This is a genomic window from Mycobacterium vicinigordonae, from assembly GCF_013466425.1.
Taxonomy (GTDB): Bacteria; Actinomycetota; Actinomycetes; order Mycobacteriales; family Mycobacteriaceae; genus Mycobacterium; species Mycobacterium vicinigordonae.
Genome location: NZ_CP059165.1, coordinates 1,897,169 through 2,010,111 on the forward strand (window position 1 = coordinate 1,897,169; position 112,943 = coordinate 2,010,111).

At 64.0% G+C, this 112,943-nt stretch carries 116 protein-coding genes and 3 pseudogenes (2 of these 119 running past the window's edge); 75 read left to right on the forward strand and 44 right to left on the reverse strand.

Annotated features, from left to right (window positions below; translation table 11 throughout):
- The 4 genes in view from H0P51_RS08595 to H0P51_RS08610 are tightly spaced (at most 13 nt apart) and all read left to right on the forward strand, a layout consistent with a single transcriptional unit that may run on beyond the window.
- On the forward strand, positions 1-503 hold the 3' portion of the coding sequence (locus H0P51_RS08595) for an enoyl-CoA hydratase-related protein (RefSeq protein ID WP_180917520.1). It extends 265 nt beyond the left edge of the window; only the last 503 of its 768 coding nucleotides appear in the window; its start codon lies beyond the left edge, outside the window; it ends in the stop codon at positions 501-503.
- Between the two features lie 13 nt (positions 504-516).
- On the forward strand, positions 517-2,148 hold the full coding sequence (locus H0P51_RS08600; protein WP_180917521.1) for a class I adenylate-forming enzyme family protein: 1,632 nt from the start codon (positions 517-519) through the stop codon (positions 2,146-2,148).
- Complete coding sequence (locus tag H0P51_RS08605; protein ID WP_180917522.1) at positions 2,145-2,795, forward strand: nuclear transport factor 2 family protein; 651 nt, start codon at positions 2,145-2,147, stop codon at positions 2,793-2,795. Before H0P51_RS08600 ends, H0P51_RS08605 begins: the two co-directional genes overlap by 4 nt.
- A gap of 1 nt (position 2,796) precedes the next feature.
- Complete coding sequence (locus tag H0P51_RS08610) at positions 2,797-3,924, forward strand: acyl-CoA dehydrogenase family protein (protein WP_180917523.1); 1,128 nt, start codon at positions 2,797-2,799, stop codon at positions 3,922-3,924.
- A gap of 18 nt (positions 3,925-3,942) precedes the next feature.
- On the opposite strand, the gene H0P51_RS08615 is transcribed toward H0P51_RS08610, so the two are convergent.
- Positions 3,943-4,803: an SDR family NAD(P)-dependent oxidoreductase gene (locus H0P51_RS08615; RefSeq protein WP_246398503.1), complete on the reverse strand. Its 861-nt coding sequence runs from the start codon at positions 4,801-4,803 to the stop codon at positions 3,943-3,945.
- Between the two features lie 89 nt (positions 4,804-4,892).
- On the opposite strand from H0P51_RS08615, the gene H0P51_RS08620 reads away from it, so the two are divergent.
- Together H0P51_RS08620 and H0P51_RS08625 are read left to right on the forward strand one after the other, a co-directional pair.
- A complete protein-coding gene (locus H0P51_RS08620) occupies positions 4,893-5,651 on the forward strand; it encodes an SDR family oxidoreductase (RefSeq protein ID WP_180917524.1) in 759 nt (252 codons plus the stop codon).
- Positions 5,648-6,925 carry a DUF427 domain-containing protein gene (locus H0P51_RS08625; RefSeq protein WP_180917525.1) on the forward strand — a complete coding sequence of 426 codons (1,278 nt, stop codon included), beginning with the start codon at positions 5,648-5,650 and terminating at the stop codon, positions 6,923-6,925. The genes H0P51_RS08620 and H0P51_RS08625 overlap by 4 nt, the downstream gene beginning before the upstream one ends.
- A gap of 16 nt (positions 6,926-6,941) precedes the next feature.
- Here H0P51_RS08625 and H0P51_RS08630 read toward each other — a convergent pair whose 3' ends face one another.
- Together H0P51_RS08630 and H0P51_RS08635 are read right to left on the reverse strand one after the other, a co-directional pair.
- Entirely contained in the window at positions 6,942-7,553 is a 612-nt protein-coding gene (locus H0P51_RS08630; protein ID WP_180917526.1) for a TetR/AcrR family transcriptional regulator, read from the reverse strand.
- An 87-nt stretch (positions 7,554-7,640) separates the two neighbouring features.
- A complete protein-coding gene (locus H0P51_RS08635) occupies positions 7,641-9,131 on the reverse strand; it encodes an aldehyde dehydrogenase family protein (RefSeq protein ID WP_180917527.1) in 1,491 nt (496 codons plus the stop codon).
- Positions 9,132-9,210: 79 nt separating this feature from the next.
- Between H0P51_RS08635 and H0P51_RS08640 the strand changes: the two genes are divergently transcribed.
- The 5 genes from H0P51_RS08640 to H0P51_RS08660 all read left to right on the forward strand — a co-directional run bounded on the left by H0P51_RS08640 (position 9,211) and on the right by H0P51_RS08660 (position 13,329).
- On the forward strand, positions 9,211-9,987 hold the full coding sequence (locus H0P51_RS08640; RefSeq protein WP_180917528.1) for an SDR family NAD(P)-dependent oxidoreductase: 777 nt from the start codon (positions 9,211-9,213) through the stop codon (positions 9,985-9,987).
- A 76-nt stretch (positions 9,988-10,063) separates the two neighbouring features.
- Positions 10,064-10,864, forward strand: coding sequence for an SDR family NAD(P)-dependent oxidoreductase (locus tag H0P51_RS08645; RefSeq protein WP_180917529.1), 801 nt, complete (start codon positions 10,064-10,066; stop codon positions 10,862-10,864).
- Between the two features lie 35 nt (positions 10,865-10,899).
- Positions 10,900-11,316: a Zn-ribbon domain-containing OB-fold protein gene (locus H0P51_RS08650; RefSeq protein ID WP_246398505.1), complete on the forward strand. Its 417-nt coding sequence runs from the start codon at positions 10,900-10,902 to the stop codon at positions 11,314-11,316.
- Positions 11,316-12,491: a thiolase family protein gene (locus H0P51_RS08655; RefSeq protein ID WP_180917531.1), complete on the forward strand. Its 1,176-nt coding sequence runs from the start codon at positions 11,316-11,318 to the stop codon at positions 12,489-12,491. The genes H0P51_RS08650 and H0P51_RS08655 overlap by 1 nt, the downstream gene beginning before the upstream one ends.
- A 91-nt stretch (positions 12,492-12,582) precedes the next feature.
- Positions 12,583-13,329, forward strand: coding sequence for an adenosylcobinamide amidohydrolase (locus H0P51_RS08660; protein WP_180918835.1), 747 nt, complete (start codon positions 12,583-12,585; stop codon positions 13,327-13,329).
- Positions 13,330-13,430: 101 nt separating this feature from the next.
- Here the strand turns inward: H0P51_RS08660 and H0P51_RS08665 are convergent, their stop codons facing one another.
- Positions 13,431-14,441: an Lrp/AsnC family transcriptional regulator gene (locus H0P51_RS08665; RefSeq protein ID WP_180917532.1), complete on the reverse strand. Its 1,011-nt coding sequence runs from the start codon at positions 14,439-14,441 to the stop codon at positions 13,431-13,433.
- 232 nt (positions 14,442-14,673) lie between these two features.
- On the opposite strand from H0P51_RS08665, the gene H0P51_RS08670 reads away from it, so the two are divergent.
- Complete coding sequence (locus H0P51_RS08670; protein WP_180917533.1) at positions 14,674-15,531, forward strand: LLM class flavin-dependent oxidoreductase; 858 nt, start codon at positions 14,674-14,676, stop codon at positions 15,529-15,531.
- Between the two features lie 56 nt (positions 15,532-15,587).
- Here H0P51_RS08670 and H0P51_RS08675 read toward each other — a convergent pair whose 3' ends face one another.
- Entirely contained in the window at positions 15,588-16,334 is a 747-nt protein-coding gene (locus H0P51_RS08675; protein ID WP_180917534.1) for an alpha/beta fold hydrolase, read from the reverse strand.
- Positions 16,335-16,388: 54 nt separating this feature from the next.
- On the opposite strand from H0P51_RS08675, the gene H0P51_RS08680 reads away from it, so the two are divergent.
- Together H0P51_RS08680 and H0P51_RS08685 are read left to right on the forward strand one after the other, a co-directional pair.
- Complete coding sequence (locus H0P51_RS08680) at positions 16,389-17,273, forward strand: HpcH/HpaI aldolase/citrate lyase family protein (protein ID WP_180917535.1); 885 nt, start codon at positions 16,389-16,391, stop codon at positions 17,271-17,273.
- A 145-nt stretch (positions 17,274-17,418) separates the two neighbouring features.
- Positions 17,419-17,625 (forward strand): long chain fatty acid-CoA synthetase Faa4p, encoded by a 207-nt coding sequence (locus H0P51_RS08685; protein ID WP_180917536.1) that lies wholly within the window; start codon positions 17,419-17,421, stop codon positions 17,623-17,625.
- A gap of 38 nt (positions 17,626-17,663) precedes the next feature.
- Here the strand turns inward: H0P51_RS08685 and H0P51_RS08690 are convergent, their stop codons facing one another.
- The 3 genes from H0P51_RS08690 to H0P51_RS08700 form a co-directional block, all read right to left on the reverse strand.
- Positions 17,664-20,147, reverse strand: a complete 2,484-nt coding sequence (locus tag H0P51_RS08690; RefSeq protein WP_246398757.1) for a glycogen/starch/alpha-glucan phosphorylase — start codon at positions 20,145-20,147, stop codon at positions 17,664-17,666.
- Positions 20,148-20,315: 168 nt separating this feature from the next.
- A complete protein-coding gene (gene helR, locus H0P51_RS08695; protein ID WP_213016735.1) occupies positions 20,316-22,526 on the reverse strand; it encodes an RNA polymerase recycling motor ATPase HelR in 2,211 nt (736 codons plus the stop codon).
- Between the two features lie 101 nt (positions 22,527-22,627).
- Positions 22,628-22,954, reverse strand: a complete 327-nt coding sequence (locus tag H0P51_RS08700) for a DMT family transporter (RefSeq protein ID WP_180918837.1) — start codon at positions 22,952-22,954, stop codon at positions 22,628-22,630.
- Between the two features lie 92 nt (positions 22,955-23,046).
- Here H0P51_RS08700 and H0P51_RS08705 point away from each other — a divergent pair, with 92 nt between their 5' ends.
- Entirely contained in the window at positions 23,047-23,481 is a 435-nt protein-coding gene (locus H0P51_RS08705; RefSeq protein WP_180917538.1) for a DoxX family protein, read from the forward strand.
- Between the two features lie 12 nt (positions 23,482-23,493).
- On the opposite strand, the gene H0P51_RS08710 is transcribed toward H0P51_RS08705, so the two are convergent.
- The 3 genes from H0P51_RS08710 to H0P51_RS08720 are packed head-to-tail and all read right to left on the reverse strand — an operon-like array spanning position 23,494 to position 25,437.
- Positions 23,494-24,303, reverse strand: coding sequence for a hypothetical protein (locus tag H0P51_RS08710; protein WP_180917539.1), 810 nt, complete (start codon positions 24,301-24,303; stop codon positions 23,494-23,496).
- Positions 24,304-24,307: 4 nt separating this feature from the next.
- Positions 24,308-25,138: an oxidoreductase gene (locus H0P51_RS08715; RefSeq protein WP_180917540.1), complete on the reverse strand. Its 831-nt coding sequence runs from the start codon at positions 25,136-25,138 to the stop codon at positions 24,308-24,310.
- Positions 25,139-25,170: 32 nt separating this feature from the next.
- The gene (locus H0P51_RS08720; RefSeq protein WP_180917541.1) at positions 25,171-25,437 is read right to left on the reverse strand and encodes a hypothetical protein; all 267 of its coding nucleotides are present in this window, start codon (positions 25,435-25,437) and stop codon (positions 25,171-25,173) included.
- Between the two features lie 285 nt (positions 25,438-25,722).
- Here H0P51_RS08720 and H0P51_RS08725 point away from each other — a divergent pair, with 285 nt between their 5' ends.
- Positions 25,723-26,358 carry an MspA family porin gene (locus tag H0P51_RS08725; protein WP_180918838.1) on the forward strand — a complete coding sequence of 212 codons (636 nt, stop codon included), beginning with the start codon at positions 25,723-25,725 and terminating at the stop codon, positions 26,356-26,358.
- 11 nt (positions 26,359-26,369) lie between these two features.
- On the opposite strand, the gene H0P51_RS08730 is transcribed toward H0P51_RS08725, so the two are convergent.
- From H0P51_RS08730 to H0P51_RS08745, 4 genes and pseudogenes are all read right to left on the reverse strand, one after another.
- Positions 26,370-27,035, reverse strand: a complete 666-nt coding sequence (locus H0P51_RS08730; protein ID WP_180917542.1) for a nitroreductase family protein — start codon at positions 27,033-27,035, stop codon at positions 26,370-26,372.
- Between the two features lie 5 nt (positions 27,036-27,040).
- Positions 27,041-28,570, reverse strand: coding sequence for an Hsp70 family protein (locus H0P51_RS08735; protein WP_180917543.1), 1,530 nt, complete (start codon positions 28,568-28,570; stop codon positions 27,041-27,043).
- Positions 28,571-28,581: 11 nt separating this feature from the next.
- A pseudogene (locus H0P51_RS08740) lies at positions 28,582-28,811 on the reverse strand (hypothetical protein); the annotation flags it as partial.
- A 66-nt stretch (positions 28,812-28,877) separates the two neighbouring features.
- Positions 28,878-30,401 (reverse strand): ATP-dependent DNA ligase, encoded by a 1,524-nt coding sequence (locus tag H0P51_RS08745; protein WP_180917545.1) that lies wholly within the window; start codon positions 30,399-30,401, stop codon positions 28,878-28,880.
- 110 nt (positions 30,402-30,511) lie between these two features.
- On the opposite strand from H0P51_RS08745, the gene H0P51_RS08750 reads away from it, so the two are divergent.
- Positions 30,512-31,270 (forward strand): SDR family NAD(P)-dependent oxidoreductase, encoded by a 759-nt coding sequence (locus H0P51_RS08750; RefSeq protein ID WP_180917546.1) that lies wholly within the window; start codon positions 30,512-30,514, stop codon positions 31,268-31,270.
- A gap of 97 nt (positions 31,271-31,367) precedes the next feature.
- Positions 31,368-33,530 (forward strand): acyl-CoA dehydrogenase family protein, encoded by a 2,163-nt coding sequence (locus H0P51_RS08755; RefSeq protein WP_180917547.1) that lies wholly within the window; start codon positions 31,368-31,370, stop codon positions 33,528-33,530.
- On the opposite strand, the gene H0P51_RS08760 is transcribed toward H0P51_RS08755, so the two are convergent.
- On the reverse strand, positions 33,523-33,879 hold the full coding sequence (locus H0P51_RS08760) for a Zn-ribbon domain-containing OB-fold protein (protein ID WP_246398507.1): 357 nt from the start codon (positions 33,877-33,879) through the stop codon (positions 33,523-33,525). The two genes, H0P51_RS08755 and H0P51_RS08760, sit on opposite strands and share 8 nt — an antisense overlap.
- A gap of 75 nt (positions 33,880-33,954) precedes the next feature.
- Here H0P51_RS08760 and H0P51_RS08765 point away from each other — a divergent pair, with 75 nt between their 5' ends.
- Positions 33,955-35,148 (forward strand): thiolase family protein, encoded by a 1,194-nt coding sequence (locus H0P51_RS08765; protein ID WP_180918839.1) that lies wholly within the window; start codon positions 33,955-33,957, stop codon positions 35,146-35,148.
- Positions 35,149-35,644: 496 nt separating this feature from the next.
- Positions 35,645-36,145 (forward strand): 2-isopropylmalate synthase, encoded by a 501-nt coding sequence (locus H0P51_RS08770; RefSeq protein ID WP_180917549.1) that lies wholly within the window; start codon positions 35,645-35,647, stop codon positions 36,143-36,145.
- A 1-nt stretch (position 36,146) separates the two neighbouring features.
- Here the strand turns inward: H0P51_RS08770 and H0P51_RS08775 are convergent, their stop codons facing one another.
- Positions 36,147-37,637, reverse strand: coding sequence for a cytochrome P450 (locus tag H0P51_RS08775; protein ID WP_180917550.1), 1,491 nt, complete (start codon positions 37,635-37,637; stop codon positions 36,147-36,149).
- A gap of 116 nt (positions 37,638-37,753) precedes the next feature.
- Between H0P51_RS08775 and H0P51_RS08780 the strand changes: the two genes are divergently transcribed.
- Together H0P51_RS08780 and H0P51_RS08785 are read left to right on the forward strand one after the other, a co-directional pair.
- Positions 37,754-38,401 (forward strand): TetR/AcrR family transcriptional regulator, encoded by a 648-nt coding sequence (locus tag H0P51_RS08780; RefSeq protein WP_180917551.1) that lies wholly within the window; start codon positions 37,754-37,756, stop codon positions 38,399-38,401.
- Positions 38,402-38,448: 47 nt separating this feature from the next.
- Positions 38,449-39,327 carry an SDR family oxidoreductase gene (locus tag H0P51_RS08785; protein WP_180917552.1) on the forward strand — a complete coding sequence of 293 codons (879 nt, stop codon included), beginning with the start codon at positions 38,449-38,451 and terminating at the stop codon, positions 39,325-39,327.
- On the opposite strand, the gene H0P51_RS08790 is transcribed toward H0P51_RS08785, so the two are convergent.
- Complete coding sequence (locus tag H0P51_RS08790; RefSeq protein ID WP_180917553.1) at positions 39,324-40,358, reverse strand: DNA polymerase IV; 1,035 nt, start codon at positions 40,356-40,358, stop codon at positions 39,324-39,326. The two genes, H0P51_RS08785 and H0P51_RS08790, sit on opposite strands and share 4 nt — an antisense overlap.
- A gap of 9 nt (positions 40,359-40,367) precedes the next feature.
- Complete coding sequence (locus tag H0P51_RS08795; protein WP_180917554.1) at positions 40,368-40,970, reverse strand: TetR/AcrR family transcriptional regulator; 603 nt, start codon at positions 40,968-40,970, stop codon at positions 40,368-40,370.
- A 91-nt stretch (positions 40,971-41,061) separates the two neighbouring features.
- Between H0P51_RS08795 and H0P51_RS08800 the strand changes: the two genes are divergently transcribed.
- The 5 genes from H0P51_RS08800 (at position 41,062) to H0P51_RS28870 (ending at position 45,301) form a co-directional block, all read left to right on the forward strand.
- Positions 41,062-41,619: an NAD(P)H-dependent oxidoreductase gene (locus H0P51_RS08800; RefSeq protein WP_180917555.1), complete on the forward strand. Its 558-nt coding sequence runs from the start codon at positions 41,062-41,064 to the stop codon at positions 41,617-41,619.
- A gap of 482 nt (positions 41,620-42,101) precedes the next feature.
- Entirely contained in the window at positions 42,102-42,341 is a 240-nt protein-coding gene (locus H0P51_RS08805; RefSeq protein ID WP_180917556.1) for a redoxin NrdH, read from the forward strand.
- Positions 42,342-42,374: 33 nt separating this feature from the next.
- The gene (nrdI, locus tag H0P51_RS08810) at positions 42,375-42,839 is read left to right on the forward strand and encodes a class Ib ribonucleoside-diphosphate reductase assembly flavoprotein NrdI (RefSeq protein WP_180917557.1); all 465 of its coding nucleotides are present in this window, start codon (positions 42,375-42,377) and stop codon (positions 42,837-42,839) included.
- Between the two features lie 53 nt (positions 42,840-42,892).
- Positions 42,893-44,974: a class 1b ribonucleoside-diphosphate reductase subunit alpha gene (gene nrdE, locus H0P51_RS08815; RefSeq protein ID WP_425489032.1), complete on the forward strand. Its 2,082-nt coding sequence runs from the start codon at positions 42,893-42,895 to the stop codon at positions 44,972-44,974.
- 204 nt (positions 44,975-45,178) lie between these two features.
- On the forward strand, positions 45,179-45,301 hold the full coding sequence (locus H0P51_RS28870; protein WP_281373900.1) for a hypothetical protein: 123 nt from the start codon (positions 45,179-45,181) through the stop codon (positions 45,299-45,301).
- A gap of 123 nt (positions 45,302-45,424) precedes the next feature.
- Here H0P51_RS28870 and H0P51_RS08820 read toward each other — a convergent pair whose 3' ends face one another.
- Positions 45,425-45,772, reverse strand: a complete 348-nt coding sequence (locus H0P51_RS08820; protein WP_180917559.1) for a DUF2200 domain-containing protein — start codon at positions 45,770-45,772, stop codon at positions 45,425-45,427.
- A 275-nt stretch (positions 45,773-46,047) separates the two neighbouring features.
- A complete protein-coding gene (locus H0P51_RS08825) occupies positions 46,048-47,079 on the reverse strand; it encodes a linear amide C-N hydrolase (RefSeq protein ID WP_180917560.1) in 1,032 nt (343 codons plus the stop codon).
- Positions 47,080-47,209: 130 nt separating this feature from the next.
- On the opposite strand from H0P51_RS08825, the gene H0P51_RS08830 reads away from it, so the two are divergent.
- A complete protein-coding gene (locus H0P51_RS08830; protein WP_180917561.1) occupies positions 47,210-47,944 on the forward strand; it encodes a TetR/AcrR family transcriptional regulator in 735 nt (244 codons plus the stop codon).
- A gap of 107 nt (positions 47,945-48,051) precedes the next feature.
- The gene (locus tag H0P51_RS08835) at positions 48,052-49,599 is read left to right on the forward strand and encodes a flavin-containing monooxygenase (RefSeq protein WP_180917562.1); all 1,548 of its coding nucleotides are present in this window, start codon (positions 48,052-48,054) and stop codon (positions 49,597-49,599) included.
- Here the strand turns inward: H0P51_RS08835 and H0P51_RS08840 are convergent.
- The 4 genes from H0P51_RS08840 to H0P51_RS28880 are packed head-to-tail and all read right to left on the reverse strand — an operon-like array spanning position 49,585 to position 51,415.
- Positions 49,585-50,124, reverse strand: coding sequence for a TetR/AcrR family transcriptional regulator (locus H0P51_RS08840; protein WP_180917563.1), 540 nt, complete (start codon positions 50,122-50,124; stop codon positions 49,585-49,587). The two genes, H0P51_RS08835 and H0P51_RS08840, sit on opposite strands and share 15 nt — an antisense overlap.
- A complete protein-coding gene (locus H0P51_RS08845) occupies positions 50,108-50,554 on the reverse strand; it encodes an SRPBCC family protein (protein ID WP_180917564.1) in 447 nt (148 codons plus the stop codon). The genes H0P51_RS08840 and H0P51_RS08845 overlap by 17 nt, the downstream gene beginning before the upstream one ends.
- 44 nt (positions 50,555-50,598) lie before the next feature.
- A complete protein-coding gene (locus H0P51_RS28875) occupies positions 50,599-51,231 on the reverse strand; it encodes a class I SAM-dependent methyltransferase (RefSeq protein WP_180917565.1) in 633 nt (210 codons plus the stop codon).
- Positions 51,232-51,289: 58 nt separating this feature from the next.
- On the reverse strand, positions 51,290-51,415 hold the full coding sequence (locus H0P51_RS28880; RefSeq protein WP_281373901.1) for a hypothetical protein: 126 nt from the start codon (positions 51,413-51,415) through the stop codon (positions 51,290-51,292).
- A gap of 286 nt (positions 51,416-51,701) precedes the next feature.
- Between H0P51_RS28880 and nrdF the strand changes: the two genes are divergently transcribed.
- The 5 genes from nrdF to H0P51_RS08875 all read left to right on the forward strand — a co-directional run bounded on the left by nrdF (position 51,702) and on the right by H0P51_RS08875 (position 55,965).
- On the forward strand, positions 51,702-52,676 hold the full coding sequence (gene nrdF / locus H0P51_RS08855; RefSeq protein ID WP_180917566.1) for a class 1b ribonucleoside-diphosphate reductase subunit beta: 975 nt from the start codon (positions 51,702-51,704) through the stop codon (positions 52,674-52,676).
- A 128-nt stretch (positions 52,677-52,804) separates the two neighbouring features.
- Complete coding sequence (locus H0P51_RS08860; protein ID WP_180917567.1) at positions 52,805-53,911, forward strand: tyrosine-type recombinase/integrase; 1,107 nt, start codon at positions 52,805-52,807, stop codon at positions 53,909-53,911.
- Between the two features lie 235 nt (positions 53,912-54,146).
- On the forward strand, positions 54,147-54,368 hold the full coding sequence (locus H0P51_RS08865) for a helix-turn-helix transcriptional regulator (protein ID WP_180917568.1): 222 nt from the start codon (positions 54,147-54,149) through the stop codon (positions 54,366-54,368).
- Positions 54,365-54,607, forward strand: a complete 243-nt coding sequence (locus H0P51_RS08870) for a hypothetical protein (protein ID WP_180917569.1) — start codon at positions 54,365-54,367, stop codon at positions 54,605-54,607. Before H0P51_RS08865 ends, H0P51_RS08870 begins: the two co-directional genes overlap by 4 nt.
- Before the next feature lie 386 nt (positions 54,608-54,993).
- Positions 54,994-55,965: a DUF3631 domain-containing protein gene (locus H0P51_RS08875; protein WP_246398509.1), complete on the forward strand. Its 972-nt coding sequence runs from the start codon at positions 54,994-54,996 to the stop codon at positions 55,963-55,965.
- A gap of 43 nt (positions 55,966-56,008) precedes the next feature.
- On the opposite strand, the gene H0P51_RS08880 is transcribed toward H0P51_RS08875, so the two are convergent.
- Positions 56,009-56,176: a helix-turn-helix domain-containing protein gene (locus H0P51_RS08880; RefSeq protein ID WP_425488976.1), complete on the reverse strand. Its 168-nt coding sequence runs from the start codon at positions 56,174-56,176 to the stop codon at positions 56,009-56,011.
- Between the two features lie 320 nt (positions 56,177-56,496).
- On the opposite strand from H0P51_RS08880, the gene H0P51_RS08885 reads away from it, so the two are divergent.
- From H0P51_RS08885 to H0P51_RS28420, 9 genes are all read left to right on the forward strand, one after another.
- Positions 56,497-57,087, forward strand: coding sequence for a hypothetical protein (locus H0P51_RS08885; protein ID WP_180917571.1), 591 nt, complete (start codon positions 56,497-56,499; stop codon positions 57,085-57,087).
- Between the two features lie 708 nt (positions 57,088-57,795).
- A complete protein-coding gene (locus tag H0P51_RS08890) occupies positions 57,796-58,140 on the forward strand; it encodes a hypothetical protein (protein WP_180917572.1) in 345 nt (114 codons plus the stop codon).
- A gap of 55 nt (positions 58,141-58,195) precedes the next feature.
- The gene (locus H0P51_RS08895) at positions 58,196-59,152 is read left to right on the forward strand and encodes a hypothetical protein (protein ID WP_246398511.1); all 957 of its coding nucleotides are present in this window, start codon (positions 58,196-58,198) and stop codon (positions 59,150-59,152) included.
- A 119-nt stretch (positions 59,153-59,271) separates the two neighbouring features.
- Positions 59,272-60,381, forward strand: coding sequence for a hypothetical protein (locus H0P51_RS08900; protein ID WP_180917573.1), 1,110 nt, complete (start codon positions 59,272-59,274; stop codon positions 60,379-60,381).
- 259 nt (positions 60,382-60,640) lie between these two features.
- A complete protein-coding gene (locus H0P51_RS08905; protein WP_180917574.1) occupies positions 60,641-61,213 on the forward strand; it encodes a hypothetical protein in 573 nt (190 codons plus the stop codon).
- Positions 61,214-61,228: 15 nt separating this feature from the next.
- On the forward strand, positions 61,229-62,587 hold the full coding sequence (locus H0P51_RS08910) for an ApeA N-terminal domain 1-containing protein (protein ID WP_180917575.1): 1,359 nt from the start codon (positions 61,229-61,231) through the stop codon (positions 62,585-62,587).
- 174 nt (positions 62,588-62,761) lie between these two features.
- Positions 62,762-63,340 carry a recombinase family protein gene (locus H0P51_RS08915; RefSeq protein ID WP_180917576.1) on the forward strand — a complete coding sequence of 193 codons (579 nt, stop codon included), beginning with the start codon at positions 62,762-62,764 and terminating at the stop codon, positions 63,338-63,340.
- A complete protein-coding gene (locus H0P51_RS08920) occupies positions 63,337-63,882 on the forward strand; it encodes a hypothetical protein (protein WP_180917577.1) in 546 nt (181 codons plus the stop codon). The genes H0P51_RS08915 and H0P51_RS08920 overlap by 4 nt, the downstream gene beginning before the upstream one ends.
- A 227-nt stretch (positions 63,883-64,109) precedes the next feature.
- Positions 64,110-64,217, forward strand: a complete 108-nt coding sequence (locus tag H0P51_RS28420) for a helix-turn-helix domain-containing protein (protein WP_246398513.1) — start codon at positions 64,110-64,112, stop codon at positions 64,215-64,217.
- Here H0P51_RS28420 and H0P51_RS08930 read toward each other — a convergent pair.
- Positions 64,214-65,770, reverse strand: a complete 1,557-nt coding sequence (locus tag H0P51_RS08930) for a hypothetical protein (protein ID WP_180917578.1) — start codon at positions 65,768-65,770, stop codon at positions 64,214-64,216. The genes H0P51_RS28420 and H0P51_RS08930 overlap by 4 nt on opposite strands.
- A 265-nt stretch (positions 65,771-66,035) precedes the next feature.
- Here H0P51_RS08930 and H0P51_RS08935 point away from each other — a divergent pair, with 265 nt between their 5' ends.
- From H0P51_RS08935 to H0P51_RS08945, 3 genes are read left to right on the forward strand one after another with little or no spacing between them, the layout of a single operon-like run.
- The gene (locus H0P51_RS08935; RefSeq protein WP_180917579.1) at positions 66,036-66,641 is read left to right on the forward strand and encodes an HNH endonuclease; all 606 of its coding nucleotides are present in this window, start codon (positions 66,036-66,038) and stop codon (positions 66,639-66,641) included.
- 5 nt (positions 66,642-66,646) lie between these two features.
- The gene (locus H0P51_RS08940; RefSeq protein WP_180917580.1) at positions 66,647-66,787 is read left to right on the forward strand and encodes a hypothetical protein; all 141 of its coding nucleotides are present in this window, start codon (positions 66,647-66,649) and stop codon (positions 66,785-66,787) included.
- Positions 66,784-67,422 carry a hypothetical protein gene (locus H0P51_RS08945; protein WP_180917581.1) on the forward strand — a complete coding sequence of 213 codons (639 nt, stop codon included), beginning with the start codon at positions 66,784-66,786 and terminating at the stop codon, positions 67,420-67,422. Before H0P51_RS08940 ends, H0P51_RS08945 begins: the two co-directional genes overlap by 4 nt.
- Positions 67,423-67,489: 67 nt before the next feature.
- Here H0P51_RS08945 and H0P51_RS08950 read toward each other — a convergent pair whose 3' ends face one another.
- A complete protein-coding gene (locus H0P51_RS08950) occupies positions 67,490-68,866 on the reverse strand; it encodes an ApeA N-terminal domain 1-containing protein (protein ID WP_180917582.1) in 1,377 nt (458 codons plus the stop codon).
- 264 nt (positions 68,867-69,130) lie between these two features.
- Here H0P51_RS08950 and H0P51_RS28885 point away from each other — a divergent pair, with 264 nt between their 5' ends.
- Positions 69,131-69,253: a hypothetical protein gene (locus H0P51_RS28885; protein WP_281373902.1), complete on the forward strand. Its 123-nt coding sequence runs from the start codon at positions 69,131-69,133 to the stop codon at positions 69,251-69,253.
- Positions 69,254-69,626: 373 nt separating this feature from the next.
- On the forward strand, positions 69,627-69,884 hold the full coding sequence (locus H0P51_RS08955) for a hypothetical protein (protein ID WP_180917583.1): 258 nt from the start codon (positions 69,627-69,629) through the stop codon (positions 69,882-69,884).
- A gap of 37 nt (positions 69,885-69,921) precedes the next feature.
- Here H0P51_RS08955 and H0P51_RS08960 read toward each other — a convergent pair whose 3' ends face one another.
- The gene (locus H0P51_RS08960) at positions 69,922-70,965 is read right to left on the reverse strand and encodes a hypothetical protein (protein ID WP_180917584.1); all 1,044 of its coding nucleotides are present in this window, start codon (positions 70,963-70,965) and stop codon (positions 69,922-69,924) included.
- A 388-nt stretch (positions 70,966-71,353) separates the two neighbouring features.
- Between H0P51_RS08960 and H0P51_RS08965 the strand changes: the two genes are divergently transcribed.
- On the forward strand, positions 71,354-73,198 hold the full coding sequence (locus H0P51_RS08965) for a hypothetical protein (RefSeq protein WP_180917585.1): 1,845 nt from the start codon (positions 71,354-71,356) through the stop codon (positions 73,196-73,198).
- A 77-nt stretch (positions 73,199-73,275) separates the two neighbouring features.
- Here the strand turns inward: H0P51_RS08965 and H0P51_RS08970 are convergent, their stop codons facing one another.
- Positions 73,276-74,208 carry a toll/interleukin-1 receptor domain-containing protein gene (locus H0P51_RS08970; RefSeq protein WP_246398758.1) on the reverse strand — a complete coding sequence of 311 codons (933 nt, stop codon included), beginning with the start codon at positions 74,206-74,208 and terminating at the stop codon, positions 73,276-73,278.
- A gap of 468 nt (positions 74,209-74,676) precedes the next feature.
- On the opposite strand from H0P51_RS08970, the pseudogene H0P51_RS08975 reads away from it, so the two are divergent.
- The 5 genes and pseudogenes from H0P51_RS08975 to H0P51_RS08995 form a co-directional block, all read left to right on the forward strand.
- Positions 74,677-74,769, forward strand: a pseudogene (locus tag H0P51_RS08975) (hypothetical protein); the annotation flags it as partial.
- Between the two features lie 76 nt (positions 74,770-74,845).
- Positions 74,846-75,016, forward strand: coding sequence for a hypothetical protein (locus tag H0P51_RS08980; protein ID WP_180917587.1), 171 nt, complete (start codon positions 74,846-74,848; stop codon positions 75,014-75,016).
- A gap of 378 nt (positions 75,017-75,394) precedes the next feature.
- The gene (locus tag H0P51_RS08985; protein ID WP_180917588.1) at positions 75,395-75,637 is read left to right on the forward strand and encodes an alpha/beta fold hydrolase; all 243 of its coding nucleotides are present in this window, start codon (positions 75,395-75,397) and stop codon (positions 75,635-75,637) included.
- 916 nt (positions 75,638-76,553) lie between these two features.
- On the forward strand, positions 76,554-78,968 hold the full coding sequence (locus H0P51_RS08990; RefSeq protein WP_180917589.1) for a hypothetical protein: 2,415 nt from the start codon (positions 76,554-76,556) through the stop codon (positions 78,966-78,968).
- Between the two features lie 8 nt (positions 78,969-78,976).
- Positions 78,977-79,663 carry a type 1 glutamine amidotransferase family protein gene (locus H0P51_RS08995; protein WP_180917590.1) on the forward strand — a complete coding sequence of 229 codons (687 nt, stop codon included), beginning with the start codon at positions 78,977-78,979 and terminating at the stop codon, positions 79,661-79,663.
- Between the two features lie 10 nt (positions 79,664-79,673).
- On the opposite strand, the pseudogene H0P51_RS28230 reads toward H0P51_RS08995, so the two are convergent.
- Both H0P51_RS28230 and H0P51_RS09000 read right to left on the reverse strand, forming a co-directional pair.
- Positions 79,674-79,758: pseudogene (locus tag H0P51_RS28230) on the reverse strand (IS21-like element helper ATPase IstB); the annotation flags it as partial.
- A gap of 174 nt (positions 79,759-79,932) precedes the next feature.
- Positions 79,933-80,442, reverse strand: coding sequence for a restriction endonuclease (locus tag H0P51_RS09000; protein WP_246398515.1), 510 nt, complete (start codon positions 80,440-80,442; stop codon positions 79,933-79,935).
- A 142-nt stretch (positions 80,443-80,584) separates the two neighbouring features.
- On the opposite strand from H0P51_RS09000, the gene H0P51_RS09005 reads away from it, so the two are divergent.
- The gene (locus H0P51_RS09005; RefSeq protein ID WP_246398517.1) at positions 80,585-80,989 is read left to right on the forward strand and encodes a DUF3349 domain-containing protein; all 405 of its coding nucleotides are present in this window, start codon (positions 80,585-80,587) and stop codon (positions 80,987-80,989) included.
- Here H0P51_RS09005 and H0P51_RS09010 read toward each other — a convergent pair whose 3' ends face one another.
- Both H0P51_RS09010 and H0P51_RS09015 read right to left on the reverse strand, forming a co-directional pair.
- Positions 80,990-82,030 (reverse strand): NAD(P)-dependent alcohol dehydrogenase, encoded by a 1,041-nt coding sequence (locus H0P51_RS09010; protein WP_180917591.1) that lies wholly within the window; start codon positions 82,028-82,030, stop codon positions 80,990-80,992.
- A gap of 120 nt (positions 82,031-82,150) precedes the next feature.
- On the reverse strand, positions 82,151-83,239 hold the full coding sequence (locus H0P51_RS09015; protein WP_425489033.1) for an iron-siderophore ABC transporter substrate-binding protein: 1,089 nt from the start codon (positions 83,237-83,239) through the stop codon (positions 82,151-82,153).
- A 206-nt stretch (positions 83,240-83,445) separates the two neighbouring features.
- Here H0P51_RS09015 and ctaD point away from each other — a divergent pair, with 206 nt between their 5' ends.
- The 15 genes from ctaD (at position 83,446) to H0P51_RS09090 (ending at position 99,364) form a co-directional block, all read left to right on the forward strand.
- Positions 83,446-85,191: an aa3-type cytochrome oxidase subunit I gene (gene ctaD, locus H0P51_RS09020; RefSeq protein ID WP_180917593.1), complete on the forward strand. Its 1,746-nt coding sequence runs from the start codon at positions 83,446-83,448 to the stop codon at positions 85,189-85,191.
- A 19-nt stretch (positions 85,192-85,210) separates the two neighbouring features.
- Entirely contained in the window at positions 85,211-86,446 is a 1,236-nt protein-coding gene (gene serB / locus H0P51_RS09025; RefSeq protein WP_180917594.1) for a phosphoserine phosphatase SerB, read from the forward strand.
- 95 nt (positions 86,447-86,541) lie between these two features.
- Positions 86,542-86,892 carry an ArsR/SmtB family transcription factor gene (locus H0P51_RS09030; protein WP_180917595.1) on the forward strand — a complete coding sequence of 117 codons (351 nt, stop codon included), beginning with the start codon at positions 86,542-86,544 and terminating at the stop codon, positions 86,890-86,892.
- Complete coding sequence (locus H0P51_RS09035; RefSeq protein WP_180917596.1) at positions 86,889-87,368, forward strand: NADH-quinone oxidoreductase subunit B family protein; 480 nt, start codon at positions 86,889-86,891, stop codon at positions 87,366-87,368. Before H0P51_RS09030 ends, H0P51_RS09035 begins: the two co-directional genes overlap by 4 nt.
- A gap of 56 nt (positions 87,369-87,424) precedes the next feature.
- A complete protein-coding gene (locus H0P51_RS09040) occupies positions 87,425-89,338 on the forward strand; it encodes a proton-conducting transporter transmembrane domain-containing protein (RefSeq protein ID WP_246398760.1) in 1,914 nt (637 codons plus the stop codon).
- A 5-nt stretch (positions 89,339-89,343) separates the two neighbouring features.
- Complete coding sequence (locus H0P51_RS09045; protein ID WP_180918844.1) at positions 89,344-90,294, forward strand: respiratory chain complex I subunit 1 family protein; 951 nt, start codon at positions 89,344-89,346, stop codon at positions 90,292-90,294.
- A 4-nt stretch (positions 90,295-90,298) separates the two neighbouring features.
- On the forward strand, positions 90,299-90,955 hold the full coding sequence (locus tag H0P51_RS09050; RefSeq protein ID WP_180917598.1) for a hypothetical protein: 657 nt from the start codon (positions 90,299-90,301) through the stop codon (positions 90,953-90,955).
- Positions 90,955-92,421, forward strand: a complete 1,467-nt coding sequence (locus tag H0P51_RS09055) for a proton-conducting transporter transmembrane domain-containing protein (protein ID WP_180917599.1) — start codon at positions 90,955-90,957, stop codon at positions 92,419-92,421. The genes H0P51_RS09050 and H0P51_RS09055 overlap by 1 nt, the downstream gene beginning before the upstream one ends.
- A complete protein-coding gene (locus tag H0P51_RS09060; protein WP_425489034.1) occupies positions 92,418-93,896 on the forward strand; it encodes a hydrogenase large subunit in 1,479 nt (492 codons plus the stop codon). The genes H0P51_RS09055 and H0P51_RS09060 overlap by 4 nt, the downstream gene beginning before the upstream one ends.
- 60 nt (positions 93,897-93,956) lie before the next feature.
- On the forward strand, positions 93,957-94,811 hold the full coding sequence (locus H0P51_RS09065) for an ABC transporter ATP-binding protein (protein WP_180917601.1): 855 nt from the start codon (positions 93,957-93,959) through the stop codon (positions 94,809-94,811).
- Positions 94,808-95,662: an NUDIX hydrolase gene (locus tag H0P51_RS09070; protein WP_180917602.1), complete on the forward strand. Its 855-nt coding sequence runs from the start codon at positions 94,808-94,810 to the stop codon at positions 95,660-95,662. The genes H0P51_RS09065 and H0P51_RS09070 overlap by 4 nt, the downstream gene beginning before the upstream one ends.
- Positions 95,659-96,417, forward strand: coding sequence for an enoyl-CoA hydratase (locus H0P51_RS09075; protein WP_180917603.1), 759 nt, complete (start codon positions 95,659-95,661; stop codon positions 96,415-96,417). The genes H0P51_RS09070 and H0P51_RS09075 overlap by 4 nt, the downstream gene beginning before the upstream one ends.
- A gap of 20 nt (positions 96,418-96,437) precedes the next feature.
- A complete protein-coding gene (locus tag H0P51_RS09080) occupies positions 96,438-97,433 on the forward strand; it encodes a class I SAM-dependent methyltransferase (protein WP_180917604.1) in 996 nt (331 codons plus the stop codon).
- A 2-nt stretch (positions 97,434-97,435) separates the two neighbouring features.
- The gene (locus tag H0P51_RS09085) at positions 97,436-98,608 is read left to right on the forward strand and encodes a class I SAM-dependent methyltransferase (protein ID WP_180918845.1); all 1,173 of its coding nucleotides are present in this window, start codon (positions 97,436-97,438) and stop codon (positions 98,606-98,608) included.
- A 69-nt stretch (positions 98,609-98,677) separates the two neighbouring features.
- Positions 98,678-99,364: an esterase gene (locus H0P51_RS09090; RefSeq protein WP_180917605.1), complete on the forward strand. Its 687-nt coding sequence runs from the start codon at positions 98,678-98,680 to the stop codon at positions 99,362-99,364.
- Between the two features lie 13 nt (positions 99,365-99,377).
- Here H0P51_RS09090 and H0P51_RS09095 read toward each other — a convergent pair whose 3' ends face one another.
- On the reverse strand, positions 99,378-100,667 hold the full coding sequence (locus H0P51_RS09095) for an outer membrane protein assembly factor BamB family protein (protein WP_180917606.1): 1,290 nt from the start codon (positions 100,665-100,667) through the stop codon (positions 99,378-99,380).
- A 191-nt stretch (positions 100,668-100,858) separates the two neighbouring features.
- Between H0P51_RS09095 and H0P51_RS09100 the strand changes: the two genes are divergently transcribed.
- The gene (locus H0P51_RS09100; RefSeq protein ID WP_180917607.1) at positions 100,859-101,596 is read left to right on the forward strand and encodes an acyltransferase; all 738 of its coding nucleotides are present in this window, start codon (positions 100,859-100,861) and stop codon (positions 101,594-101,596) included.
- A 244-nt stretch (positions 101,597-101,840) separates the two neighbouring features.
- Here the strand turns inward: H0P51_RS09100 and H0P51_RS09105 are convergent, their stop codons facing one another.
- From H0P51_RS09105 to H0P51_RS09120, 4 genes are all read right to left on the reverse strand, one after another.
- Positions 101,841-102,386: an anti-apoptotic protein gene (locus tag H0P51_RS09105; protein ID WP_180917608.1), complete on the reverse strand. Its 546-nt coding sequence runs from the start codon at positions 102,384-102,386 to the stop codon at positions 101,841-101,843.
- A gap of 111 nt (positions 102,387-102,497) precedes the next feature.
- Positions 102,498-103,847: a cryptochrome/photolyase family protein gene (locus H0P51_RS09110; protein WP_180917609.1), complete on the reverse strand. Its 1,350-nt coding sequence runs from the start codon at positions 103,845-103,847 to the stop codon at positions 102,498-102,500.
- Positions 103,848-103,850: 3 nt separating this feature from the next.
- Complete coding sequence (locus H0P51_RS09115) at positions 103,851-104,330, reverse strand: TspO/MBR family protein (protein WP_180917610.1); 480 nt, start codon at positions 104,328-104,330, stop codon at positions 103,851-103,853.
- Positions 104,327-106,402 carry an MMPL family transporter gene (locus H0P51_RS09120; RefSeq protein WP_246398518.1) on the reverse strand — a complete coding sequence of 692 codons (2,076 nt, stop codon included), beginning with the start codon at positions 106,400-106,402 and terminating at the stop codon, positions 104,327-104,329. The genes H0P51_RS09115 and H0P51_RS09120 overlap by 4 nt, the downstream gene beginning before the upstream one ends.
- Positions 106,403-106,461: 59 nt before the next feature.
- Here H0P51_RS09120 and H0P51_RS09125 point away from each other — a divergent pair, with 59 nt between their 5' ends.
- Entirely contained in the window at positions 106,462-106,971 is a 510-nt protein-coding gene (locus H0P51_RS09125; protein WP_180917612.1) for a MarR family winged helix-turn-helix transcriptional regulator, read from the forward strand.
- A 15-nt stretch (positions 106,972-106,986) separates the two neighbouring features.
- Here H0P51_RS09125 and H0P51_RS09130 read toward each other — a convergent pair whose 3' ends face one another.
- Positions 106,987-107,385 (reverse strand): hypothetical protein, encoded by a 399-nt coding sequence (locus tag H0P51_RS09130; protein WP_180917613.1) that lies wholly within the window; start codon positions 107,383-107,385, stop codon positions 106,987-106,989.
- Between the two features lie 185 nt (positions 107,386-107,570).
- On the opposite strand from H0P51_RS09130, the gene H0P51_RS09135 reads away from it, so the two are divergent.
- Genes H0P51_RS09135 through H0P51_RS09145 form a run of 3 tightly spaced genes read left to right on the forward strand, consistent with a single transcriptional unit; the run spans position 107,571 to position 110,584 of the window.
- The gene (locus H0P51_RS09135) at positions 107,571-108,221 is read left to right on the forward strand and encodes an SOUL family heme-binding protein (protein WP_180917614.1); all 651 of its coding nucleotides are present in this window, start codon (positions 107,571-107,573) and stop codon (positions 108,219-108,221) included.
- Positions 108,218-109,261, forward strand: coding sequence for a type 2 isopentenyl-diphosphate Delta-isomerase (gene fni / locus H0P51_RS09140; protein ID WP_180917615.1), 1,044 nt, complete (start codon positions 108,218-108,220; stop codon positions 109,259-109,261). Before H0P51_RS09135 ends, fni begins: the two co-directional genes overlap by 4 nt.
- A gap of 9 nt (positions 109,262-109,270) precedes the next feature.
- Positions 109,271-110,584, forward strand: coding sequence for a glycosyltransferase (locus tag H0P51_RS09145; RefSeq protein ID WP_180917616.1), 1,314 nt, complete (start codon positions 109,271-109,273; stop codon positions 110,582-110,584).
- Here the strand turns inward: H0P51_RS09145 and H0P51_RS09150 are convergent.
- The 4 genes in view from H0P51_RS09150 to H0P51_RS09165 are tightly spaced (at most 51 nt apart) and all read right to left on the reverse strand, a layout consistent with a single transcriptional unit that may run on beyond the window.
- Entirely contained in the window at positions 110,508-111,071 is a 564-nt protein-coding gene (locus H0P51_RS09150; protein ID WP_246398519.1) for a MarR family winged helix-turn-helix transcriptional regulator, read from the reverse strand. The two genes, H0P51_RS09145 and H0P51_RS09150, sit on opposite strands and share 77 nt — an antisense overlap.
- 51 nt (positions 111,072-111,122) lie before the next feature.
- Positions 111,123-111,503, reverse strand: coding sequence for a DUF2784 domain-containing protein (locus H0P51_RS09155; protein WP_180917617.1), 381 nt, complete (start codon positions 111,501-111,503; stop codon positions 111,123-111,125).
- A gap of 38 nt (positions 111,504-111,541) precedes the next feature.
- A complete protein-coding gene (locus H0P51_RS09160; RefSeq protein ID WP_180917618.1) occupies positions 111,542-112,531 on the reverse strand; it encodes a Rieske (2Fe-2S) protein in 990 nt (329 codons plus the stop codon).
- Positions 112,528-112,943: the 3' portion of an FAD-dependent oxidoreductase gene (locus H0P51_RS09165; protein ID WP_180917619.1), read on the reverse strand. It continues 1,105 nt past the right edge of the window; 416 of the gene's 1,521 nt are visible here — the last part of the coding sequence; its start codon lies beyond the right edge, outside the window; it ends in the stop codon at positions 112,528-112,530. Before H0P51_RS09165 ends, H0P51_RS09160 begins: the two co-directional genes overlap by 4 nt.

Genomic DNA, 112,943 nt, shown 5'->3' on the forward strand with positions numbered 1-112,943 from the left:
TCTGGAAGCCGGTAATATGTGCGCTGAACGGGATGGTGGTCGGCGGGGGACTCCATCAGGTTGCCGACTCCGACCTCATCATTGCGGCTGAGCATGCTGAGCTGATCGACACTCACCTGGCCGTCGGCAACGTATTTGCACTCGAGCCGGCTGTGCTGCTGCGCAGGATGCCGTTATCGATGGTGATGCAGTTGGCACTGATGACCAAGAAGGGGCGCATCAGCGCCCAACGTGGTTACGAGATCGGCCTGATCAACGAGGTGGTGCCCGCCGACCAGCTGCAGCAGCGGGCACGCGAGATCGCCGCAGACATTACAAGGCTCTCGCCTGCCACCGTGCAGGCGTCGATAAAAGCGATGTGGACCAGTTTGGACGTGGGGCTGCATGCGGCTAACGATGTCGCCTACCGTTATGTACTGCAGCACCAGCTGACCCACCCGGACTATCGCGAAGGGATGGTCGCGTTCGCCGAAAAACGGGAACCGCGTTGGGTTGTGGAATGAAATCGGGCGTGCAATGAATCGCACTTTCAACTACGAGCCGTTGCCGTACGTGCCGGTTGTTCCGGCGATGCTGAAGGCTCTCACATCTGCCTACGTCGACAACGATTTCATCGTATCCTCACTCGGCGACGGCCGGGTCGAGCGAATCACTTATGCACAAGCCGACATCCGTTCGGCTAGATTGGCCCGTAGTCTGCTCGCGGCGGGTGTGACCAAAGCCGTTCGGGTCGGGGTGATGGCGCCCAACGGGCCCGACTTCGTCGTAGCGTTTCTGGCTGTTACCCGCATTGGTGCCGTTGCGGTGCCGATCAACACGTTCTTCCAGCCGGCGGAGCTCGGATGGTTATTGCGTGACGCCGACATCCACACGCTGTTGTCGGTCGACTCGTTGCTGGGCAAGGATATGCTTGCGCGAATTACCAAGGCGATCGGAGACGTCCAGATATCGGGTGGGCAACTAGCTGCCAAACGACTTCCAAACTTGCGCAACGTTTTTGCTCTCGGCACTACTGAACGCAGCTGGCCCAGCGACTGGCCGCAGCCCGTGTCGACGGAGTTTCTACAGGCGATCGAGTCCACCGTGCGGCCCGCAGATGACCTGGTGATCATCTACACCTCCGGCAGCACGTCGGACCCGAAGGGCATCATTCACATCCACGCCACCGCGATCACGCATGCCCGGTTCGTCGCCACGCAGCACGAGTGGAAGCCGCATGATCGGGTGTACATTCCGATGGCGTTCTTCTGGGTAGGGGGTTTGATCTTCGGACTGCTGGGGCCCATGCAGACCGGCGTGACGATACTGACCGAGCACAGATTCGAGCCCGGCGACGTGCTTCGCCTGCTTGCGTCCGAACATGCCACCTACGCAACTGGTTTCCCGCACATTGGACCGGCGCTGGCGAGTCATCCGGACTTCCCCAGCACCGACTTGTCGAGTCTGCGGGACGGATACCAGCAGGTGCTCCTCGACCCGGAGCTTCGAGTCGCCGACCCGACCTTGCGGGTTGCTCAACTCGGCATGACCGAAACGTGTAGCTCTCACACCTGGTGGCCACCCCACGAATTGGTGCCCGAAAGCAAGCGCGGCTCACTCGGCGTCTCGGCGCCCGGCTACGAACACAAGATCGTCGACGAGTCCGGAGTTGAGGTGCCAAACGGCACCGTGGGCGAAATCTGTGTGCGTGGAGCGGCGATGATGCGCGGGATAGTGGGCCGCCAGCGCGCGGAATTGTTTGACGCCGACGGTTGGTATTACACCAAAGACGCCGGATACCGTGATGATGACGGTCACCTGTATTTCACGGGTCGCACCGACGACATGATCAAGACCTCGGGCGCAAATGTCGCACCCGTGGAGGTCGAAACGGTGATCAGTCGACTCGACGGCGTTCGGATCAGCTACGTCGTCGGAATTCCGGACACCGACAAGGGCGCCGTGGTATGTGCGGTCGTGGTGCTCAGCCGGGAGTGCGATTCTTCGCCGGTCTCGCTGGCCGCCAGATGCCGCAAAGAACTGGCGGCATACAAAGTTCCGAAGCGATGGGTGATTCTTTCCGACACTGAGAAGCTGCCTTACACCACTACAAACAAGATCGATAAGACGCGCTTGGCTCAGCTCGTTGAATCGGGGGAGCTGACATGACCGAAGCCGACTCGTTGGAGGCCCGGATCGCGCGGTTGGAAGCACTCGACGAGATCCGTCAGTTGGCCGCCAAATATGCGGTGGCTTTGGACATGCGCGACTTCGATGCCTTGGCAAACCTCTTCGTGGAAGAGGTCGGAGTGCCGGGCGGGAGGCGAGGCCGAGCCGCACTGCGGGAGTGGTACGACATCGAGATCCGGCGATCGCTGCTGGGCAGCGCCCACGGCGTGCTGGGTCACGTTATCGATGTGCACGACGCCGACCGGGCCAGTGGACTGGTTTATTCCCGCAACGACCTAGAAACTGAAGCGGCGTGGCTCGTCGAGCTGCTCGCGTACCTCGATAGCTATGAAAGACGGGGCGGGCACTGGTATTTCGTCCGTCGCACGCCACTGTTTTGGTATCAGAGCGACATCACCGATCCGCCCACCGGCCCGCATAAGATGCGCTGGCCAAACACCATTCATCACGACGGAAACTTTCACCGGGCATTTCCTTCGTGGGAAGTCTTCCTCAACGCCGATCCCGGACGTTTCGACGAGCCTGTGCCAGCGCCCGCGGCGGCAGGCTCGTGGCTGAACAGCCTGCGTAGGGGACAGGATACGCCGCGGGTTGACCCTACCGGTCGGCGAGGCACCCGGAGCTGAAATGTCAGGCAATGCGATCAGTTTCGCGCTCAACGACGAGCAGAACGAATTGCGTCGTACGGTGCGCTCTTTTCTCGAGAACAAGGCTGACGATGCAGCAATACGCGGGCAGCTGGACACGCCAGTCGGCTATGACACCGCGTTGTGGCACCAGATGTCTCACCAACTCGGCCTGACCGGACTGGCGATCCCGGAAGAATTCGGCGGCCAGGGTTTCACCTTTGTCGAACTCGGCATAGTCGCCGAGGAGCTCGGCAGATGTCTGCTGCCAGCACCATATTTCGCGTCCGTGGTGCTGGCGGCAAACCTCATCATGCATTCCGGTGACGACGCCGCCAAAGGGCGCTACCTACCCGGCATCGCCGCGGGATCGACCGCGGCAACGGTGGCTATCACAGAGGAGTCGGGCCGATGGCAACCCCACGCGATCCGAACACGGGCCAGAAGTAGCGGTACCGGATGGGCGCTAGAGGGAACCAAGAGCTACGTACTGGACGGTTGTAACGCCGACGTCGTGTTCGTGGCCGCCCGCACCGACACTGGAATATCGCTTTTCGCGGTCGACGAATTCCAGACGGTGGCGCGCCGACCTCTATCGACGCTGGATCCGACTCGTAGGCAGGCTCGGATGAAATTCGACGCCACCCCCGCAGCACTGATAGGAGACGAGGGACAGGGCTGGCCGGTGTTGGCGCAGACTTTGTCCCTCGGTGCTTCGGCGTTGGCGGCCGAACAGGTCGGAGGTGCGCAGCGGTGCCTGGAAATGGCGGTCGACTATGCCAAAGTGCGCAAACAGTTCGGCAAGCCGATCGGTTCGTTCCAAGCGATTCGACACAAATGCGCCGACATCTTCCTAGAGGTCGAATGCGCGCGCGGCGCAGCCTATTACGCGGTGCAGGCGGCCGCGGAATTATCTGGAGAGCTAGCCGCAGCTGCCTCGCTGGCCAAGGCGTGCAGTTCAGAGGCGTACGCGCACGCCGCGGCGGCCAACATCCAAATCCACGGTGGTGTTGGTTTCACGTGGGAACATCCTGCGCATCTGTTCTTCAAACGAGCCAAGTCGTCCGGACACCTGTTAGGTGACGCGACTTTTCACCGGGGACTACTCGCCGACCTGGTTGGGATCTGATTGGCGCTTGCTCGTGACTCAGAAGTCTGTTCCACCGTCGATATTGATCGCTGCACCGGTGAGGTAAGCAGCGCAATCACTGAGCAGGAAGGCGATCAATTCGCCTGCTTCGGTGGGCTTTCCGCCACGGCCGAGGGCGACCCGCATGTTCCAGTTGGGATTGCTGGCCAGATGGGTATAGATCGCGTCCTGCAACGGCACCCCGTATTCTTCCGCACGCTGCGCCCGGATGAAGTCATTGACCTCGGTATCGAACAATCCTGGGCACACCGTGTTGACCCTGATCCCCTCGGGTCCATACGTTTTCGCCAGAATCTTCGAGAGCGTGAGTACGGCCGCCTTAAGTGCGTTGTAGGGAGGAATCAAGATCTTCGGCGCCCGCACCGAATACGCGGCGGTGGTCACGATCGTCCCGCCGCCGTTGCGCTGTAGGTGCGGTATTACCGCGCGGCAGGAGCGAACAGTTGCCATCAATATCAACTGGTAATACCAGTCCCAGGAATCGTCGGAGTGCTCCAGAAATGGCCCCTGCTGGTTCATCGGTCCGGCCGTGACGGCCAACCCGCGCAAGGGTCCAAGGCTGGTGGCTGCTCGCTCGACGGCGCGGTCCACTTCATTGCCGGACGAGGCGGCATCCACCGCGATGCCCACCGCGCGGACGCCATGCTCGGCTGCCAACCATGACGCACGATCGCGAGCACGTTCCTCGTCGCGCGCCAACAACGCAACATTGGCGCAGTTGGCGGCCAGTTGCTCGGCAGCGGCGAATCCGATGCCAGTGGTGCCGCCCACCAGGACGAAGTTGGCTCCGGTGACCCCTAGGTCCACCTGGTCTCCCTTCTCTGCGTTCCCGTCCTCGGGCATGCGTAGCAAGGCCACGGGATTCAACTGAACATACCGTGTACTATTGTTCTTCATCACATGAGACGGGGGACGGCGCGCAACCGTACATCGCAGGAGAGGGCCTCATGGGCGAACGGACGTTGGCCGGCAAGCGCGTCGTGGTTGTGGGCGCCTCGGCAGGAATCGGGCGGGCTTTCGCGGTGCGTGCCGGCAAGGAAGGTGCCCAACTCCTTGCCGCGGCACGTCGATCGGACCGGTTGCAGGAAGTCGTCGAGGAGGCTGGTTGCGGCACGGCTGTGACCGCAGACGCCCGCAATGGCGAAGACTGCGCCAGGATTGCCGAGGCTGCCCGCGAGCGACTCGGCGCCATCGATCTGTTGTTCATTTCGATCGGATACGCACCGCTGCGCATGTTCGCCCAGACCACTTCCGCCGAATGGTTCGACGTGATGCAGACCAATGTGGTCGCTGTGCACCGCGCGATCACCGCGTGTTTGCCTGTGCTTGCGCCCGCCGCGATGGTGGCCACCTTGACTTCGGAGACCGTCGGACAAGCGCGCGTTGCGCTGGGTTGCTACTCGACCAGCAAGGCAGCGCTCGCGGAGAGCATGAACGCATGGCGCTGCGAACATCCCGAGTTCCGGTTCTGCAATGTGACCGTGGGAGGCACGGTGCCGACCGAGTTCACCGCGTCCTTCGACGCCGAACTGCTGAGCGTCGCAGTGCAGCACTGGATCGCCCGCGGACTGCTTCAGCAGACAATGATGACCCCTGACGATGTCGCCGACGTCCTGGCGGGCATGTTCGCCAGTGTGCTCGATTTCCCGGACGTCGGGCCCGAAAATCTGGTGTTGCGCCCAGCTTCACCGCTGGTGTCGCCTTGACCGCAATTGAGTCGGCGTGGCCGGACCACCCCGAATATCGCATAGAGGTCATACCCTGCTGCCACACTGGCCAGGTCTGGCTCGGCGATGTGCTGCTCGCGGAGAGTGATCGGTGCGTGGTGGTCACCGAGACCGATCACGAAGACCGACTTTATTTTCCGGAATTCGCAGTGCAGTGGGAACTCTTCGAACCCTCGGAGTACACCACCGTCTGTCCGTTCAAAGGGCGGGCGAGTTATTGGAATCTGACGGGCACGGATCCGGCAGTGGAGAACGTGGTCTGGACCTACCGCACGCCGCTGGCCAAGGTGGCAGCGATCGCCGGCCACGTGTCGTTCTACCAGGACTCGCTGCGGGTGCTGGTCGTCGAACGCTGGGCAGACCATTCGACGGTGCCGGCAACGTTTCCGCTGTGGGGTGACTCTGCGGAGTTGCTCAGGCTGATCGATGTCGTGCCCGACGGTGCTGGCCAGTTCATCGGGCCGGCGCACGGGCCCACTCGTCGCAATGTCGTCGAGGGTGGCCAACTGTTGGCAGAGTCCGTCGTGGCGGTAGCGAAAACGTTTCCCGGACAGCGTGTTACATCGGCTTCGATGATATTCGCCAAAGCGGTGGCGTTCGACGCACCAGTGGAAGTCTCAGTGGAGACACTTCGCCAGGGCAGAACTTTCTCGTCGGCGCAAGTCCGGATCAGCCAGCACGGGTCATTGCGCAGCGCCGGGATCGTGCTGGCCGACGCGGGTGCAGACGACGTCATGCGGGACGTTGAACCGATGCCGAACTTGCCCGGGCCCGACGCCGCGGTGCCCTTTGCCGGCTTCGGAATGACGGGCCGGGAAATCCGAATCATCGACGCCGCTTACGATCCCGATCCCGACCGGCTAGGTCCACCAGTCGTGCACGCGTGGGTGCGCTTCCGCGACGACCCCGCTGAGCCCTACCTCCGGGCTGCGTTACTTGCCCAATCGACCACGCACTGGACCATCGCCGCCGCAATGCGGCCACATCGCGGACTCGGTGAAGCGCGCGCCCACATCACGCTGTCGACGGGGATCATGAAAGCTGACATCGCTTTTCACGATGAAGCGGATGTCACCGACTGGTTGCTGTACACCAACCACGCCTTCTGGTCGGGAAATGGGCTGGCTCAGGGGGACGGCCGGGTATTTGCTCAGGACGGTCGATTGGTCGCGTCGTACACGATTCAGGCGATGGTGCGTGATTTCCCGGTTGATCCGAGCTCCTTGGGTCGCGACAGCCGTACGGCTATGTAGCGGTGTTGCCGGGTGTTCAGCGTAGGCCGTTAATTGCGAACTTCTCGACGTACTGGCGGACCGTTTCGGGCTTGGTCATATCGAAACTCAGGCCTTGATTGACCGTGGAGAACGAATAAATAATGCGGGCCAGCCATTCGCTGGCGGCAGTGACGTCGATTCCGGCTCCGACTTCTCCGCGCTTTTGCGCGTCCCGCACGTAGGGTTCGAGGAACTTCGTGGTGCGTCGGACAGCACTGTCGCCATCGGCGATCATGTGGCGCATGAGCTCGGCGTCGTCGGCCATCAGGCGGTTGCGGGTGCGATGATCGAGAAGGATGGTGGCGTGCGTCTGAGCCATGGCCCCGAGCTGCTCGGCGAGTGTTGCTTTTCCCTCCATCGCCGCGGCGACCTGTTGGTAGAACCGTTGGGCGCCATGCTCGATGGCGGCTTCGATGAGGACATCACGATCGACGAAGTATCGGTAGATCGTGCCACGCGAGACCTTGGCCATTCGCGCGACGTCCTGGACGCTCGTGCGCTGGATACCCAATTGGCTGAAACACTGGTTGGCGGCGTCCAAGATCTGCTCGCGACGATCGAACTCGTCGGCGACGTCGACCTCGCCTGCGACTCGATCCGTCGACATACCTTTAACCTCCGCCTCTCGCCGGTTGTTCTCCGCATCAATGCTACGTGACAGTTGATGTCACAGTGTTATGGCACACCCATTCTTTCAACGCATGAACGTGGTCTTCGTCTCGAGGTATCCCTCGATACCGGCTTGCCCGTTCTCCCGGCCCAAACCTGACTGCTTCATCCCGCCGAACGGTGCGTGTGGTTGCAACGTCCACGAGTTCACACCGATGGTGCCCGCTCGCAGTGCGCCGCTGACTCGCAGGGCACGGCTGACATCGTGGGTGTAGACCGCGGCCCCCAGCCCGTACCGTGTGTCATTGGCGAGCCGAATCGCTTCGTCATCTTCGGTAAACGGGATGACGCACAAGACCGGTCCAAAGATTTCCTCTTGTGCGACGGCCATCGAATTGTCGACGTTGACCAACACGGTCGGTGCCACGAAGTTACCAGTCGCAGCGGCATTTTCGGCTCGGCCGCCCCCGACGGCCAGTTTTGCGCCGTCACCGACGGCGCGCTCGATGTGGCTCAGCACGCGGCGCATGTGCTGCGTAGTGATCATCGGTGCGGCTGAAACTGATGGATCGAAAGGGTCGCCGAACGTTGCCGCCGCAGCGAATCCGATCAGGGTTGAGAGCACTTCGTCGTATACGTCGCGGTGCACCAGTATCCGTGACTGGCACACGCAGACCTGGCCAGACAACCCCAAGAATGCGTTGCCTGCAGCGATTCCGACGGCCATGCCGAGGTCGGCGTCGGGAAAGATGAGCGCCGGGGTCTTGCCGCCCAACTCTAGCGAGATCCGGCCGATACGGGCGCCGACGGTGGCCGCGATTGCGCTGCCGATGCCGCGACTGCCGGTGAACGACACCTTGTCCACCCGAGGGTCGCCGACCAGTGCGGTGCCGACCGGGTCGCCCGGTCCGAGCAACATGTTGAATACCCCGGGTGGCAGATCGGCCTGCGCTATCAACTCCGCGATCCGCAGGCTGACCAACGGAGACAACTCGGACGGTTTGGCGACTACAGTGCATCCGGCCGCCAGCGCGGGAGCGAGCTTTTGGGCGAACAGGCTCATCGGTGCGTTCCACGGGGTGATGATCGCTGCGACGCCGACAGGTTCGTGGGTGGTGAAAGTGAACGGCTGAGAAGCTTCCCATTGGGGGTAGGTGTTGCCGGTGATCTTGTCGACCCAGCCGGCATAGGTGTCGAAGAGGTCGGCCGGGTATTCCGCGCCCATCTGATAGAAGCCGACGAACGAGCTTGGTGTCGCATTATCAAGGGACAGAAGCATATTGAGGTTGGCCGCGTCGGCGCGGATGAGGTCGGCGATGGTCCGGAGGTACTGCGCCCGATCGCGACCCGGCAGTCGAGGCCAAGGCCCCTCGTCAAAAGCTACGCGCGCGGCTGAAATTGCTGCGTCGACGGCGGCTGCGTCGGCATTCGGTGCATCGAAGACGGATTCACCGGTCGCCGGGTGGATGTGCGGGATTGGCTCGGCCGAGCTATCGAGCCACGAACCGGCTATGTAGAGCCGCGCGGGCGGAAGGGTCGCCTTGCTCAGATGTGGCAGCATGGAGATGGCAGTCACGAAGTAAACAATAGTACACAATATGTATCTGTGTATATTGCGGGTTTTGACCGGTTGCGCGGGCTGAGGAGCCTCCTCGATGGACTTGAACGGACGAGTTGCCGTGATCACTGGCGCAAGCGGCGGTATTGGACGGGTACTGGCGAATCGGTACGCGCGCAGCGGGGCGGCTGTCGTCCTGGTCGCACGGCGGAGCTTAGAACTCGGCGAAACCGCGAAGATGGTGGCTGCCTGCGGCGGCAAGTCGCTACAGATCGTAGCCGATGTCAGTGCCGAAGAGCAGTGTCAGAATGTAATTCGCCAGACGGTAGCGCATTTCGGCCGGGTCGATGTGCTGGTGAATAACGCGGCGATCCCGGGAATGGATGAGCCCATCAGTCACGCAACTGCGGCGAACTGGAACGCCGTGCTGGCGACCAATCTGATAGCGCCGATGCTGCTGTCGCGAGAGGCATTGCGGCACATGATCCCGAGCGGTAATGGCAATATCCAGTTCCTATCCTCAGCCGCGGCAAGGTCGGTGCGTCCCCGGAAGGGCCACTACGCCGCCGCAAAACTGGCGCTCAGCGCGTTGTGTCAGACGCTGGCGCTCGAAGCCGGCGAGCACGGCATTCGGGTGAACACCATTGTGGTGGGAGCTGTTGCGGGTGAACTGCTGGACCGCTACATCGCCAAAGTGGCCGATCAGCAGCAAATCGAACTGGCCGAGGCGCGCAGGCGTATCTCCGCGGCGAACGCTCTCGGGCGACTCGTCGAACCCAAGGAAGTGGCGGACGTGTCGGTTTGGTTGGCATCGGACGCCGCCGCGGCGATCACCGGACAAGACATCGTTGTGACCGGAGGCCAACGAGTCTGACTGATGCGGCTGGTTGAATAACTGAACGAAATATGTTCCATTGTTATATCGATTGTAGTCCGCGATAGGAGCGATCTTGGCCCGTTTGGAGGACAGGCAGGCACTGGTCACCGGTGGAGCCCAGGGGTTGGGACGAGCGATAGCTCTGCGGCTGGCCGAGTTGGGAGCGCGCGTTGCCATCGTCGACTTGAACGAGGACAAAGCTCAAGAGTGTGTCGAGCAGATCCGCATGAAAAGCGGTGAAGCGTCCTGCGTCCGAGCGAACGTCGCACGCCGCGACGATGTCGAGTCGGCGGTGCAGCACGCCGCCGACGAAGGCGGGGGACGCATAGACATCATGGTCAACGCCGCCCAATTCTTTGCAATGCCCAAGGCTTTGGAGCTGGTCACCGAAAAGGACTGGGAACTGTCGGAAGCGACCGGTCCCAAAGCCACGTTTCGTTTCATGCAGGCCGGATTCCCTTTCTTGCAGGCTTCGGGTCGTGCGTCGGTGATTAACTTCGTGTCTGGTTCGGCCCTGGGGGGCATCGCATATACGGCGCCGTATTCAGCGGCCAAAGGTGCGATCGCCGCGCTCACCAAGGTGGCCGCCAACGAATGGGCGCGTCACCGTATCCGGGTCAATGCTGTCTGCCCATTCGCTCTCACCGAGGTACAGCAGAAGATGATTGGCACCGAGTGGGACAACTACACCCGAACGGCCCAGGCGTCGCCGATGAAGCGCGGAGCTGACCCGGATAGCGAAATCGCGCCCGCAGTAGCATTTCTGGCTGGTGATGATTCGACCTTTGTGACCGGGACAGTGTTGCACATCGACGGCGGCATGACCGAACTCTCGACCGTCGACTATTCGCAGTCACCCGGTGTGTTCGGTTAGCCCTCGATGTTCGCACTTGCCGGACGATGACGCCGATGCCCGACAGCGAGCGGCCGGCGCCGGTACTGACTCAGCTAGATCGGCCATTCTGGACCGGTGGGGCGGCGGGTGCGCTGCGGATGCAGCGTTGCGTGCGTTGCACGCGGATTTGCCATCCCCCCGCTTTGCGTTGCCCTCGTGATCACGCAGTGCTGGAATTCGTTGAACTTAGCGGTCGAGGCGTCGTCGAGTCGTGGACGATCAATCGGCACCAATGGTTTCCAGGTTTTCAGCCCCCGTACGTGATCGCATTCGTCAACCCCGTCGAGGACTTGAATGCCCGGTTGCTGACCAACTTGGTCAATGTCGAACCTGACGAAATTTCCCAGAACATGTTGGTGCGGGTGGTCTTCGACCAGCTCGTCGTCGGCGAGGACGAGGTGTACATACCGTTGTTCGAGCCAGAACACTGATGGGCTACCCACTGACTGACCGCGTCATCGTCAGCGGCATCGGCCAGTCCGCGATCGGTCGTCGGCTCGGTCGCGACGGACTGGAGCTTACGGTCGAAGCCTGTGAGGCTGCCGTCGCCGACGCGGGCCTGACGTTGGGCGATATCGACGGCCTAACAACCTATCCCGGATCGTCGCAACCCGGCTTGGGATTCTCAGGGGCTTCGCTGCGCGAAATCCACGACGCGTTGGGGATACGGCCGAATTGGGTTGCGGGAGGGGTGGAGTCGCCAGGCCAGCTTGGTGCTGTCGTTGATGCGATGATGGCTGTGGCCTGTGGGTTGGCCGATCATGTGCTGTGTTGGCGCAGCATCTGGGAGGGCACCGCGCAGGGCGCCGGTCGACGCAAGGGTTACGGTGCAGGTATGGGCCGACCCGGTGGAATGCTGGCCTGGCAGTTGCCCTTTGGGGCAACTGCGGCCAACCTGGTCGCGCTGCAAGTCCGGGCGCGGATGCAGAGATACGGCCTGACCCGTGAGCAACTGGCATCGATCGCCATTGCCCAGCGGGCCCACGCCGGGCGCAACCCCAATGCAATCTATTCCGAACCGATGGACCTGGAGATGTACCTGAGCGCACGGATGGTGTCGGATCCGCTGTGCATGTTCGACTGTGACATCGCCTGCGACGGAGCTACCGCGTTTGTCGTTTCCCGTGCCGAGCATGCCGACGCACTGGACCATCCCGCCCTGGTTGTCGAAGCGCTCGATTGCGCCCACCACGACCGCTTCAGCTGGGAAGCGGGACTCGACATCACCCGCATCAGCTCACGCTGGTTAACGCTCTGGGAGCGTACGGATTTCACGGCTTCCGACGTCGACGTAGCCTCGCTGTACGACGGATTCAGCGTGTTCGTGTTGTGCTGGCTCGAGGACTTCGGCTTCTGTGAGGTCGGCGAATCCGGCGAATGGATCGAAAATCCAGACCGCATGTCACTTGGCGGCGAGCTACCGATAAACACCGCGGGCGGACAACTTTCGGGTGGCCGTCTGCATGGGTTCGGCCACCTGCACGAGGCCTGCCTACAAATCAGGGGTGAGGCCGGTTCGCGTCAGGTAGACGGCGCCGCGCTCGCCGCTGTCGGCGTGGGGGCAGCCAATAGTGGGACTACCGCCATGCTGTTGCGGCGTGCCTGACCCGAGGCGCGGCGTTGAATTTGGTACGTCGGAGTCGTGGCGCTGGACCACCCGCGCGCGCCCGTCGTACCACCTGCGCGAGGATGTGACCATGCATCCTCGGTTGACCGCACGGGTGGAACAAACTCGGCCGTTCCCGGTCCTGGTTTGGCAATTCGCCGAGGCTCGACTGTGCATCTCGTCGGGCCCACTCGGCGGCGGCATTGGGACCCGGAACTGGGTAGTCAACGCAACGGTGCCCCTCGATTACGGCCGGACTGACCCGGACCGTCACCTGACCGAGATCGGTGCCGCGCTTGAGCTTGTCGGCACCGGCTGCGGGTTGCTCACCGCGGTCGACGTGACCCGCCACCACCTCGCCGCCGATACTGGCGTGCATGCTGCGGCAACCGTCGGGCTCTCTCACCCGACCTGGGCAGCGGCACCCGACCTGCACTTCCGCCGCGAGTTGCCGTCTGGCGCCCGAGCGGGCACGTTCGCCGACTATCAGACTGTCGAGTACCGACCGCTCATCGACGGCGACGGGCACCGCGTGGGGACTATCAACATCGTGGTTGCCGTGCCGGTACAGCTGTGTGCGGCGGCGCTGGTCAACGCGGTGGCAACCGCGACCGAGGCGAAAGTGCAGGCGTTATACGAGAGCGGGGTGCAAGCCACCGGAACCGCCTCGGACGCGGTCATTGTGCACTGCCCGACGGACGGAACTCCGCAGGCATACGGCGGGCCGCGCTCGGCGTTGGGCGCCCGAATTGCGCGCGCGGTACATGCGGCGGTACTCGCCGGCACCCGGTCTTGGATTTCAGATCCCCCGGGGCAGAGCTCGATACGTCCACGTTGAAATTCGGTGTGCGCGAACGGTATCGAACTGTCGTGGGACCAGGTAAACCAGCTAATGAATTCCGGCCATCAATTGCACTGCCGTGCAGACGAATCGCTTGCTCAGCGCGCAGATCGGGCGGAGCGGGGATTGACAAGCCGGCCGTGGGCCACGACCGATCCGTGTTGCTTGAGGCGCTGCGTACGGATGCTGACCTCGTAACCTGAGACCTCATTAATCTGCCCGAGTTGCTCGGTAAGGTATCGATAGAGGTCTTGCGAGTCTCGGCAAATAGCAACGGCCATAAGGTTTTTAGATCCACTCGTGGCTCCCGCGAAGGCGATTTGGGCGTGCGCGGCGATACGCTCGCCGACCCGATGCAGGTCTTTGGGCGCCAACGTCAGCCACAGCATGGCGCTGAGCTGGTGGCCGAGCCGCTCGGGTAACACGTCGACGTCGTACCGCAGCGCTCCGGAAGCTTCCAGTGCCGCTATCCGGCGACCCACCTTTGTCACCGACCAGCCCGCCCGTGCGGCGAGCTTGGCCAGCGGTGTTCTGCCGTCCTCGCCGAGTGCGTCAAGAATCGGGCGATCCTCGGCGGTGGGCAGGGTTCGCTGATCGTTACCCCCCGTATCGGTGCGCTCTTGCAGGATCTGTGCAACTTGTTGAGCGGAAAGCGTGCTGCCATAACCGGCCCACGGCGCGCGGGCGGGGTCACCGAACGAATGAAGCATCAGGTCAATGGAGATGTCGATGACCGAGGCGGCTCGGGGTAGGAGCTGCAGCAGAACATCTTCACGGCTATCGCCCAGCGGTGCGCGAATTACGCACACCAACTCGGTCCATCCCGCCAGCACGTTTGCGTGGGATACGTCCGGGCGGCGCACCAGTGCCTCGGCCAGCTGTGGTATCCGGTCAGGCGCTGAGCGGATCCGGCATACCCAGCTCGCTTCGCCGGCTATCCAGCGGTTCTCCAGCCCTACAACGCGCACCACCCCGTCGCGCCGGAGTCTGTGATAGCGCCGCGCCACGGTTTGCTCAGTTGCCCCGACCACGCTGGCGATGCGGCGAAACGACACTCGAGGTGCCAACTGCAGGGTATGAAGAATCTGCGCGTCCAGATCGTCGATCACGACGAAAATTGTGCATTGAAAGGGGCCCAGATGAGGACTTATCACCAATATCCGCGCAGCAATCGCGATTTCTACGTCCGTGCTGCCAGCCTAGAACCCATGAACTCGACGGCCACAGACCCGCCGAGACCCGCCGAGAACATGGTCAATGCAGCCCAACGGGTGCGATCGCCGCCCCTGACGGCCGCTTCGACGACATCTTCGACGCCTAACTCCTAAAGGAGCTACCACCATGCAGATAGCAATCGGAATGCCCAGCCATATCGCTCACGTGCCTGGTCTGTTGACCACACAATGGGCGCGCCGAGCCGAACAGCGCGGCTTCGGTGGTCTGGCCGCGATCGACCGGCTGATCTATGAAAGCCTCGATTCGATCGTCGCGCTGTCGGTGGCCGCGGGCGCGACCACCGGCATCGGTTTGATCACCAACGTGCTGTTGGCACCGCTGTATCCCGCCGCGCTATTGGCAAAACAAGTCACGTCCCTCGCCGACGCCTCCGGGGGCCGGCTCACCCTCGGACTGGGTATCGGGAGCCGACCCGACGACTACACCGCGGTCGGCGTGGACTATCGGCGGCGCGGACGCATCCTGGACGAGACCGTTGCCGTGCTACGCGACATGAGTGACGGCAGGGTGGTCACCGGTGAGGGGGCACTGCGCGCAGCGGCGGTACGTATTCCGATCCTGTTCGGCGGACGGGCGGACGCGACGATCCGCCGCGTCGCGACGATCGGTGACGGCTGGACCGCCGGAGCGCTGCGCGATTACGCCAATCAGTCCGTGCTCGCCGACCGGGCGCGCACGGCGTGGGCTGCGGAGAACCGCTCGGGCCGCCCGTGGCTTCAGGCCAGTGTTAACTTCGCCTTCGGCGATGCTGACGTCGTCGCTGCCGGGCGTGCCCACCTGCAGAGTTACTACGGCTTCAAGCCGGACTATGCCGCCCTCAACGTCGCCGACATGCTCACGTCCGCCGACGATGCGACACGAACCGTGCGCGCCTATCGCGACCTGGGCTTCGACGCAGTCGTGTTCCACCCCTGCGTCACCAACATCGACCAGGTCGACCGCCTTGCTGACGCGGTGCTGTAATGATTGTTATTGATACACAAGGCATTTCGCATCGATCGCGGCGCACGAGACAATACTCAAGCGAGAGTTTCCCAGAATCGGGTGAGGACTGCCGCGCCGCGGTCTGGATCCTGCAGCATCCACCAATGCCCGAGCCCGGGGAGCACCTCGGTGCGCGCGCCCGCCCGCGCCGCCGCGCGCTGCCGGATCTCCTCGGAACCGACGTAGAAGTCCTCGGTGGCCAGTATCGACAAACCAGGACGAGCCGCCGCGCTCTCCAGATCCAGACCGGCCTGCGCCATCGCAGGTTGCGCCGCCGAACGGTATACCGCCAGAATGGCCCGGCCCATCTGTGGACCGTGAGCCTGACCCATCGTGGCTGCGATGTCGGCCGGGATTCCCAATTCGGCGGTCTGGGCCACCCAATCCTCGACAGATCCACCCATCATGGTGTCGACTAGTTCTTCACCGGCACCGGGCGTCTGCCACACCTGGGCCAAGTCGTGCCAGACGTAGTCGTGGTCGAAGATGCCCACTACGTCGCTGACCCAGCTGCGCACCAGTTCGGGGCGGTGCATCACCACGTTCATCACATGGCCGCCGCCCCAATCGTGACCGACAAGGTCGATCGGTTCGCCGATGCGTTCCAGCTCACCCTCGAGCCAGTCGCGATAGGCCACAAAGGTCGCCGGGAAGTCCTCAGGTAACGGCGCCCCGAATCCCGGTGGCGAAAGGGTCACCACATCGTCGCGGCCAAGCGCTGCAATCAGCGGACCCCAAATCGCCTCGGTCTCCGGATTGCCGTGTACGAATGCGACTGTCATGGTGCCTTACGCTACTGGTGCCTGCCCCAATCAAGACAGAAGAGGAACGCGCTCATGGCGCCGACGCTGCGCCCCCGTCGATCGGCTCTCTACCTGCCCGGCAACAACGCCCGCGCGCTGGAAAAGGGCAAATCGCTGCGGGCGGACGTGTTGATCTTCGATCTCGAGGATGCGGTCGGACCCGACGCGAAATCAGACTCGCGGCTCCGGGTCTGTGATGCCGTCGCCTCGGGGACCTACCGCCCTCGCGAGATTGTGGTGCGCGTCAACTCTCTGGACACCGAATGGCACGACGACGATCTTGCCGCAGTTGCCAATTCGGCTGCTGACGGGGTCCTGGTGCCCAAAGTCGAGACGGGTCAACAAGTCGAAGCGTTGACCGCCCGGCTCGTTGAGTTGGGTGCGCCGCAGTCGTTGCAGTTGTGGGTGATGGTCGAGACTCCCAGGGCCTTCCTACGCATGGAGGAGGTCGCCTGCGCCAGCGATCGGCTGACCGCGCTGGTGGTTGGCACCAACGACCTAGTCAATGAGCTGCACGCACTGCACGTACCCGGACGAGCGTCCGTACTGCCCGCACTTGCGCTGGCCGTGCTCGGTGCACGTACCGCCGGGATAGCCGTATTGGACGGCGTATTTAACGCCATCAAGGACGAAGAGGGATTCATATCCGAGGCTCAACAGGGCCGACAGATGGGATTCGACGGCAAGACGTTGATCCACCCGTCGCAGGTAGGGCCAGCCAATGACATCTTCGGACCCTCGGAAGAGGAATGCGAGCGGGCCAGCAAGATCGTCGAGGCCTACCAGCAGGCGCAAGCCGCCGGCCAGAGCGTCATCACCGTCGACGGTCGCATGGTCGAAAGCCTCCATGTGCGCGATGCCCACCGGATCCTGGCGCTGGCGGAACGGATCGCCGAACTGGGGTCACAAACCGAATAGCAGGATGCGATCGGGTTTCGATTAGGTATTGCCGCCAACTCGCATTAGTCTTGCCCGCGGCCCATCATCGTCCCAGGAAAACACCATGCCTCTTCAGCCCACTCTGCGGCATGCACGTCCGTCGCGCAGGGTTCGCAGTTCTTTCGTGAAATGTGTAACCGTTGGCCAGTGCTTCGACATCGACGTAGTTCGCGACGCGGACGGCTGGACGGTCCGGATCCCCGAGGTCGACGGGGTTGCCCGAGTGGGCGATCGGGCCTCGGTGGAGCTGGCGGCCCGCAGATGCATCGCCGCGCGGACCGGCATTCCCATCGGCTACGTCGCCGTGTACGTCAACAGCGAGATCGGTTAGTCCCGAACAGCTTCCCGCCGAGGCCGAGGCGGTGGCCGTCAGATTTTGACCGTCAGCGGCCAAACCTTCCAAATGTCTTCGCAGTACTCGGCGATCGCGCGATCCGACGAGAACTTGCCGCTGCGAGCGGTATTCAGAATCGACATCTTCGTCCACGCATCTCGATCCTGCCACGCCGCGCTCACCCGCTCCTGACACTCCACATAAGCGGCGAAATCGGCGCATACCAGGAATGAGTCGTGGTGGCGAAGGTCGTCCACCAGTGGCCGGAACACCTCTGGGTCGCCATGCGAGAACATTCCCCCGGCAATGAGGTCGAGCACCGCGCCCAACTCGTCGTTACCGTCGATGTAATCGGCCGGACGGTAACCGCTGGCTTTGAGGGCTTCAACTTCTTCCACGCTGAGCCCGAACAGGAAAAAGTTTTCCGGTCCCGCCTCTTCCCGGATCTCGACATTGGCTCCGTCAAGCGTGCCGACGGTCAGCGCGCCGTTGATCATGAACTTCATGTTCCCGGTCCCGGAGGCCTCCTTACCGGCGGTCGAAATCTGCTCCGAGACATTGGCGGCCGGATAAATCAGGTGCGCGTTCTGCACGTTGAAATTAGGGATGAACGCTACTTTCAAGAACTTGTTGACCTGCGGGTCGGCGTTGATTGTCTCGGCGACCGCGTTGATCAGCTTGATGATCCGTTTGGCCAGGAAGTATCCGGGTGCCGCCTTGCCGCCGAAGATGAAGGCGCGCGGCGGAATTGACAGACCGGGATTCTGCTTGAGCCGGTAGTACAGCGCGATGATGTGCAGCACGTTGAGGTGCTGGCGCTTGTACTCGTGAATGCGCTTGACCTGAATGTCGAAGATCCACTCCGGGTTCAGTTCGACACCAGCCGCCGAGCGCACGAACGCGGCAAGACGCGCCTTGTTGTTGCGTTTAATGTCGCGCCACTGCTCCCGGAAGGACGAGTCATCGACGAATTGCTCCAGCCCGCGCAAGCGCCCCAGGTCGGTCAGCCAACCCTCGCCGATGGTGCGGTCCAACAGCTCCCGCAGCCCCGGGTTCGCCAGCGCCAGGAACCTCCGTGGCGTCACACCGTTCGTCTTGTTGCTGAATCGCTCCGGCCACATCTCGTAAAAGTCTTTGAGTACACTGTCTTTCAATAGCTCGGTGTGCAGCGCGGCGACTCCGTTGACGGCGTGGCTGCCGACGGTGGCCAAATGCGCCATCCGGACGAACTTAGCGCCGTCTTCGCCGATCAACGACATCCGCCGGACCCGGTCGGCGTCGCCCAGGAAATTGATGCGCACCTCGTCGAGAAAGCGCCGGTTGATCTCGTAGATGATCTCCAAATGGCGGGGCAGCGACTCGCCGAACAGTTCCAGTGGCCAGGTCTCCAGCGCCTCGGGCAGCAGCGTGTGGTTGGTGTATGCGAACGTCGCGACCGTGATCTGCCACGCCTCGTCCCAATCCAGCTGGCGCTCGTCGACTAATAATCGCATCAGCTCGGCGACCCCGATTGACGGGTGAGTGTCGTTGAGCTGCAACACGAATCGTTGGGGGAGCTCACGCACCGAAACGTCGGCCAGGTCGTCCATGATATGCAGCACGTGCTGCAGCGAGCAGGATACGAAGAAGTGTTGCTGCAACAATCGCAGCCGTTTGCCGGCCTCTGGCTCGTCGTTGGGATAGAGCACTTTGGTGACGGTCTCCGAGGTGACCTCGTCCTCGACCGCCTTGTAGTAGTCGCCGGTATTGAAGGCTTCCAACGCAAACGACTTGACCGCCCGCGCGCTCCACAGCGTGAGCACGTTGCAGGTGTTGACTCCGTAGCCCTGGATCGGGGTGTCGTAGGCGACGCCTTTGAGCATCAGCCCCGGCACCCACCGGGCCCGGTCGCGTCCGCTGTCGTCGTTGTAGTGGTCGACGTAGCCGCCCCACTTGACCAAATAGTTGACGTCGGGTTTGGCGATTTCCCAAGGGTTTCCGCTGTCCAGCCAGTTGTCGGTCTGCTCGACCTGCCAGCCGTCGTGGATCTCCTGGTCAAAGATGCCGAACTCGTAGCGGATACCATAGCCGATCGCCGGACGTTCCAGGGTGGCCAGCGAGTCCAGGTAGCACGCTGCAAGGCGACCCAGACCGCCGTTGCCCAGGCCTGGCTCCTCTTCACAGGCCAACACCTCGTCGTAGTTCTGGCCCATCGCCGATAGCGCCGCCCTGGCTGCCCGCTCCATGCGCAGGTTCAGCAGGTTGTTACCCAGCTGCGGACCCATCAGGAATTCGGCCGATAGATAGCAGGTCACCTTGCGTCCCAGGTCGAGGGAGACCTGCGTGGAGGCCACCCGCCGGTCCTGCATGCGGTCTCGCACAGCCAGCGCCAACGCCCGGTAGTAGTGCTCGGGCCGCAATGCGGCGGCGGGACGGCCGATCGAATACCGCAGATGGTCGGCGATGGCCCGCTGCAGGGCGGCCGCACCCATGCCGGTGCGAGAGTGCTCGATCAGCTCGGCCCTTGCGGTGGTGGGCATTTCGTCGTCAGGCGTGCGGTCCAGATCGGTCATGGCGAGCGTGTACTCCCTCGAGTCTTCTTCAGTCGAGCCGACGAACCCGGCGGCACGCGGGAGATCAGTCTGGCAGCGATGGTTGCACACCTGGCGCGTAATTGCCGTCCGAAACGTGAACGTGACGTCACGTCCTTACGACAAAAAGCCCCCTTCGTTCGCCAGGCCGCTCAAGAACGCAGGCAGCGGACCATGGTGCAGAACTCCCAGGCGCTGGGTGGCGCGGGTCAGGGCGACATACAGTTCGGCGGGCCCGCGCGGGCTCTCGCAAAGGATCTGGTGCGGCTCGACCACGAGAACCGCGTCATACTCCAGGCCCTTGGTTTGCGCCGGAGGCACCGCCCCGGGTACACCGGGCGGGCCGATTACCACGCTGGTACCCTCGCGTCCCGCCTCGTCGCAGACGAATTCATCGATGGCAGAAACTAATTCGTTAGGCGTCACTTGCCGGGACCAGGGTTTCACGCCAGACGAGCGGACCGACTCCGGCGGCACGACGTCGGGCGCGAACTCGGCGAGCAGCGCGGCGGCCACGCTCATGATCTCCGCCGGGGTGCGGTAGTTCACCGACAGCGACCGGTAGACCCAGCGGTCGGGTACGTACGGCTGCAGCATCGCTTCCCACGACGTCACACCGGCCTCTGAACGGCGCTGCGCCAGATCGCCCACCACCGTGAAGGACCGAGCCGGGCAGCGGCGCATCAGCACCCGCCAGTCCATCTCGGACAGCTCCTGGGCCTCGTCGACGACGATGTGCCGGTAAGTCCAATTGCGGTCCGCGGCAGCGCGTTCAGCCAATTCGCGGGTGTCACGCTCGACGAACCGCTCGGCCAGCTCCGAGCCATAGAGCAGGTCCTGGGCCATCAGGTGATCCTCGTCGTCCATCAGGTCTTCGCGGCTGACCATGAGATCCAGGACGCCGGCAGCGTAGGCGGCTTCTTCCCGCTGCTCCTGTTCGGCGAGCTCTCGCGCCCGTGCGGTCGTTACCGTGTCGACGCCTAGCAGGTCGACCAGTTCGTCCAGCAGTGGGACGTCCGACACAGTCCAGGCATCGCCGACCTCACGCAACATGGCGAGGTCCCCGCCCGCCGCTCCCAGACGCTCGGGCGACTCGAGCAGCGACGCCAGCAGGGTCTCCGGTGTCAGGATCGGCCAGAGTTCATCGAGTGCGGCGGCGAAGGCGGCGTGGTCGGCGAGTTCTTCGACCAGGTCCTCGCGCAACGCCTCCCAGGTCCCGGTGTCCGACCGGTCCAGCCAGCCGCGGCCGATCTTGGCGATCGCCCGCTCGGTCAGGGTCCACGTGACAATCTCGGCGAACACGGCGCGGGCCTCATTGTGCGGCAGCCTGCTGGCGCGAGCCTCCTCGCGGGCCCACTGCGCAGTCGCGGCGTCGATGCGCACGGCGGCGTCGGACAGCTTGATTGGGATCGGATCCCGCGGCAGCCGTTGGCGATCGGCGACGGCCGCGGCGAGCACCTCGAGGATTTGCAGTGAGCCCTTCAGGCGCACGGCGGCCGGGCTGTCCTCGGCGGTGACGCGCAGCCCGGGCACCAGCTCGCCGGTAGTCGCGAATACCACCGTGGACTCGCCCAGCGCCGGCAGGACCCGGCTGATGTGATTTAGGAACGTCGGGCCCGGTCCGATCACCAGCACGCCGTGGCGTTCCATTCGCTCACGATGGGTGTAGAGCAGGTAGGCGACCCGGTGCAGCGCCACCACCGTCTTGCCAGTTCCGGGACCGCCCTCGATCACCAGCACACCAGGGTGGTCAAGTCGGATGATTTCGTCCTGCTCGGCCTGGATGGTCGCCACGATGTCGCGCATCCCTTCGCCGCGCGGCGCGTTGACAGCTGCCAGCAGGGCGGTATCGGTGGAGCTGCCCACCTGGTCGCCGTCGCGCCACGCGCCGAGGACCTCGTCGGTGAATTCAACGATCCGTCGTCCGCGGGTGTGGAACTGGCGGCGGCGCCGAACGCCCTCGGAATGCGCCGCGGTGGCGGTGTAGAACGGGCGCGCTGCCGGCGCCCGCCAGTCCAGCAACAGCGGTTCGTATTCGTCGTCCTCGTCGAGCAGCCCGATGCGCCCGATATAGGACGACTTCCCCGAAATGCCATCCAGCCGACCGAAACACAGGCCATCGTCGGCGACGTCAAGGCGCTTCATCCGTCGGGCCAGGGCGCGCACCTCGACGTCACGATCCATCGGGGAGTCGCTGTCTTCGCCGCGCAGCGCGCTGCGATATCTGTCCTTGGCCTGCGCGCGCTCGTCGTCGAGCCGCGCATAGAGCGCGTCGACGTAGCTCTGTTCGATCCGCAGCTCGTCGTTGTATCCGGTGTCGCCAGGCAACCCGTTTCCCCCTCTGATTGATGCTCGGCCAGCGATTGTGCGCCATCACCCGGGCCTTGCCACAAGCCCCCAAGCTCGGGATATGGTGGAAGGGCGGCTGGTCAGTGGGGGAGTCCACCGAGGTTCAACGTCACCACACCGGCGATGATCAGCCCCACTCCGACCACCTTGGCTATCGAGATCGGCGAGCCTAGGAACGTTACGGCGATGAACACGATCGCCGCCGTGCCGATCGCCGACCATAACGCGTAGGCCACGTCGGTCTGCATACCCCGCGCGATCGACAGCGACAGCAGCGCAAACGAGATGCCGTAACCCAGCAGGCAGACAACGGTCGGCCACAACCGCGAGAACCCGTCGGTGCTCTTGAGCAGGCTGGTCGCCACAACTTCCGCGGCAATCGCGATGAAAAGAAACAGATAGGCCAACACCGGTCTCATTCTGTACAAATGCCCGAGCGCGGATAGAACCGGCCGCGTTCCGGTCCGATCGACGACGGCGCGACACTAACGTGGAGCCTATGACGAACAATCTCAACGAGCGCCTCGCCGGTTATTCCCCCGCCGTGCTGAGCCTGTTCCGGTTGGTCTACGGCTTGTTGTTCGCCGGATACGGGTCGATGATCCTGTTCGGCTGGCCCGTCTCGGCGGGGTATCCCGTCGAAGTGGGCGATTGGCCCGGTTGGTACGCGGGTTTCATCGAGTTGGCGAGCGGCCTGCTGATCGCGGCCGGGTTGTTAACCCGTGTCGCGGCGTTCCTAGCGTCCGGCACCATGGCGGTCGCGTATTTCTGGATGCACCAACCTAATTCGTTGTGGCCCATCGGCGGTCCGCCGGATGGCAACGGCGGCACACCGGCGATACTCTTCTGCTTCGGCTTCTTCCTGTTGGTGTTCTTCGGCGCGGGCAGATACTCCCTCGACGCGGTGCACGCTGCGAAAACCGCTCACCAGTAACGGTTTTCGAGCTCAGATCGCGCCCTTGACACGTTCGGTGCAGTAGGTCCGTTGGGGCTGCGGGAAAGTGACGCCGTGCGTGTTCGGCGGGCAGGCAGAGGTGTCGGTGGCCCCGTTCATCCGTTTGACGACCCTAATGACCTTGCCGCTGGTTGCGCAGCTCACCGTGCGGACGGTCTCGTCGTTGCGTTCGGGCGCATAGCAACGCGATTCGAGCAGATTGGGTATGAAACAGCGCCGAGTGCCGTCGCGTTCGACCGAGAGATAGCCGCTATGGCTGAGTTTGCCGTCCGGGCAGTTCCCGTCGGCGTCGGTGGTCGCGGCGAATTCGAGGACGGCCGCGGGATCCTGGCAGCTGGCGGACTTCCATCGGGTGCTGTCCAAAATGTCGTTGGTGAAGCAGTCGCCGATCGATACCTGCGCGGCAGACTGCTGGCTGGCGGTAAGGGCCACCGTGCCAAGGACCCCAAGACCGCCCAGGGCGACCAGCACGACGCCGGCGATGATCAATCCGGTGCCCGCGCGGGCGGAGCGCATCGGCGGCATGACGGGGAAGGGCGCGGAGTAGGGGTAGTAGCCCGGCGCGACCGGAGGGTAGCCCGGTGGGGCGGGCGGGTAACTCGGCGGACTACCCGGTATCGCAGGGTAGGGGGCCGGATAGCCCGGTGGATAGTCGGTCATCGTCCGTTTCCGCGCCAACGAACGGTTGCGCAATCCGACGAGCAGCAGCGTCACCCCCACAGCCGGGAGAACCAGCATGCCGATGACGCGGCCCGCCGCGTAGGCGACGCTGGTTTGGTTCGCGAGGTAAACCAGGCTCATGGCGTCAGACGTCCAGATTGGTGCTGCTGGTCTGCGTTTCCCACACCGACACTTCCTTGGCGCGCCGCTCAGCGATGAAGCGATAGGAGAACAGGGCGTCGTCGCCCAGCAACAGAAACGCCGGAGGTTCGCCGGATTCGATGGCGGCGACGATCGCAGCGCCGGCCTTGGCGGGGTCACCCGGCTGGCTGCCGTGCATGGTTTCGTTTTCCTTGCGGCGCCGACCGGCGGTGTCTGCGTAGTCGTCGATGATCGTGGATGACTGCACGAGCGAGCGTCCGGCGAAGTCGGTGCGGAAAGCACCCGGCTCCACCACCGTGACCGAGATCCCCAGTGGCGCAAGCTCACCATGCAGTGCGCCGCTCATCCCCTCGACGGCGGCCTTGGCCGCGGCGTAGTAGCCCGAACCCACCGGGGTGAGCTGCACGCCGATCGAAGAGATGTTGACGATCGCACCGGAGTGCCGCTTACGCATGTCGGGCAGCACCGCCTTGATCATCGACACCGAACCGAAGAAGTGAGTCTCGAACAGGGCCCGAACCTCGGCGTCGTCGCCCTCCTCGACGGCAGCGCGGTAGCCGTAACCGGCGTTGTTGACCAGCACGTCGATCCCATCGAACCGTTCCCGGGCCTTTTGCACGGCGTCAGTGACCTGCTCCGGTTTGGTGACGTCGAGGGTGATGGCAAGCACCCGGTCCGGGTTGGCTTCGGCCAGGTCCGCAACCTTGGTCACGTCCCGCGCGGTGACGACGGCGTTGTGGCCGGCTTCGACGACCGCTTCGGAAAGCGCGCGGCCCAGGCCGGTCGAGCAACCCGTGATGAGCCAGGTGGACACTACAGAATGCTAGCGAACGGCACGGGCCGTGATCAGAATCCACCGACCCGGCAGGTGACGTAGCGGTTCTGGCAGTAATTTCCGGTCCCGGGCCAATGCCGAGCCGCGCCATCCCGGTCGCGCGGATCGAGTGAAAGCGCCGGGATGGTGACACCGAGGTCGTCGATGATCGGAGGTACCGCATCGTCGGGGTCTGCGCGAGCCACACCCAAGTCACCGGCGAGCACATCTACCCCGGCCAGCACGCCGGCGCCGATCAGACCGGCCGTGATCGTCCGAGCCCACCATCGACGTGTCATCGCTCGCCCCTCACTGCCGTGTGTGTCGGAGATCACAGCCCCGAGCCTACCCGCCTCCGGATCGCTGAGTGCCGGCCGAAGGTGGATCCCCTAGGGCGATCACCGGCCATGCCAGCTTGCCGCGTCTGGGTCGCGAACCAGCCACGAATAAACAACAACTACGCGTTGGCGGGTCCGCGCACCGCGTCGGCGCTTCTCCTCGTGCATAGCGTGTAGCCCGTGAAGCCGATCTCCGCGGTGGTACGCCGCGCTGCGGTTCTCGCGGTGTGCCTCGTCGTGTCGGGGATGGCACCGCCGGTCGGTGCTGAGCCGGACGTGCAACCCCCACCCGGCGCGATGCCACCGAGCGACGTGTTGCCGCCTGGGCAACCGGCACATGTGAACACCCCGGACGGTTGGGTTCTGGCGCTCGGCGCCAAAGACGAGCGACAGGTCCCGGTGGCTCCACTGACCACCGCGGTGTCGTCGCGGGAGTATCTATCCAGCGGAATCTTCGTCGCCTCACTGAAAGGGCCGGGACCCCCGGAAGGCGTAATCGAGGTAGGTTACGAGATTGGCTGCGGCATCGACATGAGCACGGCCAACGGCGTGACCATTGCCAACGGTGCCGGCGTGGCGCCGTCCATTGGTGGGGTGCTGCCGGTTGGCCCCGGAACTGAGGGGGCGCAACTGCTGCCGTTGGTGACCACGCCGTACAACGGGGTGGTCAGCGTGGGTCTTAAGCCCGGGTTCGTCGTCGTGGTGCCGGTAGTGCGCAAGGAGTTCAAGGGCGCTAACCCTTGGGTCATGGTCAGCGACTTCCACATGAAGATCGACGGCTGCGTCGGTCAGTCATTCGTGCGCTCATACGCAACCCTGACCCGCGTCACCGACGAATCCGACGTGGTGATCTCCTATGTCGGTACCACCAAGGCGGTGTGAGCCCCACTGATTCAGGCCTCAAATGGTTTGCCGTCGAAGCGATCCCGGGTGACGAACTCTTCGACGGGCCTCCGGCGCAGCTTGGTCAGCTGCCGGGTTGGTTTGCCCAGCGGCACCACCGCAGCCACCGCGTGGGTGGCGGGAATCCCCAGCAACGCTTGAATTTTCGGCTCCTGCGGGATGGTCATCGTGGTGACCGTGCCGCCGTAGCCTTCGTTGCGGGCGGCCAACAGGATGCTCCAGACCAGTGGGTACACGGAGGCTCCGGCGGCCATCCCGACGCGCTCGAGATCCTGGTCCACGGCCGCGACCACACCCAGGTCCACCGAGATGACCAGGACAACCGGCGCGTTGGTGATCGGCTTGGTGAAGGTTTCGGGGATCTTGGTTGCGTCGATCACGTCTTGCGACACCTGGATGGGAGTAATTGTGTTCCACGGGTTTTCACCGGCATTGAGCTGTGCGAAGTAGCGGCGGGCGGCGGGCGCGCCGAACTCGGCCAGCTTGTCGCGCTGTCGGGTGTCGCGGACCACGATGATGTGCGCGCCTTGTCGATTGCCACCGCTCGGAGCGAACCGGGCGTTGTCCAGAATCCGGTGCAGCACATCGTCGGGCAGCGGGTCCTCAGTGAATTCGCGTGCCGCGAATGTGGTGCGCATGACGTCGTAAAGTTCCATGACCGTCAGCTGCGCGCCGAGGCGCGCCGCTCCAACCGATAGGTGCGGGTGAAGCCGGCCGGTTGGGTGGTCAGCGTCACCTCGACAGCGCCGCTGGGCCCGATGGTGTAGCGCTCCTCGACTTCGGGTCCCTCGCCCCAGCGGCCCACCGGCTGGCGGCCCAGATCGTCGCGTTCACGCAGGGCCGGGTCGAACGGGAACAGGACCGGATCGTAGGGCGTGACGTCGCCGTCGGGGCGTCCGTCGACCAACCGGCTACATTCGACGAACCGGAAGTGTCCGATGTTGTGCGCCGCGCGATATCGGCGGCTGACGACCAGCGGGGTTTGCCCGTCGACCGGCAGGGACGCGTCTTTGGGCACGATCGGATCGAAGACGACGTCGGATCCTGCCCGGGCTTCCCGGAAGACTCCAAAATGACGCGAAAAACGTTCGGAGAGAACGAAACCAGACTCGTTATCAAGAAAGACCGCCAGCCCGATGGCCGTCGCGGCAAACGGGTGTGGAGACCGCTTGACCCGCTTCTCGCCGAACTCTGCCCGCAGCATCCGGGAGATCAGCGGGAAGCTGCCGGCGCCGCCGACCACGTAGATGCCCGCCACCTCGGACCACGGGACGTTCCTGCCGTCGCTGGTCGGGTCGCACAAGACGCGCCCTAGCAACCGGGTAGTCCGGTCGACCAGCGGAGCGCAGGCGGCGTAGACGTCGTCGATCGGGCAGGAAAACGGCGGCCGGTCGCCATCATCGACAGCGGTGAGGTCCACCAGGAAGCGACGGGTCTGCGGTCCAACGGCTTCCTTGCGGGCCGCGCACTCCTCGACCAGCAGCGCTCGGCCCTGCGCCTCCAGGCCGCAAAGCTGCGACTCGGTGAGGACCAGCTGTGCGATCGCTTCGTCGAAGTCGTCGCCGCCGAGTCGCTGGATGCCCTCGCTGATCACCACCTCGTTTACCTGCCCCGCCATCTTCAGCAGCGAGGCGTCGAACGTCCCGCCACCGAGGTCGTAAATCAGGACGTACTCGCGCTTGGCGGTGATCGTCGAGCGGTATCGGTGGGCATATTCCAGTCCCGCGGCGGATGGCTCGTTCAACAGGGCGACGACCTTAAAGCCCGCCGCCAGGAAGGCATCCAATGTGAGGAAGCGCTGTGCGCTGGAAGCGTTGGCGGGCACGCTGATAGCGGCTTCGATGGTTTCGCCCGCCGACGCGCCGGCATTGGAACGCTGGCAGAGGTCGACTTTGAGTTGAGCCAGAAAGCCAGTGAGCAGGTCAGCCAGCGGGTAGCTACGGCCGGCGAGGGTGACCTGCGTTTGGGGTCCGGCGTCGTTGAGCCGCCGCTTGACGGACCGCAGCAGCTCCCAACCTGGCTGGTGCCGCACGACGGCCGCGTCCAGGCCGAAGCGCAACTCGCCTGCGGCGTTCGCGGCGATCAGCGACGGCCACGCGTCCACGCCGTCGAAGGCGACGACGGGATAGTTGCCGCGGTCAACGACCGCCGCGACGGTGTGGGTGGTGCCAAAGTCGATACCGACTCTCATCGGATCCGATTCTAGGAGGACGCCGGGATTCTGCGCTTCGAACCGCCGGACGGGTGCGCTGCGTCCCAACGCTGCAGCTCGCGTTCGGCGGTGGCGGGGATCAGCCCGGCGGGCGCGAACCGCTCGGATTGCACCGGGTCGTCGTCGGTCAGCGGCCGCCCAGCGTCGCGAATCCTTCTGAACGACACGATGACTGCTGCGGCGAGACCACCACGACGACTGTCGCGAAGACGATCGACAACCCGGACTTTCTTCACGCCGTCAATTTCCGGCTGGGGGCGGGCCAGGAGTGGTGGCCGAGGAAGGCTCAGTACATTGCGCGGACGGCGTCGATGGTGTCGGCTTCCTCGGCACTCTTGTCCTCCCGGTAGCGCACCACCCGCGCGAACCGCAGCGCCACCCCGCCGGGGTAGCGCGACGAGCCCTGCACCCCGTCGAGGGCGATCTCGACCACCTGCTCGGGCCGCACGCGCACGACGTAGCCGTCCGTACCGCCCACCGCGAGCTCGCTGAACCGCTTCGTCTGCCAGTCCAACGTGGCGTCGGTCATGCCCTTGAATGTCTTGCCCACCATGACGAATTCACCGGTTGCCGGGTCACGGGCGCCGAGATGGATGTTGGACAACTTGCCACGCCGGCGTCCCGAACCCCACTCCACGGCCAGCACCACCAGATCCAGCGTGTGCACCGGCTTCACCTTCAACCAGCCCGCGCCGCGACGGCCCGCCTGATACGGCGCCGCCGGGGCCTTGGCCATCACCCCCTCGTGACCCGCGGCCAACGTCGCGTCCAGGAATGCGGCGGACGCCGCCGGGTCGGGGGTGGTCAGCCGGTTGACCCGCTGAGTGTCCGGCACCAGCGCGTCGAGGGCGGCCAGCCGCTCGGTGGTCGGTGCGTCGAGCAAGTCGACGCCGTCACTGTGCAGGATGTCGAAGAAGAACACCGACAGGGGCTGCGTGGCGCGCGCGTCGGCAACGTCAACCGACCGCCCGAACCGCGACGCGGTCACCTGGAAACGGTGCGGACGGTTGTCGGGTCGCAAGGCGATCGCCTCACCGTCTGCGATCAGCGTGTTGACCGGCAGCGCCAGCGTGGCCTCGACCACTTCGGGCAGTCGGGCTGTGACGTCGTCGAGGCTTCGGGTGTAGACGGTGACATGGTCGCCGGACCGGTGGATCTGCACCCGCGCGCCGTCCAGCTTGGCTTCGAAGATCGCCGTGCCGCCGTGGCGTTCCAGAGCGTCGGCGACGCTACTCGCCGTCTGGGCCAGCATGGGGCCGACCGGACGCCCCACCCGCAGCGTGAACGCGTCCAGCGACGCGCCGCTCAGCGCCGCGGCCGCGGCCGCCGGCAGATCGCCGCCCAGCATCGCAGCGCGCTGCACCACGGCGGCGGGCAGCCCTGCGGCTTTGGCCACGGCGTCGGTCATGATTCCGACCAACGCGCCCTGGCGCAGTTCACCCCCGAGCAGCCGCAGCAGGAACGTCTGCTCGTTCTCGGTCGCCGCACCGAATAGGCCCGCAATCAGCGCCGCGCGCCGTGCCTGGGATCCTTTGCCCGCGACGGCACCGATCTCGGTGAAGGTAGCGTCCACCCGGGCGACCGTCAGCACTGGCAGCGATCCCGGCGGTGGAGGTGATCGTAGGGCCGCCCAGCCGACTCCGATCTGGCGTTGCCGCAGTTCACCGGAGAGCCACGACACGACGGTGGCGACCAATTCGGCATCCCCGCCGGCCCGACTCAACAGGTCCGAGATGTGGGCGACTTTGGTCAGCCGCGACGAGGTGCCGGCCACCTCGATAGAGGTGTTTGCAACGTCCAGCAGGAGCACGCTTGCCAGCTTGGCACGGCTCGCCGACAGCCCCGCCTGACCGGCGGATAGCGTGCCTGGTTAACGTTACAAATTCAAGACAATCTGACAAGCCGAAAATGGAGGTCTGGATGGAGATCAGCGGAAAGAAGGTCGTCGTCATCGGCGGCGCTTCGGGAATGGGGCGGGCCAGCGCAGAACTATTGCACCAGCGCGGCGCGCAGGTCGCGATTCTGGACCGGGAAAATTCGGACGGCAAGACCGTGGCCGACAGTGTCGACGGCAAGTTCTACCCCGTCGACATCACCGACTTCGCCGGCACCGAGGAGACGCTGCAGGCAGCGGTCGACGAGCTGGGCGGCCTGCACGTCACGGTGACCACTGCAGGCGGAGGCATCGCCAAGCGCACCATGACCAAGACCGGTCCACACGACCTCGAGTCCTTTCAGTCCGTCATCGATCTCAACCTGATCGGCACCTTCAATATCAGCCGGTTGGCCGCCGCGCACATGAGCAAGAACGAACCAGAGGACGAGGAGCGCGGCGTCATCATCAACACCGCCTCCATCGCCGCCTTCGAGGGCCAGATCGGGCAGGTCGCCTACACCGCCGCCAAAGCAGGCGTCGCGGGCATGTGCCTGACCATGGCGCGGGACCTGGGCTCGCTGGGAATCCGGGTGCTCGCGATCGCTCCGAGCCTGTTCGCCACTGGGCTCACTCAGGGTATTCCCGACGAGTTCGCGGCGGCGCTGACCAAGGACGCTGCCTTCCCCAAGCGGCTGGGCCGGCCCGAGGAATACGCCAAACTGGTTGCGGCCATCGTGGAAAACCCGATGCTCAACGGCCAATGCCTCCGGCTGGACGCCGGGCAGCGGTTCGCGCCCAAGTAAGCGCCCGCCGGCCCCACTCGGGCACTGGGTAGTCTCATTAACCAATTCCAGGATTGCGCAACGACGCGGGTCCTGTAGTGCCGCGAGGAGGGCCCGCATGGGTATCGCACTGACCGACGACCATCGCGAACTCGCCGAGGTAGCTCGCGCCTTCCTGACCTCCCAGAAGGCGCGAGCAGCGGCGCGCTCACTGCTCGACGCACCCGAAGAGGCGCGGCCGTCGTTCTGGTCGGGCATCGTCGAATTGGGCTGGCTTGGGCTGCACATCGACGAGGAGCACGGCGGATCTGGCTTCGGACTGCCCGAATTGGTGGTAGTGGTCGAGGAACTCGGCCGCGCGGTAGCGCCCGGGCCGTTCGTACCCACCGTGATCGCGTCGGCGGTGATCGCGCGCGAGGGCACCGCCGAGCAGAAGGCGCTGCTGCCGGGGCTGATCGACGGGACATCCACGGCCGGAATCGGTTTGGGCGGCCACGTGCTCATCGACAACGGCGTGGCCAACGGCGACGCCGGGGTCGTGCTGGGCGCAGGCTTGGCCGATCTGTTGGTCATCGCTGCCGGCAACGACGTGCTGCTGCTGGAACGCGGCCGTGCCGGAGTTTTGGTGGACACGCCGGAGAATCTCGATCCGACCCGGCGCTCCGGTCGGGTGCGGCTGCAGAACGTGAATGTCTCCGCCGACGACATCCTGCCCGGCGCACGGGAATCCGCGTTGGCCCGGGCGCGGACGTTGCTGGCCGCCGAAGCCGTCGGCGGTGCGGCCGACTGTGTCGAGGCTGCCGTCGAATACGCTAAGGTCCGTCAGCAATTCGGACGGACCATCGCGACTTTCCAAGCGGTGAAGCATCATTGCGCGAACATGCTGGTGGCCAGCGAGTCGGCGCTGGCCGCGGTGTGGGACGCGTCCCGCGCAGCATCCGAAGACGAGGAGCAGTTCCGGTTGGCCGCCGCGGTGGCCGCCGCCCTGACGTTCCCCGCATATGCGCGCAACGCCGAACTCAACATTCAGGTGCACGGCGGCATCGGCTTCACCTGGGAGCACGACGCGCATCTGCACCTGCGTCGGGCGTTGGTGACGACGGCGTTGTTCGGTGGCGACGGGCCGGCGCGGGATGTGTTCGAGCGCACCGCGTCCGGCGCCACCCGGGACAACAGCCTGGACCTCCCGCCCGAGGCAGAAGAGCTGCGCACCGTGATTCGCGCCGACGCGACCGAGATAGCCGCGTTGGCGGACGGCGCGCAAATCGACAGGTTGATCGAGACGGGCTACGTAATGCCGCACTGGCCCAAACCGTGGGGACGGGCCGCCGATGCGGTCGCACAGTTGGTGATCGACGAAGAGTTCCGTGCGGCCGGCATCAAGCGCCCGGACTACGGCATCACCGGGTGGGTGATCCTGACCTTGATCCAGCACGGAACCCCCTGGCAGATCGAGAGATTCGTCGAGAAGGCGCTGCGCAAGGACGAGATCTGGTGCCAGCTGTTCTCCGAGCCGGACGCCGGCTCGGACGCGGCGTCAATCAAGACCCGAGCCACTCGCGTCGACGGTGGCTGGAAGATCAACGGGCAGAAGGTGTGGACCAGCGGGGCGCACTACTGCGCGCGCGGCCTGGCGACGGTGCGCACCGACCCGGACGCGCCCAAGCACGCGGGGATCACCACGGTGATCGTCGACATGAAGGCGCCGGAGGTTGAGGTGCGACCGCTGCGCCAGATCACCGGTGGCTCGGACTTTAATGAGGTGTTCTTCAACGACCTGTTCGTGCCTGACGAGGACGTGGTCGGGGCGCCCAACTCGGGGTGGACCGTCGCGCGCGCGACGCTGGGCAACGAGCGGGTGAGTATCGGTGGTAGCGGGTCGTTCTACGCGGGTTTGGCAGACCAGTTGGTGCAGCTGGCGCAGCAGCACGCAGAGCGGTTGACGGGCGCGGACGTTCGAGTGGGCGCCTACCTAGCCAACGAGAATGCACTGCGCCTGCTGAACCTGCGTCGCGCGGCGCGCAGCGTCGAGGGCGCGGGTCCGGGGCCGGAGGGCAACGTCACCAAGCTCAAGCTGGCCGAGCACATGGTCGAGGGTGCGGCGATCATGGCGGCGCTGCAGGGGCCCGAGGTCGCGCTGCTGGACGGGCCCGGAGCGCTGTCCGGCCGGTTGATCATGGGAGCGCGCGGAATGGCGATCGCCGGCGGCACCTCGGAGGTGACCCGCAATCAGATCGCAGAGCGGATCCTCGGCATGCCGCGCGACCCGCTGATCAACTAGTACCGGCGGGTGTGAACAGCGGCGCGCCGCCGGGCCCCTTATCGGGACGAATTTCGACGGGCATTCCACACGTCACCGAATCCGGTTCGCAGCCAACGATATTGGCGGCGACCCTCAGTCCGCTCTGTTCGCTGAGTTCGACAAGAGCAATGACGTACGGAGTGGGGATCTCCGGGTTATAGGGGTGGTGGTTCACGGTGTAGGTGAACACCGTCCCGGCGCCGGACACCGGCTTGGCGCTCAGCGTGGCGCCGCAGTCGCGGCAGGTCCCGGTCGCGGGATGCACCCAGCGTGCGCAGTCGTCGCAATGCTCGACGAGCAGTGGGGAGGTGGTCGACTCGGTTGTCACGACCAATACAGTACGCTCTACTGGATCCCCCATTAATAGGTCGTGTGCGGCGCGTAGATGCTACGGACGGTGCAGATGGAGTACTTCGAGAAAGACGCGATTCTGTCCGGAATCGGCATATCACGGATCGGCCGTCGCACCGGTATCCCCGGCCGGGACCTCACCATGGAGGCGGTGCGGGCTGCCATCGAAGACGCCGGCCTGGCGGCCACCGATATCGACGGCATCGCCACCCTGGGCGACACCCCGGCTGCAGAAGTCAACGCCGAACTAGGTATCGAGGCCGGGGATTGCGGCAGCGGATTCGGCACCGGCGGCCTGTTGAGTCCGGTGATGTCGGCGTGCCGCGCGGTTGCGGAGAAGCGCGCCCGGCACGTGGTGATCTACCGGACCATCCAGATGCTGGGCGGCACGGTCCCGGTCAAGCAGGAAAAGAACGCCCCCGCGCCCCCGCTGGCGCGCATGTTCGAGACCGCCGAAGGCGCCGATCGGCCCGCCGTCGGGGCGATGGATGACATCAACGATCTTGTTGCAGCCCAAGCCTATTCGGCTGCCAACTGGCTGGCGCTGAACTGCCGCCGGCATATGGAGCTGTACGGGACAACCAAGGAGCAGTTGGGCTGGATCGCTCTCAACGGCCGGCGAAACGCGGCGCTCAACCCGCTTGCCGTCTACCGCGATCCGATGACCATGGACGACTACCTGGGCGCACGGCTGGTTTCGACACCGTTCGGGCTGCTGGATTGCGATGTGCCGATTGACGGTTCGATCGCGGTGGTGGTGTCGCACGCGGACTACGCCGACGACTGCCCGCACCGCGCGGTGCGGGTGGAAGCGATCGGCGGTTCCGACGGCGCGGGGGGATGGTTCCATCGCGCCGACTACCCGAAGATGGCCATGTCCGATGCGACCGCGCAGATGTGGTCGCGCACCGAACTGACCCCCGCCGACATTCAGCTCGCTCAGCTCTACGACGGTTTCACATTCCTCACCCTGGCCTGGCTGGAAGCGCTCGGGGTGTGTGGCGACGGAGAGGCGGGCCCGTTCGTGCAGGGAGGCACCCGGATCGCGCGCGACGGCCAGTTGCCGCTCAACACCTACGGTGGGCAGCTCTCGGCCGGACGCATGCACGGCTACTGGGCGCTGCACGAGGGGTGTCTGCAGCTGCGCGGAGAAGCCGGGGAACGTCAGGTTGCCCAGCGTCCCGAAGTCGGCGTGGTCTCGGTGGGCGGTGGTCCCGTCGCGGGGTGCATGCTGCTCACCTGCTGAGCCCACGCAGCACGTGGGACTGTGGCCCGACTATCGTCCGGCCGGGATTGCGGTCACTTCGGGCGTAATGGCGTCGCCGCCCAATGTTTTCCCGCAGCCGGTCGCGCACAGTGCATAGGTCGCGAAAATCGCGGCGGCGATTGCGGTGAACACTTTCCTCTTCGCCCTCATTTGCCTGGCCTTTCCTTGCCCGCGCACAACGTGGTTGATTAGCGAATAGGCTGCGATGTTATCGCTGTGCGCGCAGGTCGCGAGGCGTTTTCGTCAGTCTCGACAAACTCCGTGGGGGCGCAAGAGGACGTCGATCCGGTGGCTGAGATCGGCAAAACAACTTGCGCGCGACCGGATTGGAGGTCTACCGTCAGCCCTCGTGCGTCGTCGTCAGCATGCGGTAGTAGCCAGCACCCGCAGCGGGGTCTGATCCAGACCGACCCCCCGCTGTGGGTCGCAAGCTACTACCGTCGGTCGCTCCTTCGAGCAAGAGAAGACCGGCACCATGACTCTCCTCTCCCACGATTCCGAGCGTCCCACCGATACCGCGGACGGCTGGTTCGAACGCCACTTCGGCGTCGCACTACCCCGCGGCCTGCGTGAGCGGGGTTCCGCAATGCCTTGGGAGAACTTCGCTGCGGTTCTCGGCCGAACCGCCGGACCGCTGCGTTTGGGGCACTGGGAGTGCACCGACACGGCGCGCCCGGGAACCAGGCTGGGTCCGCAGGCCCGCAACTTCCGCGCGGTGATCGCATTCGGCGATCGCATCGACACCTCGACTGCCGCGGCCAGCGGACCCGTCGCGGCGCTGACCGCGATGCTGCATGAGCGCGGAATCATGTTGGAGACTCTGAATTTTCACCAGATGCGGTCAGGGCACGACGCCATCACCTTCGTGCACGGTACCGACGGCACCCGTGCCGAGTGGGCGATGGGCTGGGCTGACGATCCGACACAATCGGCGTTGCGTGCGGTGATCGCGTGCGCCAACCGATTGATCGGCTGAGCTAGAGCGGACGCAGGAGGATCGGCATGCCGTCCATTGGGATGGGGATCGTGCGGTAGTCCCACTTGGCCTCGTAGCCCGGTCGTGGCAGCTCCAGTCGATAACGGCGCAGCAACCGATGCATGATCGTCTTGATTTCCAGCTGCCCGAACGTCATGCCGATGCACTTGTGCGCACCGCCCCCGAAGGGTGTGAAAGCGTAGCGGTGCCGCTTGTGTTCGCTACGTGGTTCGGTGAACCGGTCCGGATCGAACTTCAGCGGATCGGTCCACAGCTCCGGCAGCCGATGGTTCACCCCGGGAAATGCCGTGATGTTGGTGCCCGCCGGGATGTAGTGTCCGAGTAACTCCGTGTCGCGTACCGTCCGGCGCATCGCCCACTGGACCGGCGAGACCAGACGAATCGCCTCGTTCATCACCAGGGCCAGCGATTCCAGCTTTTCCAGGGAGTCGATGTCTACTGGGCCGTCGCCGAGACGATCGGACTCGTCGCGGCAGCGCTGCTGCCACTCGGGGTTGGCGGCCAGCTGGTAGGCCATATTGGTCGCGGTGGTGGTGGAGGTGTCGTGCGCGGCCATCATCAAGAAAATCATGTGGTTGACGATGTCTTCGTCGGAGAACCGATTGCCGTCCTCGTCCTCGGTCTGGCACAGCACGCTGAGCAGGTCGTTGCCTTGCTTTCCGCGCTGCTCTTTGACGCGCTGGGCGAAGTAGTCCTCGAGTAGTTTGCGGGCCCGAAGGCCGCGCCACCAGGTGAACGGCGGGATGCCGGTGCGGATCACCGCGTTACCGGCGCGGACCGTCATGGTGAAGGCGTTGTTCACCTTCGTCACCAGCTCGCGGTCGGTACCTGGCTCGTGCCCCATGAACACCATGGAGGCAATGTCCAGGGTGAGTTCCTTCATCGCCGGATACAGCAGGAAGCGTGAGTCGTTGACGACCCAGTCGTTGGCAATCACCTGCGACACGACTGTGTCCATTTGTTCGACGTAGTTTACGAGCCGGGACCGGACGAAGGCCTCCTGCATGATGCGGCGATGAAACAGGTGTTCTTCAAAGTCCAGCAGCATCAATCCGCGGTGGAAAAACGCGCCGATCACCGGTGTCCAACCCTGCTGCGAGTAGTCCTTGTTGCGGTTCGAATAGATCACCTGTGCGGCGTCTGGACCGAGCGCAGCGACGAACGGCAGCACCGGCGAGTCCCCGAAGACCAGGGGACCTTTCGTCTCGTACAGAAACGCCAAATATTCCGGTCCGCCGCGCAGCATTTCGATCATGTGCCCAAGGATCGGCAGCCCCCTATCGCCGACGACGGGTTTGAGCCCGCTGCCGGGCGGAGGCTCTGCGAGCTTGCGCTCGGGGAACTGGGTATCGCGCAACCGGCGCTCCAGTAGACCCATGCCGGGAATGTTGTTGACCGACGGGGTCAGACGGCGCCGAGCCTGATCCAGGACGTATTCGGGGGTGCTGATTGTCGCGTTGCTTGCTGTCATGACACTCCTTACCGGCCGTGGCGGCGGTCACCTTCTCCTAATATCACGGGCAAACTTGACGCCTGTCAAGTTTGCTTTTGGAAGCGTGTGATGCAAAGTCAGGAGGTGATCGAGAAGTGAGCAGCCAGGCCGCTGACGACGAACAGGACGCACCGGGACCACGCCGGCGCGGCGACAAGCACCGACAGGCGATCATGCAGGCGGTGCGAGACCTGTTGCAGGAGCGGCCCTTCTCCGAACTCTCCGTCAGCACCATCAGCGTTCGAGCCGGGGTGGCTAGGTCCGGTTTCTACTTCTATTTCGACTCCAAGTATTCGGTGCTCGCCCAGATCCTCGCCGAGGCGGCCGAGGAACTCGAAGAACTCACGCACTATTTCGCACCTCGCCAGCCGGGGGAGTCGCCGGAGCAGTTCGCCAAGCGAATGGTCGGCAGCGCCGCCGCGGTGTACGCGCGGAACGACCCGGTGGTCCAGGCCTGCAACGACGCTCGGCAGAACGACCTAGAGATCCGCGAGATTCTTGAGCGGCAATTGCAGGTGGTGCTCGGCCAGATCGTCAATGTCGTCGACGCCGAAGTCAAGGCCGGCACCGCACAACCGATCAGTGACGACCTGCCGACCCTTATCCGAACGCTGACCGGCACCACCGCGCTGATGCTGACCGGTGACCCGTTGCTGGTCGGACGCGACAGTGAACTGTCGAGTCGGGTGCGAGTGCTGGAACAGTTGTGGCTCAACGCGTTATGGGGCGGTCGGAGCCGCTAGCCCAGCCCTGCGCGGATCTTGGCGTAACCGCCGGTATCGTCTCGACCATGGCGCAAAGGAGCTCCGAACAATATTTCGCGGGTAAACGGTGTTTTGTGACCGGTGCGGCCAGCGGTATCGGCCGGGCAACGGCACTGCGGCTGGCGGCGCGAGGGGCAGAGCTGTATCTGACCGATCGCGACGCGGCGGGGTTGGAGCAGACGGTGGCCGACGCCCGCGCGCTGGGCGCGCAGGTGCCCGCCTACCGGGCGCTGGATATTTCGGACTACGACAAGGTGGCGGCGTTCGCCGCCGACATCCACACCAGCCACGCGAGCATGGACGTGGTGCTCAACATCGCCGGAGTATCGGCGTGGGGGACCGTCGATCGGCTCTCGCACGACCAGTGGAGCAAGATGGTTGCGATCAACCTGATGGGCCCGATCCACGTGATCGAGTCGTTCGTGCCGCAGATGGTGGCCGCCGGCCGGGGCGGGCGGGTGGTCAACGTGTCCTCGGCGGCTGGGATCGTGGCGCTGCCGTGGCATGCGGCCTACAGCGCCAGCAAGTACGGGTTGCGCGGGCTGTCCGAGGTGCTCCGTTTCGACCTGGCCAAGCACGGCATCGGGGTAAACGTCGTGGTTCCCGGCGCCGTGAAGACGCCGCTGGTCAACACAGTGGAGATTGCCGGCGTGGATCGCGAGGACCCGCAGGTCGCCCGCTGGGTGGACCGCTTCAGCGGGCACGCCGTCTCGCCGGAACGGGCGGCCGAGAAGATCCTGGACGGTGTCGCCAAGAACCGCTACCTGGTCTACACGTCACCGGATATCCGTGCGCTGTACGCGTTCAAGCGGTTGGCGTGGTGGCCCTACAGCGTGGCGATGCGCCAGGTGAACGCGGTCTTCACGCGGGCGCTGCGGCCTGGTCCACCCACACGGGGGGTCTAACCGGGCATTAGCAGTTCGAGACGGACCCCGAGCAGTCGGACCGGACGGTCCAGTTCGAACAGGTCCAGGACCTGCAGCGCTGTGGCGACGATTGCGTCGGCGTCGGTTGTCGGTGCATCGAGCTTGCGGATCTTGGTGCGAGTATAGAACGTAGCGGTGCGCACGGTGACCGCGACGCGCGTCGCGATGCGGCCGTCGGCGCGTACCTCGTCGAGTGCTTTTCGAGCCAATTCTGTTACAGCCGTATCCATTTCGGATCGTTCGGTCAGGTCACGCGGGAAGGTGACGACGTGGCTGCGCGAGCGCGGCACCCATGGTTGCGCGCTGACCTCGGTATCGCCGCCTCCTTTGGCCAATAGCAGTAGCCATAGACCCGTGCGCGGACCGAATGTTGACGTGAGCAGTTCGCCGTCGCTATGGGCGAGTTCTCGAACCGTCGAGATACCCAGCGAAGCAAGCTTTTTGGTGGTTTTGGGGCCGACGCCCCACAATGCGTCGACGGGGCGGTCGGCCATCATCGTCATCCAGTTGGCGTCGGTGAGGGTGAAAATCCCAGCGGGCTTGGCGAATCCCGTGGCGATCTTGGCGCGCTGCTTGTTGTCGCTGATGCCGACCGAGCAGGACAGGGCAGTCTGGGTGGCCACGACGCTGCGGATTTGTTCGGCGACCGCAACGGGATCGGCGGGTGGGCTCACGCCGACATATGCCTCGTCCCAGCCCCATACCTCGACTGGGTGGCCGAGGTCCCGCAGCAGGGTCATGACCTGTTCGGATGCCGCGTCATATGCCGCTGAATCGGAGGGCAGGAAGGTGGCGTCCGGGCAGCGGCGGGCGGCGGTGCGCAACGGCATGCCAGCGTGCACGCCGAACCTACGGGCTTCATACGAGGCGCAGGTGACGACCTTGCGTGCTTCGTTCGGATCGCCGCTACCGCCGACAATCACCGGCAGGCCGACGAGCTCGGGACGGCGGCGTAGCTCCACCGAAGCCAGAAATTGGTCGAGGTCTACGTGCAGGACCCAGGACGGCATTGGGCTCGATCACCTGCCGCATAGCTTGCGGGCCAGGCTCGCCCACGCTTGGCCCAGGGAATCCTCGGTATGGCCGCCCTCGCTGAGTTGATACTCGACGTAGTCGGCATCGAGCAGGGCCAGCAGGGCGTCGGTCTGCACGGCCAGATCGCCGGTGGTGTGTGCGGCCTGCAGTAACACCTGAACGTGGCGGCGCTGAACGGCGGCCGCACCGACCCGTCGAGTCTGCGGGTCGCGGTTGGCCGCGGACAGCAATTCGTGGTGGGTGTGGACGAAGCAGATCCGTTCCCGGCCGAACGCGACCAGTCGCTCGAGCGGCGGTGCGTCGGGACCCAGGGGCGGCGGACCGAACAGGAATGCCTGCTGGCTGGCCTTCTCGTCCTCGTCGAGCAGCACCGTCATCAGCCCGGCCCGGCTGCCGAAACGCCGGAACACAGTGCCCTTGCCGACACCGGCGGCCACGGCGACGTCGTCCATGGTGACGGCGTCCGCGCCGCGCTGCCGTACCAGCTCGCGGGCCGCGGCCAGCAGTAGCGCGCGGTTGCGCGCGGCATCGCTGCGTTCGTGTTGCGGCTGTTGTGGAGCCGATACCGTCAGCTCGATCCCGGTCACACCCGTACTTTAGCTCGATCGGAATAAAGTGGACTATAGTCCGGTTAAGCCGTGCAAGGATGTAGACCAACTAGTGAAGGGGACGACAGAAGTGACAGAGTCCAAGATCCTGGCCCTGGTGGGCAGCCTGCGTACGGCGTCGGTCAACCGCCAGATTGCCGAACTCGCCGGCCAGATCGCCCCCGAGGGCGTCGCCGTCACCGTGTTCGACTCGCTCGCCGAGTTGCCGTTCTACAACGAGGACATCGACCCGGCGGTGGGCGCGCAGAACGACGAGCCGCCGGCGGTTGCCGCGCTGCGGGCCGCGGCGCGCGAGGCCGACGCCGCGTTAGTGGTCACGCCGGAGTACAACGGCACCATTCCCGCGGTGCTCAAGAATGCCATCGACTGGCTGTCCCGGCCGTTCGGCAACGGTGCGTTGAAGGGCAAGCCGCTGGCGGTGATCGGGGGTTCGCTCGGTCAATACGGTGGCGTGTGGGCGCACGACGAGACCCGCAAGTCGTTCGGTATCGCCGGGGCACGGGTGGTCGAGTCGATCAAGCTTTCGGTGCCGTTCAAGACCCTGGACGGGAAGGCTCCCGCCGAGCACGAAGAGCTGTCGGCCAGCGTGCGCGACGTGCTCGGCAAGCTCGTTGCCGAGGTCGGCTGACTCGGTCCTGTCAAGGCCGCCGACGAGTTCGTCGGCGGCTTTGCTGGCGGGTGGCGTCGCGCGCGGCGGGACCGCGAGTTGTCGGTACCCGCTGGTATATCCATTGGCATGCGTAGCCCCTCTGTACCGTCGCGGTCAATTTGTGATCTGCGACACGCCGACGACACGCCCGGCAATGGCTTACGACCTGCGAATTTCAAGAATGTTGTTTCGAACATCTTGTATCTCTTCTCGTTGTCACCCCCTAGGTGTAGTGTTCCGGGGACCGGCAGAACCCAGGTTCACCAACTCTCGTCCAGGTCTTCGTCGACCAGGCGGAGCGCGATGATCCTCCCGGACTCGGTCTCACCACATCTCTCGATTTGGTGGCCGCAGAACGGGAATCTGGGGGCTCTCCGGGGCGCTGAACATAACGCAGAACCACCACTCCAGCCGTTGCCAGTCCTGTTAACCTCTCACTCCCGCAAAGGAGCGGTACGCCCATGAGCATCACCGTCTACAGCAAGCCAGCATGCGTGCAGTGCGTCGCCACCTACAAGGCGCTGGACAAGCAGGGCATCGCCTACGAAAAGGTCGACATCACCCTGGACCCAGAAGCGCGCGACTACGTGATGGCGCTCGGCTACCTGCAGGCGCCCGTCGTGGTGGCCGACAACGCCCACTGGTCCGGTTTCCGGCCCGACCGCATCAAGGCGCTCGCCGAAGCCGCGCTGAGCGCCTAGCCGGCGGTAAAACGAACAGGGGGCTGCGGCGTCATGGAGAACCGGGGGCACAACCTGGTCTACTTCTCCTCCGTGTCGGAGAACACCCACCGCTTTGTGCAGAAGCTGGGTGTTCCCGCTATGCGGATACCGCTGCATGGCCGCATCGAGGTCGACGAGCCGTACGTGCTGATTCTGCCCACGTACGGCGGCGGGAAGGCCACCCCCGACATCAACAACGGTGGCTACGTCCCCAAGCAGGTCATCGCCTTCTTGAACAACGAGCACAACCGCTCACTGATCCGCGGCGTCATCGCCGCGGGCAACAACAACTTCGGTGCCGAATTCGCCTACGCGGGCAACGTGGTATCCCGCAAGTGCGGAGTTCCGTACCTGTACCGATTCGAATTGATGGGTACCGAGGACGACGTGAACGCCGTCCGTGCGGGCTTATCTGACTTTTGGGCTCAATATTGGAAGGAACAGACGTGTCACCAACCGTCACTGCAGAGCCTGTAACCGCCGGCACGATCGCGTCGCAGAACGAAACGGATTACCACGCGCTCAACGCGATGCTGAATCTGTACGACGCAGACGGCAAGATTCAGTTTGAGAAAGACGTGCTCGCTGCACGGCAGTACTTCTTGGAACACGTCAACCAGAACACCGTGTTCTTCCACAATCAGGACGAGAAGCTCGACTACCTCATCCAGAAGAACTATTACGAGCGGGAGGTTCTCGACCAGTACTCGCGAAACTTCGTCAAGACGCTGCTGGATCGAGCCTACGCCAAGAAGTTTCGCTTCCCGACGTTCCTGGGCGCGTTCAAGTACTACACCTCTTACACGCTGAAGACCTTCGACGGTAAACGCTACCTGGAGCGGTTCGAGGACCGCGTGGTCATGGTCGCGCTGACCCTGGCGGCGGGTGACAATGCGCTGGCCGAGAAGCTAGTGGACGAGATCATCGACGGCCGGTTCCAGCCAGCTACCCCGACCTTCCTCAACTCGGGGAAGAAGCAACGCGGAGAGCCGGTTTCGTGCTTCCTGCTTCGCATCGAGGACAACATGGAGTCCATTGGGCGCTCCATCAACTCTGCCCTGCAGCTTTCCAAGCGCGGCGGGGGAGTTGCCTTGCTGCTGACCAATATTCGTGAGCACGGCGCACCGATCAAGAACATCGAGAACCAATCCTCGGGCGTCATCCCGATCATGAAGCTGCTCGAGGACTCGTTTTCCTATGCCAATCAGCTGGGTGCGCGTCAGGGCGCTGGCGCGGTTTACCTCAACGCGCATCACCCCGACATCTACCGCTTCCTGGACACCAAGCGGGAGAACGCCGATGAGAAGATCCGCATCAAGACGCTCAGCCTGGGCGTGGTGATCCCCGACATCACCTTCGAGCTCGCCAAGAAGAACGAGGACATGTACCTGTTCTCGCCTTACGACGTCGAACGTGTCTACGGCATGGCCTTCGCCGACATCTCGGTCACCGAAAAGTATTACGAGATGGTCGATGACGCACGCATCCGAAAGACCAAGATCAAGGCGCGTGAGTTCTTCCAGACCCTGGCCGAGCTGCAGTTCGAGTCCGGTTACCCCTACATCATGTTCGAGGACACGGTGAACCGGGCCAATCCCATCGAGGGCAAGATCACCCACTCCAACCTGTGCTCGGAGATCCTGCAGGTCTCGACGCCGTCGCTGTTCAATGACGACTTGTCGTACGCCAAAGTGGGCAAAGACATTTCGTGCAACCTGGGGTCGCTGAACATCGCCAAGACGATGGACTCGCCGGATTTCGCGCAGACCATCGAGGTGGCCATCCGAGCGCTGACCGCCGTCAGCGACCAGACCCACATCACATCGGTGCCGTCAATCGAGCAGGGCAACAACGATTCCCATGCGATCGGCCTCGGGCAGATGAACCTGCACGGGTACCTGGCGCGGGAGGGCATCTTCTACGGTTCCGAAGAGGGCATCGACTTCACCAATATCTACTTCTACTCGGTGCTCTACCACGCGCTGCGCGCTTCGAACCGCATCGCGATCGAACGAGGTACACACTTCAAGGGATTCGAGCGGTCCAAGTACGCCTCGGGGGAGTTCTTCGACAAGTACACCGAGCAGGTCTGGGAGCCGGCCACCGACAAGGTGCGCCAGCTCTTCGCCGACGCCGACATCCGCATCCCGACCCAGGACGACTGGAAGCGACTCAAGGAGTCGGTGCAACAGCACGGCATCTACAACCAGAACCTGCAGGCGGTGCCGCCGACCGGGTCGATCTCCTACATCAACCACTCGACGTCGTCGATCCACCCGATTGTGTCGAAGGTGGAGATTCGCAAGGAAGGCAAGATCGGCCGCGTCTACTACCCGGCGCCCTACATGACCAACGAGAACCTGGAGTACTACCAGGACGCCTACGAGATCGGTTACGAGAAGATCATCGACACCTACGCCGCGGCTACCCAGCACGTAGACCAGGGGTTGTCGCTGACTTTGTTCTTCAAGGACACCGCCACCACGCGCGACGTGAACAAGGCGCAAATCTATGCCTGGCGCAAGGGCATAAAAACGCTGTACTACATCCGGTTGCGGCAGATGGCCCTAGAAGGTACCGAGGTCGAGGGCTGCGTGTCCTGCATGCTTTAGGGCTGTTCTAGCTAAGTCGCAGGCCAGGGAAAATGCTCCCTGGCCTGCTTCTTTATCTCCCACGGTCTAACCTAATTTTGCGCCCGATGGGCAGTGGCCGGATACCGAACTGCATCACGGCGACTGTCACACAGCCTGCGACGACCGGCCACAAAGCGCTCCGCAGTTTGTGCCGAGTTCCTCGCGGTCCCAGGGTCCGTGCTCGTGGCCAAGGAGTACGTGGCCACCCTGCCCCCCTACCGGCAGAAGGATCTGCGGGAGCAGGAGGCCCGCGGTGAGCTGCGGATCGTGCCGCGGATCGAGATGGAGCTGGGCTCGGCGGAGTAAGTCGGTCAGTTCAGCTGTTCGGTGTACACGTCGGGCCGCGGATCGGTGGCCACCTCCTCGACGGGCGACACCGTGGCATAAGCGCACGGATCGGGGCCACTGGGGTCCTCGTGCGACAGCCGACTACGCCGCGCGCAGCACCTTGTTCATCGGCTTGCCGCGCGCGAGTTCGTCTACGAGCTTGTCGAGGTAGCGGATCTTCTGCATCAGCGGGTCCTCGATCTCCTGCACCTTCACCCCGCACACGACGCCGGTAATCAGCGAGGCGTTCGGGTTCAGCGAGGCGTCGGCGAAGAACTCCGAGAACGTGGTCTCGTCATCGAGATGGCGCCGCAGCGTCGCCTCGTCGAAGCCGGTCAGCCAGCAGATGGCCTCGTCGAGTTCGGCCTGCGTGCGGCCCTTGCGCTCCAACTTTGCCAGGTAGTGCGGGTACACCGCGGCGACGGCGGTGCTGAAGATCCGGTGCTCCATGCGTCGAGGCTACGGCGTGGTGGGGACACCGGGTGACATCGCGACATCCATGACTCACATCACATCTCGTTCTTGTCAGGAATTGAGACGCTGTCCCGCTCAAGTAGACGACAGGGAGTTAAGGGAACCGACAGGAGCGGCACATGGAGCACCGCATCGTCGTCCTCGGCGCCGGGTATGCCGGGGCCTACGTGGCAGCGACCCTGGCCCGCCGTCTATCCGCGGTGGACACCGCGATCACCGTGGTCAACGCCGAGTCGGAGCTCGCTGCCCCTTCAGCTCTGTGTCGCTTTTGGGGCTGCTGCCGCCAGCTCGTCCAGCAGCTTCAAGGACAAGAACGTCATCGGCCCTTTGTCCTCGAACTTGTGTCCCACGTTGCCGGCGATCCCGCCCTGCACCGCGAGTTCCGTCTGCAGGTCCAGTTTGAGCTGGGGGCTGCCCGCGGAGAAGTCAAGGTCGGCCAGGTCCACCCACACGATGTTGGGCCGGGTGGTGGATTCGTAGACGTACCGCTTGTTGGTCAGGTCCAGGACCACCTGCCAGATCGTCTGAGAGGCGTCGGGCTTGCCGGGGTCGGGGATGCGGAAAGGTTGTGCGGCATTGCGAATCACCGAGAACATGCTGGCGATCGCCTGAACCTGCCCGGTCGGCTCGGGCAGCCGGTGCACGTAATAGGTGGCGCGGGCGAACCGGTCGCTGGCCAATGTCGAGCCGGGCAGCGGTGCGGTGCCGCCGAGACCCTCGAAGCTCTTCACCAGCTCGAGCTGCTGATCGAAGGTGGGTGAATTCGTCATCACGCGGTAGTTCTTGCTGTGGTAGACCTTTGGCCGCCCCTCGACGTACTCGATGATCGCCGAATCGCCGGTAGCGTCGTCGAGTGCGAGGTGAATCGTGGGCGGGTTTCCACCAGTGGGGTCATCCATCTGCACCACCTGAACGTCGGTGTCAGCGATCCATTGGACCGCCTCGGCGACGGTTTCGAAGTTGTCCAGGAAGTACTGCAGCCAGATCGCTTGGCTGAGTTGGGGGCGCGAATCGTCGGGCACGCCGTAGCTGGACTCGGCCAGCCACAGTACGTGCCCAGCTAGCCCGGCTTCGTTAAGTCCATCCACGGAGATGATGTCGAACGCGGTGGCGATCACGCTGCCGAATGTCGACGTCCAGCGCAGCTTGCCGGTGACACCGTCGTCGCGGCTGACGCCTCGTGGCTGCTTCCACAAGTTGGTCATCAAGTCGCGGTGGAAGTCCATGTTTCTGCCAACCAGGACCGCGTCGCCCGCATCGGGCCAGATGACTCGTGTGCACATGCGATCCACCCTATCCAGCTGCGCATGACCTAGCGGCTGCCACGGGCATTGCCGGTCAAATCCCGCTGGGTGGCGGCGGGAACGCCGAGTCTGCCCAGGTCAACCGATGCCACGCGGTATGGTGCTTGGCGTGGTGAGAATTAGCCGACCCCACCCCAGCGCCAAGCCTGGGGCCAAGGTCGACGCGCGCAGCGAGCGTTGGCGCGAGCACCGCAAGAAGGTGCGTGCCGAGATCGTCGAGGCGGCCTTCCGGGCAATCGACCGCCTGGGACCCGAGTTGAGCATCCGTGAGATCGCCGAGGAGGCCGGCACCGCGAAGCCCAAGATCTACCGGCACTTCACCGACAAGTCAGACCTGTTCCTGGCCATCGGGGAACGCCTGCGGGACATGCTCTGGGGGGCAATCTTCCCCTCGATCAACCTGGCCACCGACTCCGCGCGCGAGGTCATCCGCCGTGCCGTCGAGGAGTTCGTCACGCTGCTTGACCAGCACCCCAACGTCATGCGGGTGTTCATCCAGGGCGGCTCTAGCGCGCAATCCAAGGCGACTGTGAGGACCCTGAACGAGGGGCGCGAGATCACGCTGACCATCGCCGAAATGTTCAACAACGAGTTGCAGGACATGGAACTCAATCGCGACGCACTCGAGCTCGCGGCGTTTGCTGCATTCGGCTCGGCGGCATCGGCCACCGAATGGTGGCTGGGGCCCGATCCGGACAGTCCGCGCTCCATGACGCGGGAGCAATTCGTCGCCCAGCTGACGACGATCATGATGGGCATCATCGTCGGGACCGCCGACACGCTGGGCATCAAGATGGACCCCGACAAGCCCATTCACGACGCCCTGCCCGCCGCTTCAGCGTGAGCTGGGCCTCAGCAACGTTGACATCGCGGTAGGGATCGACAACACTCGGGCTTATCCGATACCCCGGGTACTGGGTATTGTTGTCAAGTAAGGAAGACCGACCCCCCATGACAGAAGTCGTGACCCCGGCCGTAGACGAGAGCGGCAAACCCCAATCTGACCAGCCACCCGTTCACACCCGGGCTGTCATCATCGGCACCGGATTCTCGGGCTTGGGCATGGCGATCGAGCTGCAGAAGCAGGGCGTGGACTTCGTCATCCTGGAGAAGGCCGACGACGTCGGCGGCACCTGGCGGGACAACAGCTACCCCGGCTGTGCCTGCGATATCCCGTCGCACCTGTACTCGTTTTCCTTCGAGCCCAAGCCAGACTGGAAAAACCCGTTCTCCTTCCAGCCCGAGATCTGGGACTACCTCAAGGGTGTCACCGACAAATACGGTCTGCGGCGCTTCATCAAATTCAACGCGTTAGTGGACCGCGGTTACTGGGACGACGACGAGTACCGCTGGCACGTGTTCACCACCGACGGGCGCGAATACATCGCCCAGTTTCTGATCTCCGGAGCCGGCGCGCTCCACATCCCGTCCGTCCCAGAAATCGAGGGTCGACACGAATTCGCGGGTCCCGCTTTCCATTCCGCGGAGTGGGACCACAGCGTCGACCTGACCGGAAAGCGCGTCGCGATCATCGGGACCGGAGCCAGCGCGATTCAGATCGTGCCCGAGATCGTCGACCAGGTCGCCGAACTCAAGCTCTATCAGCGCACCCCGCCCTGGGTGGTGCCGCGATCCAACCCCGAGATCCCGCCGCGGCTGCGGGCTGCCATGCAGAACGTGCCTGGTCTGCGGGCCCTCACACGTCTGGCTATCTACTGGGGCCAGGAGGCGTTGGCGATTGGCATGACCAAGCGGCCGAACGCGCTGAAATTCATCGAGCTCTACGCGAAGTACAACATCCGGCGCTCGGTGAAAGACCGTGAGCTGCGCCGCAAGCTGACCCCGAACTACCGCATCGGTTGCAAGCGAATCCTGAACTCCACGACGTACTACCGCGCGGTCGCGAATCCCAAAACCGAAGTGGTGACCGACGGGATCACCCGGATCACCCGGGACGGGATCGTCTCCGCCGACGGTCGTGAGCGCCCGGTGGACGTGATCGTCTACGCCACCGGCTTTCACGTCACCGACTCCTACACCTACGTGCAGATCAAGGGTCAGCACGGCGAGGACCTGGTGGACCGGTGGAACCGCGAGGGTATCGGCGCCCACCGCGGTGTCACCGTTGCCGACGTTCCCAACTTGTTCTTCCTGCTGGGACCCAACACGGGCCTCGGGCACAACTCGGTGGTATTCATGATCGAGTCTCAAATCCACTACGTGGCCGACGCAATCGCCAAGTGCGACAAGATGAAAGCGCAAGCTTTGGCCCCCACCCGCGAGGCTCAGGATCGGTTCAACGACGAGCTGCAGGAGAGGCTGTCCCAATCGGTGTGGAACAACGGCGGCTGCGCCAGCTGGTACCTCGACGAGCACGGCAAGAACACCGTGCTGTGGGGCGGCTACACCTGGCAGTACTGGCGGGCCACCCGCTCGGTGAAGCCCGACGAGTACCGGTTCTTCGGGGTCGGCAAGCGGCCGGCGCTAACCGCTCAGTAGCTGCGCGAAGACCTGCGCCGCCGCGTCGACGCCCGCATCATCTTCGGTAGCGACGAGGTCGAGCAACAGTCCGCGGATGACCGCGAGCCCGAGGCGCGCCAGCGCGGGATCGGCGGAGCCCTTCGTGACGGCGTCGGCTGCCTGCAGCCAGCCGGTGACGGCGCCGGGAATCATTGTGGCGAACGACTTCTCGCCCTGTGCCGCCCGTGAATAGCACTCGAAGAACAGGCGCTCCAGCTGGCGAAGTTCGGGGCGGCTCACGTCTGCCCACATGGCGGTGAAGTGCTCGGCGGGGTTCGTCGGCAGCTCGGGCAGCACACGCATCTGCCGGCGCTCGACCTCCGTGACCACCGCCAGCAGCAGCTCTTCCCGGGATCCGAAGTGGTGCAAGAGCATTCGATGGCTGGTGCCGACCGCGGCGGCGACATCGCGCAGTGACCTGTCGCCCACCCCGCGGGCGGCGAATTCCTCGACCAGCGCGCCGAGGAGTTGCCTGCGCCGGTCGGTGTCAGGCGCGCGAACCACGGGCGCCCCGGCGCTGCTCGGATCGCTTGGTCAGGCCGCGTGCCTCCATGTCGAGGTAGCGCTTGGTCATGTTCGTCATGAGGCGGCCGACCAAGGCGCCGAGTACGCCTTGCTGGTCGATGCGCTGGCGCACCAGGGTGCGGCCGCCGGGTTGGGGAATGACCTCGTGACTCGCCTTCGCCAGGGCACCCGGAGCACGTTGTTCCCAAGTCCAGGACATGCCGGGTTCGATCTCGGTGACCCGCCAGACGAGTTTGCCCATCCGGGGCTGCTTGATCGCGAACCGTTTGCCCAACGCCAGGCCTGGGCCGTCCAGGGCAACCAGGGAAGTCACCGACTCGGTCCACTCGGGCCAGCGTTCGACATCGCTGAAGACTTCCCAGACCACCTCTGACGATGCGTCGATCTCAAAGCTGTGTTCGATAAGCATGTACCAAATGGTACATGCTTAGGTGTGAGCAAGTCGTGCTGCGGTCAGCCAGGCTTACGGCCCCATGCGGCGACAACCAATCCGCCCCGGTAGAGGAACGAAGGGTCTGCGAAAGCCCGCTGCGCCGCTGCCGCATCCGCCTGCTTCACCACGCCGTTGGCGACCATGGCGTCATCCACCGGCAGAAATGATTGAATCATCAACTGCGACATAGGGCTTCGTCCGGAACTGACCAACGCGACAGCCTCGTTCTGCAGATCGGTCAGCGCCAATGCCTGCATGTGCACCGGCAACGTGCGGCCGTAGCGCAGATCCATGACCCCGCCAGCTGAGAGGAACTTGATTCGCGTGTTCGCGCAGAGGTCGAACGCCGCGGCGAGGGGATGCGTTGCGTCGGCCGCCTCAACAGTGCCGTTATCGACGTCTTCGACCATCAACCAGCAACCGGGGCGAAGCGCGGTGACCAGGCGTTGCAGCGCCGCAACCGGATCGCGCAGATGCGTCAGGACCGATCGGGCGTGTACCAGGTCATACGCCGACGGCTCAAGCGGATCTTGAGTGATGTCAGCGCGCCGGACCTCGACGTTTTGTGCGGAGAGATCGCGGAGAAACCGTGTATCGAGATCGACGGCGACGACCTTCCCGCCGGGTCCTACCCGTCGGGAGAGCCAGCACACGACAGAGCCTGCGCCCGCGCCTACCTCGAGGCATCGCCAGCCTTCGGCAACGCCGATACTAGTCGAGCAGACGAAACGAGGAGGGATCGTTGTACTGCTCGATGAGTCGCAACCGCGTCAGTTCGTCACTTGCGTGGCTGTCGGTCCAGAAATAGCCGCTGCTTGCGCCGTCTTCGTGCTCCAAACCACCACCCCCCTATCAGGCAACGACACGTGCAGCAAATGTCGCAAAAGTAAGTGTTGAGCGAGCCCCGCTCAGTGGTTCACCACGTTATAGAGGTTATCGTCCGGACCAGGGAATATCTGCCGTTTCAGGTTGCTCCGCTGGCTTTGACGACGACTGGCGACACGCCGCCAAACACAACTTATTGTGTTACGCCGCCTTGTCGGACACCAGGGGTAGTGTCTGAGGCCTAAGCAAGTCCGGCGTGGCCGGCAGCCAATTTCGCACCTGGTGAAGTGGGGTTCTGGTGAGTGGAAATGCAAAGCTGATCGACCGCGTCTCGGCGATCAACTGGAACCGTCTGCAAGACGATAAAGACGCCGAGGTTTGGGACCGCCTGACCGGCAACTTCTGGTTGCCAGAGAAGGTGCCAGTGTCCAACGACATCCCGTCCTGGGGCACGCTGACTGCCCACGAAAAGCAGCTGACCATGCGGGTGTTCACGGGCCTCACCATGCTGGACACCATCCAGGGCACCGTGGGTGCGGTGAGCCTCATCCCCGACGCGTTGACCCCGCACGAGGAGGCGGTTTACACCAACATCGCTTTCATGGAGTCGGTGCACGCCAAGAGCTACAGTCAGATCTTTTCCACGCTGTGCTCGACCGCCGAGATCGACGACGCTTTCCGCTGGTCGGAGGAGAATCCCAACCTGCAGCGCAAAGCCGAGATCGTGCTGGAGTACTACCGCGGCGACGAGCCGCTCAAGCGCAAGGTCGCCTCCACGCTGCTGGAGAGCTTCCTGTTCTACTCCGGCTTCTACTTACCGATGTACTGGTCGAGCCGGGCCAAGCTGACCAACACCGCCGACATGATCCGGCTGATCATTCGCGACGAGGCGGTACACGGCTACTACATCGGCTACAAGTACCAACGCGGCCTGGCGCTCGAAGACGAGTCCAAGCGCGCCGAGCTCAAGGACTACACCTACGAGCTGCTGTTCGAGCTGTACGACAACGAGGTGGAGTACACCCAGGACCTTTACGACGAGGTCGGGCTGACCGAGGACGTCAAGAAGTTCCTGCGCTACAACGCCAATAAGGCGCTGATGAACCTCGGCTACGAGGCGCTGTTCCCACGGGACGAGACCGACGTCAACCCGGCGATCCTGTCGGCGCTGTCGCCAAACGCCGACGAGAACCACGACTTCTTCTCGGGGTCGGGGTCGTCGTACGTGATCGGCAAGGCTGTCGTCACCGAGGACGAGGACTGGGACTTCTAAATGTCCTGTTCAGGCCGTCAATAAGCGCATCGAGGTCCAACGCCAGCTACCGAATTGCGCCAGTGCTGCTACCCGTGCAGCGGCACTTTGCCCACATTTTGCCCACATTTAGATCTACTCTGGTGGGCATGGCAGTCGTGCAGGCTTACGAGACCAAGCAGGGCAGGCGCTACCGGGTTCGGTACCGCACGCCCGACAACCGGCAGACCGACAAGCGCGGTTTCCGGACCAAGCGCGACGCCGAGCGGTTCGCCAACACGGTCGAGGTGGCCAAGCTCAAGGGCGAGTACGTCAATCCTGCTGACGCCCGCCGCACGCTCGACGACCTCGGGCAGGTTTGGCTGGACAGGCAGAAGGGTCACCTCAAGCCGTCCGGTTACGCCGTCATGGAGACGACCTGGCGCGTGCGGGTCAAACCGCGCTGGGGCCTCGTGGCGCTCGGCGACATCAAGCCGACCGCCGTGCAGGGATGGATGACCGAGCTGGGCCAGACCGCCGAGGGCAGGAAGGCCATCGGTCCCGCCGCGATCAAGCGCTCCCACTACGTGCTGTCACAGATCCTGACGGACGCCGTTACCGACAACCTGATCCCCAAGAACCCGGCGACTGGTCTGAAGCTGCCGAAGACCTCGCGCAAGAGGCCGGTGTACCTGACCCATCGGCATGTCGACGACCTGGCGGACGCTGCGGGAGAGTACAGGACTCTGGTGCTGCTGCTGGCGTACACCGGGATGCGCTGGGGTGAGGCGATCGGCCTAAGGGTTGCCGACCTGGACCTGTTGCGCAAGCGAGCCGTGATCCGTGAGAACGCCGTGCAGTCAGGCAACAGCATCCACGTCGGCACGCCGAAGTCGCACAAGCAGCGTTCAATTCCGTTGCCGGAGTTCTTGGTGCCGCTGCTGGCGCGTCAGTGCGAGGAGAAGGGCAGAGAAGACCTCTTGTTCGGCGAAGGCGATCACGTGCGCCGCCCGCACCCCGTGTCCGGGTGGTTCGCCAAGGCGGTTACCGAGTCGAAAGTGCCACGGGTGACGCCACACGACTTGCGGCACACTGCCGCCTCGCTGGCTGTCTCGGCTGGCGCGAACGTCAAGGCGGTACAGCGGATGCTCGGTCACGCCAGTGCCGCCATGACGCTGGATCTTTACGCCGACCTCTTCGATGACGACCTGGAAGGAGTGGCCGTCGCGCTGGACACAGCCCGTGCCGAAGCCGCTTCAAAGGTCACGGGTCGATAACGAATTTCTAAGATTCTGTGATGTCTCTCGGCAACTCGAAGGTCGCAAATCGCCAGGTGGCTACTCGCCGCGATTCGATTTCTCCTACAGAAAGTGTTTAGTGGCCTATAGAGAAGCTCTAGTCACCCTGTAGCGCAACATGTTTCGTCCTAACTCTGGGTCACGAATCGAGTCGTAGTGTCGCTCTCAACGACCGCAGGAAATTTGCGGTTTGCGGAATTGAGAGGACCTAGTGATGAGTACCAATCGCACAGGAAGTTGCGATCGTGAACCGTTGGCTAAGACTGCGCAGGTCGCCGAATACCTGGCCACCACCGTTAACCAGCTGACCCGGCTGAGATACGAGGGCAAAGGACCGCGCCCGAGTTACTGCGGTCGCTCAGTTCGCTACCGCTGGTGCGACGTAGACGACTGGGTGCGCGAGCAGACGGCGCGCGCAGGCGGGGATGCCGGATGAGCGCCCTCCAAGAGCGCATCGACACAACTGCCCTGCTTCGCGCCGAGGAAAGCGCCAGGAAGATCTGCGTCGATCTAGTTCACACAAACAGCGAGATCAGGTTACTCGAAGAACGAGTGGACAAGTTTGAAGAGAGGCTGCAATCTATCAAGCGCATTAAGGCCCGTCAGCAGCGCGAACTGACGAAAGTGCAACGCCGGATCGGCGCTTTAGTAAAAGCCGCCGAGTGCGACCTATGAACGCCCTGTACCTCGCTCGTGGTAGTCGGTGTCGTGGTACCGGTGGCGCTGGGGGTGTGGGCCGCGTGAGCGAGGACTTGCGAGCGGGTTTGCGACGTTATGCCCGCATCGGCTCAGAACCGCAGCCCGGCGAACACCCCTATGAGTGCTACCGCCGCGCACGGTCACTTCGAGAATCACGAAAACCACCGGGCAGCAAGGAATCTGAGCCACTTTCAGCAGCCCCCGAAGGTGATCATAACGGGAGGCAATTTGACCGCCTTCCAGCTCCATATCGACCAAGCCGCAAGGGATCTCATCGAGGTCCGTCCTGCTGACTATGCGGACGAATCTGGCAGTGGCAATGGTGCCCAACACGTAGAGGACGTAGAGGATGGACAACTGACATGACTGATATAAGTGATCGCCCCAGCGACCAGGCCGGGGCGACCAGTAACAACTGTGATCCGACATCAAGGACCAGCATCCACAATACCCCCGACCGGTATTCGGTGGTCGAACAGATCCAAGTCGATGTTAAAAAAGGCAACGCCGCCATGGCCGAAAAGCGGGCCGCTGGTGACCCGAGTGCGAGCGCTGAACCGGAGGCGGATCAGGATGCCGCCGGTGATTCGAAAGTTGATGCTTCATCCGCTGGTGAGCCGCCGCCCGTCGGCAGTGATGCGCCTACCGATTTAGTGGACGGTGCGCGGCTGCTCGACGAGCTGCTAGCGATTCTGACTCGATATGTGGTGTTCCCTGACGCCGAGGCCGCCGTGGCCGTCGCGTTATGGGTGGCTGCTACCCATGCGATCGAGGCGTGGCACGCAGCACCACGGCTGATTCTCAACAGTCCACAGAAGCGATGTGGCAAAACCCGTGCGCTGGATGTGATCAGCGGGTTGTGTCACGCGGCCCTGATCACCGCGAACGCGAGAGCAGCAGCCATTTACCGCTCGATCGACGCAAAACGGCCACCGACGCTGGTGATCGACGAGGTCGACGCGATCTTCGGCACCAAAAGGGCCGCCGAGCAAAACGAAGACCTTCGTGCGCTGATTAATGCCGGGTATCAGCGCAACCGGCCAGCGTTGCGCTGCGTCGGGCCACGACACGAACCTACAGAGTTCGCCACGTTCGCCATGGCGGCTCTTGCGGGTATCGGTGCCATGCCCGACACCATCACTGATCGGGCCGTCAACATCACCATGCGCCGACGCAGCGCGAATGAGAAGGTCTCGCAGTTCCGTTGCCGTCGTGACGAACCGATGTTGCACGAAATGCGTGATCGGCTCGCAGAGTGGACGCTGGCTCACATCGAGGAGCTGGCTGCCGCCGAGCCCGAGTTGCCGGTCGACGACCGTGCCGCTGAAGAGTAGATCCTTTGGTCCACGGACGGGCGGTCAGCGCTCGACAAGGTCTCTAGTCGGCCAGCACCGGCAATCCGCTGACCAACTCTCCCGCGTCGATCTGAAGACCTTGGGCGATTTTCAAGATGTTGTGCAAACTGAGGTTGCGTCGACCGCGCTCGACTTGGCCGAGATAGGTCCAATGCACTCCGACAATCTCTGATGCGCGTTCCTGGCTCAAACCCAGCTCATGTCGCCGCGCAGCTACCCGACGACCAAACTCGCGAGTCGCCGGAGTAACCGGCGACCGAGACGGGGCGGGCATGGCCCAAGCCCACAGGCGGCAACACTATCTATCCAGAGACAATGAATCCCGATACCTTGAATCCTGTTACTTCTTTCCGTAGCTTGAAATGACCCATGGGCGATTACCAAGCAAGAGATCGTTGCGTCGAGGTGCGGCGAGGTCATCATCGCCTCGGGATGCCCGACACACGGCTGGACCCAGGGCGAAGATCGACAGTCCCGACGCTCGGTTCCTCGACTGCGGGGATCGGGTGAATGACCGGCGGCCTTGAGAATGTTGACCTGAAGTCGCACACGTTCTATTGGGACACCGCCTGCGAGATGGCCCGCTGGCTGCGCAAAGAAGGCAACGTGCCGCCCCCGCTGAATCTGGAAGGGCCGATCATGGCCCAGGGTGAGGTAGGCCGGATCGCCGCACCGCATGTGCGCTACGACCGCCTCTACGGCGGCAGCGGCAGCTACCGCACCATCAACCCCTTTGTGGCCGGTTCGACAGGTTTCGTCGTGGGGGCCTGGGGCGCAGCACTTCTGGCGAATCAATACGCCAAGGAAAAGGCGCAGCAAAACGCTCAGGTGCGGTGGCGTGACGAAGCGACAGCTGTCGTATACGTCACCTCGCAGCGGGTGATCACCGCACTTCCGGAGCGGACCCTGTACTTCGCATTCTCGCGAGTCACTGCGTTTCACGTCGATTTCGACAACTGGAACACCTTGCTGAAGTTCACCGGCGACGTCGCGTCGCTGCGGCTCGCTGGCCCACCCGCGCCGGTGTTGGCCGTGTGGATCGCCAACGGCCTGTTCGGCTCCAGCTGGATGAAGGATTCCCGCTTCGAGCGGCTCGGCTGATCAACACGCAAGACGAATGGAGACGAGGAATATGAGCGCGGTACGCGACGTGACAGGGATGACCCGGCAGGACGGTGGAAGTGACCGCGCCGGTCTTAGCGTTGGGTCACTGGTGCGGAGCCTAGTCGTTGCGGCCAGTGCCCTTGCCGCCACGGTACTCGTCGGTTGCGACATCGGCGGGCACAGTGAGTCCTGGAAGCGCGGATACAACGAGGGCCATAGCGCGGTGGGCTACACGCGATTGGGCGTTTCGTCAAAGGTTGCCTGCGAATCCGTGGCGTCAGCGGCGGCTTCTTTTGGCCCGAAGGAGAACTGGGATGACTTTGAGGCCGGATGCCAAGCATGGCTGAGGGAACATAAGGAAGACTAGCCGTGTCCGCGCGGCTAGCCACGGTGTCGCGCGGAGTGACGAATACGCTGATGGCAGCGCCTTGTGGGTCGACGGGAGCCTCGGAATCCCCAAGCGGTCGCACTCGGCTAGAGGACGGATTACGCGGCGGGATGGACGATCGAGGCCACTGAGACGGGAACTCGCTTCACCAACGGCAACACAGGGCACGGCGGAGTGGTGGCCATCGAGTCGGTCCATGGATTCTGAGCTATTGGCGTCGTGAAGGAGCGTCAGCTTCGTTCGCCGCAATCTCATAGTCGGCTATCTGTCCCGGCAATACTTAACCCCGGTGTCGTGTGTCGCCACTCGGTGCGGAGATGGTCGAGGGTGATAATCCGGGCGTGGCGGACAGGAGTGTCGCGGGTGGAGCACAATCGACACCAACGCGGTTCTTGCTGGACACCAACGCCTTCATCGCTTTAGAACCGTTCGCCGGACAGGTGGAGCCTGGATTGGGACCGGCAGCCACGTTCATGCGCCTGGCGATGAAACAAGGCAGCAGAATCTTCGTTCATCCGGCAACTAGGGACGAGCTTGCCGAATCCGTAGACCACGTGCGCATGAAGCAGCGGATCGCCGAATTGGCCAAGTTCGAGATGCTCGACGAGGGGTGCCGCCACAGAGTTACGCCTACGTCCACGCCGTCTGCTGCCGACTGCTGAACTTTCGATGTCCGGACCAGCCATGCTCCTAAGGTACGGCGGCACAGTGGAATCGGTGTTCGAGCTGTTGGGTCAGAAGGAAAATGACCTCACCGCCGCGTTCGGGTACAGCCTGGCGCGCTGCCCGAGGCTCTACGCGAAGCTGATCGACCGACTATCGCACCACCTGACGTTCGATCTGGGCGGGGATCCCGAGTTCGCACTGGAGACACCCGACGAAACCGGACGAACCGACCTGGAGGTCAGGTTGCCGGGCGGACTTCTCGTGTGTGAGGCAAAACGCGATTGGCTGCTGCCGGAGGTTCCACAGTTACGCCGGTATGCAGGGCGGGTGCGCAGGCACGGAGGCGGGGCGCTGGTCACACTCTCGCAGGCATCCCAAGCGCTCGCTCTGACGCGGCTACCCGATCGCCAGGTAGAGGGCGTTCCCGTCGTTCATCTTTCGTGGATCGAGGTACTTGGTGACATCGACCGCGCGCGCCGTGGGTGCCGGGGGCAAGAAAGGCTGTGGCTCGATGAGTTTCATACCTACGTCAAAGGGGTTGTCCGCGTGAAATCGGTTGCCGATAGCTGGGTTTACTGCGTGGTGCTCAACGAGCAGCGCACAGGGGGAAGGCGCAACCTCAGCTACCGCGAATGGGTGACCGACGAGCTGACTTATTACCATCCTTACGGTGTTAAGCGTTGGCCGAAGGAACCGCCGAACTTCCTGGCGTTTCGCTGGAACGGTTTTGTGCAGTGCATACACCGCGTCGATAGCTACGAGGTCGTTCCCACGCTGCTTGACAGGTTCCCAGACCTACCGCCGAGCGAACGCCTCCGTCAGTCCCATGCCGTCTACAGACTGAGCGAGAAGGGCATCCCACTGCTGAAGCCAATCCCCAACGGTGCACGATATCGCGCGGCCCGCCTATGGGTGCTTCTCGACCAGTTGCAGGTGGCCGATACGCTCGCTGATGCCTACGAACGTTCGCAAACCCTGAAAATCCACGGCGGGATCCGTACCGCCTGAGCCAATTACCATCCCGCGCGGGGATGAAACTCAGCAGGCTGCAACGAACTTCGTGATTCCATCAAATTTTGTGCGGTATCCATCTACCTCGATTGACCAAGCATCGTTATGTTGCTGAGGTGGCGATCTCACAAGCCGATAGACGTCAATGGCTAGATCTACTGCGCGAGTGTCGGTTCGTACTCGATGCCATGCGGCACCAGACAAGTTACGCCGTGAGACCCAACCTCTTCACCAAGGGCACCCAGGCGTCGATGTGGCAGTTGCATCCGGGCAAACTTGTTCGAGAGTTCGACTCGAAGTCTTCGAAGCTGGACGCGCGAATGGGCGCTGCGTTGTTCGATGCCGTCAGCGAGGTTCGAAATTTCCTCAACCGCCCGCAGCCGTGGACGACCACCCAAGTTGCTGAGGACCTCACGCGCGCTGTGCTCTTGGTCGACAAGGCGATTGGAGCGGTCGAATTGCTGAGGTTGGACGACGAAACAGTCGCTCAAGTCGTGGATGAACTGGAGCGCGACTATTTGTTGTCGCTCGCCGTGACGCTGACGGGCCAAGGAACTATCGCTCAGAAGCTCTCCGAATGGGAGGGCGGTGATCCCGGCGATTACCTCGACGTTGCTACGTTCCGTTTGGTCCGCGAAGGCGGTTCTGGTCGCCTCCACATGCGCGATATTTACGAGGCAACCGATGCGGGAATGACGACTCTCCTCTTCGGCAAGGGGTTCCGCAGCTACGACAAGTACCCGCAGGTTCAGTACATGCTGTACAGCCAATGGTTCACCTACATGTATGCGCTCTGGGAAGAGCAATATCGGATACGCCTAGCCGTCGCTCACGGAGCTGACGACGACGGCAAGCCCTGGACGAGATTCGACATCATCCAGCAGCTGTTCGGTGACATCCGAAATGTCCGCAACGACGTCGTCCATAAGCACGGCGTCGTCGACGCATGTGCTGATAACACCAAGCTCGCCTGGTTCACCGAAGGATCCCGGATCGAAATCACAACCGAGCAAATGCACTCGCTCGTCACGCTGTTCCCGCGCGAAGAACTGTTGCGCAAACCGACCCGGGCCAAGCCGGGCAACCCCCAGAATCTGCCTTGGTCGGTCGAGCCTGAGCTGGTCGACGAGGTTCGGCAGCTTGCTGATCGAATAGGACTAACGCGAAGGTTGAAGAAGGACATAGGGAATGAAGCGCTCAAATGTTGGATTGCCTCGCACCAGTAGGTCTATCTCGGTTCAGTGCTTGGTGAGACACGCAGCGCGCCAGAGGTATACGTCGGCAGATCTCGCCGACGTAGCGCAGTACGACTAGTTGTCTAGGTCTTCGCGCAAATAATCCTGCTGCACGATTGAGGAGCCAAACATCAGTACATCTTGCCCGTCGCACATCACGTTCGCCGACACTCCGACCGTCCCACCGACGCCTCCATCGCTGCCCGAGCCCGTTCCGCCTGGTACTAGCGCCCCGAATGTCGTGGTCAACTTGCCGCCGGAAACCTTCAACCACGGAGACCAATGGTTGGGCGGTTGGTCGGGAGTCGGCCTCGGAGCAATCATTGGCGCCATCATCACGGGTACCGTCCTTTTCATAATTGAAGGTAAGCGTCAGTCGGGCGAAAATAATCGCAAGCTGATGGAGTTGAAGCGTGCTGATCAACGCCTATGGAACGAGGATATTCGCAGTTCATTCGTGGCAGCGAGAGCGCAACTCAATAAATTCCGCACCCTGGTGGGTAGAACTCGACTCAGCGCGCATTTCTCCCATAACCGTGAAGAAATGATCAGCCTCTATCAACAACTGACCGATGTACGTGCTCAGCTGATCGCAATCAACGATGACCTGCGCATCGTCGCTGACGACGATCTAGTCAGTGCATTCAATCCGGCTGCAGAACTCGTCCTCGGATTCCTGAAGCAGTTTTCCGTCGAAGGCGATCATGTCACCTATAAGCCTGAGACGGTGAACTCGACTAAGGTGCCGGACTACGCACAAGTGGAACAAACCATGTTGCAAGCCGTGCGCACTGCTCTTAAAACACCTTCGGAACTACCTTAGCGGGAGGCAGCCTCCTTGGACGAACTCATAGCTAATTCGCTCGCGGGGTCGGTGGGTTATGTGTGGCCGTTTTTTGAGAAGTCGGGGTTCGACAACCAGGTTTACGCCGGACACCTGGCACAGTCGGACGACCGCTTCAAAGTTTCGGTCTTGGCGCCTTCGCCGATTGGTGTCGGTCTTGGGCCGCTAGAAGGTCAGAAGCGTATTCCCAGCTCCCTGCTAGCTGTATCAGAGGTTCACGGAACACTCGCGTTTGACATCACTCGTATTGGCGGCACCACAAATATTGGCGGGGTCAAGGCGTCAAGCCGCGACTACTATTGCCGCGCAATCGCCGTTGGCTTTCCTGCGGACGAACTCAAATCATCGCGCATGTACGAGATGGCCGCCTACTTCCCCGGCCTTGAGCACTGGTCGAGGATCAGGGGTTCCAAGTCGGAGGTAAAACACGATGAGTACCATCGCCCGACAGTCATAAATACGACGATCAGGTCCGCGCCGGAACAGGTCACCCGATTCTCCAAGTATCAAACATTGGTGGTTTCAACGCATTTCGAGGTGACGGGACCCAGAGACGATCGCCGCGCCTATACGCCGCTGTCGATCTCGTCAATAACCGAGTCAGCTGTCGACTGGCGATTTCACATGAACGTGCTGCTGTCCATTCAGAATCTCATTAGTCTGTGTTGGGATGGCTTTGTTCGCGCCGACGGAGGGTACGTCCGGCTCGATCTCTCCGAACCTGAGGAGACATCGAACGCAAAACTATGGTCCCAGCGCCTCATGGAAATCCCCGCAGCCGTACAACCTGCTCCTCCCAGCACCACGTTTCCACTCGTGCGTTACGAGACACTCGGCGGAGTCGATGGCCTCAGACGATGGGTCAGGCTTGCCGAAGCACACCCCCGCGCGGTCGGCCCCATCACGTCGCGGAACCGTGTTGCCCGATCCCCAGTGGTTGAGAGCGTGCTGCACGACATTTGCGTCGCGATCGAGTACTGGGTCAACTATCACAAGAGCATCAAGCGCTCGTGGGCGAAGCCGCGAAGTCAGCGTGATAGCCAGGCGGAACGATTAGCCCGCTGGGTCGGTAATGAGTTTGGCGAGTTCGTCGGAGATCCACAGAAGTGGGCACGAAGCTTGTGGCAACATTACGGAGATCTGAAGCACCAACCGACTCTTAGTTACGACCCATACGAGTTGTACTTACTGGCAGATAGCGCACGGATTTTGCTGACTTGCGCGCTGCTGAATCGGGTGGCGGGAACGAAAAGGCCGACGCGAGCTTTATGTCGCGCGACCCAAAACCACGACACCGGCTATGACGTTCGCGATCTACTGGACACCCAACCGAACCCTGCGCTGGAAATCTAAGTACCGGAACCTGCTGCCGGATGCCAACCACGCTAGCTGTGTTGTCTACCTGGGCTCTAGTCAACTTGGACAGGTTCCTCGTCAGCATCGATCGTCTAACTAGGGTCCTTGTCGAATTGATAGACAGTGTCTAGAATAGATTCAGGAGTTCAAATCGACAGAACAGGGGTATGGATGGGCAAAGGTCAGATCGTCGGCTACGTGCGGGTGAGCACCGCCGACCAGAACACCGACCGCCAGCTCGACGGCATAGACCTCGACGAGGTGTTCACTGACCACGCCAGCGGCAAGGACACTAAGCGACCTCAGCTGCAGGCGATGCTCAAACACGTCCGTAAGGGCGATGAGCTGGTGGTGCACAGCATGGACCGACTCGCCCGGTCGCTGGTGGACCTACGCCGCACCGTCGATGAGCTGACAGCCAAGGGTGTGCGCGTCCGATTCGTCAAGGAGGGTCTGGTATTTGGTGACACCAGTGACCCGTGCGCGACTCTGATGCTGTCGGTGATGGGCGCGGTCGCCGAGTTCGAGCGCGCCCTTTTGCTCGAACGTCAACGCGAGGGCATCGCCATCGCCAAGACTAAAGGTGCCTACAAGGGTCGCAAGCCGTCGCTGACCGAGGACCAAGTCGAGGCGGTAGCAGCCCGTCTGGCCAAGGGAGAATCGGCGTCCGTGTTGGCTCGCGAGTACGGCGTCAGTCGGGCCACTGTCTACAACGCCCGGCTGCGGGCGACCAAGGAGGCGTTGGCGTGACCGACCTCGATCCCGAATTGGTTGCTGAAGTGAGCTGCCGGGCAAGATCCAGCACCGCCCATCATGAAGCCGGGCACGCCGTCGCCGCCGTGGCACGCGGCGGGACGCTGATAAAGATCCACCTCGGCTACGCCGATTGGTCAACCCTCGACACCAGTGGCGACCTGCCAGCCGAAACGCACCACCGCAGCAGCAAGCAGAACTTGCCGTTCGTCACCTTCGCCGGACCGTGGGCCACGGCGAAGTGGACCATTCAGAACGACCCTGGTGTGGATGACTTCGATGATGCCCTGGAGTATGCCTTTGACAATGCCACTGACGGCGATGGTGCGAAGTACGACGGTGTAGTGGAGCAGCTCAAGTCCTTCAGCGCGACGGTCGGCGTGCCACTGGGTTGGGAACGGCCATGGGAATACCACTGGATTAACGAACTGGAACCGTTGTGGCCAGCCGTGTGCGAGATCGCGGCGATGCTGATCGACGGACAGACCGTGGTCCACGACCAGGTTCAGGCCGCGATCGATCGTTGCCCCGACAACTGACTTAACCCGACGCGCCGAGACCCAGGGATGGGATGTGAGGCTGCCTTCTCGTTCCCGCATGTCGAAGTGCGCGACGAGCCCACCATTGCCGGTGAAGTCCGTTGCCCTTTGAGCGCTTCACAATGATCGAGCGGACCCCGCGCCGGTCTGGGCGCTGCCGCCGCCAATGGGCGCAAGGGTGGTCGTCCCCGCCAGATCGATGACGCTGCCGCTGCAAGGCACGAAGCTTGCGGGACAAGGGGATCCACGCCACCGACTTCGCGAAGATGTTGGGCGTCTCGCGCGCCACGGTGTACCGGCATCTCGCCGTTGACGAGTCCTCTGCTGCTTACTAGGGCGGATACCATCCGCAAAGGGCGCTGTGGAACACGGCGCGCTCGGGAGGCGGCGGCTCCGTCTCGCCAGGTATTGCTTGAACACAACCCAGCAGCGGGCTGTGGTTGGACGCCGCTTGGGGCGTATTTCGCAGGATCAGCTTCGTGAACGCCTCGATGAGTGCCAGCCCGGCTCCCATCAGCGTGTGACCCGCAGTCGCGAGGTCGGCGACCATCACTGGGCTACCGAAGACTTCGGCGGCATCTGCGCGCCATACGCCGAGAGCCTCGTAGTGCTCCTGAAGCATGCCGTTGTTTGCCCCCGGTGCCAGTTCGGGCATCGCGTCGAGGTTCAGACCGATGTTCATCGAGTTCCCGTACTGCCGCCCAGGGTGTTGATCGACGGGGAGGATGCCATCGTGGATGTGGTTACGCAGGACTTTGCACACGCCCGCGTAGACGTGTAGGCGTGTGACATCGCCGAGCGCGGCGGCGGGGTATTCGCGAACAAGGTGGTCGTTTATGTAGCCGCGTCCGTCGAGGGAGAAGCGGAACCGGGAGGCGTCCCGGGTGGGGTCGATGAGCAGCGGAAATCGGCGTCCGTAGATATCGAATGCTGCAGCGAGGTATAGCAATTCGCGGTCGAAGGCCTCAGCGGCAGTCTCGACGACGTCGGCACCGTGGCTGCGGTCGTGCCAATTCGACAAAGCGGCCAGCATCTCATCGAGCGCGCGGGCGGCGCGTGCCAACCGTGCCCTTATCGACCTGAGCGCACTGATGGTGTCGAAGTCGGTGTGGCGAGCAGCGAGTTGGGGGAACACGTCGAAGTAGGGCATCTCCGACGTCACGCCCCAGTCGTAGAAGTTGGCGATCGTGGACGTCGACTCCGTCCGCTCCCACGTACCACCTCCCACAAGTCGTCCGCGTTGTACTTCGACCACCGGGTTATGGGTCATCCGCAGGTAGTGTCCGATGACGGCGACCGCGTCGTCCGGCGTCACGCTCGCGACCACGTCGTTGTCGGCGACATCGCTCCTACCTGCCGTCGACGCACCGGTCACAATCAGGTCGATACCTAGCTCGGCTGCCGCTGCCGCGTACGCGGCAGCACGGTGGCGGTCCGCGAGCGAGATCGGCTCAGCCTCGGCTGGTGCGGTCTGGGCATCGAGATGCTGGTAGATCTCGAAGAAATGCGCCCGCGTGCTCGATGACATCCGCTCGGACTCAGTCTTGATCCAGATGAAACGCGTGTCGAGTTCCTTCGCCGCCCTGTCGACCGTCGTGAAGCCGACCTCATGCACCAGCGGGTCCCGGAGCGCCGCTGTCCAGGCGTCGGGCACTTCACCGTCTGCGGGTACAAGCAGCTCGAAGGCGATCTCGTCGCGTTCGAAGAACGTGGCCAGGTAACCATCCGGCGGTTGCGGCAGGGTCGTGGTGTCGATGCCGAGCCGCATGGGCCGGGTTGCCGGTTTGAGCGGGAACAACGACGGCAGGTCCGAGTTCTCCCGTATCGGCGCTCGGACGAACCGCATGAATCTGTTGTTCGGCTGCCCGTCGGGGATCGTGATGGTCATAGGCGTGATGTTCCCACTGACCTCTGACACGGACTTGCTGTCGGACCTTCCGTTCATAATTCTTGGGGTGAAGGGTTGTTTGGTGGTGGGCTGCGGCGAGCAGCACTACTCGCGAGATATGTGCAAGCGGCACTACACCGCGTGGTGGCGGGGGGAAGTCATACCTGGTGGACCACCGGTCCGGGAGGTGCCCGTGTGTACAGCGCCCGGATGCGATCGTCCGGTCTTGAGCCGGGAACTGTGCCGCCGCCACTACGCCGCCTTCATGAAAACGAACCCTCCAAAGCTCGCCCAACGGGGCCGAGTATGCGACGTCGAGGGTTGTGGCCGCCCCCATGAGTCCGACGGGCTGTGTGGCACACACGCGCTCAGGCGCAAGAAGGGCCAGGACCTGACAGTCGCCATCCGCACCGACCGCACCCTCCAGGAGAAGCTGGACTTCTACGCCCCGCCATCTGATCCAAAAGCATGCTGGCTGTGGACTGGCGCGAAGACCAACGGGTACGGGGTGCTGAATATCGACGGCGTGAATCGTCGAGCGACTCATGTCGCGCTCGAACTTGCCACAGGACAACAGGTTCCAGATGGTCTGGTCGTCCGACATCGCTGTGATACCCCGGCGTGTGTCAACCCCGCGCACCTGGAGACAGGAACCCAGGGGGACAACATCAACGACATGCACACACGCGGACGGGCCGCTGTCGGAGAAGCGTTGCCCGTCTCGAAGGTCACCCCGGAGATCGTTCGTCAAATTCGGGACTTCAATGAGTCGGGCACGATGACACAGACCGCGATCGCGAAGCGGTTCAACATCACTCAGCCTGCGGTGTGGGCGATCATCAACCGGACGACCTGGGCGCACGTGGACTGACATCGATGACTGAAGACGCGCTGTACCCAGGGATGGACGAGCACCGTGCCATCGAGTTTCTCTGGGCGACCAGCGACGGCACCGCCATCGACAGCTGGCACTGGCTGATCGAGACATCGACGACGTCGTTCTACATCAATCCATGAACCGCGCGATGCAGGCAGCCAAGGTCACCGTCCACGGTCCGGATGCCCGCTATCCGGGAGAGGACCACTATCGCTTCGACGTGATCAGGACGCCGGAGAGGGAAGTGGATCAGAAGGCCGCCAACCGCTCCGCCCGTGCTGGGGGTCGCTGGCTCACCGACTCCGGTGGACTACCTCTGTACTTCACGGGTCGACGAGTCGCTGACAACGTGGACCACGTCGTACGACTCAGCACAGGACACGACGTGTTCGTTGCCGGTGCGCCCCCGGCGGGTGGGTCCGATTGGCCCAAGGAGAAAGCGACGATGCGGGGCCTCCTGCCGATCCCCGGCGAAGGGTTCGTCGTGCACGTGGACGTCTTCCTGCGCTATGACGGCGAGCGTGGACCCTACTGGCCACACTCTGAGGAGGCGATCCGCGCTCAGCGCGCGGGCTTGGGATTCATGACCAACTCGTTGGGCTGGAAGCTGTCGGTCGTCGTATTCCAGCGTCGTGTCGACGAGGAGCCCGACCCCTGCGGCGACCTTCGCGGGGATACGCCACTTGACCGGTGCCGTCGTGGCTACGTCGCGATCGTGGAAGATGACGGGCTGTTGTGGTTGTGCGAGAAGCTCATTCCCTGGTCCGACTCCTGACGCTCCGTGTGCATGATCTGGCTTCGTCGAAGTCAGGATCATGATGGACTTGTTTGTGCCGAGTGCCCTAATCGGGGGCGGCGGCCCACGGACTCCCTGCGAGCAGTGTCCGAGTGTTCGCGAGGTGATGCCCGTACGATGAGGAATAGCGATACCCCTCTTGCATTGTGGGAGAATCGAATCCGGCCTTGTTGAGCATGTTCGTCCGCAGTACCCATGTGATCGAGTAGCTCAGTGCGATGAGCAAGTCCAGGAACTGTTCGTCGTCAATGTTTTTGGGTAGCGATGGCTGATGAGCCAGGATGTTGCGCGCCGTTGATACCGCATCCGGCCAATCCGCAAAACCGCGACCAAGACTCGGGATTGAGCGTTGGGCGTCGGTCAGCAGGTCGTTCATGCGGCTGCGAAAGGTCTGTTCGTTGATGTGTGAGAACCCTTCGTTGATTGCTTTTCCGAACTCGGCGCGGTCTTCGTCGGTGAACTCGGGTTGCGTCATTTTCGTCAGCGCGGCCTCGCGGGCGAGGCTGCGCATTTTCTCAATCTTCTTGCTGGACAATCCCTTTACGCGCTTCTCATCCTCGCCGAAGAGCCGCCGATGCAGTCCTTCGGCAACCGACCCGAGTGTGAGTACGTGTGTCTGAATCGCAACGCCGGGTAGCTCGTCCAAGACGGCAGCGTCCAATCCTTGAGTCGTGCCACGGAAGTCGATCCACTTTGCGAACTTCTCTGCGGTGAGGTGCTGCGTGTCCAGCAGGGGATGGCTGGAGTCGTTGACGGATTGTCGGCCGCGATCGACGGTCCGCCACGCCCCTTTGGGCTCGATCCGCACCTGCACGTCCGCGTCAGTCGCGTCGTTCATAGTAGTCAGTTGGGTCAGGGTGGTGACTGCGTTGATCACTCCGGAGTCGAGGTCGCTAAACGTCGTGGATGCCGAGCCCGTAAATTCGAACCACTGCGACCCGTCGTCGCGATACATGCGTAGGTGCCCACCGCCAGCGCATTGCGCCTCGTCCTCGGCAACTCCCCACCAGGACGGCCCGACCACCAGAAACCTGATCGCGTAGTACTTCTGGTCGGCCTTGACGTGCTCGCCGATAACGGCGTACCTCGCACGGAATCGTTGGCGTGCCTGACTGGGCTCAAGAAGGAACCCGAGGCTGCGGCTGCCGCCTTGCGCGTGAACGAGCGTGACCGGGCTGCCGTCGGTGAGTTCGCCGTGGATCGTTCTCTCCTGAAAGTCCTCCACGTGATGCTCGGGGTCGCCCGAGATCGTGACCATCGCCCCACCGGTCGGCGTCCGGGTGAACGAGAATTGTCTCTCGATGAAGATGGCCTTGTCCGTTGTCAAGCACGGACGATCGTCGCCGCCAGCAACCAGCTGGCCTGGCACTCGGCGCTCGGGTGTGTCGATCTGCCAGAACGTGCCCATTGATGGTGAATCCATCGGCTGAGTATGCATTTGGCTGCCGTTCAACAACACAGGTTCGGTGGTGTTTATTGGGCTCTTTCCCTTGCTACTGGAACGCATCTGCGAAGCTATCGCCATCGCCAAGACCAACGGCGTCTAAAAGGGCTGGAGGCCATCACTTGCCGACGCCGAGGCGCAGGCCGGTGGCCGGGCGGCTAGCCGAGAGAGAGAGTCGACCTCAAGCCCTGGCGCGCGAGTACGGCGTCAGTCGGGCGACCATCTACAGCATCCAATGGCCACGTGGCCGAAGTCATCACCGTGGACCACCTCTACCGCCAGCACGGTTACCCGCTCGAAGCATCACACCGCCTCGTGGACGATCTGGCGCTTCGCCTGAAGCGCAAGCCGTCGGCGGTCGCTTAGCGGATGCGCAACCTTCACGGCGCGCACGTTGAGCCGGGCTACCCAGGCAGCAACTGGCACGTCACCAACCTCGATCGCAAGGAAGAGGACTGGTAATCACCGAAGCTCAGAACGCGCCAGCTCCGGTCAACCTCGGCACCCAAGCTATTGGTGCAGCGGAAGAACCTCTGGTCCAGCACCGGTTGCTCAAGTTCTTGATCGAACACCGCGCTAGTCACCATCGACTCCGGATCGACATTCGAAGACACTGAGGTTGTGAGGACTCAGTCCGGATTTACTTCATGGGATTACCGGGATGAGCACATCTGCCAGATGGCCGAGTGGAAACTCCGCTGCCTCGACGCTGCTCGGTAGCGTGCCGAGTAGGAGCAGCGTGGGTCCCTGGCTGACCTCGGCGAGCCGCCTTGATAGCCGCGATGCCACACTGAACGTCATGGCCCGACAGCACGGATCAATCGAGTTCGAGAATAACCCGCAAATTTCGCGGATGAAGGACGAAGATGCTGCGCTCGCTGAAATCGCACGGCGGCATCCGGAGTGCATAGACGTGGTTTTGACCGGCGTGGGCGGCCAGATGGGCGGCACCCAGCGCCGCGCCGAGTTCACCTATGGCACAGCAGGGGAACAGTAGAGCGGCACGCGAGTCGGCGTAGCCGCGAGCGCGACGACTACCGGTCGCCCGCGACCTTCCAGCGCGGAGGCCGTTCACGCAGCTGCTTGTTCATCTTGCTGACGAGCTTCGCCCAGCCCGGATTGAGCAACCGAGCCTCCTTCAATGTGATGCTCCCGCAACCCCATCGGGTGAGAAGCATGTTGTATCGGGTCCAGATCGGGTCTAGGCCGACGTAGATGGTGATCAGCATCGCGATCTTCAGCAGGGCGGGGTCGTCGGGACGTTTGCGCGCTTGCTCGATGGCTCGGATCTGCCGCGTTGTGCATGGCGTGACCTTTCGGATCTCCTCAGCCAGCCGCTCTTGCGATACCAACCGCCCGCCCGCCCGTCGGTGATACTGCCGCCGGAGATCGAGAAGCGTCCAGCCCCAGGGGATCTGTGGGATGCGTATCTCGGGGCACTTACCGAACTCGGTCCTGTACTCCTCGTCCCGCTCCCTGCTCTCCCGGACCATCTCGTCGTACATGGCCTCCTGCGCGTCGATGATCTCGGGCTGGGCCACCAACTGCTCCCGGAGTTCGTCATAAGTTGCGCACGGAGCCTCGAAGAAGTCGTAGGCATCTGCCAGCTGGCCTTCGTCACCGGGCAGCATATTGTCGGTGATCACCGACATCGTGGCCGCGAAGAACGCGCCGTGCTTCCTGTGCTTGCGGCGGGCGTATTCCAGTGGGAAGTCGGAGTACTGAGTCAATTCCTCGGCGATGTAGACGGGTTGGACGCAGTGGGCCAATTCGTGGAGAAGGACGCGAGCCGACAGCATCCTCGGATGCATGGAGATCACCCACTCGATCGCCCGCACCACGTAGCCCTGCCCGGACGCTTGCGCGAACGAGTAGCCAGCGTTCTGCTCGGACCAGTCGCCACCGCCAAGAACCACCCTGATTGGCGGGGTGTCCGGAAACCAGTCCTTGAACCACTCGCTGGCGACGGCCTCGTCGACCAGCGCCTCACACTCCTCGATGGTGAGCACCCGGTCGTGACCAACGCTCTGCTCGGCTGAGTAAAGCCGCCAGTCCGACACCCCCTCGTCGTACGGCACTGACCAACCCTCCTCATGGACGCTTGGGTGAGCACGATGCTACTGGCCTACTTGTCGATCGCTTTTCAAGCAACACCCGGCACCCAGCGACGCAGACCTACACCGTAGTTGCGGGACGGGCCTTCAGCTCTGCGAGTGATTGGGCTGCCGCGAGAGGACAATGGGCACCGCCCGCGACAGTCTGCTGGGACTGGGCACCTGCTATGTCTCATCTTGATCCACGCTGACGGTGCCGACCACCGGATAATCTCCCCGCCACTGTGTGTCGTCTCACCCGTTGTGGCAGATGGCGGTCAACACATCGATTCTTGTCCGGCTCGCAACGCCGTGCTCGACGTGAACTGTGGTGCTCAGTTAAGGCGACAGCAGTGTGGCGGACAATGGCCAGGTGTCGCGTGTGGAGTGGACAGAACTTGGCGGTGATGAGGCAGAGACGGTCCTGGCCAACTTGATTTATAGCGAGCATCCGTTGGCGACTCGGGTGAGACCCTCGCGCGGTGATTTCGGCATTGATGTCGTGACACCGGTGGCAGGCGCACCCGAGGTGTTCGATGTGTATCAGATCAAGCGGTTTGCCAGCACCTTGTCGCCCAGCCAGAAGAAGCAGGTCGAGGAGTCCTTCCGGCGGCTACTGATCGGGTTCGTGCAGCGAGGGGTGCCTCTAGCGGATTGGTACCTGGTGATGCCCGTCGACCCGACCGTCGACAACCTGTTGGACTGGTTCGTCGCGATGCCCGATGTCGTCATCGCGGCGATGTTCGAGGAGAAGGACAAGAAGACAGGCGAGCCGCTGCTCACCGACGACGAAAAGGTGAAGATTGCTGAATGGCGCAATGCCCCGGGTCGGATCATCAAATGGGAAGGGCGTCCCTTCTGCGAGACCTTGGCAGGCAAGTACCCCTACGTGATCGACTACTACCTCCACGGTGGCGAGCAACGCCTCAGGTCTGCCCTGGCCGTGGTAGGACCGATTCTCCAAACCGATCGCTTGCTCCCTGCACCTGAACAAGGGTCAACAGCGGCGCTCTTGACGCCCGTTGAGGTACGAGATCACCTCTTGCGGCTCCAAGAAGTGCTCGACACAGATCCTCACTTCCGTTACGGCGTCAGCTTCGACCCAGCTCCTCCGGAAATTACCGAGGAGCCCCACCTCGTTGCTGCTACGCAGGAGATCCAGCCCGACGGGCAGACATTGACCTTTCGTATATATGCGCGGTTCTCGGAGTCGCTGAATGAACGACCAGTTCCAATTAGTCTGAAATTCTCGTTCGACGCACCCGCTTTTGACCGAGACGCGTTTGACGAGTGGCGCAAGTACGGTAAGCCACTGACCGCACCTGTCGAGATCGAAGCTGACCTTCCTGGCGGCCTCGGAAGCGCACTGTCTGGCAAGGCATCCCGGATTTTGATCCATCCGATCGGGAGCAGTTACGAGCTTCGGCTCCGTATCCGCACACCCGAGGGGACTGCTGGGCAAGAGTTGCTATTCGCAATGTCAGCGACAACCGGTCCCGAGGAGGCGGGTCTCTGGGCTCACGGCACCGACGAGTCAGGATTTCTGACTTATGAGAATACCCTCGACGTAGATACCCAACGTGTGACGACGGGATTTCGGCACGCTGGGCTCATGGGCGCTGAGGCCGCCAAAGTACTTCCGAGTTTGGAGTTCGCCGCAGATCTGCGGAGTCCGAACGTAATACAGGCAGCCGAGAGGTACGGGCCGTTCCTTGATTTTCATGCCGTCCCCGGTGACCAAGCCCTGATCCCGCAATCAGTCTTGCGATACGTTCGAGATCTTGTGACGATCCAAACGCGCACCGCCACACCGATATTGGTGCCTGAGCTGGCCGCAATTACGACCCGGGACGCGAGGGTGATCGCGGAGGCTGCAGCTCTGATCAACGGTCACACCGTCGTGAGCAAGTGGGTCGACATCAGCTTTCCACTGGAACCCGGAGTCGAGATCGACACAACTGGTCACTATCTGGTCGGGTTGATCGATCCTCTAATCGTTGAAGTCGGAGACCAGAAACTGACTTTGGGGGCTGTCGAGAAGAAATTGCTATCCGCAAAGTTCGAGATCGACGACAATCTTGTTCGTGCCCATCCGCACCTCAACGACACCGTGCATACTACTTTCGCCCCCGACGAACCCGTCCCTGATCGCTCGTGTCGACCGGTGCGCGGACAAGATCTTGGCCCGACGGGGGAGAATGCGTCTCCGGCATGGTGAACGGCCCGATAACGTGTCCAAGAGATGACATTCTCGCGACCCTGTTCCTCAACGATTGAAGCCGGGTACGCCAGTGCTCAGGCGTCGGTATGAGGGAAGACGAACCCGCTGAAATCAGGGGTTCGGTTGGGTTGTATGGCGTACCGGAAATCGACTAGATCCTCGCGATTGAGGTGTCCAACGCGCGTGTAGAGCTTGTCGACATACAGGAGGGCCCAGAACCCGTTGCGGTTGTGGAGTACAAAGGCGTCGCCGATGCTGGCATATACGACCCGGTTGCTTGTGTCGAACTGAGACACGCCCGCGAGCAGGTCGGTCCGTTCCCGCGCTCTAGTGATGACGGCAACGTGGGCGATGTCGCCCGGATCGCGATACGCGCGGACCTGGGTGCGGAGCCAGTCGATGTTCAGCGTGAACTGCGATTCGCCGGACCCGATACTGTAGTTGCCGCTGTTCTGTGAAGCCACAAACTCAACGTCACCCTGGAACGCAGGACTGTGCCATCGTTCGGGTGAGTTTCTGATTGCCAACTTCGCCTCGGTCTCGGTTCGTCCCTCGAACGGATTCGGTCCGATCGGCGGCACGGCGTCAACCGCCACTCCGTGGATGTCGCGCAAGAGTCTTTCGTATGCGGTTTCCTGCGTGGTGGCATCTCGGAAGTCCTGCCAGAGTCGCCCGCTGAGAAATGCAGGCAACGCCGCATCAGGGTTGTTTCTGATGATGGGTATGACGGTGTTGGAATCCAATTCGGCGTAGAGCCTGGCTGACAACATCTGCGCTTCGACCCCGGCCCCGCCACTACGGTCGTTGCACTTCTTGCTGTACTTCTCAGATACCACGGCGATCACGCGACATGCATCGTCGGCGGCGCGCTCCATGAAGTGCGCCAGGTTGCCGCCCAGCGCAACGTCCCATCGGTCGAGGCAGACGTCAACACCGTTGCCGCGCAACCTGTAGGCGAGTTGTAGGACCCAATCCCTGTGCTCGTCATCATCGTGTGAATAAGACATGAACACGCGCGGTGGACTGGACACACTCTCATTCTGCAACGCGGAACCGACGAGCCGAGCTATTCACGCGCAGCAGTGGCCCAACTGGGTCAGCCGAACATTGGCGCGCCAGCCTCGCGCAGTTCGTCGGCTTTGGGCGTCGCTGTAGATCGACAACGGCACCGCCGGGTCATGCTCGTGCTAGGCCGCTACGACTTGCACTGGGTGATGCTGGTCGAGCACAGGCTCACGCTGCGTTCCGCAGGCTGTTGTTCCCTTCCAAATGGATCCTGGCCCTGTCTGGGAAGGTAACCACGGGGTAGGGCTGACCACCTTAGTGTCAAAGGCCGGAGTCTGGGATCTCTGTCCGGGCCACCGATTCCGTGCCCACATTTTGCCCACATTTGCGAGGTAGTTACAGGTATCTGCAGGTGTCAGCAGGTGGGTGTCTTTGCAGGCGAGGGCCATTTGCACCCTCCTGACCAGGTAGCTGCCCAGAACCACGACTTCTTCTCGGGGTCGGGGTCGTCGTACGTGATCGGCAAGGCCGTGGTCACCGAGGATGAGGACTGGGACTTCTAAATGTCTAGTTCGGGAGGCCTAATGATTGAGCCGAAGTTCTAGTCAGTCAACGATCTAGCCGCTTGTTGTTGACGGTGTGGTCGCATCTTTGCTGCGAGGCCAAGCAAGGCAAGCGCTGCCGGGTTTGGTACCGCCCACCGGACAACCGGTGTACCTGACTCATCAGCATGTCGACGACCTAGCCGACGCGGGGGAGTGCAGCACACTCGTGCTGTTGGGGGCCTACACCGGAATGCGCGGACGGTGAGGTCATCGGCCTACGGGTGGCCGACTTGGACCTACTGCGTAAGCGTGCCGTGATCACGAGAACGCCGTGCAGGCGCTCCTCAGCGTCGCAGTCGTCGGCGCGCGTACAACTTCGCAAGATTGAGGGTTGCGCCCACCGAGGCAGAAGCGGATTTAGCTCCGCTGGGCGGACAACACCAGCTCGGCTGCACGACGAGTCAACAACCAAATTCAGTGGGGAATAAAGGTTCTCCGCATCCTGAATCCGGTTGCGCCTCTGTTGCTCAAGTCGGCGGCAGGGCGTCGGGCTGTCCTGCGCAACTTCGTCTGTCACGGTGAACGCCTGAGCCCATCCCATGCGCTGGAGTACTACTTCACCGATCCCATCGGTTGCACGATTATGAGCGATTTGGCGGCATCGACCGAAGTTGCACCACCACCCGAAACCCTGCCGTGCCCAATCACTCTGGCGTGGTCCGAGGTTGATCGCATGGTCCCCGCCGAGCCCTACGGCAGGATGGCGCGCGACCTATTGCCCGGCGCCTCCTGGATGGTCCTTCCCGGCGTCGGACACAATCCCATGATCGACGACCCCGACCTCGTAGCAAGGACGATCCTGGCTGTAACCGGCGCCGTGGTTTAGACGTCCGGGCTTTCGCCTCACCCCGTGATTGTTCATCGAGTGAGGTGGCCGACTGACTGTGCCCAGTTAGTAAGAACTTCATCGTCGAGGGTGGTGGTGATGTAGTCGCCGTCGAGCTGCTTTCCAGGCTGAGAGGGGACGGTGATGAGATAGGCGCCAGCAGCGCGTGCCGCGGATCGTTGGCTGCCCATCCTGTGGACGACTACGACCGCGGTCCTCGATTCCGCCATGGTTCCCCGCAACATCGTGTCTCTGCGCACACCCGGTGTCGCTGCTGTAGTTGCTAGGACAAGTAGAACAGAAAGCACAGAGTCCCGTGGCAATTTGCTGGGAGTGCGAAGTTCACACCATCCCGGACGCTCAGTGCGCGGCGCTTGCCAGGCGGCCGCGGCGGACCGTCGAGGCCTCTCGACATGTCCAACGCCGTCGGCATCCTTCTTGACCGCGACGCGCGAAGTTGCAGATGGTGGCTTCGGAGGACGGGGGATATTGCCATCAAGCCGTATACGCAAGTCGGCGGCGGATTGCTAATAAGCGAAACAGCCCGAGTCATGCCAACGGGCAATTTCACCGCTTATCGAGTTCCCCTTCTGTTATTGCGATACGCGGAGCCCGATAACTGGTCCGTCGGGGTCAGGACGCTGTTGGGTGTTGACTCTGGTAGCTCCCGCGGGCTCTCATATTTGAATCAACTTCATGGGAGGGGCTGAGCGTGAATGCTTTGACGGGCGATTTCCGCGGGGTTGTTCAGGTTAGCGATGGGGCAGTTAACCGACTCTGCGCCTCGATGCATCAGAACGCATTCAGTGATAACACTGTCCCCAGCATTGCCCATGATTGCGTTCTTCGTGTCGGTGATAGCTCGAAGGGTGCTCGTGAACGCGGCTCGGTGAGGGTCCAGATCGGGTGTCCAACAGTGTTGTTTGACAATGCCGCAACCGATCATATTTGGGTCGAGATGGGCATTCGCGCCCGGTACCGCAAAGATCCCTATTCAGAACCGATCGCCGACGTTGTGCACGGCACCGTGCGAGCTAAGTATCGGCTCGCTCGGGTCGATGGACAGTGTCCGGGCTGGGAAGGAATCGCCGATGATTACCTGTGGCTGAAGGCCGACCGCAATAGCGTTACATTCACCGGTACCGCCTACCTTGACAGTGGTCTGCTCGGCGCGGTGGGCGCTGCCCTCGACGACGCGATCAAAACGAAAGTGACCAAACACATTGCGCGCCTGCTGGCCACTGAACTGCAACCGCAACCACAGCGCGTCGCCGTCGAGTTTCGGCGCTGGCTACTTCTTTCTGGCGGGACCTCGGTTGGACTTTCGTGTATCGCGTTCCCATTTGATCCTCACGGGGCGGCGCCGGTCGGGAATCTGCAGAGCATCACCACTAGGTTCCTCGATGGCTACGACTTCGCCTGTGCAGTGAGCAAGGACTACATTATGGGTTGCGTCGAGGATCGTTTGGCCGACTCGGGACTTGTTGGCTATCAGCAAGACACCCGGATCTCTGGTGATGCCGGAATCGGCGGTGGGCTCACCATCGACTATCACGCACGGATTGATGCCGTCGGTAGCGAGTGGTTGCCTCCCTCCGGGGGAGTCGGCTTTGTAAAGCTGACAGCTAACGGCCATGGCTGGTCATCGCGCCTCCACCGGAGCGGCGTCTACAACATTGGGTCTTTACATCTTGGTGACCTGGCAATGACGTTCACAGTGAGCCAGACGGTGATGATCGTCAGTGACGCTGCTGGATTAAGCTTTGCGGTCAGTCTAGCCGGAGCACCGCTGATCGTAGTGTCCTATAACGGACCGTACGCAGGAAAAATGCGTGACGCGGTTCGCAAAGCGCTTTCCCAGCAACTGAATACACAGCTGAAACCATTGCTCGCCGAGGTCGCTACCAGCCTCAGCGCATTGGCTTCGACATCGATGCGTCAGAAGCTAGAAGGTCAACTGCGAGCTTTGGATCCAAAGGTCCAAATTGCTGTTGAGACAAGTTGTTTCGAACCTGAAGGATTCATTCTGCGTGGGCAGATTCAGCTGACTAGCCGGCGCCCCCCTGTTGTGAGATTTGCGATCAACGCTGCCGGTGACGGTTTTACCGCGTTCGATTCCTGGATTCCTGGGGGGCGGGTAGATAGCTTCGCATGGACCTGGCAGCCGTTGACTGGCTCACTGTTAGCCGGCCCCGACGCGGGTGGATCGGCCACCTACACGCACGTGTTCGACCTGCGCCGACCCGCGCTGGATTTCACTCAGTTTGGGCGAGCTGTTGTGGCCGAACGGCATCTGCCGGGTGTCGACGGGCCGGGACGGGTTTGCCTGCAGATTCGGGGGCGTCACATTGATGACATCACAGGCACGTTCACGCCGGTGTCCAGCGTCATTCACTGTGAAGTGTTTGGATTGGGCGGTATCGTTTCGCATGCCGCCAGCGGACAGCCCTACCTTCGTGCTACATGGACTCCTGCAGAGGCAAAGCCGCCGACCAGGGACAATGTGCTAATTCGTCTCGCGCCCTCCGAGGACAACCCGGGTTCGGGGAACAGTCTAGTGGTGATGGTGGGTCGAAGATGCTCAGACGAGGACCTTTGCGGAATTCTTCGTGAAGCGCTGCCGCAGTGCACACGAACAGATGCAGGCCTCACCGTGGTGCTAGTGCGCGCCGACACCTCGCCCGAATGGTCAGCGGGAGCCCAGGCCGCGGCCGCAGACTTGCCAGCCGCCGCATTCTTCTTTCATGACGCTCTGGATAGCTGGTCTCGTTATCTGGGTTTCGGCCACGCGACCGACGACCCGCAGTGGCGGCTAATCAATCCGCGCGGCGAGCCGACGTGGGTCCACTCTGGGCTAATCACGGGTACCGATCTTGCACAAGCGCTTGATGATCAGCTAGCGCCGTCTAATCGACCCTCTTTCGCGCGGATTTACAGGCCGTTCAACCTCGGCGATTTCGTCAACATCAGTCTGCCGGCACGCAACTGCCCGCCGATACCTGTGCAGCGCGCGGAGAGCGGATCACGCGTCGCATTTGTGACGGCCGAGCATGCCAGCGAGGACACGTTGCGCAGTTTGTGCAACTATCCAGCCGATGAGCCCCTTACCGCCATCGTCGTCGAAGGAGCCGATGGGCGTGCCGTCGATGTCATCGCTTCGCGCGACGGTGCGAACATCCCGGTCGTGGCAGATCCTTACGGACACATCTCCAGTCGCGTGGGCGCCTACATAACCCCATGCGTCTACACGCTTGATGGGCGAGGACGCCTCACCGACGTCACGGTCGGCATACAGTCACGGGCCGCCCATTCCACTGATGCCACCGTCTAGGAGAGATGATGTCGATTTTCGTCTTCGCCGACACATTGTTCAACGTGTCGCCTGCTGAACAACAGCTGCTCGTGAGGGTCATCAACAGCGCCGTGAACTGCGACCCCAACCTCGAGTGGGAAAACGAGCACCACATGGGTTCGGACTACAAGAAGGCAGTCTATGCCTCGTCGAACCTGACTAATCAAGTCCTGTTTGCTGAGTCACGCGCAATGATTAACGCACTGATCAACTCACCAAGAAGGATTGAGGTGCGAGGGTGCGGACCGGATTGGCAAGGTTTCGGAATGGGATCCCCCATATCTAGTTTCGGCGGTCTCTATGTCGCCGTCGATGGGTCTACATACGATATTCGGGTCGACACGTCCGACTGGGGAGGGACCGGGTATGTACACCCGAACCTGTCCTTGACTGCGACGGTGTACAGCTTCGTGGACACCCGCGTCTATAACGCCTTAACGATGGCGTTTCTAGGGCAGACTAACTACCTCGACGTGAATGCCACTTTCCCACGGATCCACTACGAGAATCGTTATCGGGCCAATGTTGGAGTGGAGAGGCGCGGGTTCGTCGCCGCATACGCGACCCAGGGTATGCCCGATGACGGCGGAACGGACTGGCCAGCCTGCACCAAGCCGCTTTTCAAAGAACACAAGGTCGCCGACTCAGAGTACTCACCGCCGAAGTGGCAATAGTGCAGGCCAGCGGCGCCAGTCTCGGTGATGCTGCCACTGAAGGTGAGGCGGTCCACTATCGCAGCGCAGAGCCGCGGGTCGGTGAAGGTCTTGGTTCGATCCGCTGAAAGCTTCTTGCCGGCCGTGAGATGTTCGAGTGGATGTGTGCCCGGCTCGCCGGGGTGATTGCCCAAGGGCAAGCCGATGGAGAGTTTTCCGCCGACTTGCCAGCTGGCGATATCGGAGCCGTGGTGATCGCCGCCAAGTTCGGGCAACCGTGCTCGGGTCGCCTAACTGGGCGGCGGCACCCAATTCTGCAGTACCCTGCGCCCGATCAGCTGGCACCCATGGGTGAACGCCAATTGCTTTGCCGCATTGGTGAATTCCTGATTGCTCACCACGATGCTCCGGCTGCACCCGTGGTGGCGGGCGCCGGCGACTACCTGCTGCACTGCGGCGACGCCGACAGGTTTTCCGTACCGCTTGCATTGGATCGCCACGCAACGTTGGTCCTTCTCCGCGATCAGGTCGACACCGTAGTCGCCGACCTGCGAAGTGAACCTGACTTCCCAGCCCGCGCGGGCTAGCCGGGTGGCCACGTAATCCTCGAACTCGACGCCGTCCATGTCGTCGATCGTGCTCATGGAATCCCGTCGGCGCGACCATTCTCGCACCACGCACCAGGACAGCGCTTCGGTCAGCAGGACGAGGTAGAAGGCGACGGCCCCGGCTCCAATACTGTGCCGCATGATGCCAAGGACCAGCCCTATGGCTATTGGAACGACGACGGTGCTGCGCACGAGCCGATGATAGGGACGAGCCCCGACAGCGGGACCGCGTCGCAGAACCCGACGTGTTCGGGCGGTGAACGGCGTATGAATTGTCACCGGGTACGGCCGTCGCCGGTGGCGGCAGCCGCGCTGTCTTCGTGAGACTGGTCGGGTGACGACAGACAATCACCCGCACTTCCTGCGATCCGTGATCCGCTGGCTGCAGGCCGGCTACCCCGAAGGCGTCCCCGGCCCCGACCGCGTGCCACTGTTCGCACTGCTGCGAAGCACGCCGCTCACCAACGACCAGATCGAACAAGTCATCAACAATCTCACCGCGAAGGATTCGCTCGCCGCCGCCGACGGCGTCATCGACGGCGACGAGATCGCCGCGTCCATCAGTGAGCTGACCAGCAAGGACCCCGGGCCGGAGAACGTGCGGCGGGTGGCCGCCATTCTCGCCGCCGTCGGCTGGCCGCTCGCGGGTATCGACGTCAGCGAGGTCATCCCGGGCGACGAGGACGGAGAGGCGGCTGAAGAGGTCGCGGCACGCATCCGCGCCGCGACCCAAGCCTGACTACAGCGTCGAGATGTCGATGACGAAGCGGTACCGCACGTCACTGGCCAGCACCCGCTCGTAGGCTTCGTTGACGTAATTTGCCTCGATAACCTCGATTTCGGGCGTCACGTTGTGCTCGGCGCAGAAGTCGAGCATCTCCTGGGTCTCGGCGATCCCACCGATGTTCGACCCGGACAGGCTTCGCCGCGCTGATGCCAGCGCGAAGGCGTGTACCTGCATCGGATGCTCGGGGATACCGAGTTCCACCATGGTGCCGTCGATGTCGAGCAGGCTCATGTACTGGCCGAGGTCCAGGTTGGCCGAGACGGTGTTCAGGATCAGGTCGAACTCGTTGCGCAGCTTCTTGAAGGTGTCGGGGTCGGAGGTGGCGAAGTAATCGCTTGCGCCCAACCGCAATCCGTCTTCCATCTTCTTCAACGACTGCGACAGCACGGTTACTTTGGCGCCCATCGCCGCGCCTAGTTTGACCCCCACGTGGCCCAGGCCGCCAAGGCCGATGATCCCCAGCCGGGTGTCTGGACCTGCTTTCCAATGCCGCAGCGGGGAGAACAAGGTGATGCCCGCGCACAGCAGCGGCGCGGCCTTGTCCAGCGGCAACGAGTCGGGGATGCGAACGACGAAGTTCTCGTCGACGACGACGGCCTGGCTGTAACCGCCGTGCGTCGGGGTGCCGTCTTTGTCGATGGAGTTGTACGTGAAGGTGGCGCCGTTCTTGCAGTACTGCTCGAGTCCGGCTTTGCAGCTGCTGCATCGACCGCAGGAGTTCACCATGCAGCCAACGCCGACGTGGTCGCCCACCTTGTGCTTGGTTACCTCCGAGCCGACAGCGCTCACCACACCGGCGATCTCGTGGCCGGGGACGACTGGATAGTTGGGGACACCCCACTCTGCCTTGACGGTGTGAATATCAGAGTGACAGATTCCGGCGAATTTGATGTCGATGGCCACGTCGTGCGGGCCCGGTTCGCGGCGCTCGATGGTGGTCTTGGTCAACGGCTCGGTTGCCGAGGTTGCTGCATATGCGGAAACAGTGCTCATCGTCAAAATCCCTTTTCGATATGGTTCGCTCTAGAAAAGCTTAGCTAAGGTAACGTTCTCGGGCCAGTCCGGCGGAGGTGGGCGCGGTCACGTTCTAGCTTATGACCTGCTCAGGTGCGCTTAATTGATCGGTGCGTTGACCCAGCGCAGATCGTTGACAATGCCGCGGGCGGCGATCAGTCCCTGTCCCGCCTGCCAGATCTCGTCGTTGACGACGAACACCCGGTTGTCGCGGTTGGCGCCGAGCTTGCGCCACGGAGCGCTGTCTAGGACGGTGGCGGCGCGGTCGGTGGCCGTCTGCGAGGCACACGACACATAGATGATGTCGCCGTCGGCCGCCGAGAGGTCCGGGTCTTTGGCCAGGTCGGCATCGGTGGCGCCGAACTCGATGTAGGGCTTGTCGGTGAATCGCTGCGGTCCCGGCCGGTCCACTTTGACCGCGGCCAGCACACTGGCGGGGAAGTTGTTGGCGCCGTACACCCGCAGGGTGGTCGCCGTCAGCTGGACCACCGACACCTGGAAGTGGGCCGAGTCGTGCTTGGTCCCGACGTCGGTGGCCCGCTGGGTGAAGCCGTTGATCAGCGCGTCCGCCGCGGCGCCCCGAGCCGTCGCGGCGCCGATCGCACGCAGGTTGTCCTGCCAGGCTGCGCCGGGTGCCGCTGTGAACACGGTCGGCGCGATCGCCGCCAGCTGCGTATACAGAGTCGGCGTCAGTGCCACCGAACCGAGGATCAGATCCGGATGGGCCGCGGCGATCGCGTTGAGGTCCGGCGAGGTGCGGGTGCCGACCCCGGGTACGTCGTGCAGCACTTTGCCCAGGTAGGACGGTTGGCCCTGCGTGCCGTCGGCCAGCGCGGCGCCGACCACCCGGGACTGCAGCCCAAGCGCGCACAGCGCATCGAGCTGGTCGCCGGAGAGAACCACGATGCGTTGCGGGTCGGCGGCCACCTGCGCGGTGTCGGGGGAGACGCCCGCGGCGTTGTGCGCCGGGCGGGTGGCCGGACCCGGATCGGGGGCTGCCGGGTCCTTGGCGCACGACTCGTCGGGCTTGCGGTCGTTGCCCAGCACCCCGGCGCCGGCGATCTGGGTGGTGGGCGTCACCAGGGGCCGCGAGGTCGTGGGTTTGTCGGGGCCGCAGCCGACGCAAGTCAGCGCGATAGCCGCCAGGGTCAGGGCGGCCAGGGGGAGTCTGAGGCCGCCGCATCGGATCGAAAACATTGCCGCGAGCGTAACGCCACTGCGAGAATCCGCGCCGAAAGCCGCAGCCACGTTCCACTAGTAAGCGGCATTGGGACCGGCGCACGGACGCAATTACGACAGTTTGTAGGACCAGACCTTCCGCGAACCTGATCGGGGGCTAAGATTCGACTCATATCGTTGTGCGCCCCTGTCCGGATGGATGTTTGGAGGAGCTGTTGACAGCCGAAGCGCCCCCTCGGGGAGAACTCGAGGCCGTCCGACCCTACCCGGCTCGGACGGGTCCCAAAGGGAACCTGATCTACAAGCTGATCACCACCACCGATCACAAGCTGATCGGCATTATGTACTGCGTCGCGTGCTTCATCTTTTTCTTGATCGGCGGCCTGTTGGCGCTGCTGATGCGGACTGAGTTGGCCGCGCCCGGGTTGCAATTCCTGTCCAACGAGCAGTTCAACCAGCTGTTCACCATGCACGGCACGATCATGCTGCTGTTCTATGCGACGCCGATCGTGTTCGGCTTCGCGAACCTGGTGCTGCCGCTACAGATCGGCGCGCCCGACGTGGCGTTCCCGCGGCTGAACGCCTTCTCGTTTTGGCTGTTCCTCTTCGGTGCCACGATCGGTATGGCTGGCTTCATCACTCCCGGTGGCGCGGCCGACTTCGGCTGGACGGCTTACACCCCGTTGACCGACGCCATCCACTCGCCCGGTGTCGGCGGTGACCTGTGGATCATGGGCATTGCCGTCGGTGGTCTGGGCACCATCCTGGGCGCGGTCAACATGATCACCACCGTGGTCTGCATGCGCGCCCCCGGCATGACGATGTTCCGGATGCCGATCTTCACCTGGAACATCCTGGTCACCTCGATCTTGGTGCTCATCGCGTTCCCGCTGCTGACCGCGGCGCTGTTCGGATTGTTCGCCGACCGGCACCTGGGCGCACACATCTACGACCCGGCTAATGGCGGCGTCCTGTTGTGGCAGCACCTGTTCTGGTTCTTCGGTCACCCCGAGGTGTACATCCTGGCGCTGCCGTTCTTCGGGGTGGTATCCGAGATTTTCCCGGTCTTCTCGCGTAAGCCGATCTTTGGTTACACCACGCTGGTGTACGCCACCCTGTCGATCGCGGCGCTGTCGGTCGCGGTGTGGGCGCATCATATGTTCGCCACCGGCGCGGTGCTGCTGCCGTTCTTCTCGTTCATGACGTTCCTGATCGCGGTGCCCACTGGCATCAAGTTCTTCAACTGGGTCGGCACCATGTGGCGAGGGCAGTTGACTTTCGAGACACCCATGCTGTTCTCGGTCGGCTTCGCGGTCACCTTCCTGCTTGGCGGGCTCAGCGGTGTGTTGCTGGCCAGCCCGCCGCTGGACTTCCACGTCACGGACAGCTACTTCGTGGTCGCGCACTTCCACTACGTGCTGTTCGGCACGATCGTGTTCTCCACGTTCGCCGGCTTGTACTTCTGGTTCCCGAAGATGACCGGACGACTGCTGGATGAGCGGCTGGGCAAGGTGCACTTCTGGCTGACGTTCATCGGTTTTCACACCACCTTCCTGGTGCAGCACTGGGTTGGAGACCAGGGCATGCCGCGTCGCTACGCCGACTACCTGCCCACCGACAACTTCCAGACCCTCAACGTCATCTCCACGGTCGGCGCGTTCATCCTGGGCATCGGAATGATCCCGTTCGTCTGGAACGTGTTCAAGAGCTGGCGTTACGGCGAGGTGGTGACGGTCGACGACCCGTGGGGTTACGGCAACTCGCTGGAATGGGCCACCAGTTGCCCGCCGCCGCGACACAACTTCACCGAGCTGCCCCGCATCCGTTCGGAGCGCCCGGCATTCGAGCTGCACTACCCGCATATGGTGGAACGGATGCGCGCGGAGTCCCACGTGGGCCGTGCGCATGGCAAGGAAGGGCACGACGTCACGCGCCTAGACGACGCCACCGTCCGCTCTTGATGATTGGCGGCATCCGCGGGTGACTGTTTCACCCAAGGTGTCGGTGCTGATCACGGTCACCGGCATCGACCAGCCCGGGGTGACTTCTGCGCTCTTCGAGGTGCTCGGCCGGCACGGTGTCGAACTGCTCAACGTCGAGCAGGTGGTCATCCGGGGCCGGCTGACGCTCGGGGTGTTGGTTACCTGTCCGCTTGAGGTTGCCGACGGCACCGAGCTGCGCGACGACGTCGAGTGTGCCATCCGCGGCGTGGGTCTGGACGTGACGATCGAGCGCAGCAACGATCTGCCGATCATCCAGGATCCCTCCACGCACACCATCTTTGTGCTGGGCCGGCCGATCACCGCCGGAGCTTTCGGCGCGGTCGCGCGTGAAGTGGCGGCTCTGGGCGTAAACATCGACTTCATCCGTGGTGTCTCCGACTACCCGGTGACGGGCCTGGAGTTGCGGGTGTCGGTGCCCCGGGGTGCCTTCGAGCCGTTGCAGACCGCCTTGACCCGGGTGGCCAGCGACGAGCGCGTCGACGTCGCCGTCGAGGACTACGGTCTGGCGTGGCGGACCAAACGGCTCATTGTGTTCGACGTCGACTCCACGCTGGTCCAGGGCGAAGTCATCGAGATGCTGGCTGCCCGGGCGGGCGCGCAGGGCAAAGTAGCGGCTATCACCGAGGCCGCGATGCGAGGTGAGCTGGACTTCGCCGAATCGCTGGAACAGCGGGTGGCCACGCTGGCGGGCCTGCCGGCGTCGGTGATCCAGGAGGTCGCCGACCGGCTGGAGTTGATGCCCGGCGCTCGCACCACGATACGTACGTTGCAGCGCTTGGGATTTCGCTGCGGTGTGGTGTCCGGCGGGTTCCGGCCCATCATCGAGCCGCTCGCCGAGGCGCTGAAGCTGGACTACGTCGCGGCCAACGAGCTGGAGATCGTCGACGGCTTGCTCACCGGCCGGGTGGTTGGCACCATTGTCGACCGAGCCGGCAAAGCCACCGCGCTGCGCGAATTCGCGGACCAATACGGCGTACCGATGGAGCAGACGGTTGCCGTGGGCGACGGTGCCAACGACATCGACATGCTGGCCGCGGCGGGGATGGGGATTGCGTTCAACGCCAAGCCTGCGCTGCGGGAGGTTGCTGACGCGTCGTTGAGTCATCCGTACCTGGACACCGTGCTGTTTCTGCTGGGCGTAACTCGCGGTGAGATCGAAGCGGCCGACGCGGTGGACGGCGTGATGCGCCGAGTGGAGATACCCGCCGACTAGCTGGCTCGCGCTAGCCGGCTCGCGCGCCGCAGTGGTGCACTATATGATGAATTCTTCAATTGCTAAGTTGATAGATTCTTGAGTGAGGTCTGCGGGTGTCGACTCCGCTGTACAAGCTGAAAGCCGAGTTCTTCAAGACACTGGGCCACCCGGCGCGAGTCAGGGTCCTGGAACTGCTGTCCGAGCGCGACCACACCGTGGCCGAGTTGCTGCCCGAAGTCGGGTTGGAATCGTCCAACCTTTCCCAGCAACTCGGGGTGCTGCGCCGCGCTGGGGTGGTCACGGCTACGAAGGACGGCAATACCGTGATCTACTCGATCACCTCGCCGCTGATCGCCGAACTTATGACAGTGGCCCGACAGGTGCTGACCGGGATGCTCACCGGCCAGGTCGCCGTCCTAGAGGACCTGCGCGCCGCCGTTCCCGCGCACAGGTCGGGCGGATGAGTTGGCTGGGCAGAATCCTGCGACTCGGCCGCGTTGCCGAAACTGCGCAGAGCAGACCTGCACAGGCCGTCCCCCCGCCAGGCGGCGTGGCTGGCTCCCTGCAGGTGCGCCACGTCGACGCGGGTTCCTGCAACGGCTGCGAAGTGGAGATCTCCGGGGCGTTCGGGCCGGTCTATGACGCCGAGCGATTCGGTGCCCGGTTGGTGGCCTCGCCCCGGCACGCGGACGCCTTGTTGGTCACCGGGGTGGTGACACGAAACATGGCCCAGCCGCTGCGAAACACCCTGGCCGCCACACCATTACCGCGGGTGGTGATCGCCTGCGGCGACTGCGCACTCAACCGCGGCGTGTTCGCCGAAGCCTACGGCGTGGTGGGCGCCGTCGGTGAGATCGTGCCTGTCGACGTGGAGATTGCCGGCTGTCCGCCCTCGCCCGACCAGGTGGTCGCGGCCCTGCGGTCGGTGACGGGACGGTGACGGCGGCCCTCGCGGACTCGCCGACTGCGCACTCTCAGGCGTTGCGCCGTAACGGAATCGGGCCGCTGCTCAGTGGGCTCGCGACCTCGGGGATCGGCGCCGGGGGAGTGGCTTTGGGGCTCACGGCGTTATTCGGCACGCTGCCGCCGCTGCGGTTGGCCTGGCTGCTCCCGCTGAGCGGAGTGGAGTTCGACGTCAGCCGTCTAGGCGGATTCTTCATTGCGTTGACGGGCGCAGTGGCCGTTGTGGTCGGCATCTACAGCATCGGATACGCACGACGGGAACAACTCGGCGCCACTGCGCACCTGATGTTGCCGTTGTTCGTGACGGCCATGCTGCTGGTGCCCGCCGCAGGTTCGGTGCCCACCTTCCTGCTGGCCTGGGAATTGATGGCGCTGACCTCATTGATGTTGCTGGCCACCGACCATCACCGGGCGCAAGTGCGTTCCGCCGCAGTCTATTACGCGACAATGACGCAGCTGGGATTCGCCGCCATCCTGCTGGGGTTGATGGTATTGGCCGCCGCCGCTGGCACCTATCGGTTCGCCGAAATGACCGCCGTTCCGGAGTGGACACGTACGGCGGTCTTTGTGGTGACGCTGCTGGGATTCGGTTCCAAATCCGGTTTGCTACCGCTGCATGCCTGGCTACCGCGCGCACATCCCGAGGCGCCCAGTCCGGTGTCGGCCCTGATGAGTGCGGCCATGGTCAACCTGGGTATCTACGGGATCATCCGGATAGACCTGCAAGTGCTCGGCCCCGGTCCGCGATGGTGGGGTGCGACGCTGCTCGCGGTCGGTGCGGTATCGGCGTTGTACGGGGTGCTACAGGCGTCGGTGGCCACCGATCTCAAACGGCTGCTTGGCTATTCGACGATCGAGAACATGGGTCTGGTAACGCTGGCGCTGGGGGCGACCATCCTGTTATCGGCATCTGGGGCGGGCGCCGCCGCCCTGATTGCGATGACGGCGGCGCTGTTGCACCTCGTCGCACATGCGGCGTTCAAGAGCCTCGGGTTCATGGCGGCCGGATCGGTACTGGTGGCCGTCGGCGGGCGCGACCTGGACCGGCTTGGCGGCCTCGCGAGGAGAATGCCATACACCACAATAGCTTTCGGCATCGCTGCGCTAGGTGCATCCGGCCTGCCGCTGGGTGCGGGCTTCATCAGCGAATGGCTGTTGGTGCAGTCACTGATTCACGCCCGGCCCGAGCATACGTTCCTCGGGTTGGTGACCCCGTTGGGGGTGGGTGCGGTCGCCTTGACAGCCGGCCTAGGGGTGGCCGCAATGGTCAAGGCTTTCGGGACCGGCTTCCTGGCGCGTCCCCGCTCGCCGGGGGCAGCGGTCGCGCGGGAAGTGCCGGTCAGCATGCGCGCCGCAATGGTTGGCGCGGCCGGCGGCTGCGTCATCCTGGCCGTGGTGCCGTTCGTCGTCACCGATGCATTGCAGTCCGTGCTGGCCAGCGTTCCGCTCTTTCGCGAGGTCAATCTGTCCGCCCTCGGCTTGGTGCTGCGGCTCCCTGGTATGGACGGCTCGATATCGCCCACCCTGCTTGCGTTGGCAATGCTAGTTGCCGTGGTGCTGGTGCTGTGCCTAACCAGATGGGGGTCGCGCCGTCGCCCACAGCCCGTCACGGCGGCGCTGTGGGCCTGCGGGGCAGACGAACTCACCGCCCGCATGCAGTACACCGCGACCTCCTTCGCTCAACCGCTGCAACGGGTCTTCGACGATGTGCTGAGACCCGACACTGGCATCGAGGTGACACACCTGGAGGGAACCCGCTACCACGTCGACAAGATCGCCTATCACGCCAAATTGACCGACGCCGTTGAAGTACGCCTCTACGCACCGGTGTTGCGCGCCGTGGCCGCATGCGCACGGGCAATCCGACTCGCGCACAACGGAAGTGTGCATCTGTATCTGGGCTACGGCGCACTCGGGGTACTGATCATATTGATGGTGGCGCGATGAACGCCATGTCGGCGGTGGCCGGAGCAGCTCAGATCGGTGGCGTAATGGCCGGGGCGCCGCTGGTGATTGGGGTGATGCGCCAAGTGCGGGCCCGCGCGGAAGGCCGTTGTGGTGCAGGCGTTTTGCAGCCATGGCGAGATCTGCGCAAGCAGCTGCGCAAACAGCAGGTCAAGCCGGAAGGCACCACGGTGTTGTTTGCGGCGGCACCGGTACTGCTGGCTGCCACTACGCTGCTGATCGCCGCCGTGGTACCGCTGGTCGCGACCGGTTCGCCGTTGGACCCCGTCGCAGACCTGTTCGCCGTGGTAGGTCTGCTGTTTCTGGGGACAGTGGCGCTGACGCTGGCCGGCATTGACACCGGGACCTCCTTCGGCGGCATGGGTGCCAGCCGTGAGATCACTATCGCGGCACTGGTCGAGCCCACCATCCTGCTGGCAGTGTTCGCGCTGTCGATTCCCGCTCGATCGGCCAATCTCGGCGCCATCGTCGGCTTCGCCCTGCACAACCCTGGCGCGGTGGTTTCGCTGACCGGAATTCTGGCCTTTGTCGCCTTGGTGATCGTCATCATCGCCGAGACCGGGCGGCTACCGGTCGACAATCCGGCGACCCACCTGGAATTAACCATGGTGCACGAAGCGATGGTGCTTGAGTACGCCGGCCCCAAACTTGCGCTCGTCGAGTGGGCCGGGGCGATGCGCCTGACCGTACTGCTGGCGCTGTTGGCGAATCTATTCGTACCGTGGGGTATTGCGGGCGGTCGGCCGAGTTTGATCGGAGTGGGAATCGGTGTCGCGGCGATCGGTGTCAAGGTCCTGCTGGCCGCCGTCGTGCTGGCCGGTGCGGAGGTCTTCCTCGCCAAGCTGCGACTGTTCCGGGTACCCGAATTGCTCGCCGGTTCGTTCCTGTTAGCGCTACTTGCCGTCAGCTCGGCCAATTTCTTTGCAGGACAGGCGTGATCACATGACTGATCCGAACTTTGCGAGTGTGCTCGATCTGGCTCCGGGAGGCTTGGTGCTAGCCGCGGTGATGATCGTATGGCGACGGGATTTGCGGTCGATCGTACGACTGCTTGCCGCCCAAGGTGTCGCGCTGGCCGCGATCCCAATGATTCTCGGTGTACACGAACACGATTGGGAGTTGATCGGCGTTGGGGTCGCACTGTTTGTGCTGCGCGGAGTCGTGCTGCCGATGCTGCTCGCCCGCGCCCTGGGCGCTCAGGAATACCGTGAGGCCACCCCGCTGGTGAACACTACTGCGTCGCTGCTGATCGCGGCGGGGCTGACGGTGCTGGCCCTGGCTGTCAGCCGACCGCTGGTGCGGTTGGACCCCGATGCCGCGGTCAATGCCGCGCCCGCCGGGTTGGCGGTGGTGCTGATCGCGTTATTCGTTATGGTGACCCGCCGACACGCGATCTCACAGGCGGCGGGATTCCTGATGTTGGACAACGGGATTGCAGCAACGGCGTTCCTGTTGACCGCGGGTGTGCCGCTGATCGTCGAATTGGGTGGCTCGCTGGACGTCCTGTTCGCGTTAATCGTGCTCGGTGTGCTCACCGGACGGCTGCGCCGGATGTTCGGCGACACCGAGCTCGATCGGCTACAGGGATTGCGAGACTGATGACGATCTTGATTCTGCTACCGATCATGGCGCCCGCGGTAGCCGCCCTGGTCGCCTGGGCGGGCGGATGGCGCCGCCGGACCGCGGCCACGACCATCCTGTCGGCGTTGACCATCCTGGGATCAGGTGTGGCACTGGGTATTACGACCCATGCGCGGCCCGTGGTGGCGCTAGGCGGATTGCTGCGGACCGACGCGCTGTCGGTGACCATGCTGATCGTTATCGGCGTTGTCGGCACCCTGGCAACCTGGGCGAGCATTGGCTACATCGATACCGAACTCGCGCACGGCCACACTGATCGACCTGACGCACGACTCTACGGGGCGCTGACGCCGGGGTTCCTGTCCGCCATGGCTGCCGCCGTTTCGGCCAACAACATCGGGGTGATTTGGGTCGCCGTCGAAGCCACCACGGTGATCACGGCGTTCCTGGTCGGGCACCGACGGACCCGCACCGCGCTGGAAGCCACCTGGAAGTACGTGGTGATCTGCTCGGTCGGGATCGCCGTTGCGTTCCTGGGCACGGTGCTGCTGTACTTCGCTGCGCGCCATGGCGGTGCCGCCGGTGCGACCGCACTCAATTTTGATGTACTCGCGGCTTGTGCAGCGCACCTCGACCCCGCCGTGACCCGTTTGGCGGGAGGGCTGCTTCTGATCGGGTACAGCGCGAAGGTCGGGTTGGTGCCGTTTCACGGGTGGTTGGCCGACGCGCACAGCCAAGCGCCGGCACCGGTATCGGCGTTGATGAGCGGAGTGCTGCTCTCCGTGGCATTTTCGGTGCTGATCCGGCTACGGACGGTAATCGACGCGGCGGTAGGCCCCGGTTTCCTGCGGGCAGGGTTACTAACCGTCGGGTTGGCAACTGTCCTGGTCGCTGCGCTGTTGCTCACCGTCGCATCGGATCTCAAACGGATGCTGGCCTATTCGTCGATGGAGAACATGGGCCTGATCGCGGTCGCCGCCGCGGCCGGGACCAAGCTGGCGATCGCGGCGCTGCTGCTGCACGTGCTCGCCCATGGAGTCGGCAAGACGGTGCTGTTCCTCGCCGGCGGCCAGTTGCAGGCCGCGCATGACTCGACCGCCATCGGTGACATCAGCGCCGTGCTCTCGCGCTCCCGGCTGGTCGGGATTTCGTTCGCGGTTGGAATTGTTGCACTGCTTGGCTTTCCGCCATTCGCCATGTTCGCCAGCGAGCTCGCGATCGCCCGGTCGCTGGCCGATGCCCGGCTGTCGTGGGTGCTGGGTGTTGCGCTGCTGCTGATGGTGGTGGCATTCGCGGCGTTGGTCAGCAATGCTCGCCGCATTTTGCTCGGCAGTCCTAAGGCGGACGCGCCACCCATCGCGGTACCGGCCACCGTAGCGGTCGCGCTGGTTGCCGGCCTCGTGGCATCCCTGGCGCTGGGCGTGACGGCCGGACCGCTGACAGGTCTGTTCAGCACTGCCGCGACCCAGTTCGGAGTGGGATAGTGCCGCCGAAAATATTGTGCCGCAGCGTATCCGCCGACGAGCTTGCGGGCGCAGTGGGGGAGCTGCTGGGTGACGGTTTTCGGCTGGCGCTGGTAGCTGCCCACGATGATGACGATGCGTTGCGCATCGTGTACCTGCTGCTGGCCGGGCAACCGGACCGTCGCGTCGAACTCACCCTGACCACCCGCTCCGGGAACCCATCGGTGCCCTCAATCGCGCACCTGTCCATCCCTGCCGGTCGCTTCGAACGAGAGATGATGGATCTCTACGGTGTTGTGCCACAAGGACATCCCCAGCCTCGGAGGTTGGTGAGCCATGCGCACTGGCCGTCGGGATGGTACCCGATGCGTCGCGGCGCCGAACGGCCACCGGAGTTTGCCACCGTGAGCGGGTTTCCATTCGTGACGGTCGACGGACCCGGGGTTTATGAGATCCCGGTGGGGCCGGTGCATGCCGGCCTGATCGAACCAGGGCACTTCCGTTTCTCGGTGATCGGCGAATCCGTGTTGCGGCTCAAAGCGCGGCTGTGGTTCGTGCACCGGGGCATCGAGAAGCTCTTCGAGGGCCGGCAGTCCGCCGATGCTCTCCCGTTGGCCGAGCGCATCAGCGGCGACACCTCGGCTGCGCACGCGCTGGCCTACAGCCTGGCCGTGGAGGAGGCGCTGGGCATCGAGGTCGCTGAACCGGTGCACGTCCTGCGCGCCCTAGTGATCGAACTGGAACGGCTCTACAACCACGCTACCGATTTGGGCGCGCTGGCCAACGATGTCGGCTTCGCGTTGGCCAACGCACATGCCCAGCGGGTGCGCGAACTGGTGCTGCGAATCAACCACCGCCTCACCGGCCATCGCCTGCTCCGCTCCGCGATCCGTCCTGGAGGCGTTGTCCTGCAACAGCTTCCGGATCCTTTTGAGTTGCAGGCGGTGGGGACCGACGTGGCCGAGATCGCCGCGCTGACGTTGGGCAACTCGGTGATCTACGACCGTTTCGCCGATACCGCCGTGCTTCACGGCGAGCATGCCCGTGCGCTGGGTTGCCTTGGCTACGTGGCCCGCGCTAGCGGCATCTGCAGCGACGCCCGGCGGGACCATCCGACCACCACACTGCCGGTTGCCGTGGCCGCCAATACCGACGGCGACGTGCTGGCCCGCTACACGATCCGGCGCGACGAGTTCGCCGCATCCGTTGCGCTGGCTTGCGCCCTGATCGAGCGTCATGCTGGCGCGCTGCGCCACACAGCACCGCTACCGGTGGTTGCCGGCCGGCGCCGCGGAGTGGGGATTGTCGAAGGGTGGCGCGGCACCATCGTGCACCGCGTCGAGATCGACGACGGCGTGATCACCCGCTGCAAGGTGGTCGACCCGTCGTGGTTCAACTGGCCCGCGCTGCCGGTCGCGATGGCCGACACGATCGTCCCGGACTTCCCGCTGGCCAACAAGAGCTTCAACCTGTCCTATGCCGGCAACGATCTATAGCTGCTGGCGGGCGGGGCACCCGAGGGCCGTCGCGGCGCCGCGGTACGGCACGATGGGCGAGTGCCCGAAACCGGCCCCGAAACCGATGCCGAACAGGCCGACCCCGACCTGCTGATCGACTTCAGAAACGTCGCGCTGCGCCGCGGTGGGCGCACTCTGGTCGGCCCCCTCGACTGGGCCGTCGAACTCGATGAACGCTGGGTGATCATCGGCCCCAACGGCGCCGGCAAGACGTCGTTGCTGCGCATCGCGGCCGCGACCGAACACCCGTCCAGCGGCATAGCGTTCGTCCTGGGGGAGCGGCTGGGCCGCGTGGACGTCAGCGAACTGCGTGCGCGAATCGGCCTGAGTTCCTCGGCTTTGGCGCAGCGCATCCCCAGCGACGAGGTGGTGCGCGACCTCGTCGTCTCGGCCGGCTATTCGGTCCTGGGCCGCTGGCGCGAGCGCTACGAAGACGTCGACTACCGGCGGGCACTGGACATGCTGGAGAGCCTGGGCGCCGAGCACCTGGCCGACCGCAGCTACGGGACGCTATCCGAAGGCGAGCGAAAGCGGGTGCTGATCGCCCGCGCGCTGATGACCGACCCGGAACTGCTGCTCCTCGACGAGCCCGCCGCCGGGTTGGACCTGGGCGGTCGCGAAGAGTTAGTGGCCCGGCTTGCCGATCTGGCCGCCGACCCCGACGCTCCCGCGCTGGTGCTGGTCACCCATCACGTGGAAGAGGTGCCCCCCGGGTTCAGCCACTGCTTACTGCTTTCCGAAGCCCAGGTCGTCGCGTCCGGCCTGTTGCCCGATGTGCTGACCGCGGAGAATCTCTCCGCGGCGTTCGGCCAGCGGATCGCACTGGATGTGGTCGATGGACGCTACTTCGCCCGCCGGGTGCGTACCCGGGCAGCTCACCGGAGGCAGTCATGACCGAACCCCACGTGCCGCTCCCCCCGCGCCCGGCAGCGACCGTGATGCTGATCCGCGACGCGCCCGGGGGACTGAACATCTTCCTGATGCGCCGCCACTCGCAGATGGAGTTCGCGCCCGGCGTCATCGTGTTTCCCGGCGGCGGTGTCGACGACCGCGACCGCAACGCCGACTTGGTCGAACTGGGGGCGTGGGCCGGTCCGCCGCCGCAGTGGTGGGCGCAACGATTCGGGATCGAAGCCGGCCTGGCCGAGGCGCTGGTGTGCGCCGCCGCCCGGGAGACCTTCGAGGAATCCGGTGTGCTGTTCGCCGGACCCGCCGACCAGGCCGTGTCGGCAGCGAACAGTATCGTCGGGGACGCCTCGGTATACCGGGAGGCGCGTCACGCGCTGGCCGACCGTACCCTGTCCTTCGCCGACTTCCTCCGCACCGAGAAGCTGGTGCTGCGCTCGGACTTGCTGCGCCCGTGGGCGAACTGGGTCACCCCTGAAGCCGAGCCGACCCGGCGCTACGACACCTATTTCTTCGTCGGCGCCCTCCCGGATGGCCAGCGCGCCGACGGCGAGAACACCGAGTCCGACCGGGCCGGATGGGAGTCGCCGCGCAACGCCGTCGATGACTTCGAGGCGGGCCGCAATGTGCTCCTCCCGCCGACCTGGACGCAGCTCGACTCGCTGGCCGGGCGAACGGTGGCAGACGTGCTAGCCGTCGAGCGCCAAATCGTAACCGTGCAACCGCTGCTGGAGAAGCGGGGCGACAACTGGGTCTTCGAATTCTTCGACTCCGACCGCTACCACGCGGCTCGGGAGAAGGGCGGATCCATGCAATGGCCCCTGGGGATGCCCAAGTGAGCGAGTTCGTCAGCGTCGTGGTCAGCGACGGGTCCCAAGACGCCGGCCTGGCCATGCTGCTGCTGTCGCGATCGCCCACCAACGCGATGACGCGACAGGTCTACCGCGAGATCATTGCCGCAGCCGACGAACTCGGCCGCCGCGAGGACGTGAGCGCAGTGATCCTGTTCGGCGGCCACGAGATCTTCTCCGCCGGCGATGACATCCCCGAACTGCGCACGCTGGATGCCGCCGGGGCGGGCACCGCCGCCCGGGTGCGTTGCGAGGCCATCGACGCCGTCGCCGCCATACCCAAGCCCACAGTCGCCGCTATCACCGGATACGCCCTGGGCGCCGGCCTCACGCTGGCGCTGGCGGCGGACTGGCGGGTCAGCGGTGACAACGTGAAATTCGGTGCCACGGAGATCCTGGCGGGACTGGTTCCCGGTGGCGACGGTATGGCCCGATTGACCCATGTGGTCGGCGCGAGCCGGGCCAAGGAGTTGGTATTCAGCGGCCGGTTCTTCGACGCCGAGGAGGCCCTGGCGCTGGGTTTGATCGACGACATGGTGGCCCCCGACGACGTCTACGACGCCGCGGCGGTGTGGGCACGTCGTTTCCTGGAGGGCCCCTCGCCCGCCCTGGCAGCGGCCAAGGCAGGCATCAACGACGTATACGCCGCGTGCGGCGACCTGGGCCGGCGGGACGCCGAGCAGCGCCGTTACGTCGAGGTCTTCGCCGCAGGTCAACGCGGTGGCGCCGACAGGGATTCGTAAGACCGATAGGCTTGCCCCTCATGACGAGGAGTACCACCAAGAGCCCCGCCCCTGACGCCGACGCCGTTCCGAACCCGCACGCCACCGCGGAGCAGGTGGAGGCCGCCCGTCACGACAGCAAACTCGCCCAGGTGCTTTACCACGACTGGGAGGCCGAGAACTATGACGAGAAGTGGTCGATCTCCTACGACCAGCGCTGCGTGGACTACGCGCGCGGCCGGTTCGACGCGATCGTGCCCGACCGGGTGCTCCGCGAACTGCCCTACGACCGAGCGCTGGAATTGGGCTGCGGCACCGGGTTCTTCCTGCTCAACCTGATCCAGGCGGGGGTGGCCCGGCGCGGCTCGGTCACCGACCTGTCACCGGGCATGGTCAAGGTCGCCACTCGCAACGGCCAGTCGCTGGGCCTGGACATCGACGGCCGGGTCGCTGACGCCGAGGGCATCCCGTACGACGACAACACCTTCGACCTGGTCGTCGGGCACGCCGTGCTGCACCACATCCCTGATGTCGAGCTGTCGCTGCGCGAGGTGATCCGGGTGCTCAAACCGGGCGGCCGATTCGTTTTCGCCGGCGAGCCGACCAGCGCCGGCAATGTCTATGCGCGCGGCCTGTCCACGCTGACCTGGCGGGTGGCCACCAACGTCACCAAGCTTCCCTTACTTAGCAGCTGGCGGCGTCCGCAGGAAGAACTCGACGAATCGAGTCGCGCCGCGGCGCTGGAGGCGATCGTGGACCTGCACACCTTCGCCCCAGAGGACCTGGAGCGGATGGCGGCCAATGCGGGCGCGGTCGAGGTGGAGACTGCCAGCGAGGAGTTCACCGCCGCCATGTTCGGCTGGCCGGTGCGAACGTTCGAGGCCTCGGTGCCGCCCGGCCGGCTGGGCTGGGGTTGGGCGAAGTTTGCGTTCAACGGCTGGAAAGCGCTGAGCTGGTTGGACGCCAACGTCTGGCGTCACGTCGCGCCGAAGGGCTGGTTTTACAACGTCATGGTCACCGGGGTCAAACCCTCCTGAGTCTGTTCGACGTCGACGACGTCAGCTACCTGCGCTCGGATGCCGGCGTCGCGGCGCTGGCGGTGGTCGCCGAATTCGAGCTGAGTGCGGCCACCCGGATTGCTGATGTCGCCGCGGTGCGCTCCCGATTCGCCAACCGGACCCCGGTTCTGGTGGAGACGACGCTGCTGCGCCGCAAAGCCGTCGACAAACTCGGTGAACTTGGTGACGTACTCGGGTGGCTGTTCAGCGACGAGGCGTTGCAGCAGGCGACCGCGGCGCCGGTCGCGGTGCATCGCGCGGGCCGGCTGGCCGGGCGGGTGGTGCATGACGCGACCTGTTCGATCGGCACCGAGTTGGCGGCGCTGCGCCCGGTGGCGGCCAGGGCGATCGGCAGTGACCTCGACCCGATTCGGCTGGCGATGGCGCGACACAACCTCGGCGACGCCGCCGATCTGTGCCGCTCCGACGCGCTGCGCCCGGTGACCCGCGACGCAGTCGTCGTCGTCGATCCGGCGCGGCGCAGTGCGGGGCGGCGCCGCTTTGACCCGGTTCAGTACCAGCCGCCGCTGGATTCCCTGCTGGACACCTATCGGCGCCGCGACTTAGTCGTAAAGTGTTCTCCCGGAATAGATTTCGACGAAGTGCGTCGGTTGGGGTTCGACGGCGAGATCGAGGTGACGTCCTGGCGCGGTTCGGTCCGCGAAACCTGTCTGTGGTCGGCCGGACTGTCCGAGCCCGGCGCGCGCATGCGTGCGACCATCCTGGATCTAGGTGAGCAGTTCACCTCGGCCGAACCCGACGACTGCGAGGTACGGCCGGTCGGACGCTGGATCGTGGACCCTGACGGCGCCGTGGTGCGCGCGGGGCTGGTCCGTCACTACGCGGCGCGGCACGGGTTGTGGCAACTGGACCCCGACATCGCCTATTTGTCGGGAGAGCGGCTGCCGCCCCGCGTGCGCGGCTTCGAGGTGCTCGATCAACTGGCTTACAACGAACGGGGACTGCGTGCCGCCTTGGCCGCGCTGGACTGCGGGGCGGCCGAGATCCTGGTTCGCGGGGTCGGCGTGGACCCGGACGCGTTGCGCCGACGACTGCGGCTGCGTGGCAGCCGTGCACTGTCGGTGGTGATCGCCCGGATCGGCACGGGGGCCGCCGGCCGGGCGGTGGCCTACGTCTGCCGGCCCTCGCGGTAACGCCGGGTACGCTGACGGCGATTACAACTCAGGACATCTCCCTTTCGGGTCTGCGAGGACATTTCGACGATGCGTTATCTGATGGCGACCGCGGCGCTGGCTGCTGCGTTCCTGTGGGGTTGGCCGGCGGGTATCGCAGCCGCCGCGCCGCCTTCGTGCGCCAGCCTGGGCGGCTCGCTCGAGGACCAGACCTGTCACATTCATCAGTCGGGTGCCACCTACACACTTGACATCACGTTTCCCGCCGACTACCCCGACCAGCAGGCGCTGACCGACTACATCACCCAGAATCGCGACGGGTTCGTCAACGTCGCTCAGGGGTCCGGACGTCGTGACCAGCCGTACCAGATGGACGCCACGAACGACCAGCACAGTTCCGGGCAGCCCCCGCACACCCGCAGCGTGGTGCTGAAGTTCTTCCAGGACCTCGGCGGGGCCCGCCCGTCGAACTGGTTCAAATCCTTCAATTACAACCTGGTGACCAAGCAGCCGATCACCTTCGACACCTTGTTCGCGCCCAACACCAACGCGCTGGACACCATCTTCCCGATCGTGCAGCGCGAGCTAGAACTTCAAAGCGGATTGGGATACGCGGTCTCGGCGGGCGCCGGACACGACCCGACCAACTACCAGAACTTCGCGATCACCGACGACGCACTGATTTTCTACTTCGCGCAGGGGGAGTTGCTGCCGTCGTTCGCTGGCGCCACCCAAGTGCAGGTGCCGCGCAGTTCCATCCCGCCGCTGGCGATTTAGACGTCGGCTGCACTCACGCCGCCTCGAAGCTGTAGACCTGACCATCGCTGGTGCAGATCAATACGCGGCGGTCCTTGCCCACCGAAACTCCGACCGGAGTGCCGGTAGCCGCGGGCAGCGGGTAGCTGTTGGTGGTGTGGCCGTTCGACGGGTCGAACACCAGCAGCGACATGCCCGGGTCGTTCTCGTGCGGGGGACCGGAGACCACCGCGTAGCCGACGGCGTCACCGGCCACGCTCGACGTCGTCAGCGCGGTGACGTCCTCGCGTCGCCAGGCCACCTCCACGTGGTCACCCTTATCTCGGAAAGCCGTCAGCCGGGTGTCGGGGCCACCGCCCGAGACAATCAGTCCCTGCGGCGTGACCGTAGGCGGCGTCTGCGGCGAAAAATCAAGTGGTGCAGACCATTTCGGCTTGCCATCGGCTGAGTTCAGTGCCCACAACCGCCGGTCGCGGCCGTTGATGTAGACGGTCTGCCCGTCAGGGGACAACACCGGTGAGCCCAGCACTCCGGCGCCGACGGCGTCGGAGGTCCATTCGCGGGAGAGTTGACCCGCGTGATACTTCAGCCCGACCAGCCCCGCGGCCGGTGCTCCCGGTTGCCACACACCAACCACCACCATCCCGGTGGCCTTCGAGAATGCGGGAGCCGCGGCCACCGGGCAGGCCGGGCGGGCCGGCAGGCAGTCGGCCAGTCCGCGCGTCGCGTCGGCGGGGTCCACGCCGTCCACCAGATCGATCGACGTGCCCACCACGGCACCGCGGTGGGTGTCGAAAACCAGTAGCTGTCCCAGGTGCGTACTGACCAGCAGGTGGCCGTCGCCAAGGAACCGAGGGGTGGTCGGCATGCCGATCACCGGTTCGCGCCAGCGTGTCCACTGCGTAGGCGGAAACGAGATAATAGACCCCGGCTGCCCCACGTAAAGGTTGTCGAATCCGTCGAACAGGGGGCCGGCGAAGCCGCCACCCTGGACCAGCCGCAAACACCACCGCTGTCGCCCGTTAACGCTTTCCCACTCCATGAATGAGCAACCGCCGGGCGTCTGCGCATTGAGGGCCAGGAATCCACGCGCGCCCAGCGCCGGCCCGGACGCCAGGCTGCCCTTGACCGAACGCGTCCAGCGCAGCGTGAGTTTGGTGGCGCCACTGGTCGGGGTGTAGCTGCTGTTCGCGGCGTCCGCGTACTGAGCGGGCCAGCCCAGCGCCGGCGCCGCGTCGACCCAGGAGTCGGTGTTGCCGCAACCGCCGAGGGCGAGGGTGAGCGCAGCCACCAGAACGGCCGTCAGCAGGCGTCGGGCGAGCACGGGTTCCTTTCGCTTTCGAGTACACGTGAGGGTAACGCGTAACTCCTCGGCGGGGCTTGATGCCCGCCTCCTTACCCGTTTCAGCGCAAGCGCGCTGTTTAAGCGCGCATCGTCGGCGGGCGGGGTTGGATTGCCCGCCTCCTCTGCCCGCCGTTTAAGCGCGCATCGTCGGCGGGCTAGGCTTGCGGGCCATGACGAGCATGTGGGGTGCGCCGCTGCATCGCCGCTGGATTGGCGGGCGGCTCAGGGACCCGCGCCAAGCCAAATTCCTTACCCTCGCTTCCCTGAAGTGGGTGCTGCGCAACAAGGCTTACACCCCGTGGTACCTGGTGCGCTATTGGCGGCTGCTGAAGTTCAAGCTGCAGAACCCGCACATCATCACCCGCGGCATGGTGTTCCTCGGCAAGGGTGTGGAGATCCACTGCACGCCCGAACTGGCGCAGCTGGAGATCGGCCGCTGGGTCCACATCGGGGACAAGAACACCATCCGCGCGCACGAAGGCTCGCTGCGCTTTGGCGACAAGGTGGTGCTCGGCCGCGACAATGTCGTCAACTGTTACCTGGACATCGAGCTCGGCGACTCAGCGCTGATGGCTGACTGGTGCTACATCTGCGATTTCGACCACCGCATGGACGACATCACGCTGCCCATCAAAGACCAGGGCATCATCAAGTCGCCGGTGCGGATCGGTCCGGACACCTGGATCGGGGTCAAGGTGTCGGTGCTGCGCGGGACGTCGATCGGACGTGGCTGCGTGCTCGGATCGCACGCCGTGGTGCGCGGTGTCATCCCGGACTATTCGATCGCCGTCGGCGCCCCGGCGAAAGTGGTGAAGAACCGTAAGCTTTCCTGGGAGACCTCGGCCGCGCAACGTGCTGAGTTGGCTGCCGCGCTAGCCGACATCGAGCGCAAGAAAGCGTCCCGTTAGTAACGGTGAACACCATTGCGGCGCCCGTCACGATGCAGGCGAGCATTCGCCGGGCGACGCCGTCCCCCGGTTGATTTCGCCACCGTGGCAGCCGAGAAGCGGTACCCCATCACCGAGTAAGACTTGCCGGGCCTGCCTGGCTGCGCTGCGAGCGGCTATTTCTGCTGGCTCGCGGCGTAGTTGTCGGGCCGGGTCGCCGGTCCATGGTCATTCGGGTTACTTCTGAAAACTGTTGATGTTGCGCCTATTCCGCATGGTCATCGACCTGGAAGTCGAAGTTCACCTGGCCGCCGACAACGCTGGTGACGTTGACACTGATGCCGTATGTCTTGGCGTTGTCCTTGAGCTCGCAGCGCATCGTGGCGCCGACTGAACCCTTGAGGTTCTCCGGGCAGGTCACCGATTCGGGCCGGTCACCCACCTGCTGGTACAGCTTGTCGCTGATGATGTGGGCGACCTCGTCCTTATCGACGGTCTCCACCATGTCGAACTTGACGTTGCTGCCGTCGATGCTGGTGACGGTGACGTTGACGTTGTACTTCTCGTCCTTCACGGTCATGACGCAGTCGGTCTGGGCGCCCACCTTGGCCGGCAGGTCACTCGGGCAACTGACCGAGCTCGGCTTGCTGCCGTTGGCGTCGGTCATCTTTGCGCTGATCTGCCCCTCGACGTCCTTTTTGCTGACCGCACTCGCGGACTTCGATCCGATCGAACACGAGCAGGCCCCGACGCTGGCCAGCAACCCTACGGCCGCACCCGAAACCATGAATGTCCGAACCATCCGCCGCATTGCGCCTCCTGGCTGCCGAGGTATCCGATATTTGCTGGTCGCAGAATCATGGCATGCGGATTCCCGCAGCGGCGACAATACGGTGGAACCCGGACAGCAAACCGGCCCTGGTCAAGTGGTTGCGCTGACGTCGCCGTAACGGCGCAGCGCCTCTTGACGCTCCGTGGCGTGGTCGACGATCGGCGCCGGATATCCGGCGGGTCGCTCGTCCTTGATCAGGTGGACGTTGTCGATACCGGCCAGCTCGGGCACCCAGCGCCGGATGTAATCTCCTGCGGGGTCGAACTTTTCGCCTTGTTTGGTCGGGTTGAACACCCGGAAATAAGGTGCGGCGTCGGTGCCGCTGCCAGCGACCCATTGCCAGCCGTGCTGGTTGTTGGCCATGTCACCGTCGACGAGCTGCTGCAGAAACCAGCGGGCACCCCACTGCCACGGCAGGTGCAGGTCCTTGACCAGAAACGATGCGACGATCATGCGCACCCGGTTGTGCATAAAGCCAGTCTCGCGTAACTGGCGCATCCCCGCGTCGACCACTGGGAACCCGGTTTGGCCGGCAGTCCAGGACTCGAATCGTTGATCGGCGCCCTTGTCGGTGTCGGTTCGGATGCTGTCGAAGTCACGGTTCCAGTTCTGCCAGGCACTGTCCGGCCAGTGATACAGCACAGCAGCGTAAAAGTCGCGAAAGGCCAACTGTCGCAGGTATTCTTGTGTCCCACTACGTCGCATGTCCAGGTCGGCGGCCATGGTCCGGGGATGGATGGTGCCAAACTTTAAGTGCGCGGACATGCGGCTAGTGCCCCTGAGGTCCGGACGGTTGCGGTCCTTTCCGTAGCGTTCCATGCCGTCGTCCAAGAACTCGGCCCACTGCGAAAGTGCCTGTGCCTCACCGGCGGCAACGTCCAACGTGGCACCCGGATCGGGAATCGCGACCTGCCGCAGCCCGTTGCCCGTCACCCGAGACGGGTCGAGCCAGGTGGCCGAGTCCGCGTCCGTCGCCGCCGGTGACCGCCATCCGGTGTCGCGCCACCGGCCGTAGAACGGGGTGAACACCTTGTACGGGGTGCCATCGTCCTTAGCGATGCGGTCTGGCGAAACCAAGTACGGCGAACCCGTCGGCACCAGCGGTACATCGCCGAGAGCATCACGGACCCGCTCGTCGCGGCGACGACCGAACGGTGCGAAATCCTCGGAGATGTGTACCGCCGATGCCTCGATCTCCTTAGCCAACTGCGGAATTCGCTGTTCAGGGTGCCCCCTTACCACCAGTAGCCGCCCGTGCAGATCCTGCTGCAACTGCCGTAGCGAGTCTCCCAGAAATTGCAGGCGGCGTTCACCCGAGGATCTTTCCAGCTGAGGATCCAGCACGAAACATGCCAGAGTGTGGTCGCTTTCGGCGGCGGCTGCCAGCGCCGGATGGTCACGCAACCGCAGGTCGCGCCGAAACCACAACAGAGTAGCCATGGTTCAGCGGTTGAGTCGCCAGACGCGGGTGGCCAGCAGGGTGGCGAAAACGCACCACAACGGGTAGGGCAGCAGGGCTAGGCCGGCCCGGCGGTCCGCGGCGACCGTGCGCCGGGTTAGGTCAGCGCTGCTGACGGTCAGCGCGACGGCGCCCAACGCCGCGGCGCCGAGTTTGTGCCAGCCGAAGAACAGCCAACTCCACACCGCATTGATCAGCAGGTTCAGGCTCAGCGCGGCAACGTATTTGCGGGCTTTGTCGTCCTTGCCGGTCTCGTGGAACCGGTCGATGGCTACCGCCGAGCTGACCGCGATGTCGGTGTACAGCGAAGTCCACGCGACCGGAAACACCGGCCCGGGCGGCACATAGGACGGCTTGCGCAGGCCCTCGTACCAGCCGGGGGTTCGTGCCGGGCTGGCCACCGCTCCCGAGATGGCGACGGCCGCCACGGCCAAGCCTGTGGCGGTCAGGGTCTTTCGATTCATGTCGACTCCTTCCGGTTTAGGGTGGCGGGCCACCAAATGCGGTCCCCGATCAGAGCGAACAGCGCCGGGATCAGCAGGGTGCGCACCACGAAAGTGTCCAGCAGGATACCCAGTCCAACAATGATGCCCAACTGGGTCATCACGATCAGCGGCAGCACTCCCAGTACGCAAAAGACTGCTGCCAGAACAATTCCCGCGCTGGTGATGACACCGCCGGTGGCCGAGACCGCACGGACCATCCCGTCGCGCGCACCGTGCTCGGCGGCCTCTTCCCGGGCACGGGTGACCAGGAAGATGGTGTAGTCGACACCGAGCGCGGCCAGGAACAGGAATGCGTAGAGCGGGGCGATGTTGTCCAGCGCAGGGAAGCCGACCACGTGCATGCTCGCCCAGCCGCCGAGGCCCAGTGCGGCGAGCGCACCCAGGATCGTCGCCGCCAGCAGCGTCGGCGGCGCCAGGGCCGACCGCAGCAGCACGTACAACACCAGCAGAATGACCGCGAGGATCGCTGGGATAAGGAGTTGTCGATCGTGCACTGCGGCATCGCGCGCGTCGAGCGCCTGTGCGTCGGGACCGCCTACCAGGGCGCCCAGCGATTTGGTCGAACTACGCAATGCCGCAATTGTTTTGAAAGCCTGGGGTGAGGACGGTGCGGCGTCGGTCACCACGGACCACTTCGTAAACCCGGCTGGCGAAGAGCCGGTGGGACGGGCCGACACCACGCCCGGCGTGCTTGTGATGGCCTGCTGTACCTGCGGGGTTTGCGAGACCGGGGCGATCACCTCGGTTGGGTTGGCCTGGCCTGCCGGGAAGTGTGCGGAAACGGTGTCGTAGCCAGTCACCGAATCCGCCTGGACGCGAAATTGTTCCGTTTGGGTGAGCCCGATGCGCACGCCTAGCAGCCCGGTGGCAAGCGCGGCCAACACGACGATGGTGACGGAGGCGACTAGCACCGGCCGGCGGGCGACGGATTCGGCGACGCGGTGCCAGACGCCAGACTCCAACGGTGTCGAGTCGTCGTGCTGATCGGGTTGCGGGATAAACGGCCAGAACAGGCGGCGCCCGCACAACGCCAGCAACGGGGGCAGCAGCAGCAGGACCGATAACACAGCGACCAGCAGTCCGCAGGCGGCCAGCGCACCCAGGCTGCGGGTGCTCGGGGTGCGGGCGGCGATCAAGGTGAGCAGCGCTAGCACCACGGTGGCGTTGCTGGCAACGATCGCGGGCCCGGCCGCCCGGACCGCCCGGGCCAGCGCGTCGCGGTGGTCGCGGTGCCGCCGAAGTTCTTGGCGGTAGCGCGAAATCAGTAACAGCGCGTAGTTGGTGCCTGCGCCGAACACCAGCACGCTGGTGATGCCGGAGGTGGATCCGTCGAAGCTCAGTCCGGTCAGCGACGCCACCGCGGTGCCCATCGCGGCGGCCACCCGGTCGGCGAATGCGATTACCACTAACGGCGCCAGCCACAGCACAGGAGAGCGATAGGTGGCGATCAACAGCAGGGCCACCACCGACGCGGTGACCGCGAGCAACGTGATGTTGGCGCCGGAGAAGGCATTGGCGATGTCAGCGCCGAACGCCGGCCCTCCCGTGACATGTGCGGATATGCCGGCGGGCAAACCCTTTGTGGCAGCGGCGCGTTGCGCCGCTACCGCGTCGTTGAGCGCAATGCCGGACAGGTCGGCGCTGATCGGCACCACGGCGATGGCGGCCTTGCCGTCGTCTGACATCTGCACCGGCGCTGCCGTGGCGCCGGCTGTGGCTGCTCCGGTATCGGTGGCCTGCATGCGATTGCGGGCGTCCTCACACGCCCGCCGCAGCGCTGCGGGATCAGGGGTACCGTCGACCCGGTTGACCACCAGGATCAGCGGGACCCGGTCACCCCCGGGGAACTGTTCGGACAGCGTCTGTACCTTCGCGGAATCTGAATCGGTTGGCACCGACAGCGGCGCCTGGCCCGCTGCGGCATTCCCCCCGATCAGCACCATGAAACCGATAGACACCAGAAAGACACCCAAAGCGAGTAACCACGAGTGGCGGCCCGTCACCGCGGACGCCAGTCTCTGCCAGATCACAACTCCAAGCATTTCAGTGTGTGAAAATTTAATCAACTGAACCGAACCGCAATCGAGATATGCTGCACCTTGTAATGGACCGTGATGAGCCGTCCTGCGGACGCGACGCGCTGGAGTCGATGATCTCGGCCGATCTGCGGGAGATGTCGACCGAAGCCGACCAGATCGGCCGGCTTTTCGCGGTCTCACATGACGTGCGACCTACTGACTTTCGCGCCCTGCTACACATCATGGTCGCCGAAACAGCCGGCCGCCCGATGACCTCCGGAGACTTGAGCCAGCAGATGGGGCTGTCGGGGGCCGCCATCACCTATCTGGTCGACAGGCTCATCGATTCCGGCCATATCCGGCGCGATTCGCATCCGGCCGACCGGCGAAAAGTGGTGCTGCGCTATGCCGATCCCGGCCTAGACACGGCCCGTTCTTTCTTCACTCCGCTGGGCGGTCACGTGCACCGCGGACTGCGCGAGTTCTCCGACGCCGACCTTGCGGCCGCACATCGGGTTTTCGCTGCCCTCATCGGTTCGATGCGTGACTTTCGGGCGGAATTGAAGTCCGCTCGGCCTTGACCTGTCGGTTCAGGGCTACTCGGCGACTCCTAGAGCGGCGACGAGTCCCTGCGGGTCGGCGACTGTCACAGTCAGTGCCGAGTGGTCCTTGCGGCCGAGCACCCGGTGGATGCGCGGTTCGAAGTGGACGCAGGCACCGGCGTGGGCGTTGGTTCCGAAGGTGAGGCCGTCGTCGACGAACGACAGGCGGGGGCCTACTGCCGTCCACCACCGGTATGGCCCGGCGACGTGCGCACCACGGATCTGCGACACCGGCACGTCGACGCGGAAAGGGCCGTAACGGGCGACGAAGCGGCCATCGTCGGTCAGGGTCACACCCTGCTCGCCGGGCCACCGGAACGGCAGCCACAGCGGCGCTACCCGGGAATCGTAACGGTAGGGGAAGTGACGCCCGGGTTTATTCTGCGCGCTCATCAGTCTCCGATCCTCGAGTGCTGCCGACGTTACCGCCGGCACGCGCCGCATTGCGCTCGTTGCGCAGCGGCACCGGACGCTGAGGCTACCGGGGAGCGGATCTGACCACTGACAGCCAGGCAATTTAACTTTTTTAATCATTCACAAGATGAAGTAATGTCCCGGACGCGGGTACACTCAGCCCGATGGCATTACCACTGGGATCGGCTGTTGGAGCGATCGAAAAGATCATCGCCGGGGCCGCCTCGGTGGTGGGTTACCGACACGGCACAGAGGAACCCCAACACAGCACCGAGGAACTGGGCGACGGCGTGCAGCTCCGGAGGTACGGTCCGCGGGTGGCCGCCGAGACTACCGTCCGCGCGGACGAAGTCGCGGCCCGTAACCGCGGCTTTCGGACGTTGGCCCGGTACATTTTCGGCGCCAACCACACTCGCTCCGCGATCCTCATGACCGCCCCCGTAGAGCAGCAGGGCGCCGCACGAGCGGGACGCCAGATCCCGATGACTGCGCCGGTCGCCCAACAGGCCCGCGGGGACCAAGAATGGGTGATCCGCTTCTTCATGCCGTCCGACCAGACGCTGGACACCCTGCCAGAGCCCGACGACGCCGCTGTCCGGCTGGTCGAGGTTCCGCCCGAGCTGATCGCGGTGCGGCGATTCACCGGCAGCCGTAGCAGTCGCGCCGTAGCCACGGAAACCGACAGGTTGATGAACACGCTGCGCGAGTTCGGATTCGAGACCACCGGCGCAGCGGCGGCCTGGTTCTACGATCCGCCGTGGACACTTCCGCTGCTGCGCCGCAACGAGGTTGCCGTTACGGTTTCGGCCCCATGACCGCCGACCAGTTCGAAATGGCTTTTCGCAAGCGCCAACACATCGATGTGTGCCGATACGAAGACGTCGACTTCACCACCGTGACCACAGGATTGGAACGCTACCGGCTGCCCTACAACGCGCTGACACAGACCCGGCTCGACGACATCGAATTGTCCACCGAATTTCTTGGCGCCACACTGCGGGCACCGATCCTGGTGGGGGCGATGACCGGGGGCGCGGAATTGTCTCGCACGATCAACCGGAACCTGGCCACCGCCGCTCAACGGCTCGGCGTCGGCATGATGCTCGGGTCGCAACGCGTCATGCTCGACAGCCGCCGCGGCGAGCGGGCCGCGGCCAGCTTCGCGGTGCGCGACGTTGCTCCCGACGTGCTATTGATCGGCAACATCGGCTTGTCCCAGTTCACCAAGGACGCATTGCCCGACATCATCCAGGCGCTGGACCGGGTCCAGGCGAATGTGCTTGCGGTGCATTCCAATCCGTTGCAAGAGGCAGTGCAACACGATGGCGACACCGACTTTGCGGGCTCTATCGAACGACTTCACGACGTGACGGTGATGCTGGATTACCCGGTGCTGCTCAAAGAGGTCGGTCACGGTATCGGCGCGGCCGCGGTGGCCGAATTGTTGCGGCGCACCGGGGAAGCGCCGGTGGCGGCCATCGATGTCGCCGGCGCCGGCGGCACCTCCTGGTCGCGCGTCGAGCAACTAGTCCGCTACGGCGAACTGCGGTACCCCGACCTTGCCGAGTGGGGAATACCGACCACGCAGGCGCTACTCGAGGTGCGCGCCGCACTGCCGACGATCCCGCTGGTCGCTTCGGGGGGGATTCGGACCGGAATGGACGCCGCGAAGGCGATCGCGCTGGGCGCCGACGTCGTCGCAATCGCGCGCCCCCTGCTGTCGCCGGCAATCGAATCCGCGGCGGCCGCCACCGCGTGGTTGCAGCGATTCATCGACGAGTTCCGGATCTGCCTGCATGGTTGTGGCGCAGCAGATTTGGCGGCGCTGCGCAGCCTGCGCGCGATATCCGCCTAAGCTAAACCCATGGCGGTGATCCTGGCCTACGGTTCGCCCGCGCTCGGCCACCTCTACCCACAGGGCGCATTGTTGCGCGAGCTAGCGCGGCGCGGTCACCGAGTCCACTGGCGCACCATGGCTTCTGGCGTCGCGGTCATGCGCGAGTACGGACTGCACGTCGAGCCCGTCGACCCTCGGATCGAAGCGATCGTCAGCCCGGACTGGCTGGCGCCCAACGCCTTGACAGTGCTGAAGATGACGCTGGACGTGCTGTGCCGGCGCGCCGTGCTGGAGGCGCAGGAGCTGCAGACGGCGATCGAACGGGTGCGGCCCGAGGCGGTCGTGGTCGACGCCAACTGCTGGGGTGCGATCTCAGCGGCCGAGGCCAGCGGCGTTGCCTGGTCGATATTCTCGCCGTTCACGCCGTACCTGAGCTCCCGATATGCGCCGCCGTTCGGGCCCGGGCTGTACCCGCTTCCGGGTATCGCCGGCTGGATTCGCGATGCCGCCATGCGGCCCTTCGTCAGGCACCTGCTCGACCGGCCGATGTCGCCGCGTATCAACGTGATTCGGCGTGAGTTGAGCGTTCCGCAGATAGGCTCGGTGGACGAGCTGATGCGCCGCGCGCCGATGCTGCTGGCGGTGGGTGGCGAACCGTTCGAATATCCCCATCCGGACTGGGGTGACGCCGTGCACTTCCTTGGCGCGTGCGCCTTCGAGCCGGCCGAAGGCGTGCACGCCCCCGACTGGTTGTCCACGATCGAGGAGCCGATCGTGCTGGTCAGCACGTCCTCGCTGGCTCAGGCCGACGCCAGGCTCGGCGAGGTGGCACTGCAGGCGCTAGCCGACGAGCCAGTCCACGTCGTTGCCACGTTTCCGGCCGGTATCCCTGCCACTTTGCCGCGGACACCGAACGCGACGGTGTGCCGCTTCGTCCCGCACTCCGCGGTGCTGAACCGGGCGATTTGTGCCGTCACCCACGGCGGTATGGGTACCACGGTGAAGGCTTTGGACCGCGGCGTCCCGGTCTGCGTGGTGCCATTCGCACGCGACCAGGCCGAGGTCGCGCGCCGGGTGCAGGTCGCCGGCTGCGGGACTCGGCTGCCCGCGAAGCGTCTGACCGTCAAACGGTTGCGCAGCGCGGTACTGAAGGCGGCAACGCTGGGCGAGGGTGCCCGTCGGGTGGCTGCCGGATTCGCGGCCACCGGAGGCGTGGCCCGCGGCGCGGATCTGATCGAGCAGCGCCTGCTGTCCCGGAGCGGCGCTACTTCGGCGTTGCATGACGCCGCGCGGCGGGCGCCTTCTTCCGCGGCTGAGCTGAAGCTGGAGGACTCGGGTTGAGCAGGTCGCCCTCGAATGTAGACATCGCTGCCACCATCGCAGTAAATACCCGATGAGCGGCCACGAGGTCTCGGTCGCTGAGATCGGACAGCGCCTCGCTGAGAAGAACGCCGAGCGGCCGGAAGAAGCCCTGCGCCAATGACATGCCGCGATCCTGGTAACGCAGCAACCACTTTCGTCGATCGTCGGGGTCGGGTTCGCGACGGATGTGGCCCGCCTCGATCATCCGGTCGACCAGATAGGTGATTGCGGCGGGGGAGACGTCCATGCGCTGCCGCAACTGGGCAAGCGTCAACGGCTGACCGCCAGTATCGGCCACCATGATGTGCAGCAACGCGTGGAAGTCGCTGCTGCTGACGTTGTTCATGCGGGCGAAATGGCGACCGATGCGGTCGGACTGGGCGGTGATGGCCCGCATATCTGCCGACAACTGTCTTTCCAGTTCATCGCGGCTGGACGGCGCATCGTTGGCGCGGCGTTTGGTCACCTACCTGCATCCTTCATCAGCTACACAGGGTACGGCGTCGCAAAATCGGCGTCAGGGCAGCCGGTTGGTGCGGCGCTTGTAACGCTGAACACACAGGACGATCCACGACGCCGCGGCCGCCAGGAAAGCAAACGACTGGGCGGCCCCGATCCGATTTGCCGGCAGCATTACCCCGTCCACATAGTGGCCGATGAACCCCGTTGTCGGCAACGGATCCATGTCCGCCCGGGCCCGCGCCCACCTCTCCAGCGTAGTTAGCGGACACGGTAGCTCCATGGTCACCACCGCTACCCCCCAGCACACCGCCGGCACGTGCAGCCAGCAGCTGCGTCGCCAACGCAGCGCGAGGAAGCCGCCGCTGGGCAGATAAATCAAGTAGGCGATGTGGGTCGCGACGGCGCCGACAACCACCGCGGCATAGGGCTTCCTCATTGTTCTTCCAGGCTAATAGCCCGCCGGCCGACAGGCGCTCAGCTGCGCTGCTGGTAGCGGCGTTCGGCGTAGGCGATGTCGTCTCGCCACAACCGATTGGCGGTGCGGCGCATCAGGGGTCGTATCAGCGGTGCGAAATTACGCGCCGCGTGAAATCCAGGGCGGTGCGACGAAGCGACGACCGCCTCGATCACCGCGACGCGGGGACGGCCATCCGGCCCCGGACCGATTGGGGTGGCGTGTGTTTCGACGACGCTGCCGAATCCTTCGCCTTCCACGATGCGCATCAGGATCGTACGTGCATCAGGGCAGGTGAATTCCGCGATGGTTGGCACCCCGAACCGTCCCAACCGGAAGGTGACCGACACGAGAAACCGGTCGTCGGCTGCCGTCGGAGTGGTAAGGACCTCCAGCTGGGTGAACGAGTGCGGGTGGAACCAGGCGCCGTGCCACGGGTCGAGTCGGTTGGCGATGATGTCGTCCGGTTCGCACATCCCCACCACGCGGGTGACCGCGGCCAGGGCATCGCCGGTGGGCCGATCCGCGATCACGGGTTCGTCCAACGGTGTCTCGCCGCCGACGCGATCGAGTCGTACCCACGCCAGCACACCGTCGTCGAAACTGGGCAGGGGAGCCCAGCCCATCGTGCAAGTGTCGCCGTCTAGCGATAGTCCGTGCCATCGGCAGAACAGAACGCCGTCGGCGATGGTGCCCGTGGCAAGATCCGCGCCCAGGTGCGGGCAGGCTCCGGGGCCGACCTTGAGTCGGCCCTGGCGGTCGCGCCAGGCGACCAGCTCGACGCCGGCGACCGAAGATCCGAGCGGGCGGCGATTGCGCACATCGCGGCTCGCGGCGAACGCATACCAGTTTCCGGTCGGGCGGCGTCGCGCCCGGCTGAGTGCACTGGCAATGATGCCCGACTTGGCCGCTGCGAAGGTTGGTTGCTGTCGTGTCCACGGGATACGCGGAATCACCTGCAGTGGCCAGTCTTTCGGCCACCGGTCACGCAACTGGTCGCCGACGCTCATGACCGCTCTCGTCGTTGACGTTCGGCCAGAGACCGCAGCAGCTTAGACCGGCCGCGGGTGGGAACGGTGGACAGCTCGTGGCCGGCAAGACCCCACTGGGCCAGCAGGTGGTTGGCGGCGGTCCAGCCGGTGGTGGCCGCACGTTCCATCAACGCCACCGGCAGGTCGACCCGAACGGAGTCGCCGGCCAACTTAAGTCCGGGCTGCGGGGTCGCAACCGTAGGACGGCGTAAATAGGTTCCCGGTGTGAACAGCGGGCAGTCGCTGCGCTGCAGTACCTGTTCGTGCACTACCCGCGCAGACGCGGTTTCCGGATACAGCCGTTTCAGCTGCGCGACGGCGTGATCGCTCGATTGCGCTAAATCCACGGCGTAGGAATGTAATTCGACCACCGAACCACCGGTGGACACCG

What these genes read in the sequence shown, in the direction of transcription:
- H0P51_RS09110 (WP_180917609.1), bottom strand. Translation starts at nt 103,847, where the DNA reads ATGGCTACTCTGTTGTGGTTTCGGCGCGACCTGCGGTTGCGTGACCAT.
- H0P51_RS08805 (WP_180917556.1), top strand. Translation starts at nt 42,102, where the DNA reads ATGAGCATCACCGTCTACAGCAAGCCAGCATGCGTGCAGTGCGTCGCC.
- H0P51_RS08705 (WP_180917538.1), top strand. Translation starts at nt 23,047, where the DNA reads ATGACGAACAATCTCAACGAGCGCCTCGCCGGTTATTCCCCCGCCGTG.
- H0P51_RS08620 (WP_180917524.1), top strand. Translation starts at nt 4,893, where the DNA reads ATGGGCGAACGGACGTTGGCCGGCAAGCGCGTCGTGGTTGTGGGCGCC.
- H0P51_RS08600 (WP_180917521.1), top strand. Translation starts at nt 517, where the DNA reads ATGAATCGCACTTTCAACTACGAGCCGTTGCCGTACGTGCCGGTTGTT.
- H0P51_RS09010 (WP_180917591.1), bottom strand. Translation starts at nt 82,030, where the DNA reads ATGAGCACTGTTTCCGCATATGCAGCAACCTCGGCAACCGAGCCGTTG.
- H0P51_RS09090 (WP_180917605.1), top strand. Translation starts at nt 98,678, where the DNA reads ATGCGTTATCTGATGGCGACCGCGGCGCTGGCTGCTGCGTTCCTGTGG.
- H0P51_RS08890 (WP_180917572.1), top strand. Translation starts at nt 57,796, where the DNA reads ATGGTCGAGGGTGATAATCCGGGCGTGGCGGACAGGAGTGTCGCGGGT.
- H0P51_RS08640 (WP_180917528.1), top strand. Translation starts at nt 9,211, where the DNA reads ATGGACTTGAACGGACGAGTTGCCGTGATCACTGGCGCAAGCGGCGGT.
- H0P51_RS09050 (WP_180917598.1), top strand. Translation starts at nt 90,299, where the DNA reads ATGACTGATCCGAACTTTGCGAGTGTGCTCGATCTGGCTCCGGGAGGC.
- nrdE (WP_425489032.1), top strand. Translation starts at nt 42,893, where the DNA reads ATGCTGAATCTGTACGACGCAGACGGCAAGATTCAGTTTGAGAAAGAC.
- H0P51_RS08610 (WP_180917523.1), top strand. Translation starts at nt 2,797, where the DNA reads ATGTCAGGCAATGCGATCAGTTTCGCGCTCAACGACGAGCAGAACGAA.
- H0P51_RS08750 (WP_180917546.1), top strand. Translation starts at nt 30,512, where the DNA reads ATGGAGATCAGCGGAAAGAAGGTCGTCGTCATCGGCGGCGCTTCGGGA.
- H0P51_RS09035 (WP_180917596.1), top strand. Translation starts at nt 86,889, where the DNA reads ATGAGTTGGCTGGGCAGAATCCTGCGACTCGGCCGCGTTGCCGAAACT.
- H0P51_RS08875 (WP_246398509.1), top strand. Translation starts at nt 54,994, where the DNA reads ATGACTGATATAAGTGATCGCCCCAGCGACCAGGCCGGGGCGACCAGT.
- H0P51_RS08710 (WP_180917539.1), bottom strand. Translation starts at nt 24,303, where the DNA reads ATGAGCCTGGTTTACCTCGCGAACCAAACCAGCGTCGCCTACGCGGCG.
- H0P51_RS08970 (WP_246398758.1), bottom strand. Translation starts at nt 74,208, where the DNA reads ATGTCTTATTCACACGATGATGACGAGCACAGGGATTGGGTCCTACAA.
- H0P51_RS08790 (WP_180917553.1), bottom strand. Translation starts at nt 40,358, where the DNA reads ATGCCGTCCTGGGTCCTGCACGTAGACCTCGACCAATTTCTGGCTTCG.
- H0P51_RS08680 (WP_180917535.1), top strand. Translation starts at nt 16,389, where the DNA reads ATGGCGCCGACGCTGCGCCCCCGTCGATCGGCTCTCTACCTGCCCGGC.
- H0P51_RS08985 (WP_180917588.1), top strand. Translation starts at nt 75,395, where the DNA reads ATGAGCGATTTGGCGGCATCGACCGAAGTTGCACCACCACCCGAAACC.
- H0P51_RS08660 (WP_180918835.1), top strand. Translation starts at nt 12,583, where the DNA reads ATGCATCCTCGGTTGACCGCACGGGTGGAACAAACTCGGCCGTTCCCG.
- H0P51_RS09125 (WP_180917612.1), top strand. Translation starts at nt 106,462, where the DNA reads ATGCTGCACCTTGTAATGGACCGTGATGAGCCGTCCTGCGGACGCGAC.
- H0P51_RS08935 (WP_180917579.1), top strand. Translation starts at nt 66,036, where the DNA reads ATGAAAACGAACCCTCCAAAGCTCGCCCAACGGGGCCGAGTATGCGAC.
- H0P51_RS08930 (WP_180917578.1), bottom strand. Translation starts at nt 65,770, where the DNA reads ATGACCATCACGATCCCCGACGGGCAGCCGAACAACAGATTCATGCGG.
- H0P51_RS08730 (WP_180917542.1), bottom strand. Translation starts at nt 27,035, where the DNA reads ATGGAACTTTACGACGTCATGCGCACCACATTCGCGGCACGCGAATTC.
- H0P51_RS08675 (WP_180917534.1), bottom strand. Translation starts at nt 16,334, where the DNA reads ATGACAGTCGCATTCGTACACGGCAATCCGGAGACCGAGGCGATTTGG.
- H0P51_RS09145 (WP_180917616.1), top strand. Translation starts at nt 109,271, where the DNA reads ATGGCGGTGATCCTGGCCTACGGTTCGCCCGCGCTCGGCCACCTCTAC.
- H0P51_RS08825 (WP_180917560.1), bottom strand. Translation starts at nt 47,079, where the DNA reads ATGTGCACACGAGTCATCTGGCCCGATGCGGGCGACGCGGTCCTGGTT.
- H0P51_RS08785 (WP_180917552.1), top strand. Translation starts at nt 38,449, where the DNA reads ATGGCGCAAAGGAGCTCCGAACAATATTTCGCGGGTAAACGGTGTTTT.
- H0P51_RS08915 (WP_180917576.1), top strand. Translation starts at nt 62,762, where the DNA reads ATGGGCAAAGGTCAGATCGTCGGCTACGTGCGGGTGAGCACCGCCGAC.
- H0P51_RS08755 (WP_180917547.1), top strand. Translation starts at nt 31,368, where the DNA reads ATGGGTATCGCACTGACCGACGACCATCGCGAACTCGCCGAGGTAGCT.
- H0P51_RS08670 (WP_180917533.1), top strand. Translation starts at nt 14,674, where the DNA reads ATGCAGATAGCAATCGGAATGCCCAGCCATATCGCTCACGTGCCTGGT.
- H0P51_RS08845 (WP_180917564.1), bottom strand. Translation starts at nt 50,554, where the DNA reads ATGCTTATCGAACACAGCTTTGAGATCGACGCATCGTCAGAGGTGGTC.
- H0P51_RS08995 (WP_180917590.1), top strand. Translation starts at nt 78,977, where the DNA reads ATGTCGATTTTCGTCTTCGCCGACACATTGTTCAACGTGTCGCCTGCT.
- H0P51_RS08630 (WP_180917526.1), bottom strand. Translation starts at nt 7,553, where the DNA reads ATGTCGACGGATCGAGTCGCAGGCGAGGTCGACGTCGCCGACGAGTTC.
- H0P51_RS08690 (WP_246398757.1), bottom strand. Translation starts at nt 20,147, where the DNA reads ATGCCCACCACCGCAAGGGCCGAGCTGATCGAGCACTCTCGCACCGGC.
- H0P51_RS09135 (WP_180917614.1), top strand. Translation starts at nt 107,571, where the DNA reads ATGGCATTACCACTGGGATCGGCTGTTGGAGCGATCGAAAAGATCATC.
- nrdI (WP_180917557.1), top strand. Translation starts at nt 42,375, where the DNA reads ATGGAGAACCGGGGGCACAACCTGGTCTACTTCTCCTCCGTGTCGGAG.
- H0P51_RS08885 (WP_180917571.1), top strand. Translation starts at nt 56,497, where the DNA reads ATGACCGGCGGCCTTGAGAATGTTGACCTGAAGTCGCACACGTTCTAT.
- H0P51_RS09105 (WP_180917608.1), bottom strand. Translation starts at nt 102,386, where the DNA reads ATGCGGCGGATGGTTCGGACATTCATGGTTTCGGGTGCGGCCGTAGGG.
- H0P51_RS08655 (WP_180917531.1), top strand. Translation starts at nt 11,316, where the DNA reads ATGGGCTACCCACTGACTGACCGCGTCATCGTCAGCGGCATCGGCCAG.
- H0P51_RS08725 (WP_180918838.1), top strand. Translation starts at nt 25,723, where the DNA reads ATGGCACCGCCGGTCGGTGCTGAGCCGGACGTGCAACCCCCACCCGGC.
- H0P51_RS08650 (WP_246398505.1), top strand. Translation starts at nt 10,900, where the DNA reads ATGCCCGACAGCGAGCGGCCGGCGCCGGTACTGACTCAGCTAGATCGG.
- H0P51_RS09080 (WP_180917604.1), top strand. Translation starts at nt 96,438, where the DNA reads ATGACGAGGAGTACCACCAAGAGCCCCGCCCCTGACGCCGACGCCGTT.
- H0P51_RS08835 (WP_180917562.1), top strand. Translation starts at nt 48,052, where the DNA reads ATGACAGAAGTCGTGACCCCGGCCGTAGACGAGAGCGGCAAACCCCAA.
- H0P51_RS09100 (WP_180917607.1), top strand. Translation starts at nt 100,859, where the DNA reads ATGACGAGCATGTGGGGTGCGCCGCTGCATCGCCGCTGGATTGGCGGG.
- H0P51_RS09055 (WP_180917599.1), top strand. Translation starts at nt 90,955, where the DNA reads ATGACGATCTTGATTCTGCTACCGATCATGGCGCCCGCGGTAGCCGCC.
- H0P51_RS08870 (WP_180917569.1), top strand. Translation starts at nt 54,365, where the DNA reads ATGAGCGCCCTCCAAGAGCGCATCGACACAACTGCCCTGCTTCGCGCC.
- H0P51_RS08765 (WP_180918839.1), top strand. Translation starts at nt 33,955, where the DNA reads ATGGAGTACTTCGAGAAAGACGCGATTCTGTCCGGAATCGGCATATCA.
- H0P51_RS09130 (WP_180917613.1), bottom strand. Translation starts at nt 107,385, where the DNA reads ATGAGCGCGCAGAATAAACCCGGGCGTCACTTCCCCTACCGTTACGAT.
- H0P51_RS08865 (WP_180917568.1), top strand. Translation starts at nt 54,147, where the DNA reads ATGAGTACCAATCGCACAGGAAGTTGCGATCGTGAACCGTTGGCTAAG.
- H0P51_RS08775 (WP_180917550.1), bottom strand. Translation starts at nt 37,637, where the DNA reads ATGACAGCAAGCAACGCGACAATCAGCACCCCCGAATACGTCCTGGAT.
- H0P51_RS08940 (WP_180917580.1), top strand. Translation starts at nt 66,647, where the DNA reads ATGACTGAAGACGCGCTGTACCCAGGGATGGACGAGCACCGTGCCATC.
- H0P51_RS08860 (WP_180917567.1), top strand. Translation starts at nt 52,805, where the DNA reads ATGGCAGTCGTGCAGGCTTACGAGACCAAGCAGGGCAGGCGCTACCGG.
- H0P51_RS08770 (WP_180917549.1), top strand. Translation starts at nt 35,645, where the DNA reads ATGACTCTCCTCTCCCACGATTCCGAGCGTCCCACCGATACCGCGGAC.
- H0P51_RS09045 (WP_180918844.1), top strand. Translation starts at nt 89,344, where the DNA reads ATGTCGGCGGTGGCCGGAGCAGCTCAGATCGGTGGCGTAATGGCCGGG.
- H0P51_RS09115 (WP_180917610.1), bottom strand. Translation starts at nt 104,330, where the DNA reads ATGAATCGAAAGACCCTGACCGCCACAGGCTTGGCCGTGGCGGCCGTC.
- H0P51_RS08950 (WP_180917582.1), bottom strand. Translation starts at nt 68,866, where the DNA reads ATGGATTCACCATCAATGGGCACGTTCTGGCAGATCGACACACCCGAG.
- H0P51_RS08605 (WP_180917522.1), top strand. Translation starts at nt 2,145, where the DNA reads ATGACCGAAGCCGACTCGTTGGAGGCCCGGATCGCGCGGTTGGAAGCA.
- H0P51_RS09160 (WP_180917618.1), bottom strand. Translation starts at nt 112,531, where the DNA reads ATGAGCGTCGGCGACCAGTTGCGTGACCGGTGGCCGAAAGACTGGCCA.
- H0P51_RS08945 (WP_180917581.1), top strand. Translation starts at nt 66,784, where the DNA reads ATGAACCGCGCGATGCAGGCAGCCAAGGTCACCGTCCACGGTCCGGAT.
- fni (WP_180917615.1), top strand. Translation starts at nt 108,218, where the DNA reads ATGACCGCCGACCAGTTCGAAATGGCTTTTCGCAAGCGCCAACACATC.
- H0P51_RS08820 (WP_180917559.1), bottom strand. Translation starts at nt 45,772, where the DNA reads ATGGAGCACCGGATCTTCAGCACCGCCGTCGCCGCGGTGTACCCGCAC.
- H0P51_RS08720 (WP_180917541.1), bottom strand. Translation starts at nt 25,437, where the DNA reads ATGACACGTCGATGGTGGGCTCGGACGATCACGGCCGGTCTGATCGGC.
- H0P51_RS09155 (WP_180917617.1), bottom strand. Translation starts at nt 111,503, where the DNA reads ATGAGGAAGCCCTATGCCGCGGTGGTTGTCGGCGCCGTCGCGACCCAC.
- H0P51_RS09070 (WP_180917602.1), top strand. Translation starts at nt 94,808, where the DNA reads ATGACCGAACCCCACGTGCCGCTCCCCCCGCGCCCGGCAGCGACCGTG.
- H0P51_RS08735 (WP_180917543.1), bottom strand. Translation starts at nt 28,570, where the DNA reads ATGAGAGTCGGTATCGACTTTGGCACCACCCACACCGTCGCGGCGGTC.